This window comes from Actinoplanes nipponensis, from assembly GCF_016862275.1.
Lineage (GTDB): Bacteria > Actinomycetota > Actinomycetes > Mycobacteriales > Micromonosporaceae > Actinoplanes > Actinoplanes nipponensis.
Window position 1 is genome coordinate 1 of record NZ_BOMQ01000045.1, and the last position, 115,098, is coordinate 115,098.

Below are 115,098 nucleotides of genomic sequence, written 5' to 3' on the forward strand. Positions count from 1 at the left end.
GGGGCGGTCCGGGCTGGACAGGTCCAGGCCGGCGAGGTCGAGCGGGTGGATCGGCTCGTCCGCGTGGCCGGCCAGGTCGGCGGCCCGGTCCAGGTCCTGGTCGATGTCGAGCTCGGGGTCGCCGATCTGGTCCGCCGGCTCACCGGGCTCGGCCCCGCCGGTGTGCTCCGGCCGGGCCGGGGACCGCCGCCGGGCCTCCGTGGGGATGGCACCGGCCGGTGCCACGGCGCCGGGGAAACCCGTCGGGGCGGCACGGGCGTAATTGACGTCGGAGACCGCCGGACCAGCATCCAAGCCCGGGAAGCCCGCGGCATCGCCGTCGGGCCCGAACGATCCCGCGCTGTCATCGCCGGCCGGGGGAAAGCCCACCGGGCCATCCGCCGCCACCGTTCCGGCCGGGTCGCCCGCACCGGCACCGGCCGCGCGGGCCGCCGCGCGGCGCCCACGCCGGCCGCCCCGGGACTCCGGCACCCCGCCGTCCTCGCCTCGCCAGTCCTCCGGCGGCGCACCCCGTCGAACTCTCGGCGCCGAGCCGGGCCCACGAACCTCGGACGCCGCTCCCGGCCGGACCGCCGGTCCCGAGCCGTGGCCGCGCACCTCAGCCGCCGGCCCCGACCGGGCCCCGGGCGCTGAGCCCGGCCCGCGAACCTCGGACGCCGACCCCGGCCGGGCCTGCGGCACCGAGCGCGGCCGGCGGGCCTCCGGCGCGGGAGCCCGCCGGGTCTCCTGGGCCGGGCGCGGCCGTCCCCCGCCGGATCGGTCGGCGGGCGCAGCGCCGTCGGCGTTCGACCGCCGCCCGGCCGCGCCCGTCGCGTCCTTGCCGGTCCGGCGGCGCGCCTCGCCGTGCTCGGCGGGGCGCTGCTGAGCGCGGGCACTGCGGAAGAGGGCGGCGCGGAGGACGATGAGCGTGGTGATGCCACCGACGATCAACGCCACGCCGACGGGGGTCATCCATGTCGTCACGGGGGTTGTAACGAATGGGGCATTGAGTGCGAAACGTCCTTTCTGCCGCCCCCTGCGTACGGGCACCGGGAAGTCCGCGCCCGACCCTGGATACGATCTCTCCGGCGTGAATGCCGCCTGGCGGGCGGGCATGCGTGGGCGAGCGGAGGACGGGGCATCGTGACGGCGCAGCAGGACGACGTGACGCAGCGGGACGACATCCACACCACGGCCGGCAAACTCGCCGACCTGGCGCGGCGCACCGACGAGGCCGTGCACGCCGGCTCCGCCCGCGCGGTGGAGAAGCAGCACGCCCGCGGCAAGAAGACCGCCCGCGAGCGGATCGCGCTGCTGCTCGACGAGGGTTCCTTCGTGGAGCTCGACGAGCTGGCCCGGCACCGCTCGACCGCCTTCGGCCTGGAGAAGAGCCGCCCGTACGGCGACGGCGTGGTCACCGGCTACGGCACCGTCGACGGCCGCCAGGTGTGCGTGTTCTCCCAGGACTTCACCGTGTTCGGCGGCTCGCTGGGCGAGGTGTTCGGCTCCAAGATCGTCAAGGTGCTGGACCTGGCCATGAAGATCGGCTGCCCGATCATCGGCATCAACGACTCCGGCGGCGCCCGCATCCAGGAGGGCGTCGTCGCGCTCGGCCTGTACGCCGACATCTTCTTCCGCAACGTGCGGGCCAGCGGCGTCATCCCGCAGATCTCCCTGATCATGGGCCCGTGCGCGGGCGGCGCGGTCTACTCCCCCGCGATCACCGACTTCACGGTCATGGTCGACCAGACCTCGCACATGTTCATCACCGGCCCGGACGTCATCCGCACGGTGACCGGCGAGGACGTCGGCATGGAGGAGCTGGGCGGCGCCCGCACGCACAACACGCGCAGCGGCAACGCGCACTACCTGGCCAGCGACGAGGACGACGCGATCGACTACGTGCGGGCGCTGCTGTCGTACCTGCCCAGCAACAACCTGGACGAGCCGGCCGCCTTCGACGAGCCCGCCGGGCTCGCGCCGAACGAGGCCGATCTCGCCCTGAACACGCTGATCCCGGACTCGGCCAACCAGCCCTACGACATCAAGCGCGTGGTGGAGGCCGTCGTCGACGACTTCCTCGAGGTCCAGTCGCTGTACGCGCAGAACATCGTGGTCGGTTTCGGCCGCGTCGAGGGACGGCCGGTGGGCGTCGTGGCCAACCAGCCGATGCACTTCGCCGGCACGCTGGACATCGCGGCGTCCGAGAAGGCGGCGCGCTTCGTGCGCACCTGTGACGCCTTCAACATCCCGGTGGTCACGTTCGTGGACGTGCCCGGCTTCCTGCCGGGCACCGGCCAGGAGTGGGACGGCATCATCCGGCGCGGGGCCAAGCTGATCTACGCGTACGCCGAGGCGACCGTCCCCAAGGTCACGGTGATCACCCGCAAGGCGTACGGCGGCGCGTACGACGTGATGGGCTCGAAGCACCTCGGCGCGGACCTCAACTTCGCCTGGCCGACGGCGCAGATCGCGGTGATGGGCGCCCAGGGCGCGGTCAACATCCTCTACCGCGGCGAGCTGGCCGCGGCCGAGGACCCGGCGGCCCTGCGCACCGAGCTGATCAACGAGTACGAGGACACGCTGGCGAACCCGTACATCGCGGCGGAACGCGGTTACGTGGACGCCGTCATCGCGCCGTCGGCCACCCGGGCCCAGGTGACGATGGCGCTGCGTACCCTGCGGACCAAGCGCGAGACCCTGCCGCCGAAGAAGCACGGCAACATCCCGCTCTGATCACCGCTGCAGGTGCAGCAGGGTCACGCCGCCGTAGACGAGCGCGGACATGGTGGCGAGCCAGAAGACGCCCAGCCACAGCACGTCCGGCAGCAGGGTGAGCCGCTGCAGCACCGCCGCGTCCGACGAGGTGCTGCCCCCGTGCGTGACCCAGAACAGGTCGGTCATCTTGCGGGTGCCGCCCATCAGCAGGAACCACACCCAGCTGTAGGCGAAGGCCAGCTGGGCGGGGTCCGGCCAGTGGCGCGCCACCCAGTACAGGACGAAGCCCGTGCCGACCGCCACCGTGACGGACAGCAGGTTGCGCATCTTCAGCAGGATCACCGCCAGCAACCCGACGCTGATCCACAGCAGCGCCTCGGGGCGGCCGTGCCGCAGCAGCCACACCCCGCCGAGCCCGACCGCCGACGGGCCGAGGTAGCCCACGAACGTGATCACCAGGTCGGCGAACCAGGGCATCTTCTTCGGCAGCCCGGTGAGGCCGCCCTTGCCGGGCTCGAAGGTGATGCCCTCCACCTTCTGCTGGAAGACCACGGCCGCGGCCGCGTGGAATCCCTCGTGGGCCGTGGTGATCGTCCACTTGGTGAACTTCCAGAGCGGCACGGCGGCCACGAAGCCGACGAGGGCCGTGCTCCAGGCCAGGCCGAGTGACCGGTCCATGGGGGGACGCTAGCGACCCCCGGGAGCGGCGCGCATCACCATCCGATACTCAAAACGTCACCGTTCAGCTACTCGAAGTCAGGGTGCGGTGCTGACCGCCGGCAGCCACTGTCCGGCCAGCATGAACCCGCCGATCACCAGGGCGGCGACGTCCACCGCGAGGAAGACGCCGACCCAGAAGAGCGCGGGAACGTGGGTGACCCCCGCCAGCTGGTCCGCGTCCGACTCGGGCATCCGGCCCCGGCTGCGCAGCTTCTGCAGTTCGAACACCGGGCGCACGCCACCGATCAGCAGGAACCACACGCTCACGTACGCGAAGGCAGCCTGGACCTGCGGTTCGGCGTACCAGGAAACCGCGAAGACGATCGCCCCGGTGACCAGCACGGAGACCGCGCCGAACACGTTCCGGATGTTGATCAGCATGAGCAGCAGCAGGAGCACGGCCACCCAGAGCAGCAGCGTGATCCGGTTGCCGCCCAGCAGCCAGGCGCCGGCCAGGCCGACCAGCGACGGGGCGATGTAGCCGGCGAGCAGGGTGAACATCATGCCCGGCCCGGTCGGGCGACCGGCCGAGAGCGTGAGCCCGGACGTGTCGAACTCCAACCGGATGCCGCGCAGTTTGCGGCCCGTGAGCAACGCGACCAGCGCGTGCCCACCCTCGTGGGCGATGGTCACGGCGTTGCGGGCGACCCGCCACAGCGGCCGGAAGGCGACCACGACCAGCGCGATCACCGCCGTCACCAGGACGAGCAGGCCGGGCGGGTCCGGCTGGGCACCGAGCAGGGTGTCCCAGAGGTCACTTACGGAGTCGATCGACACAGCCCGCGAGCGTAGTCGATCAGCGCCGGGCTAGGCGCGGCGGCGCAGCACGGACTCCCGCTGGGGGACGGCCCGACGCTGCAGCAGGAGGTACCCCGCAGCGGCGCCGGCGAGGACCATCGCACCGGCAACTACCAGCAGCACCGCAAGGGCACCGGCGGCCGCCACGACAAGCGCGACGTCGGCGAGCGCGACGAGCATCCACAACGCGATCGTGGGTCTACTGCCGTGTCGACGAATCATCTTGCACCTCCATCCGTGGTGACCGATGAGTACCCATTCACCTGTCGATCACACCTGGAGGCCTACCGACTCGCCTTGAACCCCTGGTAGATGACCTGAAGGTCCTTCTGGCTGGCCGCCCAGTCCCCCGGCGAGGTGTACCAGGAGATGCTGTACGCCTGCTTGCCCGGCGTGGTGATGAAGCCCCGCTTCACCGCGTGCTGCGGGTTGCCGCTCACCGTGGTGTAGGTGAACTCCCAGTCCGCTGCCTTGCCGAGGTAGGTGAGCCCCTCGAGCCGGATCCGCTGGTAGTCCTTGTACTTGGAGCCCTTCCGGTCGGCCTCCTGGTCCTTCCAGTCGGCCACCGGGTCGGGCTTGGGCTGCTCGGAGTGATCGATGATCAGCAGCCGGTTGTTCTTGGTGAAGTACACCTCGGTCCCGTCCGGCCGGACCTCGGCGCCCTCGGGAATCGGCACCGAGTAGCCGTCACCCTGATACAGCCGCCAGCCGGCCGGAACCTTGCCGGTGGTCGCCGGCTTGCTCGCCGCAGCCGACGAAGGCGGCGCGGACGGCTTGGCCGTCGTCGGCGCGGGCGCGGCGGCAGCCGTTGAGCTGGGCGCGGCGGAGGGCTTGCCACCGGTGCTGGCGGCGGGCGCGACCCCGGCCTTGCGGCCGTCGTCCCCGGCCTGGTCGTCCGACTCACCCCCGAAGGCCCGGGGCACGAGAAGAACCAGAGCCAGCAGTACGGCGACCAGCACGCCGATGGCGACCACGGTCTGCCGGCGGGTGAGCGTGGTGCCGAAGACGGTGATGCCACGGCCGCCGGCGGAGGGGGCGCGGACCGTCATCGGTTGCCAGGCGGGGCGGGAGGGCTGACTGAACGCCGGCACGCCGGGGACCGGCGCGGGCTTGCCCGGGGCGACGTCGAGCCGGGTCGCGTCGACGGCGGCTGCCGGGGTCGTGGCCGTGGCCGGCGCCGCAGCTGTCAGGGCCGGGGCTGTCGGGGCCGGGGCTGTCGGGCGCTTTCGGGTGCCGGGCTGCTTGATGATCCGGGTCTGGGCGACAGCGGGGGACGCGGTCAGCGCGTCACTCTTGCCGGGCTGGTCATCACCCGGCGCCTTGGGGCCTTCCGTGGCCGGGGCCGGGTCGGCCGTGGTGGCGGCCCGGGGTGCCTTGTCCCCTTCGACAGCTCCGTCGCTTTTGTTCGCTTCGGCCGTGGTGGTCTTTCCCTCGGCGGCCGGCTGGTCACGCTTGGCCGGGGCGCTGTCAGCGGGCTTGTCGTCGGCGGGGGGTTTGTCCGCCTCGGTGGCCGGGCTCGCGGCGACGGTCGGTGTGGCGCTCGAAGGGGTGGCGGCGGCCGGCTTGGCGGCTGCCGCGGCGGCCGGCTTGGCGGCTGATGCTGCGGCGGCCGCTGCCGTGCGGGCTCGCCCCTTCTTGCGAGAGGCCTTGGTCGAAGAACGCGTGGCTGCCACGGGCTTGGCGGCGGAGTCCGGGGTGGGTGCCGACTCCTCGGCCCCGGCCTCTGCTGCGGGCGGCTTCGTGTCGCCGGCTTTCGTCTCCGCGGGACCAGCGGTGCCGACCGCGCCGGGCGACGTGCCTGCTGCCGGGCCGGGCGCTTCAGTCTCTGCGGCCGCCCCCTCGGGAGCGACGCCGGCGGGTGGCGCCGTGTCGGCCTCGACCTCGTCGGCCTTCACCTCGTCGGCCTTCACCTCGTCGGCCTTGACCGACTTGGCCGGGGCCGTGTCTGCCTTGACGCCCTCGGCCCGGGCCGCGTCAGGCTCGACCCCGTCGGCCTTCGCCGCGTTGACCTCGGCCAGGTCGCCCTTGACCCCTTCGGCCTGCGCCGCGTCGCCCTGAGCCAAGCCGGTCTGGGTCTCGTCGCCCTTGGCCCCGCCGACCTGCGCCGCGTCGGCCTGCGCCACCTCAGCCTTGAGCCCGCCGACCTCTGCGGCGTCGCCCTGAGCCACGCCAGCCTGGGCCACGTCGGCCTCGACCCCATCGGCCTGTGCCGCGTCAGCGCCCGTTTCGGCCGCTTGTGGTGCCGCCTCTGGCGTGTCGGTCTTGCGGTCCGCAGCTTCCACCGCGGCCTTCGCCGGGGCAGCCTTCTCCGTCTCGGAGCCCGACGCGCTGGCTGGAGGCGAGGCGGATGCGGTCGCGTTGCCGGCGTCAGCTGCCGACTTGTCGACGGGCGCGGCTTCCAGCGTCTCGGAGCCACGCGACTGGGTGACCGCGGTCGCGGCGGTCGGCTGGGGCGTGGCCGGCTTCTCGGCGTCAGCCGGTGTTGCGTCTGTGGACTTCTGCTCAGCTTCCGCGCCGGTCGGTTCCGGCTTGGGTTCGGCCGTGCCGGTCTTCGGCGGGCGGGGACCGAACGGCAGGCGGGTGCGGCCTGCTCTGCCGGTGGAGGTTGCGGCCTCGTCGTGCGCCGATCGGCCACTCTCGCGGCTCGCGCTCTCCGGCGTGTCGGTGTCCTCGGGCGTGGCGGCGTCGAAGCGTTCGGTGGGGGGCGATGCAGCGGCTGCGCCCGCCGCCGGAGTCGCGTCGGGACGCCGGGGGGTGGTGGGCGCCGTGGCGATGACTCGGCCGCTGACCGGTGTGCGCGGGGTGGTCGCCGGGGGCGGGGCGAGGGGTTCGGCGACGGCTGCGCCGGCGGCTGACGCGCGGGGCGCTGCCGGGGGTGACTTCGAGGGCTGGGCGGTCGGCTGGCGGGACTCCGGCGCCGGAGCGGGCGGGGTGCTCCCGGGAGCCGGCTGGGCCCCGGGGCGCTTGCGGTGGGCGGCCACCTCGTCGGCCGTGATCGAGCCGAAAGCGGAGCCCGACCCGCGCATCGTCGCGTCCAGGGCGGGACGGCGCGCAGCCGGGGTGTCCACCCCTGGGGGCGGTGACGATGGTGTGCCCGTACCGAATCGGTTTTCGATCTTGGTGGCATCCAGCTCGGGCGGCTTCGGCGCATCGACCCGCGTCGGGGTTTCCGCCGGTGGGCGGCCGACCGACGCCTTGCCGGGCACGAAGATCGGCGCGCGGCCGCCCGCGGGCGGACCGGCCGGCGACTGCCCGGGATTGACCGGGGGCCCCGGCGGGGTGCCCTGGGAGCGCGAGGGAACGATCGGCGTGCCCTGCGGACGCGCCGGAGTGATCGGAGTGCCTTGCGGACGCGCCGGTGTGATGGGGGTGCCCTGCGGGCGTGCCGGGGTGACCGGCGGGCGCGGGCCCGGGACGACCGGCGCGGAGGCCGACACGCCGGGCACGACCGGCGGCAGGCTGGACGATCCGCGTTCGCGGCCCGCGCCGGGCCGGCGCATCGTCGGGCTCATCGGGAAGCTGAGCTTGGACCGGCGGCCCGTCGCCCGCAGCAGCAACCGCTCCGCTTCCTCGGCGTTGATGCGGTGCGCGGGGTCCTTGCGCAGCAGGCCGTTGAGCACCGGCTTGAGCGGGCCGGCGTTGCGGGCCGGCGGCGGGTTCTCGGTGGCCAGGGCGGCCAGCGTGGCGATCGCGGACGGCCGCGCGAACGGCGAGGCGCCCTCGACGGCGGCATAGAGGGTCGCGCCCAGCGACCAGAGGTCGGCGCCGGGCCCGGCGGTGCCGTCCCGGGCCCGCTCGGGCGCGATGTACGCCGGGGAGCCCAGCACCAGGCCGGTGCGGGTCACGTTGGGGTCGCCGGGCACGGTCGCGAGGCCGAAGTCGGTCAGGACGACCCGGCCGTCCTCGCCGATCAGCACGTTGCCCGGCTTGACGTCACGGTGCACGACCCCGGCCCGGTGCGCGGCCCGCAGGGCGTTGAGCACCCCGAGCCCGATCTCGGCGGCGCGGACCGGGGCGAAGGGCCCGTCCGCGGCGAGAATGTCCTGCAGGGACCGCGAGGGGACGTACTCCATGACGATCCACGGATCGGCATCGGTACGCAGCACGTCGAAGACGCGGACCACGTTGATGTTGTTGAGCCGGGCGATGGCCCGCGCCTCCCGCAGCGAGCGCTCGCGCATCTCCCGCCGCTCGTCGGGGGTGAGCCCCGGCGGCGGCACGAGCTCCTTGATGGCGACCTCGCGGTGCAGGACGACGTCGGTCGCCCGCCAGACACGACCCATCCCGCCCTGACCGAGCGGCGCAATGAGCCGGTAACGGTCAGCGACAATAAGCGGAGGGGAAGTAGACATCACGCAGAAAATACCCGGTCATGTCGAGCCGCAGCGAATCGATCAGCCGAGTGTGGGACGCGTGTCACCGAGAACCTCCCGCAAGGCCTTAAGCTTGATCAATGGATGAGGAACCGCTGGTCAGCGTCGTGCGCGGCACACCGACCCCGGAAGAGCTGGCGGCGCTGGTGTGCGCCCTGGCCGGCCGGTCCGCGAGCGAGGATTCACCTTCCCGCAAGCCGACCCCCACGCCCTGGACGAGAAGTGCCCGCCCGGCCGCGGTCCGGCCGTCCTGGCGATCCTCGGGACAACCCCGCTAGACATCGACGGGTCTCAGTAGGATTGCGACTGTCCATTGCCCTGGGTAGGGGCTGCAGCAACAAGAGGTGACAGACTACTCTCGCGGAGGAATTCGCACTCTCGGGGGAGGGCTCAACGATGCCGGTAGACAACGGTCCACCGCCTTTGATCGACAGCGCCAGCTCGATCGAAACAGACATCAAGGCGATGGAAGAGTTCGCCGCGACGCTCGCGAACGAGGTCCAGAAGGGATACGACCCGCACCTGCAGCAGGTCATCCCGGCCATGATGACCGAGCTGCCGGCCGCCAACTCCGACTTCCCCGAGTTGCAAAGCTTCCTGCAGCTGCACCACGACGCCCAGCAGCAGACCTTCTGCAACACGTTCAACTTCCGCGACGGCACCCACCACTTCGCCGTGGTCGCGAAGTCGATCAGCGAGGAGTACGCCTCCAGCGACGCCTTCGCCCAGGCCAAGGTCCGCGACGTCACCGACGGCTTCGAAGCGGCCAGCGACCCGCTCCGGAGCGAGACCGCAGCAGGGGAGAACAGCTGATGCTGATCGCTGACGGAGGCGGCGGCTACGGCGGCACCCACTGGACGTCGAAAGAAGTGCCGGCCATGTGGGCCGCCATCGCCAACCAGGACACCGAAGCCCACTTCGAAGTGGTCGCCGGCTGGCGCAAGACGGCCGACCTGACCCTCGCCCACCTCGCCCAGGTGCAGGTGTACCGCGACAACCTGGCCAGCGTGTGGCCGCCCGCGAAGAGCCCGGCCGCGGCGGCGTACATCGCCCGCCTGGACAAGCTGATGGCCGATCTCCAGGCGACCCACGACGCCGCGTCCGCGAACTACACGGCGTTCTCGACGGTGACGCTGACGCTCAGCCTCGCCCGGCAGAAACTGCAGGAGCTCTACAACAAGTACGAGAGCAACGCGAAACAGAACTTCGCCTGGGAGCAGAAGCAGCAGGCAGCGGCGACGTCACCTACGCCTACACCGTCGCCTTCGCCGTCGGGGGCACGCAATGTCCCGCCGGTATCGGCGGCGCAGCAGGAGGAGTTGAATCGTCAGGCTCGGGTCATCATGTACGACCTGAGCAATACGGTGTTGAGTGGGCAGGCTGCCCTCAAGAAACCGCAGCCCTATGACCCTTCCCGAGAGGGGAGAGTCGAAGGTGACGGTCACCAGCGGACTGACGGTGGTGCCGGTGGCTTCGCCACTCCGCCGATCATTCCGCCCCCCGGTGGAGGCGGCGGCGGGTTTTCCGGAGGATCAGTGAGCTCCGGTTCCTCGCACGTCACCCCGGTTACGCCAGTGACCCACACCCCTGCCGGCAACGTACCCACCACCGGTGGGGGTGGCATCGGCAGTGGGACAGGGCCGATCCTCGGCGGAATCGGCAACTCGCCTGTCATCAATCCACCTGCTCCCGGTCTACCGTCGCCCAGCCCGACGCCCGCTCCCCCGCCGTCAGGGCTGGGTCCGGTGCCTGGACTCATCGGAACCCCGGGCGCTAACGGGCTCCTGCCGCCCGGAGGGCTGCCGCCGGGCGGCTTGCGGACTCCACAATCTGGCCTCGTAAAACCCGGCGTGCCCCCTGCTGGAGGCCGCACGACAATGCCATCGGGAGGCGTCATCGGCGCTCGTCCGGGCAGCGGAATGATCGGACAGATGCCGAGCGGAATTCCGGGCGGAGTTCCGGGCGGGCGAGCTCCTAGCGCCGGTCGAGTGAATCCTGTTGGCGGTGTCATCGGTCAGCAGGGTGGTGGTGCACCATCGGGCCGAGGTAGAGCATCGACTCACGGTTTCCCCGCGCAGAACAGCCCCATGGCGAACGGCCCCGGACGTGCACATGGTCGCCGTCAGGAGGGCGAGCAGGACCGCTGGGACCCGGACAACCCATGGTCGGTCGACGAAGGCGTCGATCCAGTGGTCCGACCACCGGAGGACTTCGGCCCCATCGATCCTGGCCCCGCTATCGGTTATCAGAGATGAGACGGCGACTAATCGCTTTGTTCGCGGCAACGCTGGCTGGCGCCGGTGTCGCCGCTTATGGGACCCCTGCCCTCGCGGACCTTCGGGACGACCAGTGGCACCTCAGCTATTTGAACATCGATGAGGCGCACCGCATCAGCACCGGAAAGGGCGTCACCGTCGCCGTACTCGACTCCGGCGTCGCGAAGCATCCCGACCTACCCGGCGTCGTGAGCGGTATCGACCTGATTCAACCCGGGGGCGACGGACGGAACGATCAGACCGGACACGGCACCAGCATGGCCGGCCTCATTGCCGCTCATGGCAACAGCCGTAACCGTGCCCTGGGCATTGCCCCCGATGCCAAGATCTTGCCGATCAGGGTGCTCGGCAAAGGCAAGAACGTGGTCAGCATCGGCCCAGGGATCCGGTATGCGATTTCCCACGGCGCCAAAGTCATCAACATGTCCATCGGTGGCGGATTCGCCCCGGACGACTTCGCCGGCATCAAGGAAGCCACGGAAGCCGACGTGGTACTGATCGCATCAGCCGGCAACAAGCCGGACGACGTCAACGTCACAGCGCCAGCCGTTCTCGAGAGCGTGGTCGCTGTCGGCGCTGTAGATCGCAACGGCAAGCAGGCCAAGGTGTCCGTCTCAGGAGAAGCTCTCGATATCGCCGCGCCGGGGGATGACATCACGAGCACCAATCGCCAAGGCGGTTACAACGTCGGCGAGAATGGCACCTCGGACGCTGCAGCCATCGTTTCCGGGGCGGCCGCCCTTCTGCGGAGCAAGTACCCGAACATGAGCGCCACTGAGGTTGTCGAGCGGCTGGAGTCCACAGCGATCGACAAGGGTGTACCGGGCGTCGACCCGGACTACGGACATGGCGTTATTGACATCGTCGCTGCCCTGCGTGATCCCGGTGCCGTCCCGTCGGCGTCTGCCGCTGCACCGGCCCCAACGATGACTACCGGCGCAACAGCTCCGGCCCCTGCGCCCCAAGCGGACGCCAAGCCCGCCGGCAGCAACACACCGCTGATCGCCAGCGGTGTCGCAGTCCTTGTTCTTCTGGGTGGGCTGGCCGCCTTCCTCCTCACCCGCCGCCGGAAAACCCCCTGACCCCCCGAGCCGCTCCCTCCCCCACCCCCGACGGACTTGTAGCGTTGATCCCCGTGCAGACCGACAACCCCCCACGTCTCGTCCTCGCCTCGGCCAGCCCGGCCCGCCGCGCCCTTCTCGCCGCCGCCGGCATCGACGTCGACGTTCACGTCAGCGGCGTAGATGAATCAGCCGTGGAGGTCGAGGACGCCGCCGGTCTCTGCCTGGCCCTCGCGCGGATGAAGGCTCGCGCCGTCGCCGCCACGCTGCCCGCGGATCCCGGCGTTCTGGTGCTCGGCTGTGATTCCGTGCTTTTCTTCGGCGGGCAGGTCCTGGGCAAGCCGCACACGCCGGCCGAGGCCGTCAAACGCTGGCATGCCATGCGGGGCCGGTCCGGCGTCCTGTACACCGGGCACCATCTCACCGACCTGGTCAGCGGCAAGCAGGCCGAGGAGGTCGGCGCGACCGTCGTGCATTTCGCCGATCTCACCGATGAGGAGATCGCCGCCTATGTCGGTTCCGGGGAGCCGTTGCACGTCGCCGGGGCTTTCACCATCGACGGGCTGGGCGGGGCGTTTGTGGAGCGGATCGAGGGGGACGCCGGGAATGTCGTCGGGTTGTCGTTGCCGCTGCTGCGGCGGCTGCTCATGACGTTCGGGGTCACCGTGCCGCAATTGTGGAGGAACGAGGACGCATGACTTTCAAGCCGCTTCCGCTCACCCCTGAGCTGCACGAGTACCTGCTCAGCCACAGCACTCCGCCGGACGAGGTCACGGCCGAGCTCATCGCGGAGACGCGAGCGTCGCTTCCGGACGACGCGGGCATGCAGGTGGCGCCCGAGCAGGCCGCCTTCCTGCGGTTGCTGACTTCGCTCATGGGCGTACGGCAGGCGGTCGAGGTCGGCACCTTCACCGGCCTGTCGTCGCTTTCCATCGCCCGCGGTCTCGCCGCGGGCGGGCAGTTGACCTGCTTCGACATCTCGCCGGAGTTCACCGCGGTGGCCCGCCGCTACTGGCAGCGGGCCGGCGTCGCCGAGCGGATCGAGCTGCGGATCGGGCCGGCCGCCGAGGGTCTGCGCGAGCTGCCGTCCGAACCGTACCTCGATCTGGCTTTCATCGATGCCGACAAGGCCGGCTATCCGGTCTACTGGCAGGAGCTGGTGCCGCGGGTGCGGCCCGGGGGCGTCCTGCTGGTCGACAACGTCCTGTGGTCCGGCCGGGTCGTCGACCCGCGCGGCGAGTCGGACCGGGCCATCACCGCGTTCAACGACCTGGCCCGCGACGATCCGCGGGTCGAGCTGGTCATCCTGCCCATCGCGGACGGGCTGACGATGGCCCGCCGCACCGAGGAGTAGCGCGGCGGACCAGCGCGGGGCTCAGCGCACGCTGCGGGCGAACAGCCGGGCCGCCCAGGTCAGCGCCAGCGCCGCCAGCACAGCCATGATCAGCAGGCCCTGCCAGACCTCCGGGGCGCCCAGGTCGCCCAGGAACAGCGCCCGTACCCCGTTCACCGCCCAGGAGAACGGGTTCCAGTCGGCGACCGCCTGCAACCAGCCCGGGGCGAAGGTCAACGGCAACAGGATCCCGGAGAGCAGCAGTACGGGCTGGGCCACCGTGTTCATCAGCGGCGCCAGCGCGTCCTCGCTCTTGACCGCCAGCGCCACCCCGTAGGACACCGCCGAGGTCATCAGCGAGATCAGGGCCAGCATCAGGTACGCCAGCAGCAGGTTGCCGATGAACACCCGCAGGTCGAACACGAGCGCCAGCAGCGTGATGATCACCGCTTGGGCGAGCAGGGACACGGTGTCGCGCAGGGACCGTCCCAGCAGCAGCGCGAACCGGCTGACCGGGGTGACCCGGGAGCGCTCGATCACCCCGGCGCGCAGCTCGGCGATCAGGCCGAAGCCCTGGAACAGGCCGCCGAAGATGGCCAGCAGCACGAGCAGGCCGGGCACGAAGATCTCGTACGCCTCGGCGTTGGTCCGCACCCCCAGGGCCGGCTTGAGCAGCGGGGCGAACAGCAGCAGGTACATCACCGGCTGGAAGACGCCGACGAGGATCCAGACCGGGTTGCGCAGCAGCAGCTGCATCTGGCGCTGGAAGATCAGTGAGGTGTCGCGTACCAGTTTCACGGCTCAGCTCTCCCGCAACGATCGGCCGGTCTTGGTCAGGAACACGTCGTCGAGGCTGGGCCGGTGCAGCTCGATCGAGCCCAGCGGCACCGAGGCGTTGTCCAGCGCGCGCAGGATCAGCGGGATCGCGGTGCCGCCCTCGTCCACGTAGAGCCGCACGCTGTCCTCGTGCGTCTCCAGCTTGTTGATGAAGTCGGCCGAGCCCAGCGCCTCCGCCGCGCGGGCCGGTGACGACACGCCGACGCGTACCACGTCGCCGGAGATCTCGCGCTTGAGCTCGGCCGGCGTGCCGGACGCGACGATCTCCCCGTTGTCCATGATCGAGATGCGGTCGCAGAGCGCGTCCGCCTCGTCCAGGTAGTGCGTGGTGATGAAGACGGTCATGCCGTCGGCGCGCAGCCGGCGCACCTCGTCCCACATGTGGGCCCGGCTCTGCGGGTCCAGCCCGGTGGTCGGCTCGTCCAGGAAGACCACCTTGGGCTCGTGGATGATGCCCAGGGCGATGTCGACCCGGCGGCGCTGGCCCCCGGAGTACGTCTTGCACTTGCGGTCGGCGTACTCGCTGAGCTGGAAGCCCTCCAGCACGCGGGCGGCACGCTCGGTGGCCACCGACTTCGAGATACCGTAGAGGCGGGCCTGGAGCACGAGTTCCTCGCGGGCGGTGGAGTCGTCCCAGGTGCTGCCGCCCTGGGCCACGTACCCGATCCGGCGCCGGACCTCGCCCGGGTCCTTGCGCAGGTCGGCCCCGGCGATGGTGGCCTCGCCGCCGTCCGGCTCGATGAGCGTGGCCAGCATGCGCAGCGTGGTGGTCTTGCCGGCGCCGTTCGGGCCGAGGAAGCCGAAGATCTCGCCCTCGTCCACGGTCAGGTCCACCCCGCGGACGGCGTCGACGGTCTTCTTCTCGCGGCCCTGACGGGACATGAAGGACTTTCGTAGCCCCCGTGTTTCGATCATGGTGACCCCCAGTCGTGGGCGGACGGATGCCCGCCACCGGTCGAAAGGCAGCGTAGAACCGCGTCTGCGGCTAGTCAAACTTGATTAATCAGTGATCAACCCAGCCGGCGGGCTGCCCGGTCGGGGTGGGGAAGTACGGCTCGTCCTTCTCGATGCGCGCCGCGATGCGCTCACACCAGCGGATCTCCGCCTCGGCCCGCTCGATCGACAACTCCCACATCCAGCGCACGTAGACCGGCTTGTGATCCGCCCAGTCGGCGCCGATGAGCGCCTGCAACTGCTGGATGCCGGCGCCGAGCTGGACCGCGCGGTTACGCAGGGCCGCGGCCGTCTCGGCCCGGGGCAGCGCCGGCAGGAACGCGAACGCGGCCATGAACGGGTCCGGCGGCGTGGCGACCGACCACCAGTTCACGCGCAGCAGCGACTGGAACTCGGCGGCGCCCTTCTCGGTGATCTCGTACGTGGTCCGCGCCGGCCGCGCGCCCACCTGCTCGGTCGCCACCTCGCGCAGCAGCTGCTCCTCGGTGAGCTTGCGCAGGGCGTGGTAGATCGAGCCGGGCTGGACGTTCGCCCACTTGTCGGCGCTCCAGCTCAGCAGCTCGCGGCGCACGTCGTAACCGTGCACCGGCTGCATCCACTGGACCAGGCCGAGGATCATCATGCGGGTCGCCGACATATCTCACAGGTTAATAGCCAAACTTGACTGAGAAACTTGCCGGTGCCGGACGATAGGCTCACCCGGTGCGCAAGGTATTGATCGCCAATCGCGGCGAGATCGCCGTCCGAGTCATCCGGGCCTGCCAGGACGCGGGCCTGACCAGCGTCGCCGTCTACGCCGACGCCGATCGCGACGGGCTGCCCGCGCGGCTCGCCGACGAGGCGTGGGCGCTGGAGGGCGAGACGGCCACGGAGACGTATCTGCGCATCGACAAGCTGCTCGACATCGCCGCCCGCAGCGGCGCCGACGCGATCCACCCCGGCTACGGCTTCCTGTCGGAGAACGCCGACTTCGCCCAGGCCGTCCAGGATGCCGGCCTGACCTGGATCGGCCCGACGCCGCAGGCGATCCGCGACCTCGGCGACAAGGTCACCGCGCGGCACATCGCGCAGCGCGCGGGCGCCCCGCTGGTGCCGGGCACGCCCGAGCCGGTCCAGGGCGCCGACGAGATCATCGCGTTCGCCCGCGAGCACGGCCTGCCGGTCGCCATCAAGGCGGCGTTCGGCGGCGGCGGCCGCGGTCTCAAGGTGGCCCGCACCTTCGAGGAGATCCCGGGCCTGTTCGAGTCGGCGACCCGCGAGGCGGTGGCCGCGTTCGGCCGCGGCGAGTGCTTCGTCGAGCGCTACCTGGACCGCCCCCGCCACGTCGAGGCGCAGGTCCTGGCGGACACGCACGGCACCGTGATCGTGGTCGGCACCCGCGACTGCTCCCTGCAGCGCCGCCACCAGAAGCTCGTCGAGGAGGCGCCGGCCCCCTTCCTCAGCGACGAGCAGCGCGCACGCATCCACACCAGCGCCAAGGCGATCTGCCGCGAGGCCGGCTACCACGGCGCCGGCACGGTCGAATACCTGGTCGGCCAGGACGGCACCATCTCCTTCCTCGAGGTCAACACCCGGCTCCAGGTCGAGCACCCGGTCAGCGAGGAGACCACCGGCCTCGACCTGGTGCGCGAGCAGTTCCGCATCGCCGACGGCGAGCGCCTGCCGTACATCGAGGACCCGGCCCCGCGCGGGCACTCGATCGAGTTCCGGATCAACGGCGAGGACGCCGGCCGCAACTTCCTGCCCGCCCCGGGCCGGGTCACCGCCCTCACCTGGCCCTCCGGCCCCGGCGTACGGGTGGACGCGGGGGTCGAGGCCGGCAGCGTGATCGGCGGCAACTTCGACTCCCTGCTCGCGAAGATCATCGTGACCGGCGCCGACCGCACGGAGGCGCTGCAGCGGGCCCGGCGCGTGCTCGACGAGACGGTCATCGAGGGCATGGCCACCGTCCTGCCGTTCCACCGCATGGTGGTGCGCGACCAGGCGTTCGTGGACTTCACCGTGCACACCAACTGGATCGAGACCGAGTGGCAGGGCGGCGTGCCGGCCTTCGCGGCCGCGGCCGCCCCGGCCACCGACGAGCAGGAGCGGGAAACCGTCGTGGTCGAGGTCGGCGGCAAGCGCCTGGAGGTGCGCCTGCCGGCCAACCTCTCCGGTACGCGCACAGCCGGCCCGGCCCGCCCCCGCGCTCGCCGCTCGGGGTCCGGAGCCCAGGCCGCCGGAACGGGCGGCGCGGCCGCGCTGACCGCCCCCATGCAGGGCACCATCGTCAAGGTCGCCGCCCAGGACGGTGACACGGTCTCCGAGGGCGACGTGATCGTGGTCGTCGAGGCGATGAAGATGGAACAGCCGCTGCAGGCGCACCGCTCGGGCACGGTGTCGGGGCTTGCCGTCGAGGTGGGCGCCACCGTGACCGCCGGCACCACGATCTGCGAGATCGGCTGACGTCAGACGTCGTGGGTGAGGTGCCGGAGGACCGCCCGGGCCACCTCATCCGGCAGCTCCGGCATGTCCGGCAGCGAACCACTCAGCCACAACGTCGCGAACCCGTGCGCCAGCGACCACGCCGCCAGCCCCGTCTCCCGCACCTGCCCCCGCCCCCCGCCCGCCCCGCCGTCCGGCAGGTCCGCGACTCCTGAGTAGAGCGCCTCCCCCGACCGTTCCCGCGCGGCCACGAGCGCCGGGTCGTCCGCGTGATAGAGGTCCGGGCGCCACATCACCTCGAAGTGCGCCCGGCGCGTCGTCGCGAACCGGACGTAGGCGACGCCGAGTTCCAGGAAGCTGCCGGTGCTCGCCCAGGCCTGCCGCAAGGCCGCCGCCAGCTCCTCGAAGCCCTCCGCCGCCAGGGCCGTGAGCAGCCCTTTCTTGTCGCCGAAGTGGTGGGCCGGCGCGGCGTGCGAGACCCCGGCCCGGCGGGCCAGGTCGCGCAGGCTCAGCGCGGCCGGGCCGTCCTCGGCGATCGCCTCGGCGGCGGCCGCCAGCAGGGCGCGTCGCAGGTCCCCGTGGTGGTAGCTCATGCCGTCAGCATAACTTGCCATTGACAAGATGGACCCGGTCGGGGAATCTTGTCAGTGACAAGTTTGGAGGACACGAGATGGCACCCCTGGTCACTCTCCTGGCCGGCACCGTCCTGGCCCGGCTGCTCGGCCTGCTCGGGGTCGACGCGCTCGACGGTTGGTTGCCCGCGTTGCGCGTCGGGCTCGCGCTGATGTTCCTGCTGACCGGCCTGGCCCACTTCGGCCTCGGCCGCCGGGCGGACCTGGTCGCCATGGTCCCGCCGCGCCTGCCCCGGCCGGAGCTGCTGGTCACACTCACCGGCGGGCTGGAGCTGGCCGGCGCGGCCGGGCTGCTGCTGCCCCCGACCTACCGGCTCGCGGCGGGCTGCCTCGCGCTGCTCATGCTGGCCATGTTCCCGGCCAACGTGTACGCCGCCCGCCACCACGTCGACCTGGGCGGCAAGCCCGCCACCCCGCTCCCGCTGCGCACCGCCCTGCAGGTCGTCTTCGTGGCGGCGGCCCTGACGGTGGCGTTCAGCGGAGCCGGGTGATCGTCACCTCGACGGCCTGGCCCGTGCTGGCCGGGCCGGCGTACACGCCCTTGAGCGGCGGCACATCGCCGTACTCCCGGCCCCGCCCGACCACGACGTGCCGCTCCCCGACCGGTACGCCGTTGGTCGGGTCGAAGGCCGTCCACCGGCCCACCCACCATTCGACCCAGGCGTGGCTCTGCCCGACCACGCTGTCCCCGATCGCCGCCGACGGCTTCGGGTGCAGGTAGCCGGAGACGTACCGGGCCGGCAAGCCCATCTCCCGCAGCAGCCCCACGGTCAGATGGCTGATGTCCTGGCAGACACCCTTGCGCTGGGCCCAGGCGTGCAGCGCGTCGCTCTGCACGCCGGTGGCCCCGGCCTGATAGGCCACCTCGCCCCGGACGAACTCGCAGACGGCCAGCGCCGCGGCGTGCGGCGTCGCGTGGGCGCCGCTGATGTCGGCCGCGATGCCGGTCAGTTCCTCGTTCAGCCGCGTCCGCTTGGTGCCCAGCAGCAGCTCGTACCAGCGGTCGACGTGCACCGCCAGCTCGTCCCAGCCGGCGCCCTCGCCCGGCTCGATCAGGTCGCCCGGCGGCAGGGTCTCCACCGTGGACGTCGCCGTCACCGTCAGCGCCTCGTGTCTGGCGTGCACGTCGAACGCCGTGACCACCGTGCCCCAGTAGTCCTCGTAGCGGTACGTGCGCGCCGGCGGCCACACCTCCACCCGGGCCTCCAGCACGGCCTGGTGGGTCTCGTTGCGCGGCCACATCCGGGCCTCGTTGTACGACGACGACACCGGCCCGGCGTAGTCGAACCCGCTGCGATGCTGGATCTTGAGTCGCCAGCTGTCCACCGCCGAAATGCTCACGCGACCACCGCTCCCCGCACCCAGTGGACCGCCGTCGTCTGGCGGAAGTAGCGCCGCGAGACCGCCTCGTTCACCTGCGAGCAGGTCTTCTCCAGGCCGGCCAGCACCGGCCCCAGGCCGTCGATCAGCTCGTCGGCGCCGCGGAACTCCAGGTTGGTGCGGGCCCGGCCGACGATCCGCTGCGCGTCCGTGGCCACCCCGGCCCGGCCCGGGTCGGGCTCCAGGTCGGTCAGGCAGCCCTCGGCGGTGGACAGCGCGGCGAAGACCGAGCGCGGGAAGAGCCGGTCGAGCAGCAGGAACTCGGCCGCGTGGCGGTCGTCCAGGGAGCCCCGGTACGTCCGCAGAAACGTCTCCCACGCCCCGCTGGACCGCAGCAGCGTCAGCCACGAAGGAATGCTCCCGCCGGCCCGCTCGTGCGTGCGCAGCAGCCGCGCGGTCATGTCCACCCGTTCCACGCTGCGGCCCAGCACCAGGAACAGCCAGCCCTCGTCCCGGCTCATGGTGGCGTCGGTCAGCCCGGCCATCACCGCGCACCGCTCCCGCACCCACCGGAAGAACGAGTGCACGCCCTGCTGCTCGACCCGGCGGCGCGCGTTCGGCAGGCCGTGCCAGGTCGAGTTGAGACATTCCCACATCTCCGAGGAGACGGTCTCGCGGGCGCCGCGGGCGTTCTCCCGGGCTGCGGCCAGCGCGCCGACGACCGAGCTGGGGCTGCGCTCGTCCAGCCCGAGCAGGCCGATCACCCGGGCCGCGGTGAACGGCTCGTCGGTCATCGGCAGGCCCATCACCGCGAGCAGCGACCGGCACGCCTGGTCCTCGTTGGTCCACGGGTCGGCCAGGATGCGCTGCAGGTGCACGTCGAGGATGCGGGCGGTGTCCTCGGCGCGTTCGACGTAGCGGCCGATCCAGTAGAGCGACTCGGCGATCCGGCTCAGCATCGCGGTCCTCCCTGCTGTTGCTGCTGTTGTTGCTGCTGCTGGGCGTCCGCGGCGCCGGCGCCCGGTCCCGGCTCCGGGCTGGACGCCGACGGCAGCGGCGCCGGGTCGGCCGCCAGGTGCGGCACCTCGAACGGCGACGTGTCGTCGGCATCGGCGAGCACCCAGGTGTCCTTGGAGCCGCCGCCCTGGCTGGAGTTCACGACCAGCGCGCCCTCGGGCAGCGCGACCCGGGTGAGGCCGCCGGGCAGCACCCAGATCTTCTCGCCGTCGTTGACGGCGAACGGCCGCAGGTCGACGTGCCGGCCGCGCAGCCGGTTGCCGATGAGCGTGGGCACCATCGACAGCTTCACCTCGCGCTGGGCGATCCAGCCGCGCGGGTCGGCGACGATCTTCTCCCGGACCGCGGCCAGCTCCGCCGCGGTGGCCTGCGAGCCGATGACGATGCCGGCGCCGCCGGCCCCGTCGACCGGCTTGAGGACCAGCTCGCCCAGGCGCGGCAGCACCTCGGCCAGCACCCCGGGCTCGTCCAGCCGGTACGTGTCCACATTGGGCAGCAGCGGCTCCTCGTTCAGGTAGTACCGGATCAGGTCCGGCACGTACGTGTAGAGCAGCTTGTCGTCGGCGACGCCGTTGCCGACCGCGTTGGCGATGGTGACCCGCCCGGCCCGGGCCGCGTTGACCAGCCCGGCCACGCCGATCACCGAGTCGGCCCGGAAGTGCACCGGATCCAGGAAGTCGTCGTCGATCCGCCGGTAGATGACGTCGACGCGCTGCTCCCCGGCGGTCGTGCGCATCGCCACGTCGTTGCCGACGCAGACCAGGTCGCGGCCCTCGACCAGCTCCACGCCCATCTCGCGGGCGATCAGCGCGTGCTCGAAGTACGCGGAGTTGTAGACGCCCGGGCTGAGCACCACGACGGTCGGCTCGGCCACGCCGACCGGGGCGGCCGCGCGCAGCGCCCGCAGCAGCATGCCCGGGTACGACTCCACCGGCAGGATCCGGCTGGCCGCGAAGACCTCGGGCAGCACCTGGGCCATGGCCCGGCGGTTCTCCATGACGTAGCTGACCCCGGACGGGATCCGGACGTTGTCCTCCAGCACCCGGAAGGTGCCCTGCTCGTCGCGGATCAGGTCGACCCCGGCGACGTGGATGCGGACGCCGTTGGGCGGGTTGATGCCGGCCGCGGCGCGCAGGAAGTGGGCGCTGGTGGCGATGATCCGCCGCGGCACCACGCCGTCGGCCAGCACCTGGCCGGGGCCGTACACGTCGGCCAGGAACGCCTCCAGCGCGCGGATCCGCTGCGCGACGCCCAGCTCGACCGAGCGCCACTCGGCGGCGGCGATGATCCGCGGGACGATGTCGAGGGGGAAGGGCCGCTCGACGCCCTTGAGCGCGAACGTGATGCCCTGGTCCAGGAAGGCCCGGGCCAGCACCTCGGCCCGAACGCCCAGCTCGGCGCTCGACAGCGGCTGCAGCGTGGCGTGCAGCGCCTCGTAGGTCTCGCGAGGCATGCCGAGCTCGCCGAACATCTCGTCCCAGCCGGGGCCGAGGCGGTACTCCTCGAAAAGATCCGCCATGGCCCGACCCTACGGGCGGCTCGTTGCGCGTGGGTAACAGTGAGGTGGGCCGCCGGTACGGGACCTACCGACGGCCCTGGCGCGGCGGCCCGGGGTGAAGCCGGGCCGGCGCCGCTCGCCCGAGACACCGAGAACGGGGGACCCGGCGTATCGGGGCTGACCCAAGGCTACGCGTGTGCGGGCCGTACCAGAAGCGCCGATCCGCGGCCACATCGCCAGAGATTGGCAGAAATGCCTCGCGTCGGGGCCACGGCGAGGACGTCGAGCCCGTACCGTGTCGGGCATCACCCTTAGCCGGGCCTGATCTGGGCGCATCCTGTACTCAGCTCATTCTCAGGGGCGCCCACGGACAATGCCGTGTGCCCTGGAGCCGCGAGGTGGCCGACCGATGACGGATTTGTTGACCATGATGGCAACACCGGCATGGGCGTACCTTGCGCTTTTCGGATTCCTCACCGTCGATGCGATGGTGCCGGTCGTGCCGATCCAGGCCATCATGATCACCTCGGGCGCGCTCACCGTGTACGGCAACCTGAGCCTGCCGGCGGTCATCGCGGTCGGCGCGCTGGGCATGTTCACCGGCGACTCCATCGCGTTCGTGCTGGGCCGCACCGCCGGCAACGTCGGCGGCCACTGGCTCAGCGGGCGCCTGAGCGCCCTGCGGCAGCGCTTCGCGCCCAAGAACGACCACGGGGACAAGCCGGAGTCCAAGACCCGGCGCGCCGCCGAGCGTTTCACCCGGGGACTGCGCAAGCCCGGCCCGCTGGTGCTGCTGCTCTGCCGGTTCGTCCCGGGCGGCCGGATGGCGGCGGGCTACCACGCCGGCCGCAGCGGCTATCCGATCAAGCTCTTCGTGATCTACGACGGCGCCGCGGCGCTGGGCTGGGCCACGTACGGCGGCCTGGTCGGCCACGTCGGCGGCACGGCGATCACGCAGTCGGCCTGGCGACTGTTCGCGATCGCCGCCTGCGCCGCGGTCATCTTCGGCACCGCGGGCTGGATCCTGGCGCTGTTCGGCGGCCGCAAGGACGCCGACGACGGCGACGACACCGACGACGCCGAGGAACCGGAGCCGCGCGACGAGCCGCAGACCGATCAGCGTCCGGCGCTGCGGCGCTCCGGCCCGCCGGCCTGACCACGGGCCGCCGACGGCGTCCCGGCCGCGGCTCGCGGCGGCCGGGAACACCACGGGATGATCGGGAGCTCCCCGGGCCCGCCTACTGAAGCTCGTGCAGCATCAGCTGCCGGGCCGCCTCGGCGATCGAGCCGGACAGCGACGGGTAGATCGTGATCGTGTGGGCGAGCTGGTCGACCGTCAGGTTGTTCTCGATCGCCATCGTGATCGGCAGGATCAGCTCGCTGGCCTTGGGCGCCACCACCACCCCGCCGACGATCTGGCCGGTGGCCGGGCGGCAGAAGAGCTTCACGAAGCCGTCCTTGAGGCCGGCCATCTTGGCCCGGGCGTTGCCGGTCAGCGGCAGCATGACCTGACGGGCGGGCACCTTGCCGGCGTCCACGTCGTTCTGCGAGACGCCGACCGTGGCCAGCTCCGGGTCGGTGAAGACGTTGGCCGAGACCGTCCGCAGGCGCAGCGGCGCGACGGCCTCGCCCATGGCGTGCCAGACCGCGATGCGGCCCTGCATGGCGGCGACGCTGGCCAGCGGCAGCACGCCGGTGCAGTCGCCGGCGGCGTAGATCCCGGGGACGTTGGTGCGCGACACCCGGTCGACGGTCACGTAGCCGCCGTCGGCCACGTCCACGCCGTACTCGCGCAGGCCCAGCTCGGCGGTGTTGGGCACGGCGCCGACGGCCATCAGGGCGTGGGAGCCCTCCACCGTACGGCCGTCCGAGAGCGTGACCAGCACGCCGTCGGCGGTGTTGACCACCGAGTCGGCGCGGGACTGGTTGAGGATGGTCATGCCGCGCTCGCGGAACACCCGCTCGATGGCCATGGCGGCGTCGGCGTCCTCGTGCGGCATCACCCGCTCGCGGCTGGAGACGAGCGTGACCCGCACGCCCATGGCCAGGTAGGCGCTGGCGAACTCGGCGCCGGTGACACCCGAGCCGATCACCACCAGGTGGGTGGGCAACTCGTCGAGGTCGTACACCTGCCGCCAGTCGAGGATGCGCACCCCGTCCGGCACCGCCGTGCGCAGCACCCGCGGGGTCGCACCGGTGGCGATGAGCACGGTCGCGGCGTCCACCGCGTACTCCTGGCCGCCGGCCGGAGCGATCAGGACCTGGTGGGTGTGACCGAGCGTGTCCTCGCCGAGGCGGGCCCGGCCGGTGACCACGTCCACGCCGGCCTTGATCAGCTTGGCCTGGATGTCGCCGGACTGGGCCAGCGCGAGCCGCTTCACCCGGTCGTTGACCGCCTTGGCGTCGATCGTCACGCCCTCGAGACCGGCCGAGCGGATGCCGAACCGCTCGTTGTGCCGGTACCCGGTCACCACCTCCGAGCTGGCGATGAAGGTCTTCGACGGGACGCAGTCGGAGAGCACGCACGCGCCGCCGGCCCCGTCGGCCTCGACGAGGGTGACGTCCGCGTCGAGTTGTGCGGCGACCAGCGCCGCCTCGTACCCGCCCGGCCCACCGCCGATGATCACGATCCGGCTCACGATACTCCGACCTCCATTGCCATCTTTTGTCCCTTTCGTGCCGCAGATGTGCCGACACGCACACCTCATATTCTCCACCACCGGCCGTCCGGGCTATCGTCATCGCCGTGGGTCACTACGCCGCGTACGGTTCCAACCTCGATCCAGCCCGGATGCGGGCCTACTGCCCGCACTCGCCGATGATCGGCGTCGGGTGGGTGGAAGGCTGGCGCCTCACCTTCGCCGGCGAGGGCGACATGGGCTGGGAGGGCGCGGTCACCACGATCGTGGAATCCCCCGGCGACCGGGTCTTCGTCTCGCTCTACGACGTGCACCCGTGGGACGCCGCCCAGCTCGACGAGGTCGAGGGGGTCACCGCGGGCGCGTACCAGAAGCTCACCGTGCGTGTCTCCACGCTCGAGGGCGACATCAGCGCCTGGGTCTACGTCTTCGACGGCTACGAGGGCGGCATGCCGACGGCCTGGTACCTGTCCGAGATCGCCAACGCGGCCGAGAAGGCCGGCGCGCCGGACGACTACGTGGCCGAGCTGCGCCGGCGCCCCACCCGGACGTCCTCGCCCGAGCTCTAGACCGTCCGCTGGTAGACGTTCGCCTCGTAGAGCGGCCGCATCCCGACCGCGCGGTAGAGCCGCGCGGCCTGCGTCGGATTGGCCAGGTCGACCCCCAGGCCGGCCGTGGTCCGGCCCTTGGCCGCATAGGCCGCGAACGCCCGGTGCAGCAGGGCCGCACCCACACCCCGGCGGCGGTACGGCCGGAGCACCGCCAGCGCCCGCACCCACCCGCCGTTGTCCTCGGCGCTGGTGTCGGACGACTGCAGCACCCCGGCCCACTCGCCGTCGACCGCGCCGACGAACCACTCGTCCCAGGCGATGCTCGACTCGCCGCGGACCCGCTCCCGCCAGGTCTCGTAGTCCGTGGCCGGATGGTCGCTGTCGCGGAACGCCTCGGCGATGGTGGCGTGGAACCGGCGCAGCTCCGCCTCGTCGTCGTGGCGTACCGGCCGGACGGTGACGCCCGGCGGCGGCGCCGGCGCCGTCACCGGGCCGTCCAGCGCCATGGTCATCCGGGCGTGCTGCTTCAGGAAGGTGAAACCGGCCCCGGTGAGCGCGGCGATCCACGCGCGCTCGGTGGGCACCGCGCCCGCCCGCACCGTGTACGGGTCGTGGCCGAACTCCCGGCCCCGCTCGGTGATCCGGCCCAGCAGCAGCGCGAGCAGCGGGCGCAGGGCGGGCTCCCCGCGCTCCGGCCACACGTACACCTCGGCGAAATCGCGGTCGCCGCCCGAGGCGTTGCGCGGGTACGCCCACCCGACGATCGCGCCGTCGCCGTCCAGGGCCACCCAGCAGTCCCGGACCGGATCGGTGTGCGGCGAGGTCAGCGCCTCGCGTACCTCCTCGGTGGTGAAGTCCGGCGCGCCCAGCGCCGCGATGTCACTCGCGTGCACCAGCCGCAGCAGCTCGGGCACGTCGTCCAGCGTGGGCCGGCGGGTACCCCAGCCCTCGGGCAGTCGCGTCACGTGAGCATCTGAGCACAGGCCCGGGCGGCCGGGCCACGGCTTTACCGGGCCAGACGGTGCGACAGCGACTCCAGCAACCCCACCAGTTCGATCCGCTCGGCCCGGTCCAGCTGCGCGTACGCCTGCCCGGCGAGCGAGTCCGCCGCCGACTCGGCCCACATGAGACGCCGCACGATCGGCCCCGGCGCCGGGTACGGCGGCTGCCAGCCGAACGCCACCGCGTCCGTCTCGCCGTCCGGCCCGGCGATGATCGCCTGCAACGGGGTGAGCCCACTGGCCCGGACCGCCACCACGTGCACGCCCAGCCGGTGCTCGTGCAGCAGGTGCAGCATCACCGCCGCCTGCGCGCCCGCCGACGCGTCCGGCGCCGGCATCGCCCGCCACGCCGCGAACAACGGCAGCCCGGCGGCGTCCACGCCCGACACCACCCGCTTGGAGAGCTCCAGCAGCCGGGCGAGCCGGGGGAAGCCGCCGAGCTCGGTCACGCCCCACCGGCACAGCTCGTGCAGGTGCCAGGTGGCCACCTCCACCGGCGGGGTGGTCTTGGCGGCTGCCTCCCACCCGTCGGTCACCGCCTCCGGGGCGATGAAGCCGATCGCCGCGGCGACCGTCTCCGGGCGCACGTCACCGAGCGCGCCGGCCCGGGCCGACACGTGGTACGCCCACCCCGACAAACCCATCAGCCGCGCGCGGCGCAGCGTCTGCGGGGACTCGGCGAACGCCCCGACGAGGTTGGCGAGTCCCGGCTTGGCGTTGGCGGCTGCCTGTTCGGGGGTCACGTGCCCGATTGTGCTCTCCCTGACCGGTTCAAGAAAATGGGCTACTTATCCGGTTCATCGGCGTCGAGGTCCTCCAGGGCCGCATCGACGTCGCCGACCTCACGCCGGGCAGCCGAGGCGTCGCGCTCCGCCGCCCGCCGGGCCAGCTTGCGGCGGGACACCTCGGCCTGCGCGACGATCCGCCGGCGTTCCAGCTCGGCCAGCTGCTCCTCGATCTCGTCGACCGCGCCCGCCGCCTCGTGTTCGGCCGCCTCGGCCCGTTCCAGCCGGGTCCGGGTCTTCGCCTCCGCCGCCCGCGCGGTGGTCAGCCGGCGCTTGAGCTCGCGGCGGCGCTCCGCGCGTTCCTGCCGGGCCTTTTCCGCCGCGCGGCGCTTGCGGTCCTCCAGCGCCGAGGGCCGCGCCGCCACGGCGAACGGATTCGGCGGCATCTCCTCCGCCTCGCCGCCGGCCTCATCCTCCTCCTCGTCCGGCTCACCGGCCGTGACCAGGCGCAACCGTGGCCGGGGCACCTCGCCGAACCCGGCGTAGGTAGCCGCCTTCACCAGCCGCCCGCTGCGCACCTGCTCGGCGATGTCCGGCTCGGCCAGGGCAGCGGTGAGCGTCGCCTCGACCTCGGCCATCGGCAGTTTCACCGTCCGCAGCCCGGGATCGTCCTCCACGGCCAGCTGCTGCGCCGCGTGGACCAACGCGGACACCACCTGCCGGCGCTGGCTGGACAGCTCCCGCAGCTGGTCGCCCTGCAGGCCGCGCTGGGCCGAGCGCAGCGCGGTGGAGAGCTCCACCAGCTCGTCGATCAGCTCCGGGCGGCGCAGCGCGAGCAGGTTGACCAGCCAGGCCGCCACGGTCGGCTTGCGCAGCGCGGCCAGCCGCCGGGCGGTCTCCTGGTCCCCGGCCCGCTTCGCCTCGGCGACCGCGGCGGCCCGGCCCGCGACGAAGCCCTCCGGCGGCGCCTCGTAGAGCGCCCGGATCAGGTCCTCGGTGCTGGCCGGCACGTCAGTCCAGCGTCGTGCCCGGCGCGACGCGGGCGTACCGGGTGCCGCCCAGGCGCTCGAGGTGGCCGTCGGAGACCTGCGCGCCGGTCTCGGTGAGCAGGAAGTCGTGCAGCGCGAACGCCCGCTCCGGCTGGACCGCGCGGACGAAGTCGATGGCCTCGCTGAGCTTGAGCCACGGCGCGTTGAGCGGCACGAACAGCGTGTCGACGGGTTCGCCGGGCACCGTGAACGAGTCGCCCGGCGTGTAAACCGTGCCGGTGTCGCCGGCGATCAGGTAGCCGAGGTTCGCGATCCGCGGGATCTCCGGGTGGATGACGGCGTGCTGCCCGCCGTACGCCCGCACCGTGAAGCCGGCCGCGGTGAACTCGGCGCCGGCCTCCACCGCGGTGACCACGTCGGCGAAGGCGGTCAGCTTCGGCAGCACCTCCGGGTGGGCGTACACGCGCAGCCCCGGCTGCCGGCCCAGGGCGTCGGCCAGCCCACCGACGTCGAGATGGTCGAAGTGCTCGTGGGTGATCAGCACGGCGTCGGCCCCGGTGAGGGCCGATCGCTCGCTGAACGCGCCCGGGTCGACGACCAGCACAGCGCCGCCGCCCTCGATGCGTAGACAGGAATGCGTGTACTTCGTGACGCGCACGGGACTCCTCCGCTGCCGAATCGTGACCGCTCATCCCGCAGTCTGCCGGAACCTGCTCCCGCGCGCCGCACGTCCCAGGGGGCACACCTCAACGGGGAACGGAGTATCCATGCGTGCTCGACGAAGGATCACCGCGGCGCTCGCCGCCACCGGACTGGCCGTGACACTGGCCCTCGCCGGTTGCGGAGCGGACGGCGCGGACGACACGGCATCATCGTCGGGCAGCGCCCCCGACTTCGGGGCCGCGGCCCCGGCCGAGCCGCCCGCCAAGGAGAACCAGCAGGCCGCCGAGGGTGGCCAGAACCGCGCGGCCGAGGCTCCGGACCTGCGCGTCGACCAGCGCTCGATCATCTACACGGGCGCGATCACCGTCCGGGTCGACGACGTGAACATCGCGGCCGCCCGGGCCGCCGGCATCGCCACCGCGGCGGGCGGCTTCGTCGGCGGCGACAAGCGCAACAGCGGCTCCGGCTCCCAGGACGCCACCCTCGAACTGCGCGTCCCGGCCGCCAAGTTCAATCCCGTGGTGGACCAGCTCGCCGGGCTGGGCACCGAGGAGCAGCGCGGCATCAACACCGAGGACGTCACCGAGCAGACCATCGACCTGGACGCCCGCATCGCCACCCAACAGGCCCGGGTGGACAGCGGCCGCAAACTGCTCGCGCAGGCCAAGTCCCTGAACGACCTGGTGATGCTGGAACGCGAGGTGGCCACCCGCGAGGCGGACCTGGCGTCCCTGCAGGCGAAGAAGCGCCGGCTGGCCGACCTGACCGCACTGTCGACGATCACGGTGATCCTGCTCGACCCGGAAGCCGCGGCCACCGCACGCGACGACGGGCCGCCCGGCTTCCTGGCCGGTCTGGAGAACGGGTGGAAGGGCCTGCTGGCCTCGCTGGCGATCCTGCTGACGGTGCTGGGCTGGCTGCTGCCCTGGCTGATCGCGCTGGGCCTGCCGCTGTGGGCGATCATCTGGCTGTACCGCCGGTACCGGCCCCGCCGCCCGGTCTACGCGATGGTCGGGCAGCCCGGGGGTCCGATGGGGAACCCGGCGCACCCGGCTGCGGCCTATCCGGGGCATCCGCAGCAGGCACAGGCTCCGACGGCCGGGCCGACACCAGCCGAAACCAAGAGCGCTGAGCCTGAGGACTGAACGGTCGAATCACGCACGGGGCGGCCGGGGATCGGCCGCCCCCCCCTGCGTCGACAGTGGGTTGGGGGCGGTCGGCAGTTGACGCAGGGGGAATGAGGCGGGATGGGGTGGCGCGGACTCTGACGGTGCTGGCCGCGGCACGCTCAGCCATCCGCCGCCCGCGAGAGAACCCGGCGGCCGCGCTCCTGCCCGGCCGCCGGGTAGCCATCCGGCAGCGCGCGCGACCCCAGTTGCCACACGATCCGTCGCGCAATCACTCCTCGGGACTGGTCACGTCGTAACCACCCAGGCAGCCACAGACCGCCCCGCGCAACCACCGACTGTCCCGGCACAACCACCGCACGGGACGGCCGGCTGTACCACCCGACTACCTCGACTGGATCTTGGTGAGCACCGGCGAGTTCGGCGCATCAAGATCCAGGGAGAGAGGGGCGTGGAGCGCGGCGCCCTGCCGAGCAACCATCGATCGGACCGGCCCGGCCGCCACCCCGCACGAACACCACCACCCCGACCACCCCGACCACCTCGACCGCCACCCGACCCGACCATCCCCGGGCGGATCTTGGTGAGCGCAGGCGAATTCCATGAGTCTGGCGCATCAAGATCCAGGAAAAGAAAGGCGTGGAGCGCGGCGCCCCGCCGAGCAACTACCGATCGGCCCGCCACGCCCCGGCACGACCACCCCACCAGCACCATCCCACCACCCGGCCCCCGGGCCGGATCTTGGTGAGCAAGGGCGAATTTCCACGAGTCCGGCGCATCAAGATCCCGGAGAAGACCGGCGCATCAAGATCCAGGGAAAGAAGGGCGCGCGGGCGCGGCGCGCCGCCGAGTAGCCACCGATCGGCCCGCCCCGCCACCACCCCACGAACACCACCACCCCACCACCACGGCCACGCGGCCACCACGGCCACCGCTGCCACCGCCGCCACCACGGCCACCGCCGCCACCACCGCCACCACCGCCACCACGGCCACCGCCGCCACCGCCGCCACCACGGCCATCACGGCCACCACCGCCACCACCGCCACCACCGCCGCCACCGCCGCCACCGCGGCCACCACCACCCGACCCGACCACCTCCGGCCGGATCTTGGTGAGCACGGGCGCATTGTCACGAGTCCGGCGCATCAAGATCCAACGAGAGAAGGGCGCGGAGCGTGGCCCCCCGACAACGACTGATCGGACTGCCGCCGCCACCACGACCGCTCTCGACCGATCTTGGTGAGCACCGGCGGATTCCAAGGGCCTGGTGCTTCAAGATCTAAGGAAGGAAGGGCACAGCGGGGCGCCCCACGAGCAACGACGGGGAGTCTCAGCCAGGGCACGGCAGGGAGGACAGGAGGCTGGCGCGGCGGCCAGCCAAGGCGGAAGGCTGGGCGCAGCGGCCAGCCAAGGCGGAACGCTGCGCACGGCTACCCGACAGGACGCGAAGCTGCGCACGCCCGCCCGCCAGCCGAACCGCCACAGGGTCTGGGGGACACCCCACGCAGGGATCAAGCCCGAAGCAGGCAAAGACGGTCAGGCGCGACTCAGAAAGCTCCCGTAGAAAGCGCCGCCAGCGCCGTGTGCACCATCACCCGCACCCCGTACCCGATGCACTTCTCGTCGACGTCGAAGTTCGAGGTGTGCAGGTCGTACTTGACCTCCGACCCGGGCGTCCCCGTGCCGAGCCGGATCATCGCTCCCGGGACGTCGTCCAGGTAGAAGGCGAAGTCCTCGCCGCCCATGCTGATCTCGGCCTCGACCACCCGGTCCGCGCCCAGCGCGGCGCCGGCCGCGCCCGCGATCACCGCGGAGGCCATCCGGTCGTTGATCACCGGCGGCACGCCGCGGTTGTATTTGACCTCGACCTCGGCGCCCGTGGGCGCGACCACGTCGCGGATCAGCTTGGTGATCAGCTCGGGGGCCTCGCGCCAGGCTTCGCGGTTGAGGATGCGCACCGTGCCGAGCACCTGTCCCTCGCTGGGGATCGCGTTGAACGCCTGTCCGGCGTTCACCGCCCCCCAGACCATGGAGACGCCCGCGCGCGGGTCGACGCGCCGGTCCAGCAGGGCGGGCACGTCGACGATGACGCGGCCCAGCGCGTGCACCAGGTCGGCGGTCAGGTGCGGCCGGGCGGTGTGGCCGCCGGGGCCGGACAGGCGTACCTCGATGGTGTCGGCCGCGGCCGTGAACGGGCCCGAGCGGACGCCGACCAGGCCGGCCGGCAGCTGCGGGTAGCAGTGCAGCGCGAAGATCGCCACGACGTCCTTGAGGGCGCCGGAGGCGATCACCTCGGGGGCGCCGGAGGGCACGTACTCCTCCGCCGGCTGGAAGATCAGCCGGACCCGGCCGGGCAGTTCACCCTGCTCGTTGAGCTGGGCCAGGGCCAGACCCAGGCCGAGCAGGACGGTGGTGTGCACGTCGTGGCCGCAGGCGTGGGCCACCTTGTCGACCGTCGAGCGGTACGGCACGTCCTTGGTGTCCTGCAGCGGCAGGGCGTCCAGGTCGGCCCGGAAGGCGATCACCCGGTCGCCCTCGCCGATGTCGCAGATCAGACCGTTGCCCTTGGGCAGCAGGTGCGGGGTGAGGCCGGCCACGGCGAGCTCGCGCGCGACGAGGGCAGCGGTTTCGAACTCCGCGTACGACGGCTCGGGGTGCGCGTGGATGTGCCGGCGGATGGCCACCAGTTCGGCGCCCCGGGCCGCGAGCCAGCGGTCGAGCTGGCCGGGCAGCGGGTCGGCGCCGGGCGGCGGCCCCGGGAAGGGGGCCTGCGGTGAGCTGTCGGGCACGGTCAATGCACTCGTCACGTCGGATTCTCTATCGCTCTCGTCATGTGAATCGATTTCCGCAACGCGCGAAAGCTTAGACCCGTTCAGGTGACGCTGTGCAACGTCATTCCGGTATTGATCGGCTTGCGCTGTGTTACCCATGCCCTGATAAAGAGCGCTGTGCGGGCGCCACCACCTACAACGGGTGACAATTACCGGAGGTGACGCCGTTAAAAGTGTTCCACGGGGTGGTAGATCCCCCATACCCCGCGCAGGGTGGTGCAGACCTCCCCCACGGTGGCACGCAGCCGCAAGGCCTCGCGCATCGGCGGCAGCACGTTCTCGGTGCCCTCGGCCGCCTTCCGCAGGTCGCTCAGCGCCGCCTCGACCGCGGCGGAGTCCCGCTCGGCGCGCAGTTTCGCCAGGCGGGCGGCCTGGTCGGCCTCGATCGCCGGGTCGACGCGCAGCGGCACGTACTTCTCCTCCTCGTCGGCGGCGAAGCGGTTGACGCCGACGACGACCCGCTCGCCGCTGTCGATCTGCTGCGAGATCCGGTACGCCGACGACTCGATCTCCTGCTTCTGGAAGCCCTGCTCGATGGCCTCCACCGAGGACCCGAAGCTGAACACGCGCTCGATCAGCGCGGTCGCCGCCGCCTCCACCTCGTCGGTCATGGCCTCGATGACGTACGAGCCGGCGAACGGGTCGACGGTGTCCACCAGCCCGCTCTCGTAGGCCAGCACCTGCTGGGTGCGCAGGGCGAGCCGGGCCGACTTCTGGGTGGGCAGCGCGATGGCCTCGTCGTACGCGTTGGTGTGCAGCGACTGGGTGCCGCCGGCCACCGCGCCGAGCGCCTGGATGGCCACCCGGACCAGGTTGACCTCGGGCTGCTGGGCGGTGAGCTGGACGCCGGCGGTCTGGGTGTGGAAGCGCAGCATCAGCGACTTCGGGTTCTTCGCGCCGAACTCCTCGCGCATGATCCGGGCCCACATCCGCCGGGCGGCGCGGAACTTGGCGATCTCCTCCAGCAGCGTGGTGCGGGCGACGAAGAAGAACGACAGCCGGGGTGCGAAGTCGTCGACGGCCAGCCCGGCGGCGATCGCCGCGCGCACGTACTCGATGCCGTTGGCCAGGGTGAACGCGATCTCCTGGGCGGGCGTCGCGCCCGCCTCGGCCATGTGGTAGCCGGAGATGGAGATGGTGTTCCACTTCGGGATCTCGGCGCGGCAGTAGGCGAACGTGTCTGCGACCAGCCGCAGCGAAGGCTTGGGCGGGAAGATGTACGTCCCCCGGGCGATGTACTCCTTGAGGATGTCGTTCTGGATCGTGCCGGTCAGCGCCGTGCCGGGCACGCCCTGCTCCTCGGCCACCAGTTGGTAGAGCAGCAGCAGCAGCGAGCCGGGCGCGTTGATCGTCATCGACGTGGAGACCTTGTCGAGCGGGATGCCGGCGAACAGCTGCCGCATGTCGTCGATCGAGTCGATGGCCACGCCGACCTTGCCGACCTCGCCGTGCGCGATCGGGTCGTCGGAGTCGTAGCCCATCTGGGTGGGCAGGTCGAACGCGACGGACAGGCCCATCGTGCCGGCCGCCAGCAGCTGGTGGTAGCGGGCGTTGGACTCGGTCGCGGTGCCGAAGCCGGCGTACTGGCGCATGGTCCACGGGCGCTGGGTGTACATCGTCGGGTAGACGCCCCGGGTGTACGGGTAGGCACCGGGCGCGCCGAGCTTCTCGTCGAGGTCCGGCGCCACGTCGCCGCTGTCGTACACCGGTTTGATCTCGAACCCGGATTCTGCGTTCACAAGGCCTGATCCTAAAGCAGCGTTAAGCGCGCGCGAGTGAGGGATTTTGCACTCAGCGTCCGAAAAGTTCCACCCTACGCGACAACGTGGCTACCGAGGGTCGAGTTCCACAGAACACCCTTCCAGCGACTTTCCGAAAAGGGGTGGGAACCGGCAAGATAGCGGAGTTGGCCGACAGCCCCCTACACCCCCTTCGGTGGCATCTCACGTGACTCAGATTCCGACCTGGAGCGGTGGCAACTCTGCTCCGACCAGCGGACGCGCAGCCCCGGGCACGCTCATCGGCGGGCGGTACACCCTGCGTGCCGCGGTCGGGCACGGTGGCATGGGCACGGTCTGGCGCGCGGCGGACACGCTGCTGCGCCGTGACGTGGCGATCAAGGAGGTCATCCTCCCGCCCGGCCTGGCCCCCAGCGACCGCGACTCGATGTACGAGCGCACCATGCGCGAGGCCCGTGCCGCGGCGGCCCTGCAGCACCCGGCGGTCGTGCAGGTCTACGACGTCGTGCACGAGAACGGCCGGCCGTGGATCGTCATGGAGCTGCTGGAGGCGCGCAGCCTCGCGGACATGGTGATCGAGGACGGCCCGGTCAACCCGCGGGTGGTCGCCAAGATCGGCATCGCCCTGCTCGGCGCGCTCGAGGTGGCCCACGCGCACGGCGTGCTGCACCGCGACGTCAAGCCGGCCAACGTGCTGATCTGCACCGACGGCCGCTGCGTGCTCACCGACTTCGGCGTCGCCCGGATGCCCACCGACGTCCAGCTCACCACGCCCGGCATGGTGCTCGGCTCGCCGCACTTCATCTCCCCCGAGCGGGCCATGGGCAGCGACTTCGGCCCGCCCAGCGACCTCTTCTCCCTGGGCGTCACGCTCTACACCGCGATCGAGGGCCGCCCGCCGTTCGACAAGGGCGACCCGATCGAGACGATGCACGCCGTCGTCGAGGACCCGCCGACCCCGGCCGTACGCGCGGGCTCGCTCACGCCCGTGCTGATGGGGCTGCTGGAGAAGGACCCGGCCCGCCGGTTCGACGTGCAGACCGCCCGGACGATGCTGCGCCAGCAGCTGGCCGGCCCGCTGGCCAGCAAGGCCCCGCCGCACATGATGACGGACCCCTACTCGGTGGTCCCGTCGCAGCGCCCGCCCGCGGCCGAGACCCAGCCGATCCCGCCGGCCGGCCCGAAGCCGTCCGGCCAGATCGGCGGCCGGGCCATGCTCGCCCCCGGCGAGTCGCTGACCGGGCGCCTGGCCAAGCTCAAGCAGGGCAGCGGCGGTGGCCGCCGGCGCGCCGCCGAGGCCCAGGCAGCGAGCGCCCCGACCGGGGCGTACCCGCCCCCGCCGGCGATGAGCAACGACCGGACCAGCGTCATCCCGCCGGCCGGCGGCGCGGAGAGCGACGAGACCAGCGTGCTGCCGCCGCGCCGGCAGTGGGACGGCGCCCGCGCGGCCCGTGACCCCCTGCCCGGCACGGTCGTGACCAGCCCGGCGGCGAAGCGCCGCGCGATGATCGACAAGACTGTCGCCACCGTCCGCGACACCGCCGACAAGGCGGTCACCACGGTCAAGGGCTGGCCGCGCAACACCCAGCTCGCCGCCGGGGGCGGGGCCGTCGCCCTGCTCGTGGCCCTGGTCCTGGTCTTCTCGCTGACCGGCGGCGACGACCCGGCCGCGCCGCCCGACCAGCCCTCCGCCGGCGACCAGGTGGTGCCGGCCTCGTTCGCGACCCAGGACTACCGGGGCGACAAGGCCGTCACGGTCAAGGTGCCGAAGACATGGGAACGCGCGGCCACCGGCAACTGGGTCGACTACGTCAACCCCGAGGACAAGTCGACCAAGGTCCGGGTGCTGGTCGAGAAGGGGTCGATCCCGCCCCGCAAGTTCGCCGAGACCACCGCGCCCGGCACCCTGAAGAAGTCCAAGGCCTGCCCGAAGCCGTTCAACCACCTCGGCACGACCGACGTGGAGATCTCCGGGCTGCCCGCCGCCCAGTTCGAGTACACCTGCGGCGAGGGCGACACCATGCGGCACGGGATCTGGCGGCAGACCACCACCGAGGGCAAGATGTACTCCTTCTACCTCACCACCACCGAGGCGAAGTTCGCCGAGAGCAAGCAGTACTTCGACGAGATGGCGAAGACCTTCACCCTCAAGTCGAGCTGACCGGCCCGGCCGTGCTATCCACTGAGCATGGCAACTGACGATCTCCGCAGGCTGGCCGAGACCTGGCTGGCCGACGATCCCGACCCCGGCGCGCGTGACGAGATCCGGGACCTGCTCGCGCGGCTCCCGGACAGCGCCGCCGAGCTCGCCGACCGGTTCGCCGGGCCGCTGACCTTCGGGACGGCCGGCCTGCGGGGCCGGCTGCGGGCCGGGCCGAACGGGATGAACCTCGCGGTGGTCACCCGCGCCGCGGCGGGCCTGATCGGGTGGCTGGGCGCGCAGGGCGAGCCGGGACCGCTGGTCATCGGGTACGACGCCCGCTACGGTTCCCGGGACTTCGCCGAGCAGACGGCGCGCGTGGCCACGGCGGCCGGGCGCGAGGCGCTGCTGCTGCCCGGTCCCCTGCCGACGCCCGTGCTGGCGTACGCCGTGCGGCGGCTGGACGCCGTGGCCGGGGTCATGGTCACCGCCAGCCACAACCCGCCCCAGGACAACGGCTACAAGGTCTACCTGGGCGCCCGGCTCGGCGGTCCGGCCGGCGCGGGGGCGCAGATCGTGCCGCCCGCCGACGCGGGCATCGAAGCCGCGATCCGGGCGGCCGGCGCCGCCGCCGAGGTCCCGCTGGGCGAGCCCGGCACGCTCCTCGACCAGACGATCGTCCAGGGGTACGTGGACAGCGCCGCCGCCGTCGTCCCCGCCGGCTCCCGCGAGCTGACGGTGGCGTACACGCCGCTGCACGGCGTCGGCGGCCAGGTGCTGGCCGCGACGTTCACCGCGGCCGGTTTCGCGGCGCCCGCCGTGGTCGCCGAGCAGGCCGAGCCCGACCCGGACTTCCCGACGGTCGCGTTCCCCAACCCGGAGGAACCGGGCGCGATGGACCTGCTGCTCGCCCTGGCCGCCCGCACCGACGCCGACCTGGCCATCGCCAACGACCCCGACGCCGACCGGTGCGCGATCGCGATCCCGGGCGCGGAGCCGGGCCGCTGGCGGCCGCTGAGCGGGGACGAGCTGGGCGTCCTGCTCGCCGACCACCTGATCCGGCGGGGCGTGGCCGGCACGTACGCCACCACGATCGTCTCGTCCACGCTGCTGCGGGCGCTGTGCGCGGCGCGCGGCGTGCCGTACGCGGAGACGCTGACTGGCTTCAAGTGGATCGTGCGGGGCGCTGAGGGCCTCGCGTACGGCTACGAGGAGGCGCTGGGCTACTGCGTGGCGCCGGAGCTGGTCCGGGACAAGGACGGCATCACCGCCGCGGTGACCGTGGCCGACCTGGCCGCCACCCTCAAGGCCGAGGGGCGTTCCCTGGCGGACCGCCTCGACGAGCTGGACGCGGAGTTCGGCGTGCACCGCACCGGGCAGGTGTCGCTGCGGGTCGAGGACCTCGGCCGGATCACCGCCACGATGGCCCGGATCCGGCAGGACCCGCCCAAGAGCCTGCTCGGCGACCCGGTCACCGAGGTCGAGGACCGGCTGCCGGACGCCGACGTGCTGACGCTGCGGACGGCGCGGGCCCGGGTGGTCATCCGGCCCTCCGGCACCGAGCCCAAGCTCAAGGCGTACCTGGAGGTTGTCGAGCCGGTGACCGGCGGTGACCTGGCCGCCGCCCGCGCCCGGGCCGTGGCGGCGATGGAGAGCGGGCTGCGCCCGGAGATCTCCGCCGCCCTCGGCGTGGGCTGACCGACCGGGGAGTCCGGGGCCGCGGGCGGCCCCGGACCCGCCGTCAGACCTTGGGGGTGCCCAGCGCCGCGGAGATCGCGCGGCTCAGCGTGGCCACCACCAGGGCGACGCTGGGGCGCACGATCGAGTCCTCCAGGTTCATGGTGCCGGAGAAGCCGGCGCCGCTGGCGATCTGCTCCAGCCGCTCGTGGGCCCGGGCGGCCTCCTCCGGCGGCAGCCGCAGCGCGGGCTCCATCCGGGTGGCCACGAGCAGCGTGGCCAGCGCCGCGGTCCGCTCGTCGGGCGGCGCGTCGGTGATCAGGGCCTCGGCCAGCCGCTTGCGGATCTCCGCCTCGTACGCGGGGTCCGCGGTCGGATAGCGGTGCACGTGGATGTGGCCCATCTGGGTCTCGTCCACGTCGCGGACCACGCCCCGCTCGATCAGGTCCTGCAGGACCCGGTTGCGCAGGTTGTGGCGCAGCCGCTGGACCCACTGGGCCGGGGTGTGCGGCTCGTCCGCGGCGGCCTTGGCGAGCACCAGGTCCGCGATCGGGTCGCCGATCGGCGTCGGGTCGTTGACGACGAGGTTCCCGTTCACGTAGGCGATGCGGCCGGCCAACGCGAGATCCACCAGCACGGCCGCGGACATGCCGAGGTCGAGCCCGATGCGGGAACCGGTCGCCTTGCCGGTCTGGTCGTCGTACGCGAGGAGGAGGAGTTCCTCAGCGAGCGCGATGGAGGTCATGGCAAAACGATAGTGGCCTCAGTCACGCCGCCTCCACCGCCACTCCCCCTTTCGCCGGCGACGAGCAGCCAGTCGACCAGGCGCGCGGCCGCCCGGCCCCCGCCCGCCGTCGCATGGTCACGCGCGAACGCCTCAGCGGCCGGCGCCCAGCCGGCGGTCGCCGCGCCGAGATCCCGCACCGCCGCGGCCACCTCCGCGGAGGTCCGCAGCAGCGGACCCGGGGCGGCCGCGGCGAGGTCGACGTTCAGACCCGGCGACGCCTCGAACTCCGCCAGGTCCGGCACGTAGAGCAGGGCCGGCCGGCCGGTGACCGCGAAGTCGGCCAGCAGCGCCGAATAGTCGGTGATCAGCCCGTCGGCCGCGAGCAGCAGTTCGGCCACCCGGGGATGGTCCGAGACGTCCCGGACGGCCGGCGCCAGGCTCAGCACGTCGTCGTCCAGGGCCGGGTGGCGGCGTACGAGCAGCACGTGGCCGGGCGGCAGGGCGGCGGCGACGGCCGGCAGGTCTAGCAGCTTGCCGGGGTCGCTCCAGCCGCGCTTGCGCAGATCCATCGGGCGGCGGGTGGGCGCGTACAGGACCAGGCGGGTGGCGGCGGGCAGGCCCAGGAGCCGGCACACCCCGGCCCGGGCGGTCTCGGCGTCCAGCGTGGTCAGCAGGTCGTTGGCCGGGCGCCCGTACTCCAGCACCGGGCCGTCGAAGCGCAGCTCGCGGCGCAGCACCGGGGTGGCCGAGGCGCCGGGTGAGGCCAGCGCGGTCCAGCGCGCCGCGTCGGCGTCGAGCCGGTCGATCAGGTCCTGGCCGAGCGGGTGGGCGACGGCCGTCGCGCCGAACCGGGCGACCGGCCAGCCGCCGGCGAGCCGGAGCACGACCTGACCGGCGCGCGGCCGGAACCAGCGCGGCAGGTCGTCGTTGGTCACGATCCAGCGGCTGGTGGCCAGCGCCGCGGACCAGGCCTCGGTGCCGTAGGTGACCGGCTCGGCGCCGGGAGGCACGGTCCGGCCCCGCTCGGTCGTCCAGCGCGCCGGCGGGGCGTCCGGCCGGCCGCTCAGCTCGGCCAGCAGCGCGGCGGGATCATCGGCGAACCGGCGGCCCGGCGCGGCGTCGAAGAGCACCGCGTCGTCCAGGGCGGTCCGCTCGGCGTGCGGGCCGGGCCCGGCCGGCTCCGGCGCGGGCGCCTCGACGACCAGCACGGTCCGGTCGCTGCCGGCCGCCCGCAGCACGCTGCGCACCCCGTCGGCGGCCGTACCCCAGCTGGGCAGGCCGGCCGTGACGGCGCCGGCGAAGCCGAGCGCCACGGTCGTCGGGCGCCGCCTCCCGGCCGACCGGAACGTCAGGTCCCAGGTGCCCGCCACCAGCGGCAACGGTCCCGCGAGGCCGGGCCCGGCGGACGGGTCGACGACCACCTCCCAGCGGCCCCCGGTGACCCGCAGCGGCAGGCCGATGTCCTTGCGCCGGCCGCGCAGCCGCAGCAGCAGTTCCCCCTCGACGTCGGGTCCGTCGCCGCCGAGCACCAGGGCGCCGTCCCGGCGCCACACCGCGGAGGTCACCACCGGGCCGCGCGGCCGGGTGGCCACCGACACGTGTCCGGCCTCGGAGACGGCGATGAAGACCTCGTCGGTGCCGTACGCGGTGCGCAGCGGCTCGTACCCGTCGTCGGCGACGAGCTGGACCGCCCTGTCCCGGACCACGATGTCGACCCGGAAGTGCTGGGCGTACAGGCCGGTCGCGTGGTTGTCGTCGGTGACGTCGAGCGCCACGCCGGCCAACGGGAGGCGGGCGGTGAAGGCGAAGCCGTCCGGGACCGCGGTGACCTCGGCGGGTGCCCGGTGGGAGACCAGGCCGCGCGCCCGGCTCAGCTCGACCCGTACCGGCCCCTTCGGCCGCCGGCGCAGCCGGCCCACGAGCACCAGGTCGTCGCCGTCGCGGTGGCCGGCGGTCAGCCAGCCGTCCGACTTGCTGACCCGCAGCCGCAGCCGGCCCTTGGTGACGATCGGCGCGACCCAGACACCGGCGTCCACCCGGCGGCGGGGCAGCGGACCGGTCCAGTCGTCGGGCACCCGCAGCGCGGCCCGGCGCACGGTGATGCCACGGGCGGCGGCGACCGCGACCGTCCAGTTCCCGCTGCGCCAGACCTTGCCGTTGCGCAGCGCCGCCGGATTCACCGACACGGCGAAACCCGCCGCCTGCTCGGCCGGGGTGGCTCCGGGATCGCGGTGGGCCCGCGCCCGCAGCGGGATCCGGCGCCGGCCGCCCTCGCTGGACAGCCAGAGCAGCCGCAGCGAGCCGAACCGGCGCGGGACGCCGCCGGGCACGTACGCGTGGCCGGTGAGCTCCAGCCGGTCACCGTGCCAGGCGAGGGTGCGGACGGCGGACTCCAGCCTCGGCCGCGGCGGCGCCTTCGGCCGGCGGAAGCCCCGGTCGATGAACTCGACCAGATCGTCCATGCGGCCGTCGCGGACCAGTTGCCAGTGCCGGCGGACCGGGGCGGGCTGGCGGTCGACGGCGCCCGGGTCGAGCCCGGCCAGATAGCCGGTGGCCAGCTCCTGGAAGGTGCGGCGGAACTCCGGCGAGGCCGCCGGCAGGAACTTCAGGTACGTGCTGAGCTTGTCCCAGATCGCCTGTTCCTCGTACTCCCGCAGCAGGTCGTCCCGGCCGGCCTCGCGCAGCAGCCGGCGGGTGAGGTCGACCGAGAAGAACCGGTCGACGAGGTTGCGCAGATCGTGCGTCGACTGGGTGATCGAGCGGACCGCGCCCTCGCGGACCCGCCAGAAGTAGATCGGCTCCTTGACGACCGCGACGCTGCGGGCGAGGGCGTGCGCCGGCACGGTGACCGGCACGTCCTCGAAGAGCCGGCCGACCGGGAACGAGAACCGGTGCGCGTCGTAGAAGTCGCGGCGGTACAGCTTGTTCCAGATGGTGCGGTCGCGCAGCAGCTCGGGGCGGCGGGACACGTGGGTGTCCAGGTCAGTGGTCACGATCGCCTTGTTGTGCGGCGCACCCCGGTACGTGCCGCGCGAGGAGTACCGCCGTACCCCGCCGCTGGCGAAGTCCGCGCCACCCGCGAGGGCCTGCACCAGCAGCTCGTACGCGTGCGCGGCCAGCACGTCGTCGCTGTCCACGAAGGCGAGGTACTCCCCCGTGGCCAGCGGCACGGCCACGTTGCGGGCGGCGCTGAGCCCGGCGTTGGCCTGCCGGACGAGCGTGAAGCGCGGGTCGGCGGCGGCGTACTCCGCGGCGATGTCCGCGCCGCCGTCGGTGCTGCCGTCATCGACCATCAGCACCTGCAGGTCGCGGTACGTCTGGGCGCGCAGCGAGTCCAGGCAGTCGCGCAGGAAGGGCGCCACGTTGTAGATCGGCACGACGACGCTGACCAGCCCCGGCACCAGCTCAGACATCGGCGAACACCCGCCGGACCACCCGTTCGGCGGCCCGGCCGTCCTCCAGGGCGCAGAAGCGCTCGCGGAACCGGGCGCGGGCCGCGGCGGCCTCGGCGCCGTCCACCTGGCCGGTGCGGAACGCGGCGACCAGCTCCTCGACCGTCCGGGCGAACGTGCCGGGATGCTCGGTGGCCAGGTCGAAGGTGACGCCGCGGACGGCCCGGTAGATCTCCCAGTCCGGCGCGAAGATGACCAGCGGCCGGTCCAGCACCGCGTAGTCGAACATCACCGAGGAGAAGTCGGTGATCAGGACGTCGGCCGCCAGGTAGAGCGTCTCCACGGTGGGGAACGCGGACACGTCGGTGACCCGGGGGTGCCGGGGCGGGAAGCCGGCCAGGCCGTAGAAGTAGTGGCCGCGCAGCAGCACCCGGGTGTCCGGGCCGAGCGCCTCGGCCAGCGCGTCCACGTCGAGCACGGGGGTGAAGGCCGCGTGCCACTCGCGGTGGGTCGGGGCGTAGAGCACCACCCGCTCGCCCGGCGCCAGGCCCAGCTCGGCGCGGGCCGCCGCGACGTCCGCGGCGGTCGCCACGGCGAGCCGGTCGTTGCGCGGATAGCCGGTCTCCAGCGTCTCGCCGCGGATCGGGAACTGCCTGTCCCAGAGCAGCGTGGTGTGCCGGTTGGCGGTGATGCTGAAGTCCCACTTGGCGATGTTGCGGCGCATCCGCCCGGCGTCGAAGCCGACCGTGGACGCCGGGAACTTCGGCTGGTCCAGGCCCATGGTCTTGAGCGGGGTGCCGTGGTGGGTCTGCACGTGGACCGCGCCCGGCCGCTTGACCACCTCCGGCGGGAAGGTGGCGTTGTTGATCAGATACTTGGCGCGGGCGATGGTGCGGTAGTACGCCCGGCTGCCGGAGACGACGTGCTCGACGCCCCCGGGCAGCGGCCGGTGGCCCCGCTTGACCACCCAGACCCCACGGATGCCGGGGGCCAGCTCCCGGGCCTTCTCGTAGATGGCCGCCGGGTTGCAGGCGTAGCCGCGGTACCAGTACGCGGCGTAGACGGCCAGGCTCTCGTCGATCGGGCGGCGCAGCTGCCACCTGTAGTACCAGCGCAGGGCGGGCTTGCGCAGGCGGGCCCGGGCGGCCCGGGGCGCGTCGCGGACCGCCCGCACCAGGTTTCCGGCGCCGCGCCTCACCCGGAAGGCGGCGAACGAGCCGGCGGCGAGGGGGCCAGGCGGGCGCTCGCCGGGGGCGTGCCGGCGCGCCAGGCCGGACACCGCGGCGAACATCTCCCGGCGGGCGTCGCGGGGCATCCGGGCGTCGTCCTGCAGGATCGTCAGCAGCTCGGCGACCGCCCGGTCCAGCGCCCGGCGGCGCAGCGCGGGCGGGGCGGCGGTCACCACGGGCCGGCTCAGCGCGTCGTCGTACTGGGCGACCGCCTCGGCGTGCCGGGGTGACCGGGTGGTCCGGATCGAGCGGTCGCGGTCGAGGCGGCGGAGGTAGCAGGCCGGCTCGAACGTGGCCACGGAGGCGGCCTCGGCCAGCACCGCGTACCCGAAGGCGACGTCCTCGTACCAGCCGGGCCGGAAGCGGATGCCCGCCCCGGTGAGGAACTGGCGGCGCACGACCAGCGTGCCCAGCGGGGGCGCCTCCCGGGTCAGCGCCTCGGCGCCGGTGGCCACCGACCGCGGCGTACGCCAGCCGGACACGGACCGGTCCCAGCGCTCGCGGGCGGCGCCGACCACGAGCACGTCGGGCTTCTCCTCGCGCAGTCGCGCCTCGATCGCGGCGAGCGCGCCGGGCACGATCCGGTCGTCGCCGTCGACGAACCAGACGTACTCGCCGGAGGCCCGGTCGAGTCCGGCGTTGCGGGCCGGGCCGGGACCGCCGTTGGCCGTGAGGTGCACCACGGTCAGCCGGTGGTCGCGCGCGGCCCGCTCGTCGAGCACCTCGCCACCGTGGTCCGGGGAGGCGTCGTCGACGCCGATCACCTCGGCGTCCACCGTCTGCTGGTCGAGCACCGATTCCAGTGCCTCGGCGAGATATCCCTGGACGCCCCACGCGGGGACGACGACGCTGATCATGGTCATGGTCATGGTCATGGCGGGGCGCGGGCCGTCCTGCGAGCTCTCGGCGGGAAAACGCCCAGGTTAGCACCGCTGACGTGCCGGAATTGTTTCCCCCGTGTCGGCCGCGGGCCGGTCAGGGCCCACAATGCAGCGATGGAACACACCGACAATGACAGCAGCCGGCCGCCGTTCGTCCATCCCTCCGCGGACGTGGAGGAGGGCGCCACGCTCGGTGCCGGGACGAAGGTCTGGCACCTCGCGCACGTCCGCTCGTCCGCCGTGGTCGGCGACGACTGCGTGATCGGGCGCAACGTCTACCTGGACGCGAACGCCGTGGTGGGCAGCCGCGTCAAGATCCAGAACAACGTCTCGGTCTACCAGGGCGTGACGATCGAGGACGAGGTGTTCGTCGGGCCGTGCGCGGTCTTCACCAACGACCTGCGCCCGCGGGCCCAGAACCCGGACTGGAAGATCACCCCGACGCTGGTCCGGCGCGGCGCCTCGATCGGCGCCAACGCGACGCTGATCTGCGGCATCGAGGTCGGCGAGTACGCGATGATCGCGGCCGGCTCGGTCGTCACCAAGGACGTGCCGCCGTACCAGCTGGTGGCCGGCAACCCGGCCCGGCCGCGGGGCTGGGTGGACGAGAGCGGCGAGATCGTCAGCCGCGAGGCCGAGCGCCCCTGACCGGTCCCCGGGGCGGCCGTGGCCGCCCCGGGACCGGCGTCAGCCGCCGATGACGATCCGGCGGATCCCCGCCAGGCGCTCCGGGTCGGTGGTGCGGCGACCGTCGACCAGCACCGTGACGCCGGGCAGGTCCGCGGCGGTCAGGCTGCGGTACTCGGCGTGGTCGGCCTGCACGACCGCCGCGCCCAGCTCCTCGCCGTTCCACGGCGGCAGGCCCAGGGCGGTCAGCTCGGCCGCGGAGTACATCGGGTCGGACACGTACGGCTTGGCGCCCCGGCGGCGCAGCTCCTCCACGGCCGGGAAGACGCCGGAGAACGCCGTCTCCTTGACCCCGCCCCGGTAGGCGGCGCCGAGCACCAGCACGCCCACCCCGGTCAGGTCGCCGACCGCGGCGGCGAGCAGGTCCACCGCGTACGCCGGCATCGCCGCGTTGGCCTCGCGGGCCGAGCGGACCACCGTCGCCGACGGGTCGTTCCACAGGTACAGCCGCGGGTAGACCGGGATGCAGTGCCCGCCGACGGCGATGCCCGGCCGGTGGATGTGGCTGTACGGCTGGGTGTTGCAGGCGTCGATGACCAGGTTGACGTCGACGTCGATGGTGTCGGCGTACCGGGCGAACTGGTTGGCCAGCCCGATGTTGACGTCCCGGTAGGTGGTCTCGGCCAGCTTGGCCAGCTCGGCGGCCTCGGCCGAGCCCAGGTCCCAGACGCCGTTCGGGCGGCTCAGGTCGGGGCGGTCGTCGAAGTCGAGCACGGCCTCGTAGAACTCGACGCCCCGCTGGGCCGACGCGGCGTCGACGCCGCCGACCAGCTTGGGGTACTTGCGCAGGTCGGCGAAGACCCGGCCGGTGAGCACCCGCTCGGGGCTGAAGACCAGGTGGAAGTCGCGCCCGGCGACCAGGCCGGAGCCCTCCTCCAGCAGCGGCGCCCAGCGGGTGCGGGTGGTGCCGACCGGCAGCGTGGTCTCGTAGCTGACCAGGGTGCCCGGCCGCAGGCCGCGGGCGATGTCGCGGGTGGCCGACTCCATCCAGCCGAAGTCGGGGACGCCCTCGGCGTCGACGAACAGCGGCACCACCACGACGACGGCTTCCGCCTCGGCGACCGCGGCGGCGGTGTCGGTGGTGGCGGTCAGCAGGCCGGCGTTGACCGCCTGCTTGAGCTTGACGTCGAGGTCGGCCTCGCCCGGGAAGGGCACCAGGCCGTCGTTGACGGTGCGCACCGTCGGCTCGGAGACGTCCGCACCGATCACGGTGTGCCCCTTGGACGCGAACTGGACGGCGAGCGGCAGCCCGATCTTGCCCAGGGCGACGACACAGATCTTCATGCTGGGGTACATCCTCCTTGGCGCGGGTCAGCGCTTGGGGCGAAGCCGGCGCGCGAGACGGCCGGCGATCCGGCGGGGGGTGACGATGGTGCTCACGACGTGCAACCTGGCGTTCTCGTCGAGCTCAGCACCCACGAGGTGGAAACGAAGGCCACGCCGATGGAGGATACGCGCTGCCGACGAGAGGTCGAAGGCGGTCACCGGAAGACTGTGCGACTCGCCGCGGGTGCTCCAGGTGAACCGGACCCGCCGGCGCTGGCGCGGCTTGCGCTGACCGGCCACGAGATCGTCGACCGCCAGGTAGCCCAGCACCCGGGTGCCGCCGTCGGTGTCGTTGGCCGACTCGGTGAGCGCGGCCGGGCAGTCGCCCGCCGACACCTGCGGCGCCGGCTCGTCGCCGCGGTGCAGGTTGGGCAGCGAGGTGTGCCAGCCGACCAGCAGGGCGCGCCGGCCGTCCGGGGTACGCCCCCAGCGCACGCTGGCCGGCCCGGTCTGGTGGACCAGCTGCCGCACGTGCGAGGTGGCGTCGAACCACTCGTCGGGGAAGCCGCGGGCCGGGTCCCGGAAGCCGGGGAAGTTCAGGTAGTACCGGTCGTCCTCGGCCACCACCGGGGTCAGCCCGTGCTCGGCGTAGTGCTTCGCGACCGCCAGCAGGTCGGGCACGGTGCCGTACTGGGCGATGCTGAGCGGGATCCGGTGCCGCACGTCCAGGGCGGCCCGGATCTCCTCGCTCAGATAGGTGTCGGCGAGCTTGCGGACCCCCTCGGTCACCCGCAGCTGTTCCTCGTGGTCGGCCTCGAGGAAGCGCTTGCCGAGCAGCTTGCCCAGCTCCCAGGTGAAGTGCCGGCGCAGCACCGCGTCGCGCGCCTGCGGGTCGGTGATGACGTCCGCGACGGTGTCCATGATCAGCGCCGCGTCCTGCACGAAGCCGGACAGCGAGGTGCGGTACGTGATGTTGCTGGAGTCCGTCCGGCGCACGGCGTAGTAGTACTCGTAGTCCGCCCGGACCGCGATCCGCCGGGCCACCATCACCGCGCGGATGGTGAACGGCTGGTCACTGCCCGACCGCAGCTCCTCCGGATACCGGATGTGGTGCTCCTCCAGCAGCGAGCGGCGGAACAGCTTGGTGTTCGACAGCGCCCAGGGCAGCGCGGAGTTGGTCAGCGTGATGTCGTCGCGGTTGCCCGGCGCGAACACGGCCTGGCTGACCACCCGGCCGCCCGCGCCGACCAGCCGGCCCAGCACGATGTCGGCGTCCAGGTCGTCGGCCGCGGCGACCAGCCGTTGCAGCGCCTCGGCGCCGAGGTAGTCGTCGGCGCCGACGAAGAAGACGTACCGGCCGGTGGCCAGCTCCAGGGCCCGGTTGCTGGGGCCCGCCGGGCCGCCGGAATTCTCCTGGTGCAGCACCTTGAACGTGCCCGGGTGCCGGGCCGCCCAGCGGTCCAGCTCGGCGCCGCTGCCGTCGGTGGAGCCGTCGTCGACCGCGATGATCTCCAGCCGGTCCACCCCGATGCTCTGGTCGACGAGCGAGCGCAGGCACTCCGTCAGGTACGGCATCGTGTTGTACACGGCCACCACAACGCTGACGTCGGGCCCACCCACTACGCGCCTCCCCGGCACCTCAAGTCTGAAAGACGACGGGAGTCTATGACACCCCCGCTCGCCCGTACCGCTGGAACGTCGCCGCTAAGGAGGCGTTTCCTGCATTATGCCGACCGGTTACTTCTGCGGCCCCGCGCCGTTGCCGGACACCTGATCGAGCGACGCCATGACGACCACGCCGGAGTGACCCGCGACGAGCCGGGCGGCCAGCTCACGGGCGGCCGGACCGGCGGCCACCACGCAGCGGGTCCGGGCCAGGTCGAGGCCGGGCAGCACCGTGCCCCGCACCTCGGACCAGAGCGCGTCGGCGCGCCGCCGGGTCCATCCCGGACCGGTGAGCACCGCCTCCGCCTTGCGCGCCCCGCGCCGATGCAGCCTGCGGGCCCGCCGCAGCAGCACCTCCAGGCCCGGCCCGGGCCGGCGGCGGGCGGCCCGCAGCAGGCCGTCGACGACCCGGCCCGGCACCCGGCTGAGCACCACGTCCTCGGCCTGCCGGAGGCGTTCCAGGCCGGCGCCGGCCCGTAGCCGGTGCACGGTGACACCCGGCTCGGCGCCGATGCCGTCCACCGTCGTCAGCACGTCCACCCGGGCGCCGCCGGCCACCGCCCGGGCGAGGCCGGGACCGACCCGGGCCGCGGCCGCGTCGTCGGTGACGACCACGACGATCCGATCAGCGCCGGGCGGGTCCGCCGGCCCGGCGGCCGCCGCGCCCGTACGGTCGATCGGCTCGCCGTACCACCGCCGCAGTTCGGCGGCCACGGCGTCCTTGCCGTACCGCGCGCGCAGCACGTCCCGCGCGGCGGCCAGGTCGAGCCGGGGCAGCTCCGCGGCCAGGGCCCGGAACGCCTCGGCCACCTGTTCCGGCGTGCAGTCCACGTCGATCAGCCGGCCGGCCACGCCGTCCAGGCCGGCCATGGTCTCGCGCGGGCCGTCGCTGCGGGCCACCAGCACCGGCAGCCCGGCGCCGACCGCCTCCACCACGGTCATGCCGAACGTCTCCTTGGCGCTGAGATGCACCAGCAGGTCGTGGGCGTGCATGAGCGCGGCCACCCGGTCCGGCGGCACCGGCGGCAGCACCCGGACGCGGTCGGCCAGCCCCAGCTCGGCGGCCCGGCGCGCCAGCTCGTCGGCCAGCGGCCCCGAGCCCACCAGGGTCAGCGTCCGGGCCGTCCGCTCGGCGGCGGCCACCGCGAACGCCTCCAGCAGCACCCGGACGCCCTTGTGCTCGATCAGCCGGCCGACGTAGAGCCACCGGTCCAGCTCCGTCACGGGCGCCGCGCGGACCGTGAAGCCGTCGAAGTCGATCGGGTTCGGCACCAGCTGGACCTTGTCCGCGTGCCGCGGGAACTCCGACCGCAGGTAGTCGCGCAGGCCACCGCCGACGCAGAGCACCACGTCGGCCCGGTCCAGCATGGCGGCGTACCGGCGCCGCACGCCGGCCTGGCCGAGCACCCGGGCCAGGAAGGTGGCGTGCTCGGTGACCACGACGCGCGCCTGCGGGTGGGCCAGCGCGGCGGCCACGGCGCCGCCGTACAGACCGGTGTGCGCGTGCACCACCGGCGCCTCGATCCGGCCGGTGGGCAGCGCCGCCCGGACGGCGTGCACGTGGGCGTCGATCCACTGCGGGTAGCCGCCGGCCGTGAGGCTGGGCACCGCCACCCGGCACAGCTCGCCCTGCGGGGTGTCCGTGACGACCCGCATCGCGGCGCGGGCGGCCAGCCGGTCCGCGACCGTGTCCACGGCGTCCGGTGACGCCTCCGCGCGGGGATAGAACCAGCCCTCGCTGTGCACCGTGACGACGGTGTCGAAGCCGGAACGGACCGCGTCCGTGGTGGTCTGCACGAACGCGCCCGCGAAGTCGTCGTTCGGGCCGGGGTACCAGGGGGTCACCACGGCGAGATCGGCCTGCCGGGGGCTGCGGGCCGGCGTGGCGCCGGGCTCGGTGGCGACGCTGACGTCCGGCCGCCGCCGGGCCACCGCCCACGCCGGCACCAGCGCGGGCGCGTCCCCGGCCACGAGCGCGGCGCCGGGCGGCAACGCGCCGCCGGCCAGGAACTGCCGCACCGCCCGCTCGTCGCGGAGCCGGCGCAGCAGCACGCCGGGCGGCGCCTCGACCTCGGACCAGGCCGGCCGGTCGAGCACCACGAGCGTCACGTCGGCGCCGTCCCGTGCCGCCTGAACGGTCAGTCGTAGCGCTGCGTTGATCCGCCGGCTGCCGAGGGCGAGATAGACGAGTTTCCGGCGCGACATCCCGTTCCTTTTCTGTGAAGTTGATGACCACAGCGCGCACCGAGGTACTACTCTGCGCAGGTTCGCGTCACCTGCTCCCGCTGCGAAGGTGGATCATGTCATGACGCTTCTCACCGACGCGGAAGCCTCGAAGTACTGGAACGAGCGTCATCAGCAGGAGACCGATCTGCGGTCGGGCGGCGACATCTCGTTCGACGAGGCGACCAACTATATGTTCTACCTGCGGCGACTCACCATGCTGATGGACCGCGTCGGGCTGCAGAACAACCCGGTCGCGCCGCTCTACCTGCTGGACGCCGGCTGCGGCAAGGGCTACTTCAGCCGGGAGCTGGCCAAGTTCGGCCACCAGGTCGACGGCATCGACGGCAGCGAGGCGGCCATCGCGCACTGCCGCGAGCTCGGCGGCGGCCCGCGCTACCACCGGACCACCCTCTCCGGCTGGCGGACGCCCTGGCTGTACGACGTCGTGTTCACCGTCGACGTGCTCTTCCACATCCTGGACGACGCGGAGTGGGAACGCTCGACGCGTAACCTGGCCTCGCTGGTCCGGCTCGGCGGCAAGCTGATCGTCGGCGACTGGGGCGAGGACGGCGACCACGTCTACGGCAACTACCAGGTGGTCCGGGGCCGCGACCGGTACCTGCCGCTGCTGGACGCCTGCGGTATGCGTTTCGACGGCTGGGAGCCGTACCGCTTCCGGCGCAGCCCCATCGGGCTCTACACCTTCACCCGCATCGGCTGAGAACGGCGGCGACATGCTCATTCACGAACTCCTCCCCCTCGTCGGCGACGCGCAGAGCGTCGTGGAGGTCAGCCAGAGCGGCGACGCGCTCCGCGAGCTGCTGCGGGCCCCGGCGGCGTCGGCCTACCGGGCGTACGTCCCGGACGGCGAGAAGATGGACGCCGGCACCGTGGTGGTCGCCTTCCTGGGCCCCAAGCCCGAGGCCCACATCGACGCCGAGACCGTCGCGCCGGCCCTGCGCGAGCTGCCCGTGGGTGGGCGGGCCCTGCTGCTGCTCGGCTGGCCGGTGCCCGAGCTGCCGTACCACCGGCTGCTCGACGAGCTGGTCACCGCCGGCCTCCAGGTGCTCCAGGTCGTCCCGCTGGACAAGGTCTCCCGGCACGGCGCGCACTGCGCGGTCCTGGCCGCCCGGGTCGACCGGCTCGCCCCGCTGCGCACCCACCTGTCGGACGCCCCGCTGGACCTGGCCGGGGAGGCGCCCGACCTGCGCGCCCTGCTCCGGCTCACCGGCGAGTACGTGTTCGGCGACCTGCTCAGCCGCCCCCTGCGCCGCAACCTGGCCGCGGCGGGCGACCGGATCAAGGAGCAGGACGAGCGCATCCGCGCGCTGGAGAAGGAGATCGCCGCCCGCGACGCCACGATCGCCAAGGCCGAGAGCCGGCTCGCGCGGGCCCGCAACGACCTCGCCGACCTGCGCGCCTCCACCACCTTCCGGATCGGCAACACGGTCGTGCAGGGCGCCCGCCGGCCCACCCGGGGCATCGTCAGCGTCCCGGTGGGTCTGGTCCGCATCTGGCGCAAGCGGGGAACCCCGGGCGAGCGTCCCGGTCCGCAATCCTGAAGCCGTACACCCCTGTATGGTGGCCGTCGAACTCGACCCAGCCGGTTCCTGACCACACGGAGAAGACTGCGATGAAGGTTTTGAGCATTGTCGGCGCCCGGCCGCAGCTGGTGAAGCTGGCGCCCATCGCGCAGGCCTTCGCCGGCACGGACCACGAGCACGTCATCGTCCACACCGGACAGCACTACGACGTCAACCTCTCGGACGTGTTCTTCACCGGCCTGGGCATCCCGGACCCCGACGTGCACCTCGGCGTCGGCTCCGGCAGCCACGGCGTGCAGACCGGCGCCGTGCTCAGCGCGATGGACCCGGTGCTGGAGCTGGAGAAGCCGGACTGGGTCCTGGTGTACGGCGACACCAACTCGACGCTGGCCGGGGCCGTGGCCGCGGTCAAGATGCACATCCCGGTCGCGCACCTGGAAGCCGGCCTGCGCTCGTTCAACCGCCGGATGCCCGAGGAGCACAACCGGGTGCTCACCGACCACGCGGCCGACCTGCTGCTGGCGCCCACCGAGGAGGCCGTGCGCCACCTGCGGGCCGAGGGCCTGGGCGACCGGGCCGAGCTGGTCGGCGACGTGATGGTCGACGTGTGCCTGCGGGTCCGCGACGACGTCCTGGCCGGGCGGCACCCCGCCCCGGCGCTGCCCGACGGCATCGACCCGGAGCAGCCGTACCTGCTGGCCACGCTGCACCGGGCCGAGAACACCGACGACCCGAAGCGGCTGGCCCAGCTGCTCGGCGCGCTCGCCGAGCTGCCCGTGCCGGTGGCGCTGCTGGCCCACCCGCGGCTCGTGGCCCGGGCCGAGGCCCAGGGGCTGAAGCTGCAGCAGGGCGCCGTGCACGTGGGCACGCCGCTGCCGTACGCCTCGATGGTCGCCGGCGTGCTCGGCTCCGCCGGCGTGGTCACCGACTCGGGCGGCCTGCAGAAGGAGGCCTACCTGCTGGGTCGTCCGTGCACGACGCTGCGCACCGAGACCGAATGGGTGGAGACGCTCGAGGACGGCTGGAACCACCTCGTGACGGACCCGGCCGAGCTCGGCGACGGCTGGACCGCGCTGGCCACCCGCCCCGCCCCGCAGGCCGAGCGGGGCACCCCGTACGGCGACGGCGCCGCGGCCAAGCGGGTCGTCGAGGTGCTGGCCGAACGCTTCGCCGCCCGCTGACGGGCCCCACCCGGGGGCCCGCCAGGGCTGCTGCTACTTGTCGCCGACGTACGGCTTGCGGTCCAGGGCCGTCGTCGTGCGGACCCCCGGGTAACGCCGCGACAGCCGCCAGGCCAGCGGCACGGCCGGCTGGTCGGCGGCCACGATCCGGTCCGCGTGGGCCAGGTCCAGGTCCACGGCGGGACCCTGGCCCCGGCGCGACAGGATCAGCGGGCGCATCACCCGGAACGTCGGCCAGAACATCTTCTTGTGGATGCCCTTGGACACCTTGGACTGGGCCCGCCGGGTCAGCGCCAGGCCCGCGTCCACCTTCTTGAGCGCCGGGCGGCCCACGGTCAGCGAGCGGGCCTTGCCGAACGCCTTGGCGGGCAGGGTGAACAGCAGGCCCCGCTCGATCCGCCGGATCGTGATGTCGGACGCCTCGACGTCGAGCACCCGGTGCACGCGCACCTGCGGATCGAGATCGGCGTCCTGCGTGCTGCTGCTCTCCGCGACGAGCAGGTCGACGTCCACGCCGGCGTCCACGAGATCCTGCACATAGGACTTCACCCGGGTGGTGAGCTTGTAGCTCAGGGCGATGACGACGACGCGCGGCTTCGTCACCGGGCCGGCTGGCGTGCTCACGACGACACCTCCTGAACGGTCGACGGGCGGACCAGGGTGCGCATCCGGGCCTCCAGCGGGGCCAGCAGGGTGTCCCGCTTGAAGGTGTCGGCGTGCCGGCGGGCGGCCGCGCGGACCTCCGGGCCGGCCTCGCGGGCCGCCTGCCCGGCCTCGACGAAGGACTGCGCCAGCTTCTCGGGGTCGAGGCTGTCGGCGTGGAACCACAGCGGGTAGCCCTCGAGGACCTCGCGGGCGGCGATGTCCGGCGCGTGCACCGAGACGATCGGCCGGCCGGTGGCCATGTACTCGAAGATCTTGCCGGAGGTGACGTAGCGGCCGCCGGCGGCCAGGAACACCAGCACGTCGCTGTCGGCGTAGACCGACGACACCTCGGTCTTGGACACCGGCCCGCGCAGCCGCAGCCCGGCATCCGTGGCCGGATCCACCTGACCGGCGGCGTCGAGACCCAGCCGGGGCAGGAAGCTGGCGTGGCTGTGCTTGAAGAAGCCGAGGTGGCCGAAGAGGTTGAGCTCGGCGCCGGCCAGGTCCGGGTGCGCCCGGGCGATCCGGAAGGCCTCCGCCATCTCCTCCACCGGCTGGTGGGTGGTGACCGTGCCGAGGTAGCCGAACTTGAGCGGGCGCTGCGGCGTGGTCGCCGGCTCGGCCGGCTCGGCCGGGGGCAGCTCGAGCAGGTCCGGGTCCCAGCCGTTCGGCACGACCATCATCCGGTCGGCCGCCTTCGGGTACCGGTCGGCGTGCCAGTCGCGCAGCGCGTTGTTCACGAACACCGTCGCGGCCGACTTGCCGATGACCCGGCGCTCCCACTTCCACGTCGGATGCTTCGGCGGGTACGCGGGCTCGTCCTTGAACAGGTCGAGGGTCCACGAGTCGCGGTAGTCGATCACGTACGGGATCTTGGCCAGCTTGCCGATCGCCCAGCCGGCGGCGAAGGCGGAGAACGGGTTGCCGGTGGCCAGCACCGCGTCGAACTTCTCCCGCCGGTGCAGCTTCAGCGCCTTGGCGACCGACGAACGGGCCCAGGAGACGTACTGCTCGGGGAACTGCCTGGCCTCGCGCCAGTCGAAGAACTTCTTGGACACGGTGGGCAGCGTGCCGCGGAACCAGCTCATGTTCTGCAGCTCGTGCTCCCACCGGAAGGTGTCGAGCTCGGGGCGTTCGACGGTGATCCGCGGGTCGACGGTGTCGAGCAGCTTCTCGTCCGTGGAGCCGATCACGTCGTACAGGAACCCCAGCGGCGCGGCGAAGACCGTGACGTCCCAGCCGGCCGCGGCGAAGTGGTTCGCCGTCGCGCGGGCCCGGTAGACGCCGCTGGCCCGCGACGGGGGGAAGTAGAAGGCGAGATAGAGCAGGCGAGGACGCCGTTCGCTAGCGGTCATGCCTTGTCCTCATGGTCCACAATTTCCCCTTGCCGCCCGGAGCTGGTCACCTGGTCGATACGGAACGCGATCCGCGGGCGGTGGCGGCCGGCCGCGGCGAGGCGCTGCGCCGCCGGGAACGACTGCGGATCCGTCACCACGAGCGTGTCGAACCGTCCCCACCGGCGGTTGAACTCAGCCAGTGGACGGTCGGCGGCGTCGCGCCACAACCGACCGTACAGGGGCAGGAACACCCGCTTGTGCAGCGGGCGGCCGATGCGCCGGTCGTACGCCGACACCAGCCGCTTGCCGCGGCGACCCCCAGCCCGGCGCAGCAGGGCCTTCGGCGCCCGGTGCAACACCAGCCGCTCGGCGGTCAGCGGCCAGTGGTCCCGGCCCAGCCCGGCCAGCTCGACCAGCTCCACCCCGGCGGCGAACTCGTCGCCGGCCCAGGACTCCGCCCGGTCGACCAGCACGACGGGGCGCTCACCGGCCTGCACCAGCGTCCGGGTCTCCTCGGTCACGGCCAGCCGCCGGTTAGCACCCAGGGCCAGGAAAAGAACTCGCATGATGCTCCATGATGCTGTCGTTGGTTCCGGCTCAGGGCCGGGACTGCGGGGAGAACCAGGCGTCGTGGTGCTGGTGGGCCACGGCCTGGTAGCCGTACCGGTCCGCCAGCGTGCGGCGGGCCCGCTCCAGGTCCATGCCGCCCGGGAAACGGTCACGCAGCTGCTCGTAACCGGCCACGATGGCCGCGCTGTCGTCCTCGATCGCGATCAGCTGCCCGGCGTCGGTCTCGATGCCCGCGAGCGTCTGCTCCGGGCCACCGCACCGGGTGACGATCACCGGCATGCCGGCGGCGGCCGCCTCGATCACCACGACCCCGAAGGTCTCGTACCGGCTCGGGTGCACCAGCACGTCGTGCTCCCGCATCAGGGCCAGGGCCTCCACCGGCGACAGCGCGCCGGCGAAGGTCACCGCGTCGGCGACACCCAGCTCCGCGGCCCGCTCGCCCAGCCGGCCGCGCAGCTCCCCCTCGCCCACCAGGGTGAGGGTCAGGTCGGGTTCCTGCCGGCGGCAGACCGCGAAGGCCTCGAGCAGCCAGCTGACCCCCTTGCGCTCGATGAGCCCGCCGACGAACAGCCAGCGGTGCAGCGACTTCACCGGCTCGGCGCGCGGGGTCGCGAAGTCGATCGGGTTGGCGATCGGCCGCAGCTTGCCCGCGTGCTCGGGGAAGGCCGTCGCGAGCTGCTCGCGCAGCTCGTCGCCGACCACGAAGAACGCCTCGCAGGCGCCCAGCACCTCGGCGTAGCCGGCGTGACCGTCCGGCTCGGCGAGCATCCTGTCCAGGAACGTGGCGTGCTCGGTGACGAACAGCCGGCTGCCGGGCCGCATGTTGCGCAGCGCCGGCAGACCGCCGAGCAGACCGACGTGGGCGTGGACGACGTCGGCGGCGATGGGTTGCCCGCCGAGCGCGACCTTCAGCGACTCGGCGGCCCGCCGGGCCTGCTCGGCGAACGGCAGCGCCCGGGGCATGGGCACCGGCACCGTGACGAGATCGGCCCCGCCGACCGTACGGCTGGGCGCGGTCGCCGACGGCATGAGCGCCCGGAACGCCTCAGCGATCCGGGCGTCCTGCTCGGGCGAGAGCCGGGCCACCCAGCTGTCGCAGTGGTACACCGTGAACGACTCCGTGCCCGGTGCGGTCGCCTCGGTCATGGCCTGGACGAACGCGCCGCGGAAGGGCAACTGCGTGCTGGGATACCACGGCGTGACGACGGCGACGGGGCCGGACATCACGCGCGCTTCGGGGGGATCACGACCGTCGCGCCGCTGGTGGCCGACCGGAGCACGGCCTCCGCGACCTCGACCGTGCGCATGCCCTGCCGCAACGTGACGATGTCGCTGTCCTTGCCCTCGACGGCGTCCCGGAACCGCTCGTGCTCGACGAGCAGCGGCTCGCGCTTCGGGATCGCGTACCGGACCATGTCGCCCTCGGCCACACCGCGGAACGCCCGCAGCGCCTCCCACTCGGTGTCGACCGCGCCGTTGGCGTAGAAGGTGAGGTCGGCGGTGAGGGTGTCGGCCACGAAGCTGCCCTTGGCGCCGGTGATGACCGTGGACCGCTCCTTGAACGGGCTGAGCCAGTTCACCAGGTGGTTGGCCATCAGGCCGTCGCCGAGCGAGGCCACGGCGGATACCATGTCCTCGTGCGGGCGGCCGCTGCGCGACACGGTGCGGGCGGAGACGTCCAGGTATTCGTGGCCGGTCACCCACGCGGTCAGGTCGATGTCGTGCGTGGCCAGGTCCATCACCACGCCGACGTCGGCGATCCGGCCCGGGAACGGGCCCTGCCGCCGGGTGACGATCTGGTAGATGTCACCCAGCTCGCCGGCCTCGAGCCGGGCCCGCAGGCTCTGCAGGGACGGGTTGTACCGCTCGATGTGACCCACCGCGCCGACCAGGCCGCGGCTCTCGAACGCCGCGACCAGCTTGCCGGCCGCCTCGACGGACGGGGCCAGCGGCTTCTCGATCAGCGCGTGCACGCCGGCCTCGGCCAGCCGCAGGCCGATCTCCTCGTGCAGGGCGGTCGGGCAGGCGATGACCGCGTAGTCGAGCTGGAGCGCGAGCAGCTGCTCGAGGTCGGCCACGACGGGCACGCCGTGCGGCGCGACCGCACCCGGCGCCGGGTCGAGCACGCCGACCAGCTGCACGCCGTCCAGCAAGTTGAGCACCCGCGCGTGGTTGCGTCCCATCGCGCCCAGGCCGATCAGGCCGGCGCGGAGTCCGGTCGGCGCGCTCATGCCCGCGCCGCCACGGTGTTCACGCTCTCCACGATGCGCTCGAGCTGCTCCTGGGTCAGGCTCGGGAACACCGGCAGCGACACGACCTCGCGGGCCGCGCGGTCGGTCTCCGGCAGCTTCCAGTCGCCCACCTGGCCGTCCTCGTTCAGGTACGGGCGCAGCTCGTGGATCGGCGTCGGGTAGTAGACGGCGTTGCCGATGCCCAGCTCCTTGAGCCCGGCCTGGAACGCGTCCCGGTCACCCTGGACCCGGATCGTGTACTGGTGGTAGACGTGCCGGGCGCCCTCGGACACCGGGGGCACGACCACGCCGGTCAGGTTGGCGTCGAAGTACGCGGCGTTGGCGCGGCGCTGCTCCGTCCAGCCCTCGAGCTGACCGAGCTGGACGCGGCCGATGGCGGCGGCGACGTCGGTCATCCGCATGTTGGCGCCGACGATCTCGTTCTGGTAGCGCGCCTCCATGCCCTGGTTGCGCAGCAGGCGCAGGGTGCGGGCCAGCCCGGCGTCGCCGGTGCTGATCATGCCGCCCTCGAGCGAGTGCATGTTCTTGGTCGGGTAGAAGCTGAAGCAGCCGGCCGCGCCGAAGCTGCCCACCGGCGTGCCGTTCAGCGCGGCGGCGTGGGCCTGGGCGGCGTCCTCGACCACGGCCAGGCTGTGCTGCCCGGCGATCTGCATGATCCGGTCCATCGCGGCCGGGTGCCCGTACAGGTGGACCGGCATGATCGCGACGGTGCGGGGCGTGATCGCCGCGGCGACCGCGTCGGGGTCCAGGCAGAAGCTGCCGGCCTCGATGTCGGCGAACACCGGGGTGGCGCCGACCAGGCGCACGGCGTTCGCGCTGGCGGCGAACGAGAACGACGGGACGATGATCTCGTCACCCGGGCCGAAGCCGAGCGCCATCAGCGAGAGCTGCAGCGCCGACGTGCCGGAGTTGACGGCCACGCAGTGCCGGCCGCCGACGATCTCGCCGAACTCGGCCTCGAACGCGGCGACCTCGGGGCCCTGCACGACCATGCCGCTGCGCAGGACACGAACGGCGGCCTCGATCTCGGCCTCACCGATGACCGGACGGGCGGGCGGAATGGCGTCCTGCAGCCCAGACATGGGCGGTCCTCCTGTGTACACGTGGCTGATGCAACGCCGGGAGTGAGCTGTGACGTGGCTCGACGGCACCGGCACGGCGCTTGGCGGCCGGAACAGTACCTTACCGAGACGTGAGATCGCCTACCGTACGCATCGGCCGCAACCACCTCCGACGTGCCCCAGGGCTATCAGATGGGCCCGGCCTTTGTCACTTTGCGTGACCCGTTTCGGCGAATCGACGGTGAATTCGCCGCCGCCCGCGCCGGACTGTGATTCGCTCGCCACGCCCCGCGGTCGGCGGTGTTCACCAGGATTTCACACCCTCAGAACCGCGGCATCCCGCCGAACTGCCGGTCACCGGCGTCGCCGAGGCCCGGGACGATGTACATCTTCTCGTTGAGGCCCTCGTCGATCGAGGCGGTGACCAGGCGCAGCGGCAGGCCCGAGCCGCGCAGCCGCTCGATGCCCTCGGGCGCGGCCAGCACGCAGCACACGATCACGTCGGTGCAGCCGCGGTCGACCAGCAGCTGGCAGCAGTGCACCAGCGAGCCGCCGGTGGCCAGCATCGGGTCGAGGACCAGCACCGGCAGGCCGGAGAGGTCACCGGGCAGCGACTCCATGTAGGCGCGCGGCTCGTAGGTGGCCTCGTCGCGGGCCAGCCCGACGAAGCCCATCGACGACTCGGGCAGCAGGGCCAGGGCGGCGTCCGCCATGCCCAGGCCGGCCCGCAGCACCGGCACGATCAGCGGCGGGTTGGCCAGCCGGGTGCCCTGGGTCGGCGCCACCGGGGTGCTGACCGGGAACTGCTCGACGGCGAAGGTGCGCGCGGCCTCGTACACGACCATGGTGGTGAGTTCGTGCAGAGCGGCGCGGAAGACCCCGGAGTCGCTCTGCGCGTCGCGCATGACGGTGAGGCGGGTCTGGGCCAGCGGGTGATCAACGACGAGTACGTCCACGCCGATCAACCTACCGGGGTTATCCAAGATCAACTGTCGGCGGGCTGCGTAGAATCGGTCTCATGACTGCGACAGTGACGTCCAGGCTGTCCGGCGTGTCCGGTTCCGCCTTCAACCTCCGGTCTTTCCTGCACGGACTGCCGGGCGTGGACAAGGTCGGCGTCGAGGCCCGGGCGGCGGCCCTCGGCACCCGGTCGGTGAAGACGACCGCCAAGGCGGCGGCGATCGACCTGGCCATCCGGATGGTCGACCTGACCACGCTGGAGGGCGCGGACACCCCCGGCAAGGTCCGGGCGCTGTCGGCCAAGGGCGTGCGCCCCGACCCCGCCGACCCGACCTGCCCGCACGTGGCGGCCATCTGCGTCTACCCGGCGATGGTCCCGGTCGCGGCCGAGGCGCTGGCCGGCTCCGGCGTCCACCTGGCCAGCGTGGCCACGGCCTTCCCGTCCGGCCAGGCCCCGCTGGAGGTCAAGCTGGCCGACACCCGCGACGCCGTCGCCGCCGGCGCCGACGAGATCGACATGGTGATCAGCCGGGGCGCGTTCCTGTCCGGGCGCTACGACTTCGTGTACGACGAGATCGTCGCGGTCAAGCAGGCCTGCGGGTCCGCCCACCTCAAGGTGATCCTGGAGACCGGCGAGCTGGGCACGTACGACAACGTGCGGCGGGCCTCCTGGCTGGCGATGCTGGCCGGCGCCGACTTCATCAAGACCTCCACCGGCAAGGTGCCCGTCGCCGCCACGCTGCCGGTGACGCTGGTGATGCTGGAGGCGGTCCGGGACTTCCGGGCGCAGACCGGGCGCCAGGTCGGCGTCAAGCCCGCCGGCGGCATCCGCACCACCAAGGACGCCATCAAGTACCTGGTGCTGATCAACGAGACGGTGGGCGAGGACTGGCTCGACCCGGACTGGTTCCGCTTCGGCGCCTCCTCGCTGCTCAACGACCTGCTGATGCAGCGGACCAAGCTCACGACCGGCCACTACGCCGGCCCCGACTACTTCACCCTGGACTGAGGCATGTCCTTGTTCGAGTACGCCCCCGCGCCCGAGTCCCGCTCGGTCGTCGACATCGCGCCGTCCTACGGCCTGTTCATCGACGGCGAGTTCGTCCCCGCCGCCGCCTCCGGCGGGGTCTTCAAGACCGTCAACCCGGCCTCGGAGGAGGTGCTCGCCGAGATCGCCGAGGCCGGCGCCGAGGACGTCGACCGCGCCGTCGCCGCGGCCCGGCGGGCCTTCGGTCCGTGGTCGGCGCTGCCCGGCGCCGAGCGCGCCAAATACCTGTTCCGGATCGCCCGGATCATCCAGGAGCGGGCCCGCGAGCTCGCCGTGCTGGAGTCGCTGGACAACGGCAAGCCGATCAAGGAGTCCCGCGACGTCGACGTGCCGCTGGCCGCCGCGCACTTCTTCTACTACGCCGGCTGGGCCGACAAGCTCGAGTACGCCGGCTTCGGCCCGCGGCCGCGGGCGCTGGGCGTGGCCGCCCAGGTGATCCCGTGGAACTTCCCGCTGCTGATGCTGGCCTGGAAGATCGCGCCCGCCCTGGCCGCGGGCAACACGGTGGTGCTCAAGCCGGCCGAGACCACGCCGCTGTCCGCGTTGTTCTTCGCCGACATCTGCCGCCAGGCCGACCTGCCGCCGGGCGTCGTGAACATCGTCACCGGGGCCGGCGAGACCGGCCGGGCGCTGGTCGAGCACGCCGGCGTCGACAAGGTCGCCTTCACCGGCTCGACCGAGGTGGGCCGGCAGATCGCCCGGTCCGTGGCCGGCACCCGCAAGCGGCTCACCCTGGAGCTGGGCGGCAAGGCGGCGAACATCGTCTTCGACGACGCGCCCATCGACCAGGCGGTCGAGGGCATCGTCAACGGCATCTTCTTCAACCAGGGGCACGTCTGCTGCGCCGGCTCCCGGCTGCTGGTCCAGGAATCGGCGTACGACGAGGTGCTCACCGCCCTCAAGCGCCGGATGGCCACGCTGCGGGTCGGCGACCCGCTGGACAAGAACACCGACGTCGGCGCCATCAACTCGGCCGCGCAGCTGGCCCGGATCCGCGAGCTGTCCGACGTCGGCGCGGCGGAGGGCGCGGAACGCTGGTCGCCGCCGTGCGAGCTGCCCGCGCAGGGCTACTGGTTCGCGCCGACCATCTTCACCGGCGTCACCCAGGCCCACCGGATCGCCCGCGAGGAGATCTTCGGGCCGGTGCTGTCGGTGCTGACCTTCCGCACCCCGGACGAGGCGATCGAGAAGGCCAACAACACGCCGTACGGCCTGTCGGCCGGCATCTGGAGCGAGAAGGGCTCACTGATCCTGGCCGTGGCGGACAAGCTGCGCGCCGGGGTGGTCTGGGCCAACACGTTCAACAAGTTCGACCCGACGTCGCCGTTCGGCGGCTACAAGGAGTCCGGTTACGGCCGCGAGGGCGGCCGGCACGGCCTGGAGGCGTACCTTGCCTGAGTCCCTGTCCCCCGCCAAGGCCGCCGCCCGGGGTGGCCGGCTCGCCGTGCGGAAGACCTACAAGCTCTACATCGGCGGGGCCTTCCCCCGCAGCGAATCAGGACGGACCTATCTCGTGGACGGCGACAACGTGGCTCTCGCCTCCCGCAAGGACGCCCGCGACGCCGTCGTGGCCGCCCGCAAGGCGCAGCCGAAATGGGCCGGCGCCACCGCCTACAACCGCGGCCAGGTGCTCTACCGGATCGCCGAGATGGTCGAGGCCCGGCGGGCCGAGTTCATCGCGCTCGGGGTGCCGGCCGCCGAGCTGGACGCGGCCGTGGACCGCTGGGTCTGGTACGCGGGCTGGTCGGACAAGATCGCCCAGGTGCACGGCGGCGCCAACCCGGTGGCCGGCCCGTTCTTCAACATCTCGGCGCCCGAGCCCACGGGCGTGGTCGGCGTGGTCGCCCCCGACTCGTTCCTCGGGCTGGTCAGCGTCATCGCGCCGGCCATCGTCACCGGCAACACCGTGGTGGTGCTGGCCGCGGCGCCGCAGGTCGCGGTCACGCTGGCCGAGGTGCTGGCCACCTCCGACGTGCCGGGCGGGGTGGTGAACATTCTCACCGGTCACGCCGCCGAGACCGCGCCCTGGCTGGCCTCGCACGACGACGTCAACGCGCTCGACCTGACCGGCCTGGCCGACCAGGACCTGGCGACCGAGCTCGAACGGGCGGCGGCCGGCAGCCTCAAGCGGGTGGTCCGGCCCCCGGCCGACACGCCCGACTTCACCGCCGACCCGGGACTGGGCCCGATGACCGCGCTGCTGGAGACCAAGACCGTCTGGCATCCCAAGGGTTTCTGACCTCGGTCGGCCTCCCGTCAGGAGCGCACACTAAGGTGTGTGCCCAGACTCACCCCGTCCGAACAGCTCGCCAGAATCAACCCGGAGGTCACCGTGACCAGCCAGTCGCCCGAAGAGGGCTCGACGGTCAAGGAGGAGAAGGCCGTCGTCACGGACGGGCTCTCCGGCCGTGAGCTGTGGGACGAGGTCCGCATCTCGCCCGTCGAGATCGCCATGCCGGGTGGCGTGGCGTTGACGCTGCGGGCGTACCGGCTCGCCTCCGAGCTGACGCCGACCGAGACCCAGACCGACGAGGACGACCCCTTCGACGCCCGGGAGCGTGCGGCCGCGGCCCGCGCGGCCGAGGAGGAAGAGGTCATCGTCGACGACGAGTTCGCGGCGCTGGTCGCCGAGGGCGACACGGGTACGAAGTCCGAGCGCAAGTCCGACGGCACCGTCACCACCGAGGACGGCGAGGTCGTGGCCGAGCCCGACGCGGCCGACTTCGCCGACGAGCCGGAGGAGGCCGAGGAGCCGGAGGAGGAGGACGAGGAGGTCCCTGTCTTCCTGAGCCACAAGGGCCGGCTGCTCGCGTTCAAGACCCCCGAGTCGCTGGTCTCCTTCATTCGATCGGGTGCCCCGCACGACCTGGCCCAGCTCGACACGTGGCCGACCGTGGCGGAGCGGGTACAGTCGACCGACATCGACCCCGCGCCGGACGACCGCTACGAACTCGATCTCGTGGTGGAGAACCTCCGCGGTGGTCACGACACGTGGGATCTGCCGCTGCTCATCGCCGCCGGCGAGGTGGCCAGAGACCTGGGCCACGCCCTGCGCCTCAAGCCCGTGATCCTGGCCCTGGCGCCGGGATCACCGCTCGACGACCTGGACGAGTCTCTCCGGGCGGCCGAGAGTGGCGGAATGGGCGGTTTCTTCGGACGGCGCAAGCTGCGTAAAATCGGGGCGCAACAGGCGAGTCTGGGTTGGCGCTCGATTATCGGCAAGATCTCTGCCGCTGTGGACTGGCGCGACTGACCCCTCAACAGGGACCATCAGTCCTTGGCCGAGAACAGCACTCCCGGGGAGGAGGACGACGCCGTGGCGCTTGTGCGCGTGTACTGCGGTCTGGCGTCGGCTGATGAGACGGTGCGGACGGCCTCGGCCGGCTCGCAACTGACCATCGCCGTGGTGGACGACGCGGGAAGGCTGCTCGGTGTCCACGAGATCAGCGACGACCCGGGGGGCTATGCCCAGCTCGGAACGCTGCTCGTGGAACGGACGAGCGGCTTCGCGGACGCCGCGGTAGCCGCCGACAGCGACGACCACATGGTCACGTCGCTGCTGACCGCGGCCGGTCGTCCCCTCGCCGTGGCCGACGACGACTCCGCCGACGACTTCGCCGAGCGGTTCGCCGACGACGAGTCCCCCGACGAGATGTCCGCCCCGCCGGCGGCCCGTCGCGCGGTGGGCCTGGCCCGCGCGCTGCAGGCCGGCGCACTCACCGCCGTCACCATCCCGGCGCCCCGTGAGCTGGTCAGCTACAAGCCGGTGCTGGCGGCCCACGTGGCGATGCTCAACGGCCGGCACGCTGCGGCGACGTCGCTGCGTGAGGTGCTGCGCGAGCTTTATCCGGCTGCCCTGCGGGCGTACCCGGACCCGGCTCACCCGCTGGCCCTGGCCGTGCTGGACGCGCTGCCGGAGCCCGGCCGCCTCACCGGCCGCGGCAACGACAGCGAGCAGATCGCCGAGGACGTGGCGGCCGAGCTGTCCCGCGCCGGCGCCGGCACCGACGACCAGATCGTCGCCGCCGTCACCGCGCTCGTCGTGGCGATCAGCGAGTCCCCCCGCCGCGGCGGCATCAACAAGTCGCTGTCCTCGGCGGCCGCCGACACCGTGCGGCACGCGATCGGCGCGGTCCGGTCCTGCGACGCCGCCTGTGAGGCCATGGTCGGCACCCTGGTCGCCCGGGTCAGCCCGCAGTCGCTGAGCAGCAGCCCCGGCCGCCGCCAGGCGGGTTCCCGGCGCGCCGCCGAGCCGGCCGCCGCGACCCAGCGCTCCGCGGACACCGGCACCCGGATGCCCCGCCCGGTGGACACCGGCACCCGGCTGCCCCGTCCCGCCGACACCGGCACCCGGCTGCCCCGTCCCGCCGACACCGGCACCCGGCTGCGTCCCTCGGACACCGGCACCCGCCTGGGCCGCCGCAACCGCCCGGAGCCGGCCGCGGCGAGCCACGCCCCCGCGATGCCGCGCCCGATGACCAGCCCGCCGGTCGCCCCCGAGCCGGTCATGCCGCCGCCGCTGGCGCCCCGCCCGGTCACGCCGCCGCCGGTCGCCCCGGCCGCCGCGTCGGGCCTGCCCAGCCGCACCCCGAACCCGGGCCCGGCCAGCCGGCCGGTGTCGGTGCCGCCGCCCCCGCCGGGCATGACGCCGATCGTGCCGGGCTCGCGCCCGTCGTCGGTGCCGCCGGCCGACAGCGGCCAGCCGTTCCGCCCGACCCTGACGAACGCGGCGATGAGCAACGCCCGCGCCGAACGCCAGCGCACGGTGATCCCGCCCCGGGCCAACACCCGCAACGGGCAGCCGGCGGCCGCGAACGGCGCGACCGACTACTCGCTGCCGATGCCGGCCCAGCGCTCGACGCAGGAGACCCCGGAACCGGGCTCCCGCGCCAACTGGCCGCTGATGAACAACGGCGACGACAATGCGGCCACGCCCCCGCCGGCCGCGGTGAGCAGCCCGCCGGCGGACGGCCGGGTCCGCCCGCCGTGGCAGGACATGCCGCAGGAGCCGCCGTCGCTGCGCCTGGTCGAGTCGGTGCTCAACGGCCTGACCAACACCCCGGCCGACGTGACGGCGATCACCGAGCCCCCACCGCTGCGCCTGGTCGACGACCGCGGCGGCCGTAACGGCCGGGCGTCGGCCCGCCGCACGACGCTGACCGCCCTGGACCGCAGCACAACGCCCCCGGTCCCGGCCGAGGGCGACGGCGACCTGCTGATCTTCGCGGCGGCCCGGTCGGCGTGGTTCACGGGCCACGACGAGGAAGCCTCGACGAACCTGGACTGGACGAACCCGTCCGACACCGGCTGGCGCGCGGCCGAGAAGGCAGCGACCCCGTCGGTGGCCGCGGAAACCTCGGCCGGCCTGCCCAAGCGCGTGCCCCAGGCCAACCTGGTGCCCGGCTCACCGCTGCGCGAAGAACGCCCGCTGCGCATCGTCCGCGACGCGGCGAGCATCGCGGCCCACACCACGGGCTACTTCCGCGGGTGGCGCCGCGGGCAGGAGATCGGCGGCTATGCGATCGGCGGACGCCCGGGCCGGGAGGCGGCGGGCGGCTGGGACTTCAGCCGCGACGGCGGGGGGCAGCAGGAGGACTACCGGAACGCTGGCTACCGGAGCAGCTGACGGCACAGGCAGGAAACGGCCACGTTCCCACCCGTGGACGTGGCCGTTCGCCTTTTGGGGGACCGCACCGGGGATGCTGGTCCGCCGGCGCCTGCCAACAGCATCGATCCTGCGGCGCCGCAAACGGGGTCGGCCCCGGGGGCTGACGTAAACGGAGTCGGCCCTCCGCCACTAGCCATCCCATCGTCCCTCCGGCGGCGACGATCACAGCGGCCTTCCGGTCCGCAATCCGCCGACCAGCCCCGGCGGCCCCGGCGGCCCCGGCGGCCCCGGCGGCCCCGGCGGCCCCGGCCAGATCATCGGCCGTCACCGGCGCGGCCCTCCGGCGGCCACGATCGCATCGGCCTTCCGGCCCGCGATCCGGTCGACCAGGCCGGCGATCTCGGGCAGATCCTCGGCCCTCACCAGCGCGGCCCTCCGGCACCGACGATCACATCGGCCATCGGCCCGGCAATCCGTCAACCAGCCCGGCGATCCCGGCCAGATCGCCGGGCTTCAGCAGCGGCCACGGCGCGGCCCCTCCGGCCCGCGATCCGTCGACCAGCCCGGCAACCCGGCCAGATCGGCAGCCCGGCAGCCCGGCCAGATCGCCGGCCCTCACCAGCGCGGCCACAGCGCGGCCCTCCGGCACCGACGATCACATCGGCCATCCGGCCCGGCAATCCGTCAACCAGCCCGGCGGCCCCGGCCAGATCACCGGCCTTCACCAGCGCGGCCACGGCGCGGTCAGCAGCGCGGTCAGCAGCGGTCCGCGTCGGTGTCGTGCAGGTCGCCGCCGGCCGGCAGCGAGCGGCACCGGTGCCCGGCCTCGGCGGCCGACAATGCGCAGTCCGCCACGCCGTTCGCCCCGATCGCGCCGACTCCGCCACCGCATCGAGCCGCTGTCGACCAGGAGCCGCTACCCACAACCCGCTACACCGTCAACGGCCGCGACGAGCCCAGCGACCCTCTCAGGGCGCTCAACGGTGCCAGCAGGACGGCTACGCGGTCCAGATCCGAATGCGAGCACAGACCCGGTCCGGCCGGGCGGTCCCGGGGACCGCGGACCGCAGACTCCCGGATGGTCCCTTTCCCGACCGGCGATCCGGGTCCCGCGACGGCCACCGGCCCGGCGCCCCCTCCAACGCCCCACTGCCCCAATCTGTCAACCAAGGTTGACGTACGATCCGCCTGTCAACTACGGTTGACAACATGGCCACCTTGACAGTCATCGCCGCCGCCACCCCTGAGCGGCCACCGCCCCGCCCGAGCCGGCTGCTGGTCGCCGGCCTCCTCGCCGGCCCTCTCTTCACCGCGGCCTACCTGACGGAAGGCGCCGCCCGCGGCAACGGTTACTCCCAGCTGCGCCACCCGGTCAGCTCTCTCGCCCTGGGCCCGCACGGCTGGGAACAGATCGCGAACTTCGGCGTCTGCGGACTCCTGGTGGTGCTGTTCTCGATCGGTTTGCGCCGCACCATGCGCACCGGCCCGGGCGCGCTGGCCGTGCCGCTGCTGGTGGCCGGGTGGGGTGTGGGGCTGATCGGCGCGGGACTCTTCGTCACCGACCCCGTGGGCGGCTATCCGACGGCGGCCAGTCCGGTCACCTGGCACGGCCAGCTGCACGATCTGGCCTTTTCCCTGCCCGGCTTCGCCGCACTGACCCTCGCCATGCTGACCGCGGCCGTCGCCTCCATGCGCCGCCGATCGAATCGGTTCGCCCTGTATTCGGCGCTGAGCGGGTTGGCCTTCGCCGTGCTGTTCGCTTTCGCGACGATGGGCTTCGCCGGCGTCCACCCGTGGACCTCCGCCGCGGGGCTGTGGCAGCGACTGTGCGTATCCGTCGGCTGGCTCTGGCTCGCCGTCCTCGCCGCCGGCCATCGCCGAGCGGCCCGCTGAACCCCGACCGTGCGCGCTTCCCCAGCATGATCGATGCAGTGGAGCAGACCGAAATGAACACGCAAAAGTCCCGCTCTGGCGACCAGAGCGGGACTTTCAGCAGCCTGTCAGGCGGGCGCTACCGCGCGCGAGCGACGCATCGTCAGCACGTACTCGACCAGCGAGATGAGTACGTTCTTCGTCGACTCGCGGTTGCGGGCGTCGCAGCTCACCACGGGCACGTCGCTGGAGATCGCGAGCGCGTCGCGAACGTCCTGGGCGTTGTGGTACTGCATACCGTCGAAGCAGTTTATGGCGACCAGGTACGGCAGCCTGCGGTGCTCGAAGAAGTCGATGGCGGCGAAGCAGTCGGCGAGCCGACGCGTGTCCACCATGACGACCGCACCGATGGCACCGCGCACCAGCTCGTCCCACATGAACCAGAACCGCGTCTGGCCAGGCGTGCCGAACAGGTACAGGATCAGATCGCGGTCGATGCTGATCCGGCCGAAGTCCATTGCCACCGTGGTGGTCGTCTTACCCGGCACCTGCCGGTTGTCGTCGACACCCACACCGGCGGAGGTCATGATCGCCTCAGTGGTCAGCGGGGTGATCTCAGAGACCGACCCCACCAGCGTCGTTTTACCGACGCCGAAACCACCGGCGATGACAATCTTCGCCGATGTCACACGCCCGGCGGCCGGCCGGCGCGACATGTCAGAGCCTGCGAAGTCCACTCAGCACCCTTTCCAGCAGTTCCGTACCCACCGCATCGGACTCATCATCAAGCGATGTCGGCTCGTACACCGCGACCAGGCCATCGGTGGCCATGTCCGCGACGATCACTCGAGCCACCCCGAGCGGCAGTTGCATGCGTGCGGCGATCTCGGCCAGCGACTGCACTCTGCCGCCGTCGCACATCGCCGCGATGTACTGGTGTTCGCTCCCGCCCCTGCCCGCTCCGGTGGAACGGCCACGCACGGTTGTCTCGACGAGCGCTTCCAGCGCGATTTCCAGCTTCGGCCGGGTTCGGCCACGGGTCACGGCGTACGGTCTGACCAGTGCTCCGGTCGGCTCATCGCGTTCGGGCATCGTCACCGCTCACCCCATCCCTTGGCCCATAGAAGTGTCTCTTGTCGTCACGCATTTGGACAGATGCCGGACGGAGCCGGCGAACCATCCGTTCAGCCGAGAACTCCGGCCGCGGACCGCGGCGCGGGCGTGAGCGCCTCGCCGACCCGGTCGACCAGGAGCGCCATCTCGTAGCCCACCTGACCCACGTCGCAGCTGCGGGCTGCGAGCACGGCGAACGACGAACCGTCGGAGATCGACATCAGGAAGAGGAACCCGTTGTCCATCTCGACGACCGTCTGGAGCACCGCACCACCCTCGAAGCACCTGGCGGCGCCCTGAGTGAGGCTGACCAGGCCGGAGGCGATGGCCGCCAGCTGGTCGGCGCGGTCACGCGGAAGGTCCCTGGAGGCCGCGAGAAGCAGACCGTCGGCGGAAACCGCGATCGCGTGCGCCACTCCGGGAACGCGGTCGGCGAAGTTGGCGAGCAGCCAACCCAGATCCTGCGTACTTGTCATGCCTCATGCTCCTTGCCAGCCTGCGAGGACTGCTGCCCTCCCGGAGTCTCCTCCGGGTTGGTCGAATTTTCCTTCGTGCGACCCCGCTGCACCCCGCGATGGTAAGCGGACAGCAGCCCGCGTACCGCCTCGGGTGTGCGGCGTTGGACGGAGGTCTCGGCCCGGTCGACGCCGCCCGGGACGAGCTGGGCCATCGGCGTTCGGCGCGGCAGACCGGCCGTCGTCGTGGTGTCGACGGGCATTTCGGCCGCCTTGCGGGCCGCCTGCCAGCCGTCGTCCGCGGCAGTCTGCCACGGGTTCGAGACAGTGCCGTTCAGCGAGCTGTTGCCGTTGGCCGCGACCGCACCGACCGGAGCCGGTTCGCGGTCACTGTTGCGGGACTCCACGGAGGCCTGCTGGGGCACCCCCACCGAACGTGCCGGTTCCCCGGTGGAGAAGCGCTGGGTGCTGACCACCGAGTCGGCGCTGTCGTCGCGGGACGGCGCCGGCGCGGCTGCAGGTGCCGGCTTCGCGGGCTCGCTGGGCCGGGCCGTGGTGAACCAGGCCGACTCGAGCTCGCGGAAGATCGGCAGCTCCATCGTCTCGTCGGCGAACTGGGCCGGCGAGTCACCGGCCGCGCGCTGACGGGCGGCGGCCTGCGCCGCGGCGATCTGCGCGGCGGCGGTCGCCTGAGCGGCGGCCGCCTGCGCGGTCGCTGCCTCGTGGGCGGCCGCGGCGGCCGCGGCCGACCGCTCCGCCTCGGACTGCGGCGTCGCGTTCTGCGGGTTCGTCGGGCGGGCCACCTGGGGCTGGGAGCCCGCGGCGCCGCGGTCGGAGCGGTACCGGGGCAGCTCCGCCGTCATGTCGAGGGCGGCCGCGAGGCTCTCCGGGACGTGCGGGGCGCTGCTGCCGGACTCGCGGTCCGCGGCAACCGGCGGCCACGCGGGCGGGGCCGAGGCGGCCGACTGCGGCGCGGGGGGCGCCGAGCTGGGCCGGTTCTGTCCGGGCTGCTGGTGACCCTGGTACGGCGGGGCCGAGGTGGGCGGGCCGGACACGGGCGGCGCGGAGACCGGCCGGCCGCCGTACGGCGGGGCGGACGGAACCGGCGGCGCCGAGACCGGCGGCACCGGCGGCGCGGAGACCGGCGGCACGAACGGGCCACGGTTCTGCGAATCCGGGTTGGCCGGGAGCTGACGCGGGATGGTGTGGCCGTACGGACCGGTGTCCTCGGGCTTGTACGTCTCGCCGTTGCGGCGCTGCGGCAGCCCGTCGGGACCGCTGAAGCCCTGCGGGCCGGCGGGCGACTGGGGCAGCGGCGGGATCGGCTCGTTGCTGCGCGGGCCGTGGAAGCCGTTGGCCCCGGCCGAGCCGTTGCTGTAGCCGTTGGCGCCGCCGAAACCGTTGCTCGGGCCACCGAAGCCGTTGCTCGGGCCGCCGAAGCCGTTGCCGGCGGGCTCGAAGCCGTTCGACGGGGCGCCGGTCAGGTCGGACCAGGCCGGCACCGACCGGTTGCCGCCGCCGTTGCCGCCCGCGCCGAGCATGCCACCGGAGGGCATCGGCGGGTTCGGGTCGAACGGGCGGCCGGTGGGGTAGCCACCGCGGCCACTGTTGCCGCTCTCGAGGGCCAGCGGCGGCTCGGTGAGCGCCTGTGCCTGGCGCGGGGGCATGTCGTACGGGTTGGCGCCGGGCTGGAGCCGGGCCGCCGCCGAGGCGGAGACCATCACGCTGGCCGGCAGGCCGACGTCGGCGACCGTGCCGCGCTCGGTGTCGGCGGGGCGCAGCTCGACCTTGACGCCGTGCCGGTTGGCCAGGCGGGCGACCACGACCAGGCCCATCATCCGGGAGACGGCCACGTCCACCATCGGCGGGCTGGCCAGCCGCTCGTTGAGGTCGCGCAGCTGCTCGCGGCTGATGCCGATGCCGCGGTCCTCGACCGAGAGCACCGCGCCGTCGCCGAGGCGCCGGGCCTCGACCACGACGTGGGAGTTCGGCGGGGAGAACGCGGTCGCGTTGTCGAAGAGCTCGGCGACCAGGTGGACCATGTCGTTGACCGCGTGCGCGGACACCTCGATGTCCCGGTCGATCATGCCGAACTCGATGCGCGTGTAGTGCTCGACCTCGGACTGGGCGGCCCGGAGCACGTCGATCAGGGCGGCCGGCTCGCGCTGCACGCGGGTGGAGTCGGCGCCGGCGAGGACCAGGAGGTTCTCGTCGTTGCGGCGCATCCGGGTGGCCAGGTGGTCGAGCTGGAACAGCTCGGCCAGGCGGTCCGGGTCCTCCTCGCCACGCTCGAGGCGGTCGAGGTGGCCGATCAGCCGGTCGACCAGGATCTGCGAGCGGCGGGCCAGGTTGACGAACATCGTCGAGACGGAGGCCCGCAGGGCGGCCTGCTCGGCGGCGGTGCGGACCGCCTCGAGGTGGACCGCGTTGAACGCCTCGGTCACCTGCCCGAACTCGTCCCGGCTGCGCACCGGCAGCGGCTCGGCGACCTGGTCGGCGACCTGCGCCGGGGTCAGCGAGCCGGTCAGCGCCGGGTCACGCAGCCGCTCGACCGCCTGGGGCAGGCCGAACTGGGCCACGTTGAGCGCGCCCTGGCGCAGCTCCCGCAGCGAGCGGGCCATGGAGCGGGCGACCAGCCAGGCGAAGACGATGGCCAGCAGGAGCAGGCCGAGCAGGATGCTGGTCTCGACGAAGACCCGGGTCTGCACGTCGTCGCGGATCTCGGTGGCCTGTTCCACGATCTGCTTGTCGAGCCTGTTCTCCACGCTGCGGAACAGGTCGTTGTAGCCGACCATCGCCGTTTCCCACTGATCGCGGTTGAACGGGATGGACCGGGTGTTGTTGCCGCCCAGCGCCTGCAGCGGAACCGTGAGGTTGGTGGCGTTGCGCTTGGCCGGGCCGTTGACGACCCGGGCGTAGAGCGCCGCGTCCTCGGGGGTGGCGACCTGCTTGAAGGAGATCTCGGCGTTGGCGTAGCCGACGTCGGTGAACAGGAACTTGCGCCGCAGGCTGGGGATGAAGTCACCCCGGCCGAGGATCTCGTGGCCGACGGCGCGCTGCTGCGCGATGTTCTCCTTGGCCCGGGCCACGGTGGCGACGACGCGCAGTCGGTTACTCAGCGTGGTGTCCTGGGACAGCTGGGCCGAGGCGTCACGAACGTTGAGGAGGTCGGAGATCAGTTCCCCGTACTTGTCCTCGATCTCCTCCGGCTGGATCTTGGCGTTCGCGGTGAGGCTGCGCAGCGCGGGCAGCTCCAGCAGGTTGCGGTCCAGGCGCAGCAGCAGGGTGTTGACCTGGTCGGGCACCTCGTCGAGCGCCGCCTTCTGCTGCGAGTAGGGCAGCTTCGCCGCGTCCACCTTCGGGTGCTCACGCTTGTAGGCGAGGTCCGCGGCGGCACGGTCGGCGGTCTTGTCCTTGGTTGTCGCGATCATCACGCCGTAGGCACGTTCGTTCTGCAGGTGATCGACAAGACCACCAGCGGCCTGCGACAGCACCGACAGGGTGCGGGCGCGCTCGGCGTCACTGGCCTCGTTGATGTGGTCGATCAGGCCGCTGGTGCCGACGACGACGGTCGCCAGGGTGGGCACGAGCATGATGAGCCCGAGCTTCGACCAGATCGGCAGATCCCGCAGCCGGCCGGCCGGCCGGCGGAGACGCGACATGACAGCGTTCGCCGTCTTGGGGCGCTTGCTCACGTCACCGTCCTCCTGATTCGGACCCGGCCATCGGATCACCGGGCACCGCACACGGCCGACTCACCGGGTCGGGCCCCCGAGATTCCATCACGACGAGTGTCAAAGAGAAAGAGCAGCCTGACCCGGACCGATTGTGTGATGCGATGTTGCGTCCGAAGAGTTGGACATCGCCGGCTGGTCATCACTGCTCGTATAAGGGGGCTTCTCTTAAAGTCACTCGCCTCGACCGGCGCCACGGGGTCCCCGTACGCGCCGATCGCACCCGATCCAGCTCGATCGCGGCAGCACAGACGATTGCTCGCACGGCACGGGACGGCAAGGCAAGATGCCGGATTGTGCAGTGTTTGAGACAGCAAACTGTCCGAAAGGATGAGGCGGCTGACCGAATCGCCAGTTTCGGGAGACGAAAGTACGGACGTGTCGCCAATGACCAATCAAAACAGACTTTAGGTCAACAACTTGGCATAGGCCGGCTTGATGACGTCGGTGATGACGGCCAGCCGCTCGTCGTACGGGATGAACGCCGACTTCATCGCGTTGATCGTCAGCCACTGCAGCTCACTCCAGCCCCAGCCGAACGCGCCCACCAGCAGCTCCATCTCGCGCGACATCGACGTGCCGCTCATGAGCCGGTTGTCGGTGTTGACCGTGACCCGGAAGCGCAGATCGTGCAGCAGCCCGATGGGGTGCTCGGCGATCGAGGGCGCCGCCCCGGTCTGCACGTTCGACGACGGGCACAGCTCCAGCGGGATCCGCTTGTCCCGTACGTACGACGCGAGCCGGCCCAGCTTGTCGCCGGTGATGTCGTCGACGATCCGCACGCCGTGTCCCAGCCGGTCGGCCCCGCACCACTGGATGGCCTGCCAGATCGACGGCAGCCCGAAGGCCTCGCCGGCGTGGATGGTGAAGTGGAAGTTCTCCCGCTGCAGGTACTCGAAGGCGTCCAGGTGCCGGGTGGGCGGGAAGCCCGCCTCGGCGCCGGCGATGTCGAAGCCGACCACCCCGAGGTCCCGGTAGCGGACCGCCAGCTCGGCGATCTCCTGCGAGCGGGCGGCGTGGCGCATCGCGGTCAGCAGCGTGCCGATCCGGATCCGGTGGCCCTGCGCGGCGGCCTCGGCGCAGCCGTCGCGGAACCCGGCGTGCACCGCGTCCACCACCGCGTCCAGGCTGAGGCCGCGCTCCAGGTGCTGCTCGGGGGCGTACCGGACCTCGGCGTAGACGACACCGTCGGCGGCCAGGTCCAGCGCGCACTCCCGGGCGACCCGGTGCAGCCCCTCCTCGGTCTGCATCACCGCGACGGTGTGCGCGAACGTCTCCAGGTAGCGTTCCAGCGAACCGGAGTCGGCCGCGGCGACGAACCAGTCGCCCAGCCGGGCCGGGTCGGTCTCGGGCAACTCGTGCCCGATCGCGGCGGCGAGCTCCACGATCGTGGCGGGCCGCAACCCACCGTCGAGGTGGTCGTGCAGCAGGGCCTTCGGGGCGTTGACGATGTCGGCGTGGGTGATGGCGACCATCAACAGATGCTAGAGGGAAGCAGCGGATGATCGACGGAGCATTGCCGTACCTGCGGTGCCCGGTGTGCGGCCAGGGGCTGGACCGGGGCGGCGAGCAGGCACTCCGCTGCCGGCAGGGGCACAGTTTCGACATCGCGCGGCAGGGCTACGTCAACCTGTCGGCGGGCCGGTCGCCCCATCCCGGCGACTCGGCCGAGATGATCGCCGATCGGGCGGCCTTCCTGGCGGAAGGCCACTACGACTTCATCGCGGCGGCGCTGGCCGAAACGGTACGGCCGGACGACGGCCTGGTCCTCGACGCCGGCACGGGCACCGGCAGCTACCTGGCGCGCGTCCTGGACGCCCGCCCGGCCGCCCCCGGCCTGGGCATCGACGTGTCGAAGCCGGCCCTGCGCCGCGCCGCCCGCTGCCACCCCCGGGCCGGCGCGGCCCTGGCCGACCTGTGGCGCCCCCTGCCCCTGGCCGACGCCTCGGTCGCCGTACTGCTGAACGTCTTCGCCCCCCGCAACGGCCCGGAGTTCCACCGCATCCTGCGCCCCGACGGGGTGCTCCTGGTGGTCACCCCGGCCCCGGACCATCTGAAGGAGCTCGTGCGGACCCACGGCCTGCTGCGCGTCGACCCGGCCAAGGCCGGCCGGGTGGCCGACACGCTGGGCGATCAGTGGCGGGCCGACGGGACCACCACCCACCGCCGCACCCTGCACCTGACGGCGGCGGCGGCGCGCACGCTGATCGGCATGACGCCGAGCGCCCGCCACGTCGCGCCGGACCGGCTCCGGGCCGCCGACATCACCGCGACCGCCGCGATCGACCTGACGGTCTACCGCCCGGCGTAGCCGTCAGACCGAGAGGCCGTCAGACCGAGAGATCGACCTCTTCCCACTCCGGCGGCTCCTCGTGGTACGGCCCGGTGAAGACCACCGCCCACTCCAGCGCCCACCGGCGCTGCCCGATGGCGTTGCTGTCCATCTGGCCCGGCGCCGGCGCCCCGCTCCGCTCGGCCTCCTGGAAGGCCCAGTCCAGGCAGTAGTAGAGGTCCAGCAGCACGGCCGCCTCGACCGGGTCGCGCGGGGCGACCAGCGACCGCGACCGCCACCGGTCGAACAGCTCGCCGCCCGGCAGGTCCGGCATCTGCTGCATCATCCGGTCCTCGGGGGGCTCCGTCGGGTCCAGGTGCCGGCTCAGCCCGAGCAGCCAGGCCAGCGCGAACACCGCGTCGTGGTGCAGCACGAAGGAGCGGTGGTCACCCTTGCCGCCGGCCACGAACTGCCACTCCGGCGGTGTGACGAAATCCACCAGGTGCGAGCTGAGCAGCCAGCTCATCGCCGTCTCGGTGGGCATGCCGAAGCAGCAGGCCACGACCACGTGCAGCACCGCCGCCCGGGCCTCGATCTCCGCCGTCGCGCGCAGCTCGACACCGTCACCCGGCTCCCAGACCAGCGGGAACGCGGGCGGCGGCAGCGGCAGGCCGAGCCGTTCGAGCTCGTCCAGGCTGGCGTCGCGCACCGCTCGGGGGTCGGGGGCGGCCTTCATGAGGAATCAGGCTATGCGGTCGATCAGCAGCGGCGCGGCGGTGGGCGCGTCCGGCGCGATCCGTACAGCGCCGCCGGCGGTCGCCAGCGCCGCCGGGATCCGCGCGGCCTCGTCGGTCCGCAGCTCGAGCAGCACGTCGCCGGCCCGGACGGTGTCGCCCGGCCGCACCTTGAGCAGCACCCCGGCGCCGAAGCTGACCGGGTCCTCCTTGCGGGCCCGGCCCGCGCCCAGCCGCCAGGCCGCCAGGCCCACGTCCATGGCGTCGATGCCGGCCACCACGCCGTCGGCGGTCGCACGCAGCACCTCGGTCTCCCGGGCGGTGGGCAGCGGGGCGTCGGGGTCGCCGCCCTGGGCGCGGATCATCGCCTTCCAGGAGTCCATCGCCGCGCCGGACGCGAGCACCTGCGCCGGGTCGGTGTCGAGTCCGGCCGCGGCGAGCATCTCCCGGGCCAGGGCCAGCGTCAGCTCGACCACGTCGGCGGGGCCGCCGCCGGCCAGCACGTCCAGCGACTCCTGCACCTCGATGGCGTTGCCGACCGCGAGGCCCAGCGGGGTGTTCATGTCGGTGAGCAGGGCGACCGTCCGGACGCCGTGCGCGGTGCCCAGCTCGACCATGGTCCGGGCCAGCTCGCGGGCCATGTCGGCGTCCTTCATGAACGCGCCGGTGCCGACCTTGACGTCCAGCACCAGCGCCCCGGTGCCCTCGGCGATCTTCTTGCTCATGATCGAGCTGGCGATCAGCGGGATGGCCTCGACAGTGCCGGTGACGTCGCGCAGGGCGTACAGCTTGCGGTCGGCCGGGGCGAGCTGGTCGCCGGCCGCGCAGATGACCGCGCCGACGTCGCGCAGCTGGCGGACGAACTCGTCGTTGCTCAGCGCGGCCCGCCAGCCGGGAATCGACTCCAGCTTGTCGAGGGTGCCGCCGGTGTGCCCCAAGCCGCGCCCGGAGAGCTGCGGCACGGCGGCGCCGCAGGCGGCCACCAGCGGGGTGAGCGGCAACGTGATCTTGTCGCCGACGCCGCCGGTGGAGTGCTTGTCCACGGTCGGCCGGGTGACGGCCGACAGGTCCAGGCGCTCGCCGCTGGCGATCATCGCCGCGGTCCACCGGGCGATCTCGGCGGGCGTCATCCCGCGCAGCAGGATGGCCATGGCCAGCGCGGACATCTGCTCGTCGGCGACGGCGCCCCGGGTGTACGCGTCCACCACCCAGTCGATCGCCGCGTCGGAGAGCACCCCGCCGTCGCGCTTGGTCCGGATCACGTCGACAGCCGCGAACTCACTCATGCTGTGCCCCTCTCGGCATGCCCTCATGGCCCTCACCGGCACGGCCGTCCGCGACGCCCGCCCGGTGCAGTTCGGTGCAATCGGTCATGCGTGTGCCTTCTTCGGCATGCCCTCATGGCCCTCACCGGCACGGCCGTCCGCGACGCCCGCCCGGTGCAGTTCGGTGCAATCGGTCATGCCTGTGCCCACTTGGTGCCGATGCCTTCCGGCGGTTCTCCCTCGCCGGCCCAGGACAGACCGCCCTCGGCGTCGACGACCACGACCCGGGGCGTCCGGGTGAGCCCCCAGGTCACCGCGGCCGCGGCAGTCGGGAAGTTGGGGCCCTCCTCGAGGACGCCCTTCTCCGCCTCGGCCTCGCCCGGGCTGCCGGCCGACCGCTCCCAGTAGCCGGTCCAGACCTGCTCGCCGCCGGACAGGTCCGGGTGCACGAAGACGGTTCCGCGCCCGCGCCACTTGGCGAGCTGGGCGGGCACCGCCGGCACCGCGGACGGGCCGGTGACCTTCTCGATGTCGTCGGGCCCGAACGCGTTCGGGAGCAGCTCGGCCATCCGCAGCGGCCGGGGCAGCGCCTCGACCAGGCACTCCGCGCCGCCGTGCTCGTAGAGCAGCTGGCGACAGCGCCCGCACGGCATCAACGGCAGGCCGTTGGCGTCGACGCACGAGACCGCCACCAGCCGGCCCCCGCCGGTGGCGTGCAGCGAGCTGACCAGGCCGCACTCGGCGCACAGGCCCACACCGTACGAGGCGTTCTCCACGTTGCAGCCCACCACGACCCGGCCGTCGTCGACCAGGCCGGCCACGCCGACCGGGAAGTCGGAGTAGGGGGCGTAGGCCCGGCGCATGGCCTCGATGGCGGCGGCCCGCAGCGAGGCCCAGTCGATCTCCATGCCGCCGATTCTGCCCCACCGCCGTTCCGGCCGGTCGCGGCTCCCCTGAACGGCCGGTCAGCTCTTGATGTAGGGCTGCCCGTCGGCGGCCGGCGCCCGCACCCGGCCGACCAGGCCGGCGACCGCGATGATCGTCGCCAGGTACGGCAGCATGTTCAGGAACTGACTCGGCACCGAGCTGCCCGCCACGCTCAGGTACGTGGCCAGCTTCTGCGCGAAGCCGAAGAACAGCGCCGCCCCGAGCGCCCCGAACGGCGTCCAGCGCCCGAAGATCAGCGCCGCCAGCGCGATGAAGCCGGCGCCCGCGGTCATGTTCTTGTTGAAGCTGCCCGTGGCCACCAGCGTGAAGTACGCGCCGCCGGCGCCCGCGATCACGCCGCCCAGCAGCACGTTGAGGTAGCGCAGGCCGCGTACCCGGATGCCGACCGTGTCCGCCGCCGTGGGGTGCTCGCCGACCGCGCGGGTCCGCAGGCCCCAGCGGGTCCGGGTGAGCGCGAAGTGGATCACGAACACCAGGATGAGGGCCAGCCAGACCAGCAGGTTGGTGTCGAACAGCACCGGGCCGACGACCGGGATGTCGGCCAGCCCGGGGATGCGCCACTCGGGCATCCGCGGCGGCTGGTTGTACGACTGCGCGTCGGTCTGCATCAGGCGCTCGTAGAGGAAGCCGGTCATGCCCAGCGCGAGCAGGTTGAGCACGATGCCGACCACCACCTGGTCGACCAGGTAGCGGATCGCCAGCACGGCCAGGATCGCCGCGATCAGCACGCCGCCGATCGCCGCGCTGAACAGCCCCAGCCAGACGCTGGTGGCCATGGTGCCGACCAGCGCCGCGCCGAACGCGCCCATCAGGAACTGCCCCTCGATGGCCACGTTGACCACGCCGGAGCGTTCGCCGAGCACGCCGGCCAGGGCGCCGAGCACCAGCGGTACGGCGAGCTGCAGCGTGCCGCTCGCCGTGTCGACCAGCGGCAGGAACTTGCCCGCCACCTGCCAGCACAGGAACGACAGGACGAAGCCGAGGATGCCCAGGCTCAGCACGGTGGTCTGGAAGCGGCGGGCCAGCCCGGCCAGCAGCACCCCGCCGGCGACCACGGCCACCAGCCCGAACAGGATCGTGCCGAGCTGGCCGTTGATGGACAGCGCCGCCCCCGCGGCGTCCTCGCTGAGGGTGAACCGCGCGGTCTTCGAGGGCGCGAGCGGCCCGAAGACCACGGTCGCGATCAGGCCGATCAGGACCACGCCGACCCCGAGCCGGCGCTGCCGGTCCCAGAACCGGGCCGGGGCCGTGGTCGGTGTCGGGTTCGCCGCCGTCGCCGTCGTCGGGCTCGGCTGGCTTTCGGACTGCTCAGTCGTCGACATCGGGGTCACCAGCCCTTCGCCATCGATGCGCCGAGCCGCGCCGAGCGGGCGGCTCGCAGGTGGAAGATCGCCTTCACCAGGGCCGGCGCGGCGATGAAGATGACGATCAGGGCCTGGAGCACGGTCACCAGCTCCAGGGAGATGCTCGAGAACGACTGCATCCGGTTGCCGCCGGCGCGCAGCGCGCCGAACAGGATCGCGGCGGCCAGCGTGCCCCACGGCCGGTTGCGGCCGAGCAGGGCGACGAGCAGGCCGTCGAAGCCGATGTTGCCGGCCACCTGGGTGGTCAGGGCGTGCGCGGTGCCCAGCACCTGGGTGGCGCCGCCGAGCCCGGCGAGGCCACCGGCGGTGACCATGAGCAGGGTGTACGTGCGGGCCACGCTGATCCCGGCGGTGCGGGCGGCGGGCGGGTTGGCCCCGACGGCGCGCAGCTCGAAGCCGAACGCCGACCGGTTGAGCAGCCAGGCGACCGCGGCGGTGACCAGCACGGCGAGCACGATGCCCAGGTTGACCCGGACCTCGCCGCCGACGGCCGGCAGCTGCGCCGAGGAGTCGACCGGCTCGCTGATCGCGTCGCTGCGCCCGCTCTGCTGGATGCCCTTCTGCAGGATCAGCCAGCTCAGGAACAGGTTGGCCGTGTAGTTGAGCATGATCGTGACGATGACCTCGTGGGCGCCGGTGCGGGCCTTGAGGATGCCCGGCACGAAGCCCCACAGCGCGCCGCCGAGCAGGCCGGCGGCGAGCGCGGCGATCAGGTGGATCACCGGGGGCAGCGGCAGCAGGAAGCCGGCCAGCGCGGCGCAGATCGTGCCGACCACCGCCTGGCCCTGGCCGCCGATGTTGAACAGGCCGCCGCGGAAGGCCAGCGCCACCGAGAGACCGGTGAAGACCAGCGGGGCCGCGTACGTCAGCGTCTCGGAGATCGGGAAGACCACCTGGCGCCAGGTGCCGGTGCCGTTGGCCCAGGCGGTGACGGCGGCCGGATCGATGATGGCGCCCTTGAACAGGTCGGCGTACGCGTTGCTGACCACGGTCCAGCTGGCGTTCAGCGCGTCGCCCGGGCGGGCCGTGAGGTACGAGAAGGTGTCCAGCACCGCCGGGTCGGACACGATGATCAGGATCGCGCCGATGACCATGGCCAGCAGGACGGAGAGCACCGTCACCGTGACCGTGTTGGCCGACCACAGGTTGCGCAGGAAGACGCTCATGAAGGAGTCGCCGTTGTCGGGCTTCTCCCCGGCCGTCGGCGCGGCCGGCTTGTCCTGCAGGGAGATGGCGGCGGCCGGTTCCGCGGCCGGCTCGTCGGCCGGCTCGCGCGGTGTGCCGGCCGGTTCGTCGGTGGTCACTTGATCCCCTTCTCCGCGACCCCGTGGCCGTCCACGTCGTCGTCCGCGTCGTCGCCCGCCGGTCCCTCGCTCGCCGGATCCCCGCCGTCGGCCGGCGTCGCCGGCGCGGCCGTGGGCTCCGTGATGCCGGCCATCAGCAGGCCGATCTCCTCGCGCGGGGTGTCCGGCGAGACGATCGCCAGGATCCGCCCGCGATACATGACGGCGATCCGGTCGGCCAGCCCCGCCACCTCGTCCAGCTCGCTGGAGACGACCAGCACCGCGGTGCCCACGTCGCGCTCGCGCACGATCCGGCCGTGGATGAACTCGATCGAGCCGACGTCCACGCCGCGGGTCGGCTGCGCGGCGATGAACAGCCGCAGCGGCCGGGACAGCTCCCGGGCCACCACGACCTTCTGCTGGTTGCCGCCGGAGAGCGTGCTGACCGTGGCGTCCGGCGAGGAGGTACGGATGTCGAACTGCTCCACCCGCTCGCGCGCCGCCGTGGCCACCGCCGCCGGGTTGAGCCGCCACGCGTTGCCGTACGGGGCCCGGTCGTACTGGTCGAGCACCAGGTTCTCGGCGACGGTGAACTCCTTGACCACCCCGTCGTGGCTGCGGTCCTCGGGCACGTAGCCGACCCCGGAGCGCAGGATGTGCTTGGTGGTCATGCCGATCAGGTCCTCGTTGTCGACCTGGATCGTGCCGGCCCGCGGCTCGCGCAGGCCCATCACGGCCTCCACCAGCTCGGTCTGGCCGTTGCCCTGCACGCCCGCGACACCGAGCACCTCACCGGCCCGGACGACCAGGTCGACGCCGTCCACCGCGCGCACGCCGCGGTCGTCGTCGACGATCAGGCCGGAGATCTTGAGGACCTCTCGGCCCGGCTCGGCCGGCGCCTTGGTGATCTCGAGGTTGACCGCGCGCCCGACCATCAGCGAGGCCAGCTCCTCCTCGGGCGTCTCCGGCGGGACGGAGCTGACGGTGCGCCCGCGGCGGATCACGGTGATCCGGTCGGCGATCTCCTTGACCTCTTTGAGCTTGTGGGTGATGAAGACGATGGACTTGCCGGCGGCGGCGAGCCCGCGCATGACCTCGAGCAGCTCGCCGGTCTCCTGCGGGGTGAGCACCGCGGTCGGCTCGTCGAGGATGAGCAGGTCGACGTCGCGGGTCAGGGCCTTGACGATCTCGACCCGCTGCTGGGCGCCGACCGGCAGGTTCTCCACCAGGGCGTCGGGGTCGACCGGCAGGCCGTAGCGCTCGGAGACCTCCAGCACCTCGCGCCGGGCCCGGCGCCGGTCCAGGAAGCCGGCGCGGGCCTTCTCCGCGCCCAGGGCGATGTTCTCGGCCACCGTGAAGACCGGGACCAGCATGAAGTGCTGGTGCACCATGCCGATGCCGGCCGCGATGGCGTCGCGGGGGCTGCGGAAGGTCCGCGCCACGCCGTCGACGAGCACCTCGCCCTCGTCGGGCTGGAGCAGCCCGTAGAGCTGGTTCATGAGGGTGGACTTGCCCGCGCCGTTCTCACCGAGCAGGGCGTGCACCTCACCCGGTTCGACGGTCAGGTCGATGTGGTCGTTGGCCACCAGGTCGCCGAAGCGCTTGGTGATGCCGCGCAGTTCGAGTCTCAGCGGAATCTCCTGCAGACGAGGGGCTGGTGATCAACGGAGGGACGTTAGCAGCCCGAGCAGAGCCGCCGCGCAGGCCACAGGGTGTACCCGTGGCCGCGCGGCGGCCGGTTGACGTGCTGCCCGCGGACTACTTGGGGGCGTTGGCCGACTCGACCTTGACCGTACCCGCGATGATGTCCGCCTTCAGCTTCTCGACCTCGGCCTTGAGGCCGGCGTCGACCTTGCTGTCGAACTGGTTGTACGGCGCGATGGAGACGCCGTTGTTCTCGAGCGTGCCCAGGTAGCCCGGGGTCGCCGCGAGGGGCTTGCCGGCCGCGCCGTCGGCGACCGCCGTCTCGACCGCGTCGGTGATGTTCTTGACCACCGTGGTCAGGAAGACGTCGCAGTACTGCTCGGCGCTCTTGCAGCCGTCCTGGTCGACCCAGATGACCGACACCTTGCCGCCGGACGCCTTGGCGACGTCCGCGGTGCCCAGGCCCGTGCCGCCGGCCACCGGCATGATGACGTCGGCGCCCTGGGAGACCTGCGAGTTGGTGATGGTCTTGCCCTTGTTCTGGTCACCGAAGTTCTCGGCGAAGGTGCCGTTCTGCTTCGCCTTGTCCCAGCCCAGGACCTGGACGTTCTTGCTCTTCTGCTTGTTGTAGTACGCCACGCCGTCGGCGAAGCCGTCCATGAAGACGGTCACCGGCGGGATCTTCAGGCCGCCGTAGGTGGCCACCTTGCCGGTCTTGGAGTAGCCCGCGGCCAGGTAGCCGGCCAGGAAGGCCGCCTGCTCGGTGGCGAACTGCATCGGGAAGACGTTGGTCGCTCCCGCGATGCTGCTGTCCACGATGCCGAACTGCTGGGTCGTGTTCTCCTTGGCCACCTTCTCGGTGGCGCCGCCCATCAGGCCGCCGACCGAGAGGATGAAGTTGCACTTCTGCGAGACGAACTGCCGCAGGTTGGGCTCGTAGTCGGCCTCGGCCGTCGACGCGACGTACTTCGGGTCGACGTTGCTCTGCGCCTCCTTGGCGGCCTGCATGCCCGCCCACGCCGAGGCGTTGAACGACCGGTCGTCGATGCCACCGGTGTCGGTGACCATGCACGCCTTATATGCCGCCGCGGCGCTGCTCGCGCCGCCGCTCGGGGTCTCATCCGGGGCGTCGCCACAGGCAGCGGCGGCGAGCGAGAGCCCACCCGCCGCGAGAATCGCAACGATTCGCTTCCCACGTACTGGGCGCAAGACGCCCTCCTTCCACAGCGCACCGACACCTCGCGGTGCGTCTCAGGTCGGGAGCGTAGCCGCAGGCCACGGCGGCGTCAGGAGATCGGGCCGGACTGTTGGCGCACCGTTACCTGGGCGCGACCGCGCGGCCGCCTGAACGCCGCTTTAGCGAGGCTGAGGCGGGAAATGCCCGGTTACCGGAGTAACCCGCCGTTAATCTTTCGGCCGCAGGGGACCCGCGGCCGCGTTTTCTTCGGCGCGCCGGGGCGCCGGGGCGGCCGCGCGCCAGGCCCGTACGCCCAGCACGCCGACCGCCGTGCCGATCACCAGCGACGCGCCGATCAACAGGGCGTGCACCCAGAGGAACGACGTCGGGCCGCCGCCGGCGAACGAGCGGTCGTCCTTCCAGATGGCCAGGGCGAACCGGGGCCAGATGAGCCACGTCCAGACACCGACCAGGACCAGGAACGCCGACCACCGTCGCGAGAGCACCACGCCCCGAGTATGCCCGGGCCGAACGGTCAGCCGCCGGAGGTGAGCTTCGCGGCGATGCGGGCGAAGCCGGCGCGGACCTCGTCCTCCGACGGCGGCCGGCCCGGCGTGGTGCGCAGCGGTCCCTCCCCGCCGTCCAGGTCGGTCGCGGTGGTGTCCAGCTCCTGACCGGAGCGGGCCAGCTCGATCTCGTCGCGGATGGCCGCGGCGTCGGCCAGCGGGAGCAGCGGCTCGACCACCGCCATCAGGTCCTCGTCGGCCACCACGGCCTGGGCCAGCGCCAGCGCGTGCGGCCGCTCGTACGGCCCGCAGACCAGCGGCTCCCATTCCTCTTCGTCGTCCAGCGCGCCGATGGTGATGATCCACGGCAGGTTCGCCACCGGCGAGTCAGGCGGCAGGTGCAGCGTCACGAGGGTGCCCACGGGCCCATCATCGCGGGCAGTCGTGCCGAATCCAGGTATTTTGCCCCACCGGGGCAGTTTTATCGTCAGCCGACAGGTCCACCACGCGACCGTGCGGGCTGGTGGCCGCCCAGGCCGCGCCGAACAGCAGCAGCTGGTTGAAGACGTAGAGGTAGACCAGCACGCCGACGGCGCTGGCGACCAGCCCGTACGCCGGGTTGCGCTCGACCAGGCCGACGAACGACCGGCCGACCGTGTTCAGCAGGGTGATGCCGATGCCGACCTGCAGCACCGGCGGGGCCATCCGGCGCGCGGTCATCCGCAGTCGCGGCACCGCGGCCAGCAGGGCCGCGGCCAGCAGCATGTTGATGCCCACGGTGAGGATCAGGCTGACCGCCGAGCGCAGGAACGACACGTGACCGTCGGCCAGCCACTCCAGCAGCGACTCCAGCCCGTAGACGGCGAACACCGAGACGGCCAGCAGCAGCAGGATGCCGATCATCACCAGCAGATCGACCGCCTGGCGCACGCCGATGTAGCCGGGCTGCTCGTTGAGCCGCCAGATCAGCCGCTGCGAGGAGCGGATCGCCTCGACCCAGCCGATGCCGGTGAAGATCAGGCCGACGATGCCCACGATGCCGACGGTCTTGCCGCTGTCCAGGATCGCCTGCACGTCCAGGAACGGCAGGTTCTGCGCGAGGAACTCCTGGACGACCCGGAACAGCGGCTTGTTGGACTTGATCAGGAAGCCGAAGATCGAGTAGCCGATCAGCGCCAGGGCGAAGACCGCGAAGAACCCGTAGTAGGCGATCGCCGCCGCGAGCCGGCCGCCCAGGACCTCCTCGTAGCGGAGCAACGCGCGGCACAGGTGGTCGAAGTACCTCCAGCGGTGGCGCAGAGCCATGACCCGCGACTCGGCCGCCGCGTACGCCCGGTCGATGGCGTTCACGTGGCCGACCGTACCCACTGGCGCCGGGTCTGTCGCCGCAGGCCCGGGCGGGCTTTCCGCCGGGCCGGACGGGTTAACGCAGGCCGCCGAGCGGATAGTCGCGCCGGCGCTGCCAGGGGCCCTCGCCACCGTGCGAGAAGAGGGTGAACCCGCTGACCGGGAAGCGCGCCGAGAAGCCGGCCAGGTCCTCGAAGACCGCGTCCAGGGCGTCGCTCGGCACGTCCTGGGCGACCGTGACGTGCGGGTGGTACGGGAACCGGGTGTCCCGGTTGATCGCCTCGGAGGCGGTGATCGCGGCGGCCAGCAGCTCGCACTCGCTGATCCCGACCGCGAGGGTCACGAACACGACCTCGGTGACCGGCCGGAACGTGCCGGTGCCGCGCAGGTGGATGGTGAACGGCTGCTGCCCCGAGGCCACCGCCTCGAGGTGCTTCTCGACCTCCGGCAGCGACTCGGTGCGGATCTCGGTGGGCCCGAGCAGGGTGACGTGCGCCGGGGTGTACGCCGCCTGCGGGTCGCCCGCCGCGTCCCGGCGCCGGGTCAGGGCCGAGCCCCACGGCTCGGGGATGTCGATCGCGACGCCGATGCGCGTCGTGCCCTCGGCCACGCGGGTCAGACCTCGCGCGCCGGGGTGAGGAACCCCAGGTGCTGGTACGCGTTGGCCAGCGTGACCGTGGAGACGGCCCGGGCCTTGTCGGCGCCGACCGCGAGGATCTTGTCCAGGTGTCCCGGGTCCTCGAGGTAGGCGCGGGTGCGCTCCTGCACCGGCTTGACGAACTCCACGAACGCCTCGGCGAGGTCCTTCTTGAGGTCGCCGTAGCCGCGGCCGTCGTACTCCTCGAGCAGTTCGTCTATGGTCCGCTGGGTCAGCGCCGCGTACATGGTCAGCAGGTTGCTGATGCCGGGCTTGTTCTCCTCGTCGTAGAGGATCTCCCGGCCGGTGTCGGTGACCGCGGACTTGATCTTCTTGGCCGACCGCGCGGGCTCCTCGAGCAGCTCCAGGATGCCGTTCGGCGAGGACGCTGACTTGCTCATCTTCGCGGTCGGGTCCTGCAGGTCGGTGATCTTCGCCGTGTCCCGCACGATGTACGCCGACGGCACGGTGAACGTCTTGCCGAAGCGGGTGTTGAACCGCTGGGCCAGGTCGCGGGTGAGCTCGAGGTGCTGGCGCTGGTCCTCGCCCACCGGCACGGCGTCGGCCTGGTAGAGCAGGATGTCGGCGGCCTGCAGGATCGGGTAGGTGAACAGGCCCACGCTGGTGGTGTCCGAGCCCTGCTTGGCCGACTTGTCCTTGAACTGCACCATCCGGCCGGCCTCGCCGAAGCCGGTGATGCAGCTCAGCACCCAGGCCAGCTGGGCGTGCTCGGGCACGTGCGACTGCACGAAGAGGGTGCAGCGCTCCGGGTCCAGGCCCAGGGCGAGCAGCTGCGCGACCGACAGGCGGGTGCGGTTGCGCAGGGCCACCGGGTCGTGCCCCATGGTGATGGCGTGCAGGTCCACGACGCAGTAGAAGGCGTCGGCGGTCTCCTGCATGGCCACCCAGTTGCGGACCGCGCCGAGGTAGTTGCCGAGGTGGAAGGAGTCGGCGGTCGGCTGGATGCCGGAGAGCACCCGGGGACGGTGGTCGGCGTCGGACATGAGCGCCATTGTGTCAGCTTCGGCGGGCTTTCCGTCAAACGCCCGGCGTCGGATAGTCTGATGTTTGATCGTGTTGACTTATGAGCGTTCTTGGTGGAAGGCTCGAAGGGAAATCGGTCGGGCCACCGCGTGCCCACGTCCAGCATCCGCTACGAAAGGTCACGACGTGAAACTGCTCGTCACGGGAGGGGCCGGCTACATCGGCAGCGTCACCAGCCGGCTGCTGCTCGACGCCGGACACGAGGTCACCATCCTGGACAACCTCAGCACCGGCTTCCGGGAAGCGGTCGCCGGCGACGCCACCTTCGTGCAGGCCGACATCGCCGAGGCCGGCAGCGTGCTGACCCCCGGCGCCGGCTTCGACGCGGTGGTGCACTTCGCCGGCCTGATCGCCGCCGGCGAGTCGATGAGCAAGCCGGAGCTGTACTGGGATCACAACCTCGTGCGCTCGCTGGCCCTGCTCGAGGCCGTCCGGGCCGCCGGGGTGCCGCGCCTGGTGTTCTCCTCCACCGCCGCGGTCTACGGCAACCCCACCGAGCTGCCGATCACCGAGACGGCGGTCAAGGCCCCGACGAACACCTACGGCGCCACCAAGCTGGCCTTCGACTACGCGCTCACCTCCGAGACCTTCGCGCACCGGCTGGCCGCGGTCTCGCTGCGGTACTTCAACGTGGCCGGGGCGCTCATCCGCCCGGACGGCACCGCCATCGGCGAGCGGCACGACCCGGAGACCCACCTGATCCCGATCGCGCTGCAGGTCGCCGCGGGCCGGCGGGAGAAGCTCCAGCTGTTCGGCGACGACTACCCCACCGTCGACGGCACCTGCGTGCGCGACTACATCCACGTGCAGGATCTGGCCCGCGCCCACCTGCTCGCGCTCGAGGCGGCCACCCCCGGCGAGCACAAGATCTACAACCTGGGCAACGGCAACGGCTTCTCCAACCGGCAGGTCGCCGAGGCGGCCCGCGAGGTCACCGGGGCCGAGCTGCCCGTCGAGGTCGCGCCGCGCCGCGACGGCGACCCGGCCACGCTGGTCGCCTCGTCGCAGCGGGCCCGCGACGAGCTCGGCTGGGTGCCCGAGAAGAACACGCTGGCCGACATGATCGGCGACGCCTGGGCGTTCTACCGCAGCCACGTCGCGTGATCTGATCATGGACATGACTGTTGCCACCTCCGCCGCCGGGGCGTTCCGGGACGCCTACGGCACCGAACCCGAGGGACTGTGGGCGGCGCCCGGCCGGGTGAACCTGATCGGCGAGCACACCGACTACAACGACGGCTTCGTGCTGCCCTTCGCGCTGCCGCAGCACGTGGTGGCGGCGGCCGCCCCGGCCGACGGCCCGGGCTGGACGGTCTGTTCGACCTTCGCCGAGGGCGCCGTCACCTTCACCGACACCGAGCCCGGCGGGGTCGAGGGCTGGGCGGGCTACGTCGCCGGCGTCGTGTGGGCGCTGCGGGAGGCCGGCTTCGAGGTGCCACCGGCCCGGATCGCCTTCGCCTCCGACGTGCCCGTGGGCGCCGGGGTCTCGTCCTCGGCCGCGCTGGAGTCGGCCGCGCTGACCGCGCTGGTCGAGCTGGGCGGGCTCGACCTGCCGGTGGCCGACCGGCCCGCGCTGGCCCAGCGGGCCGAGAACGTCTACGTGGGCGCGCCGACCGGGATCATGGACCAGTCCGCCTCGATCCGCTGCACCGAAGGACGGGCCCTGTTCCTGGACTGCCGCTCGTTGCAGGTCGAGCAGATCCCGTTCGACCTGGCCGCCGCCGGCCTGGCCATCCTCATCGTCAACAGCAACGCGCCGCACCAGCACGTCGACGGCGAGTACGGCGCCCGCCGCAAGGCGTGCGAGGAGGCGGCCCGCATCCTGGGCGTGCCGGCCCTGCGCGACGTCACGCCGGCCGGGCTGGAGGCGGCGCTGGCCCGGCTCGACGACGAGGTGATGCGCCGCCGGGTGCAGCACATCGTCACCGAGAACCAGCGGGTGCTCGACACGGTGGAGCTGCTGCGCGCCGGCCGGATCCGGCAGATCGGCCCGCTGATGACGGCGTCGCACGCCTCGATGCGCGACGACTTCGAGATCACGGTCGGCCAGGTGGATGTCGCGGTCGAGGCGGCGCTGGCGGCGGGCGCGTACGGGGCCCGGATGACCGGTGGCGGCTTCGGCGGGTGCGTGCTGGCCCTGATCGACGCGGACCGCGCCGACGAGACCACGGCGGCGGTGGAGCGGGCGTACGCCGAGCACGGCTACACCGCCCCTACGGCGTGGTCGGCCGTGCCCGGCCCGGGAGCGGCCCGGCTGGCCTGACGCGCCGGGAGTGTCAGCGGTCCGGCAGCGGGTATGGATCCGGTCATGACTGTGGAATCCGAGACCAACGAGCCGAACGAGTTCGGCTTCGCCGGCGGCGCCACCGCGCCCCAGCCCGAGCGGCACCGGGAGTCCGCCGACGACGTCGACGCCGAGCGCATCGCCGTGCCGTCCGACGACCTCACCGGGGCGATCTCCGACGGCCTCGACCGGGCGACCCAGGGCGACGACTCCGACCGCTGACCGGCCGAACCGGCCGGGCCGAGCCGATCGGCTGGCCGGGCCGATCGGCCGGCCCAGCTGACCGGCCGAACCGGGCTGACCGGCGTCATCACGGCCGGCCGGCCCGGTGCGGCCCGCCCGGGGTCAGCGCGGCACGGGCTGCGGCTCGGCGTTCGGGCCCCGGACCACCGGCCGCCCGTCCACCCAGTCGACCCGGTCCAGCCACAACTGCCGGCCCGGCGCGACGCTGCCCACCGCGTCCGGCGGCCACGCGTGGTAGAGCAGCCACGTCTCTCCAGCCGGCGTCGTGACCAGGAAGCTGTGCCCCGGTCCGGCGGCCGCCGGCGTCGAGCGCAGGATCGGGTTCTCGGCGGCCTTGCGGCACGGCCCGAGCGGCCCGTCGCACTCGGCGTAGCCCACGGCGTAGACGTCCCGGTCGAACGCGTTGGCCGAGTAGAACAGGTAGAGCTTCCCGTCGTGACGGACCAGTTGCGGCGCCTCGATGACGTGGTCCTCCCAGGCCGCGTCGTTGGTCAGCAGCCGCTTCGGCTCACCCTCCAGCGACAGGCCGTCCCTGCTCAGCCGGCTGCCGTAGAGGTGGGTCGGCTCGCCGATGTGGTTGCCGTCGTTCTTCCAGTGCAGCCAGAGCGTGCCGTCCTCGTCGACGTACGGGCTGGCGTCGATCGAACCGCCCTGGTCGGCCTGGCAGATCAGCGGCTGAGCCGCGCCGTCCACGAACGGCCCCTGCGGTGACTCGGCGCGGGCGACGCCGACGCACTGCAGGTTCGCCGCCGTCGACCGGGCCGTGTAGTAGAGCAGGTAGCCCCCGTCGGCGGCGACGACCTCCGGCGCCCAGGTGTTGCCCCGCTCGGCCCACTTGCCCACCTCGGGCAGCGCGTCCCCGGCCGGGGTCCAGGCGACCAGGTCGGTCGAGGTCAGCACCGGCACGTTCTGGCTGGTGTTGTTGGTGCCGTAGGCGAACCAGGTGCCGTTGTCGAGGATGACCCCGGGGTCGGGGAAGTTCTCCCGGTACACCGGGTTGGTGAAGGTGCTCTGGGCCACGGCCGGCTCCTTGGTGCTGCCGCCGCCGCATCCGGCGGCGAGCATTCCGATGGACAGGATGCTGATCAGGCGTCTCACCACCGGCGGAACCGCAGGTAGTCGAAGGCCGCGGTGACGGCCGGCTCGGCGCCGCCGTGGGCGATCAACCCGATCCGCGGGTGCGAGTCCGCGGGCAGCGTCCACACCCCGCCCCAGGTCCAGGTCCGGCCGTCGCGGCTGATCCCGGCCCGGTACTCGTGCTCGCCGTTGACCTCGTCGACCCGGTGCGCCAGCCGCAGCCAGGTGGTGGTCAGGCCGGGGGCGCCCACGATGGTGCCGCCGTACGAGGTGGCGCCGGCGTACGGGATCTCGTGGCCGAACTCGACCTGGCGGGTGTTCCAGATGGCCACGGCGGACAGCCGCGCGAACTCGTCGTCCCCGGCGTACGCGATGAGCCCGGCCTGCTGGTAGTTGCGCACCGAGTCCTCGCCCAGGGCCAGCGTCAGCTTCGTCTCGGCGATCCAGCGGCCGTCCGGCGCGTCGCGCAGCAGCACGCCCGCGTTGTTGGACGCCCCGGTCAGGTCGGCGTTCTGCACCGGCCACCGCAACGCGCCGCCGCTCACGGTCGCCGCGGGATCGGGCCGCACGAAGGTCCAGGCCGGGTCCAGCGCCGAGCCGGTGAACTCGTCGGAGTACGCGGCCAGCACCCGGCCGGGCTCGGGCACGGCGGCCGCCCGGCGGACCGGTTCGGCCAGCGGGCCCACGCTGACGTTGTCCAGCTCGGCCGCCGCCGATGCGGTGAGACCGACGACGTGCGCGCCGCGGGGCACCCGGGTGGCTCCGGAAACCGTGTCGTCCAGCGTGGCGGTGAGCCGGCCGTCGCGCACGTCCACGGTCAGGTGGTGCCAGGCCGCGGCATCGAACCCGGCCGGCAGCGCGACCCGGTGCGAGCCGACGAGCAGGGCGCCCGGCGAGACCCGTACCGTCGTGGCGCCGATCCTCAGGCCGGCCGGGCCGCGGAGATCGACCTCCGCGCGCAGGTCCGCTCGCTGCGGCGAGCGGGCCAGCAGCGTGCCGTGGCCGCGCAGCCGGCCGTCGGCGACGGTCCAGTGCCCGTCGGCCACCCGCCACTGCGACAGGGTCTCGAAGGTGTCCTGCAGGGGAGTACGGGTCACCGGCGCCGCCACCGGCCGCGACGACGCCCAGGCGCCGGCCCGCACGGTCGGCCAGCCGCCGATCCAGTCCAGGCGGTCCAGCAGCATCGGCCGCTCGTTGATCCCGAACGGCTCGTCCAGGTACGGGTCGGCCCGGTCGATCGCGTGGTACGCGAGCCAGTCCTGCCCGGCCAGGTCGGTGACCAGGCCGTTGTGGCCGGTGCCGACCCACTTGTTGCCGTTGGGCGCGACGACCGGGGTGCCGCCGGCGCGGGAGACGTCCAGCCGCAGGCCGTCGCGGTCGGTGAACGGCCCGCGCGGGTCCCGCGAGCGTCCCACCGACACCGAGTAGCCGGTGGTCGGGCCCGCGCAGCAGTTGGCCGACGAGGCGAACAGGTAGTACCAGCCGTCGCGCCGGACGACGTACGCGCCCTCGAACTTGTTGTCGATCGCCACCCGGGTCGCGGCCCCCGTGACGTGCAGGCCGTCCGGGGACAGCTCGCTGACCCAGATGCCGCCGAAGTAGCTGCCGTAGTACAGGTAGCGGGTGCCGTCGGGGGTGGTGAGCTGGGCCGGGTCGAAGGTCCACAGCCAGCCGCCGTCGCCGCTGGGCCGGGGCGCGACCACCGGCTCGTCGGCGAACGTCCACGGCCCGGCCGGGCTCGGCGCGGTGGCCGCCCCGATCGCCGACCGGCCCGGGCCGTCCCGGGTCTCGGTGACGGTCACGTACATGACCCACTTGTCGCCCATGCGCCGCACGTCGGGAGCCCAGTAGGCGGCGTTGTCCGCGGCGAACGCGGGGCGCTGACCGGCGGCGAACGCGTCGCCCACGTAGGTCCACGAGACCAGGTCGCTCGAACGGGCCGTCGGGATCAGGTGCGCCACCTTCTCGCCCTCGCGCAGCGGGTCGGTGGTGCCGTACGCGTACCAGAAGCCGTCGTCGCCGCGCACGACCATCGGGTCGGCGAAGGTGTCCGCGAAGGACGCCGAGACGGGGTTGGTGTAGGTCTGTCGCTGCGGCGCGGCCTGCGCCGCGCCGGGGGTGAGCAGGAGTAGCGCCGCGGCGAGCGCGGCCGTGCACCGTCGCATGAGATCAGCCCTTCAGGCCGGACCGGGAGACACCCTCGATGATGTAGCGCTGGCTGACCATGAACAGGATCAGCGCCGGGATGCTGGCCAGCGCCGCGCCGGCCATGATCACGGGATAGTTGATGTTGTAGGCGCCCTGCAGCGTGCCCAGCCCCGGCGGCAGCGTGAAGTTCTGCGGGCTGAACAGCGTGTAGACCGGCCAGATGAAGTCGTTCCAGTTGGTCAGGAAGCTGATCACCGCGAGCGTGGCCAGGGCCGGCTTGGACAGCGGCAGGATCACCTTGGTGAAGATCTGCCACGAGTTGGCCCCCTCCAGCAGCGCCGCCTCCTCCAGCTCCCGGGGCAGGCCCAGGAAGAACTGCCGCAGGAAGAACACCCCGAAGGCGCTGGCCGCGCCGGGCACGATCAGCGCCATGAGGCTGTCCAGCCAGCCCAGCCGGTCGATGATGAGGAAGTTGGGGATGATCAGCGTGAAGATCGGCACGAACAGCGTCGCGATGATCAGCGCGAAGACGATCCGCTTGCCGCGGAACTCCATCCGGGCCAGCGCGTAGGCGGCCATCGAGGCGACGACGAGCACCAGCAGCGCCTGCCCGCTCGCGGCGATCAGGCTGTTGAGGAACCAGCGCAGCACCGGCGTCTGCGAGTCGCCGGTGAACAACGTGTCGTACGCGCCGGTGGTCGGGTTCTCGGGCAGGATCGTCGGCGGCACCCGGGTCGCCTCGTCCGCGCTCTTGAAGCTGGTGGTGAGCATCCACACCACCGGGGCGATGAAGACCAGGCTGAGCAGCCCGAGCAGGGAATACCAGGCGACACCGCGCATGCGGCCCATGACGTCAGTCCTTCGTCCGGAACAGGCGGAAAGTGATCATGCTGACCAGCAGCAGGGCCAGGGTCAGCAGGTAGCTCATCGCGGCCGCGCTGCCCATCCGGTAGCTGCGCAGGCCCTCCTCGGCGATGTACATGATCGCCGTGCGGGTCTCCACGCCCGGCGCGCCCTGGGTGATCAGGTACGCCTGGCCGAACATGTTGCTGGAGGCCAGGATCGTGTTGATCACGATGAACAGCAGCACCGGCCGCAGCCCGGGCAGGGTCACGCTGCGGAACTCGGCCCACCGGCCGGCGCCGTCCACCTTGGCCGCGTCGTACAGCTCACGCGGGATGTCCTGTAGCCCGGCGAGGTAGATGACCGCGTTGAAACCCAGCGTCCACCAGACCGTGACGCCGACCAGCGAGATCCACGCCCAGGGCAGCCCGGTGGTCCAGGCGGTGTCGTCCGGCAGCCCGACCGCGCCGAGCAGCGCGTTGACCGCGCCCAGGTTGGGGTCCAGCAGGAAGCGCCACAGCACGCCGATGACCGCCACGCCCAGCACGTACGGCGCGAAGTAGACCGCGCGGAAGAACGTGCGGCCCTTGAACGAGCGGTTCAGCAGCAGCGCGATGGCCAGCGGGACGGTGACCAGCAGCGGCACGCTGAACACCGTGAAGATCGCGGTGGCCTGCATGCTCTGCCAGAAGAAGTCGAAGACCGGCGACGCGCTGTCGAACAGGGCCTGGTAGTTGTCCAGGCCCACGAACGGCTTGCCGGCCAGCAGGTAGTCCCAGTCGTGCAGGCTGATCCACAACCCGTAGCCCGCGGGCACGAGGGTGAAGGTCACGAACAGCACCACGTACGGCAGCAGGAAGAGGTAGGGGGTCAGGCCCGCCCCCCGCCTCGGCGCCCGGGTCGCGGGCGCCGAGGTCGAGGTGGCGGCTGTCTCCAGCACGTCGACCATGGTGGTCAGCCGCCGTACTTCTTGCGGTTCTGCTCGAGGATCTGGCCGGCCTTGGCCGCCGCGTCGGCCAGGGCCTTGCCCGGCTCCTTGCGCAGCAGGATGGCCTCGTTGACCGCGGTGTCCACGGTGGCCAGCGCATCCGGGATGCCCGGCACCGAGGGCGGGAAGTGCAGGTTGTCGATCTGCGTGCCGATCGCCGCCTGCTCCTTGAGCGCGGCGAACGCCGGGCTGTCGCGGATCTCCTTGCGGGCCGGCACCTGCCCGCCCTTGGCCCATTCCAGCGACTGCTGGCTGATGAAGTTGATGAACACCTTGCCGGCCTGCAGCTTGTTGGCGTCCTGGGTGCGCTGCTTGAACTGCACGAACTGGTGCGAGCCGGCCCAGGCGGCGGGCTGGGTGCCGATCGTCGGCAGGGCGGTGACGCCCCACTCCATCCCCTTGACCGCGCGCAGGGTGTTGATGGTCCAGATGCCGTTCCAGTTGAACGCGTTCTTGCCGTTCTGCAGGGCGATCAGGTCGGCGTCCTGGGCCACGTTCTTCGGGCTGTAGCCGTTCTTGACCATGTCGGTGAGGAAGGTCAGCGCCTGCACGCCGGGCTGCTCGGCGAACAGCGGCTTGGTGGCCTTGTCGTCGAACAGCTGACCCCCGAATTGCCAGGTCAGCGCCTCGAACTGGAGCGTGCCGGTGAACGGGAACGGCGTCGCCCAGTGGCCCTGGACGCCCTTGGCCTTCAGCTTGTCCAGGGCGGTCAGGTACTCGTCCTTGGTGGCCGGCGGCTTCTCCGGGTCGAGCCCGGCCGCCTGCAGCACCTTCTTGTTGTAGAACATGCCCAGCGGGTGCACGTCCAGCGGGATCGAGTACCGCTTGCCGTTGTAGACCCCGGCCTGCCACACCGGCGGGGAGAAGTCGCTCTCGGTGAGCTGCAGCGACTTGGCCAGGTCGTCCAGCGGCAGGACCACGCCGCGGGCGGCGTTGGTGGCCACCTGGTCGACGTGCATGATGCCGAGGTCCGGGCCGTTGCCGGTGGACACGGCGGCGGGGACCTTCTGGTAGTAGTCGGCCCACTCGTACACGTTCATCGTGACCTTGATGTTCGGGTTCGCGGTGTTGAACTTGTCCACCAGGGACTTCATCACCGGCCCGTCGCCGCCGGTGAAGCCGTTCCAGAAGGTCAGCGCGACGTTCGGGCCGGTGTAGTTGGTGGCCGCGGGCTGGGCGTTCTCGCCGCCGCCGCCGACGACGGGGTTGGGCCCGTCGTCACCGCAGGCGCCGAGCAGGACGGCGCCACCGGCGCCGACGCCGAGCCCGAGCAGGCCGCGGCGGGTGAGATGTGGTTTCACGGTTTCTCCTCGGGGGTGAAGCTCAGGGCGTGCCAGGAGACAGGGGGAAGAACGACGGCGGCGCGGCCGCCGTCGAGGGCGGGCATTTCTTCGGTACGGGGACGGACCCGATCAGGCGCAGCGGCGGTGTTGCCGATCGACGGGTCGTCCGCGGCGAGGCTGATCCGCTGCCCCGCCCGCAGCCCCGGGAAGGCCCGCAGGTCGAGGTCCAGCCGGACCGCCTCGGTGGAGCGGTTGACGGCGAAGACGACGAGCCGGCCGCTCGGCTCGTCGAGGGTGGCGACGGCGTCCACCGCCGGCACCTCGCCGTAGCGGCCGGTGGTCATGGCCGGTGACCGGACCGCGGCCCGCAGCACGGTGCCGCGGGCCAGCCGCGCGGTGTGGGCGAACGGGTGGAAGATGGTCTGCCGCCAGGCCGCGCCGCCGGGCGTGGTGCGGATCGGCGCGATGATGTTGACCAGCTGCGCCTGGTTGCCGACGGTCACCCGGTCGGCGTGGCGCAGCATGCTGATCAGCAGGTTGCCGACGACCATCGCGTCGGTGACCGTGTAGTCGTCCTCGATGAGCGCCGGGGTGTCCTCGATCGGCCGGTCCTCCGGCTCGGTGAAACGCGACTGGTACCAGACGTTCCACTCGTCGAGGGCGAGGTTGATCCGCTTGCCGCGGCGCAGCTTGGCCCGGACGTGGTCGGCGGTGGCGACGATGTCGTCGATGAAGCCGTCGAGGTTGACCGCGGCGGCCCGGAAGCTGGCCGCGTCCTGGCTCTCGGGGTCGTAGTAGCTGTGCAGGGACAGGTAGTCCACGTGGTCGTAGGTCTGTTCCAGCACGGTCGCCTCCCACCCGGCGAAGGTGGGCATGTCGGCCTTGGAGCTGCCGCAGGCGACCAGCTGGATGGTGGGGTCGACGCGTTTCATGGCGTGGCCGGCCCGGGCGGCCAGGCGGCCGTACTCCAGCGCGGTCATGCTGCCGATCTGCCAGGGCCCGTCCATCTCGTTGCCCAGGCACCAGAGCCGGACGTCGTGCGGCTGGGCCACGCCGTGCTTGCGGCGCAGGTCGGCGGCCGCCGTGCCGTCCGCCAGGTTGCAGTACTCGACCAGCTCGGCGGCCTCGGCGATGCCGCGGGTGCCGAGGTTGACCGCCATCATCGGCTCCACCCGGGCGAGCGCGGCCCAGCGCATGAACTCGTTGAGCCCGAAGGCGTTGCTCTCCAGCGAGCGCCAGGCCAGGTCGAGCCGGCGCGGGCGGTCGCCGACCGGGCCGACGCCGTCCTCCCACCGGTAGTTGGAGACGAAGTTGCCGCCGGGGTAGCGCACCAGCGTGACGCCCAGCTCGCGGACCAGCTCCAGCACGTCGGTGCGCAGCCCGTCGGGGTCGGCCGCCGGGTGGCCGGGCTCGAAGATGCCGGTGTAGACGCAGCGGCCCATGTGCTCCACGAACGAGCCGAAGAGCCGCCGGTCGACCGGGCCGATGGCGAAGGCGGGGTCGAGAGTCAACCGAGCCTGGTCCACGTGGAACTCCCGTCCGCCGGTGTTGTGTGCCGCCTCACACTGTTTACAACGTTGGAACCAACGTTGTAAAGAGCCCGACACCCGCCTGTTATCAGGAGCGTCGAGATTGGTGCGGTGGGAGCGCTTCCCGGCGGACTTATCGCCCGAGCGTGCTTTCCCGGGCCACCAGCCGGTGGCTGACCCGCAACTCGCGCGGCGCGGCGGCGGGCGTCGCGCCCTCGCCCAGCCGCTCGGCCAGCAGGTCGACGGCCAGCTCGGCGATCCGGCCCAGGTCCGGGGCGATCGTGCTGAGCGTCGGCGTGCTGAACCGGCCGTCCTCGATGTCGTCGAAGCCGATCACGGCCACGTCGCCGGGCACGGTCCGGCCGCGGTCCAGCAGGGTGCGGATCGCGCCCAGGGCCAGCAGGTCGTTGAAGCAGAAGACGGCGTCCGGCGGCCCGGGGCCGTCCAGCAGGCGGGCCATCGCGGCGGCGCCGTCGGCCCGGTGGAACATCTCCACCTCGGCGACCAGGGCGGGATCGACCGGCAGGCCGGCCTCCGCGAGCGCCGCCCGGTAGCCGGCGAGCCGCTGATGCGCGGTCACCGCCGACGGGCTGTCCTGCGCCCCGATCGCGGCGATCCGCCGCCGCCCCGACGCGCACAGATGCCGGGTCGCGTCGGCCGCGGCAGCCGTGTTGTCGATGGCCACGTGATCGGCCGGGCCGTGCCACACCCGCTCGCCCAGCAGCACCATCGGCGTCTCGTCGCCGCCGCGGGCCAGCTCCTCGCCGGCCAGCGCCAGCGGGCTGAAGATCAGGCCGTCGATGGCGTGCCGGCGCAACCCGGCGACCAGGTTGCGTTCCCGGTCGGCGTGGCCGTCGGTCTGGTCGATCAGCACGGTCCAGGACCGGCGCTCGGCGGCGTGCACGATGCGCCCGGCCAGCTCGGCGAAGTACGGCGACTGCAACTCCGGCACCGCCAGCGCGATCACCCCGGAGCGGCCGCTGCGCAGCTGCCGGGCGGCGACGTTGGGCTTGTACCCGAGCGCGTCGATGGCCTGCTGCACGCGGGCCCGGGTGTCCGGCGCGACGTGCACGTAGCCGTTCACCACGTTGGAGACGGTCTTGATCGACACGCCGGCCCGCGCGGCCACGTCCTTCAGACCCGGAGGCACCGGCCCCGCCTCCTCTCCGTGCATCAGCACGAAGCCCCGGCCCCGGACGGCACCGGACCGGGGCTTCGTCAGACCCTACTGAGCCTCGATGATCATCCCAGCGCCCACGGTCCGGTTGGTCGCCTCGTCGATGAGGATGAAGCCACCGGTGGTACGGTTACGGCGGTACTCGTCGGCCAGCAGCGGCACCGTGGTGCGCAGCTTGACCCGGCCGATCTCGTTCAGTCCCAGCTGCGGCGCGTCCTCGTCGCGGTGCAACGTGTTCACGTCGAGGCGGTACTGCAGGCCGCGGACCACCGTACGGGCCGTGCGGGTGGTGTGCTTGATGGTGTACTTCGCGCCGACCCGCAGCGGGGCCGTCTCGTCCATCCAGCAGATCATCGCCTCGACGTCCTGGGCGACCGCCGGCGCGTTGTGCGGCCGGCAGATCATGTCGCCCCGGGAGATGTCGATCTCGTCGGTCAGCCGCACGGTCACCGACATCGGCGGGAACGCCTCGTCGACCGGGCCGTCCGCGGTGTCGATGGCGGAGATCTTGCTGGTCATCCCGGACGGCAGCACCATCACGTCGTCGCCGGGCTTGAGCACGCCCGAGGCGACCTGGCCGGCGTAGCCGCGGTAGTCGGTGACGTCCTTGGACTGCGGGCGGATCACGTACTGCACCGGGAAGCGCACGTCGACCAGGTTGCGGTCCGAGGCGATGTGCACGTGCTCCAGGTGGTGCAGCAGCGACGGGCCCTCGTACCAGGGGCTCCGCTCGGAGCGCGAGGCGATGTTGTCGCCCTCCAGCGCCGAGATCGGGATGACCGTCAGGTCGGGCGCGTCGAGCTTGGCCGCGAACGAGGTGAACTCGTCGGCGATCTTCTCGTAGACGCCGCGGTCCCAGCCCACCAGGTCCATCTTGTTGACGCACAGCACCAGGTGCGGAACGCGCAGCAGGCTGGTCAGGAAGGCGTGCCGGCGGGACTGCTCGACCAGGCCCTTGCGGGCGTCGACCAGGATCAGCGCGAGGTCGGCCGTCGAGGCGCCGGTGACCATGTTGCGGGTGTACTGGATGTGCCCCGGGGTGTCGGCGATGATGAACTTGCGCCGCGGCGTGGCGAAGTAGCGGTACGCCACGTCGATGGTGATGCCCTGCTCCCGCTCGGCCCGCAGGCCGTCGGTGAGCAGCGCCAGGTTGGTGTACTCGTCGCCGCGGGCCGCGCTGACCGCCTCGACCGCCTCGAGCTGGTCGGAGAACAGCGACTTGGTGTCGTAGAGCAGCCGGCCGATCAGCGTCGACTTGCCGTCGTCCACGCTGCCGGCGGTGGCGAACCGCAGCAGGTCCATCGGCCGGGCCGTCGCCTCGTCGGACTCCAGAACTGCCTGACTCATCAGAAGTAGCCTTCCCGCTTGCGGTCTTCCATCGCGGCCTCGCTGACCTTGTCGTCGCCCCGGGTGGCGCCGCGCTCGGTGATCCGGGTCGCCGCGACCTCGTCGATGACCTTCTCCACCGTGTCGGCGTCGGAGAGCACCGCGGCGGTCTGCGACGCGTCGCCGACGGTGCGGTAGCGCACCCGGCGGGTCTCGACGGTCTCGCCGTCCTTGGGGACGATGAACTCGTTCACCGCGTAGAACATCCCGGCGCGCTCGACGACCTCGCGGTCGTGGGCGTAGTAGATGCTCGGCAGCGCGATCCGCTCCTTGGCGATGTAGTGCCAGACGTCCAGCTCGGTCCAGTTCGACAGCGGGAACACCCGGATCGACTCGCCCGGGTGGTGCCGTCCGTTGTAGAGCGACCACAGCTCCGGGCGCTGGTTCTTCGGGTCCCACTGGCCGAACTCGTCGCGGAAGCTGAACATCCGCTCCTTGGCCCGGGCCTTCTCCTCGTCGCGGCGGGCGCCGCCGAACAGCGCGTCGAAGCGGTACTTCTCCACCGCCGCCAGCAGCACCGGGGTCTGGATCCGGTTGCGGGTGCCGTCCGGCAGCTCCCGGACCAGGCCGGAGTCGATGGCCTCCTGCACGCTGGCGATCACCAGGTTGAGGCCGAGCTCGGCCACCCGGGTGTCGCGGTAGTCCAGCACCTCGGGGAAGTTGTGCCCGGTGTCCACGTGCATGACCGGGAAGGGGATGCGCGCCGGCGCGAACGCCTTCTCGGCCAGGCGCAGCATCACGATCGAGTCCTTGCCGCCGGAGAAGAGCAGGACCGGCCGCTCGAACTCGGCCATGACCTCCCGCATGACGAAGACGCTCTCGGCTTCGAGAGCGTCGAGATGCGAGACGCGGTAGGGCTTCGTCTGGCTCATCTTCCAGACCTTTCGGGTGTCGGCCGAACTCATCCGGGGGCTCGGTTTACGGGAGGTGTCGCTGCAACGCTGCGAGCAGACGGGGCGCGAGGTCCTTGCGACAGACCACCAGATCCGGCAACTTCGGATCGGCCTGGTTGTATTTCAGCGCAGTTCCATCGATACGGGAAGCGTGCAGTCCAGTGGCCGACGCCACAGCGACCGGGGCGGCGCTGTCCCACTCGTACTGCCCGCCGGCATGCACATAGGCGTCCGCGTCCCCGTTGATCACCGCGGCGATCTTCACGCCGGCCGATCCCATCGGCACCAGCTCGGCGCCGATGTCCTCGGCCAGGGCGGTGACGAACGCCGGCGGGCGGGTGCGGCTGGCGGCGATCCGGATCGGGCCACCGGTCGCGGCGGCCAGCGGCAGCGGCGGGTACGCCGGCGGCTGATCGGTGGCCAACGTGCGGTGCTGGGCCGGCATCGCCACGGCCCCGGCGGCCAGGCAGCTGGGCCGGGAGCAGTCCGCGGTCCAGAGCGCCACGTGCACGGCCCAGTCGGTGCGGCCCTGCTCGGAGAACTCCCGGGTGCCGTCCAGCGGGTCGATGATCCAGACCCGGGAGGCGTCCAGGCGGTCCGGGCGTACGGCGTCGTGCCGGTCGTCCTGCCAGGCCAGCCGAGAGTGGTCGTCCTCCTCCGACAGCACCGCGTCCGCCGGGCGCCACCGGGCCAGCTCGGCGCGCAGCAGGTCGTGCGCGGCCTTGTCGCCGGCCGCCTTGAGGGCCTTGCCGTCGGCGTACCCCACCTCGTCGCGGACCTGGAGCAGCACCTGGCCGGCGCGGTCGGCGAGCCAGCGCGCGAAGGCCGCGTCGATGACCGGCGGGGTCCCGCCGTCCGCGACCGGCTCACGCTGACCCGCTATGCGGGCCGACGTCCCTGTCTGCTCGCTCATCGCCTCGCCTCTCATGCTCAGTACGCCCCGGACGAGCGCACCACGGCCGTCATGGTGCGCAAAAGGATCACCAGGTCCAAACTGAGCGACCAGTTCTCCACATAGCGAAGGTCCAGCCGGACCGTCTCCTCCCACGACAGGTCCGAACGTCCGGAAACCTGCCAAAGGCCCGTCATGCCGGGCTTGACGGCAAGACGGCGGCGCACGTCGTCGGCGTAGACGGCAACCTCGGACGGCAACGGCGGCCGCGGCCCGACCAGCGACATCTGACCGGCGATCACGTTCAGCAGCTGGGGCAGCTCGTCCAGGGACAGCCTCCGCAACCACCGACCGACCGGGGTCACGCGCGGGTCGTCGCGCATTTTGAAGAGCACACCGTCGTGCTCGTTGAGATGCCGGAGCTCGGCCAGCCGGGCCTCGGCGTCGACGTACATGCTGCGGAACTTGAAGATACGGAACTCGGACCCGTCACGCCCGACCCGCACCTGACGAAAGAGTACCGGGCCGCGTGAGGTCACCCGCACGCAGAGTGCGACGCCCACCAGCAGCGGACCGAAGACAATGAGCAGGGCCAGGGCACCGACCCGGTCGACGAGGTCCTTGACGATGCGGGCGCCGCCGTGCAGCCGCGGATGCTCCACGTGCAGCATCGGCAGCCCGTCGAACGGCCGGATGGTGGTGCGCGCCCCGGCCACGTCGATGAGGGCGCTCGCCACCACCAGGTCGACCTCGTCGCGCTCGAGCCGCCAGGCCAGCCGGCGCAGCGCCGCGCCGTCCAGCTCCGGGCAGCTCAGCACCACCACGGTGTCGGCGTCGGCCGCGTCCACCGCGGTCGCCACGTCGTCGAACGTGCCGAAGACCGGCAGGTCGATGACCCCGTCGTGGCCCGGCGGCAGGCACGCCCCGACCACCTCCAGGCCGTGGTAGCGCTCCCGGCGCAGCTGGCGGGCGATCCCGATGACCGACAGCTCATGACCGACCACGATCACCCGGCGCAGCCGCTCGCCCCGGGCCCGGGCCAGGTGCAGCCGCTTGCGCAGGGCGAACCGCAGGACCACCGCGGACAGCATCGCGGTGGGCAGCGCGGCCAGCACGTACGAGCGGGCCAGGTCCAGATCGAGCGCGTACGACACCACGGCCACACCCGCGATCAGGCCGACCCCGCCCCGGAACACCCGCTGGTACTCGTCCGTGCCGACGAACAGGAAGCGGCGCTCGTACGCCCGGCTCACCACCAGCACCGCCAGCAGCGCCACCGGCAGCAGCGCCGACAGCCACACGTACGAGCGGTTGTAGGTGGTCACCTCGTCGCCGAAGCGCAGCCCGAACGTCACCGCGCCCGCGGCGATGCCGGCCAGCAGGTCGCAGAGGATCAGCGTGCGCACGTACTGCCGCTCCCACCGCTGGCGCCGCGACATCGCCGCGTGCCGGCCCCGGACCCGCACGAACGGCCGGGTCGCGGGCCGGGCCGCGGCGGAGCGGTTGCGCTCGTCCGACCAGTGCCGCTCGACGGCCCGGTTGCGGGCCCGCCCGGCGGCGTCGCGGCCCCCGGCGCCGGCCAGCGGCGGCGCGTTGTCGGCCCCGTCCACCCCGGTGTCGTCGACGGTCGAGCGGGCCGGCGACGGGATCTTGCTGTTCCGGCTCCGGTACGGCAGCGGCCGGTGCGGGCGGGGGCCGTGGTTGCCGGGCGGGTGATTGGCCGGGCCGTGGTTCTCCGGCGGCTCCGACGGCGCCCCGTCGCCGCGGTGCACGGCCGGCAGCACCACCGTCGGCTCACCCGGTGTCGCCCCGTGGTCCTCGGAGAGTTCCTGGCGCAAACGAACCTCCCCCGTACCGCGTGGTCACCGCACACCGTTGGGGTGCGCTACGTGACCAACGCGCTAACCAGGGGACGCGTCACGGTGTCGATAGATGGACAAAACAGCCCAATCGATATGTCCGTTTCGCAAGCATCGATTCAATTTCCGTGGTATTTGTTCTGCGCCCACTCCACACCCTCGAGCACCACAGCCTCCACCACGTCCGCCGCCCGGTCCACGAGGAAATCCACCTCCTTGCGCTCCGCACCGGAGAAGTCCGACAGCACGTAGTCGGCCGGATCCTGACGCCCCGGCGGCCGGCCGATGCCGAACCGGACCCGGGCGTACTCCTTGCTGCCCAGCGACTTCGACATCGAGCGCAGCCCGTTGTGACCACCCTCACCACCGCCGCGCTTCACCCGCACCTGCCCGTACGGCACGTCCAGCTCGTCGTGCACGGCCACCACGTTCTCCACCGGCACCTTGAAGAACTGCGCCAGCGCCACCACCGGCGCCCCGGACAGGTTCATGAAGGTCAGCGGCTTCACCAGGATCAGCTTCGGACCGCCGAAACCCAACCGGCCCTCGGCCACCTCGGCCACCACCCGCTTGGCCCGGCCGAACTTGCCGCCGACCCGCCCCGCCAGCAGCTCGGCCACCCGGAAGCCGACGTTGTGCCGGTTGCCGGCATACTCCCGGCCGGGATTGCCCAGGCCGACCACCAGCCAGGGCGCGTCCTCGGTCATGGTCTCTCCTTACGACAACAGGGAAAGTGCCACAAGGCACTTTCCCTGGAGATCGCGGTTCTGTGGGGGCCGGGTCAGGAAGCGGCGTCCTCGGCGGGCTCGGCGGGCTCGGCCGACTCGGCCGCCTCGCCGGTGTCGCCCTCGAGCTGCTCCGCGGTCTGCGCCGCGGTGACCATCGCGAGCACGAACTCCGGATCGACCGCGAGCTCGGTGCCCTCGGGCAGCGTCACGTCGCCGGCGGTGACCGTCGAACCGGCCTCCAGCCCCTCGATCGAGACCTCGAACCCGCTCGGCAGGTGCATGGCCTCGGCCACCACGGCCAGCGTGTTCGACTCGTTGACGACCAGCGTGTTGCGGGCGGCCTCGCCGACCAGCGTCACCGGGACGTCGACCTGGACCTTCTCGCCCCGCTTGACGATGATCAGGTCGACGTGCTCGTACGTCTCCTTGATCGGGTCGCGCTGGATGGCCTTCGGCAGGGCCAGCGTCGAACCCGTGCCACCGACGACGTCGATGGTGAAGACCTGGTTGAGACCGCCGTGCCGGATGGCGGCGGCGAACTCACGCGCGGGCAGCGCGATGTGGACGGGAGCCTCGCCGTGTCCGTACAGCACGGCGGGCACCAGGCCGGCCCGGCGCGTGCGGCGGGCACCACCCTTGCCGAACTCGGTGCGGGGCTCGGCGCTGATCTTTACCTCGGACACGGGGAAACTCCTGAAAACGTTGGAACGGGCGGCGTGAGTCGGCGGGCTGCGGGCATTCGGCGCTCGGCGAAGGGGCGCACGGGCACAGGCCCGGAGCACCGCGTCGATCACGGTGCCTCAAGCGAACTCTGCAAACTGCAGCAGACCGCGTGGCACCCTCGCCGTGGCAACCGCACCAGCTTACCTGCCGCCACGGGGGCCGGACCGGCGGGTCCCGTCGGATCACCCGCCCTGCGGAAAATTCACCCGCACGACGGCGCCCGGCCCGGCCTAAACCGGACAAAAACCTGGTCCGGGGCTCAGCTCAAGCCGCCGAACAACGTCGTGACGGACCCGTCGTCGAAGACCTCCCGGATCGCCCGCGCCAACAGCGGTGCGATCGACAGCACGGTGATCTTGTCGAGCTGCTTCTCCGGCGGCAACGGCAGCGTGTTGGTCACCACCAGCTCACTGATCCGGCTGTTCTTCAGCCGCTCGGTCGCCGGATCCGACAGCAGCGCGTGCGTCGAAGCCACGATCACATCGGCGGCGCCCGAATCGAACAGGATGTCGGCGGCCTTGGTGATCGTGCCACCCGTGTCGATCATGTCGTCGACGATCAGGCACACCCGGCCCTCCACCTCGCCGACCACCCGGTTCGCCACCACCTGATTCGGCTTCAACGGGTCACGCGTCTTGTGGATGAACGCCAGCGGGCACCCGCCCAGACGGTCCGTCCACCGCTCCGCCACCCGCACCCGGCCCGAGTCCGGGGCCACGACCGTCATCGGCCGGCCCTCGAACTTCTTGATGATGTGCTCGGCGAGAATGTCCATCGCGAACAGGTGATCCACCGGGCCGTCGAAGAAGCCCTGGATCTGCGCCGTGTGCAGATCCACCGTCAGGATCCTGTTCGCGCCCGCCGTCTTCAGCAGGTCGGCGACCAGCCGCGCGGAGATCGGCTCCCGGCCCCGGTGCTTCTTGTCCTGCCGCGAGTACGGGTAGAACGGCAGCACCACGGTGATCCGCTTGGCCGAACCCCGCTTCAGCGCGTCCACCATGATCAGGGTCTCCATGACCCAGCGGTTCACGCCCTCGGTCACCGACTGGACGACGAACGCGTCCGAGCCCCGCACCGAATCCTTGAACCGGACGAAAATCTCCCCGTTGGCGAACTCGTACGAATCGGACGGGGTCGGCGCGATGCCGAGCACCTGACCGATCTCCTCCGCCAGCTCCGGGAAGCCCCGGCCGGAGAAAAGCATCAAACTCTTACGGTTCTCCGCGACGATGCTGCCCATCGGCTCGTCCGCTCCCGTGCATCTAGGGGGTTGTCACCTGAAGTATCACCCGTGGCCGTCCCGGCGCCACGAACCGCGGCCCGGTCGTGGGATCCCTCACCCCAGCTTGCGCCCGCTACGCCCCGCTGTCCTCAGTCGCCGAGGTCCCGGCCCGCTCCGCCGCCTCCGCCGACACGGTGCCCGGCCGCTTGCGCGCCACCCAGCCCTCGATGTTGCGCTGCTGCGCCCGCGTGACCCCCAGATGCCCGGCCGGCACCTCCTTGGCCACCGCGCTGCCGGCCGCCACGTACGCCCCCGGCCCGATCTCCACGGGCGCGATCAGCACCGTGTCACTGCCCACGAAAGCGGCCTCCCCCACGGTGGTGTGATGCTTGTTCACCCCGTCGTAGTTGGCGAAGATCGTGCCCGCCCCGATGTTCGCCTTCGGGCCGATCGTGGCATCACCCACATACGTCAGATGCGGCACCTTCGCCCCCGCCCCCAGCTCGGCGTTCTTCGTCTCCACGAACCCGCCGACCTTCGACTTGCGGCCCAGCCGCGTACCCGGCCGCAGGAACGAGAACGGCCCCACCGTCGCGTCCGGGCCCACCTGCGCGCCGATGGCATGCGTCCGCAGCACCGTCGCGCCGGCCGCCACCACGGTGTCGATCAACGTGGTGTCCGGGCCGATCACCGCGCCCGTCGCCACCGTCGTCGCCCCCTGCAACTGCGAGTTCTGATCCACCACGGCATCGGGCTCGAGCGTCACGGTCACGTCGATCCAGGTCGTCGCCGGATCGAGGATCGACACCCCGGCCCGCATCCACTCGGTGTTGACCCTGTCCCGCAGCAGCCCCCGCAACCGCGCCAGCTCGGCCCGGTCGTTGCACCCCAGGGTCTCCAGCGCGTCGGCGGCCACATGCACCCCGACCGCGTGACCCACCGCGGCGAGCAGCCCGAACACGTCGGTCAGATACTCCTCGCCCTGATCGTTGTCGGTGGACAGCTTTGACAACGCCTCCCGCAGCAGCGCGGCGTCGAAGGCGTAGATGCCCGCGTTCACCTCACGCACCGCCCGCACCTCGGCCGAAGCGTCCCGCTCCTCCACGATGCGCTCCAGGTTGCCGGCGCCGTCCCGCACGATCCGGCCCAGCCCGGCCGGATCCGGCACCTCGGCGGCCAGCACGGTCGCGCCGCGACTCGTCGACTCGTGCGCGGCGACCAGCGCCTCGACCGTGCCCGGACGCAGCAACGGCACATCGGCGTTGAGCACCACGACCGTGCCCGTGGCCTCCGGGATGGCGTCGAGCGCGATGCGCACGGCGTGCCCGGTGCCGTTCTGCTCGGCCTGCAGGACCGGGGTGGCGCCCGGAGCGATCTCGGCCAGGTGCGCGCGGACCTGGTCGGCCTTGTGCCCGACGACCACCACGGTGCGCGAGGCCCGGACGGCCTCGGCGGCGTGCAGGACGTGACCGAGCAGCGTGCGGCCGAGCAGCGGGTGCAACATCTTGGGGGTCGCGGACTTCATCCGCTTGCCCTCACCGGCGGCGAGAACGACAACGGTACGGCTCCGGGCCTGGCTCACGCGGGACTCCATTGATCGCAGTGGCTATGCACAACGCGGCGCCGACTCAACCGCAGACGGAAAGCTCCCGAGAGAGGATTCGAACCCCTATAATCACAGCCAAAGTGTGACGTCCTGCCCTTAGACGACTCGGGAGGGCAAAGCGGACATAACGATAAGGTCATGCTCGCGGGCTACATCCTAACCTCTTCGATCGACCGCATCGCGGCGGCAATCCCACCCATCAGACCTTCGATCTTCCAGTACAGGGTGCGGGACTCTGGAACGTCCACGACGAGGCACCCCCGATAAGGATCTCCGACGTTGTGCCGGACCGTGGACGGGTTGTGCGTCTTCAAGGTCGGACGGCGGAAAATCTCGAACGGCACCCCCACCTCCTCGGCCCACCACCGCCCTGCCGCCTCCGCGTCGGCAGACTCGTGGATGCTGATCCGATACCTGAGCACCTGCCGGTCCTCGCCCCACGATTCCAGGAAGCGCAGGAACAAGCGGATGAGCCCGGGGTCGCTGTTGATGAAGGTGACCCGGCACCTGTTCGGCTGCCAGGGCTTGGCCTTGGTTCCCTCGCACCAGTAGGCCACCGCCCCGAGCAGCCGGACCTCGCGGTCGGAAAGCTCGTCGACCCAGGCCGCCTGATCGTCGTTGATCGCCGCCCGGTCCGCGTCCCGCTTCTTGCGCAGCGGCTCCCACCGCGTTTCCGACACCCGGCGGGAATGCTCACTGCGCCGCCGCTGCGCCTGCTCGCTCGTCTCGTCCAGCGGCAGATGCCTGACCCACAGGTAGGCCGTCGACTTGGAGATGCTCAGCGCCGCCGCGATCTCCGGCACCGTCGCCCCGCCCTGCCGCAGGGCGACGGCTCGGGCCCGCAGGTCGTCCTTGGCCCGCGGCCGGCGGGTCCATTCGGGAGTCGGCTCGTCCCGCAGCCAGGCGGCCATGGTGTCACGGCTGACGCCGAAGTGTTCTCTGAGCCGGTCCAGCGACATCCGGCTTCCGGCCCGCAGACGCCGGGCTTCCCCGGCACGGGGGTCTTCCCCATACGTGGTATGCATGTCGATGACTCTACTAGTCGCTGGACCAGTAGTCTCGTGACAATAAAGAGGCGCCTGTCACGGTCACGCGGGACCGCCGGGACTTTCGTCGCCCTGGCAGGATGGCCGGGTGACAGACCACAGCGAACCGGGCTCCGAGCCGCGCACCCGGCGGTCCCGGCCGCCGCGTACGGTCGCGGCGGCGGGCAAGGGCGCCGCCCGGGTTCGCATGCCGGCCGCCCAGCGCCGCGAACAGCTCATCGCGATCGGCCGTCAGCTGTTCGCCGAGCGCGGCTTCGAGGCCACCTCGGTGGAGGAGGTGGCGGCCCGGGCGAAGGTGTCCAAGCCGGTGGTCTACGAGCACTTCGGCGGCAAGGAGGGCCTGTACGCCGTGGTGGTCGACCGGGAGGTGCGCGCGCTGTTGGAGCGCATCGCCGCCGGGCTGACGGCGGGGCATCCGCGGGAGTTGCTGGAGCAGGCGGCGCTGGCGTTGCTGGATTACATCGAGCAGGAGCCGCACGGCTTCCAGGTGCTGGTGCGGGAGTCGCCGCTGTTGTCGGCGGGCGGCAATTTCTCCAGCGTGATGAACGACGTGGCCCATCAGGTGGAGCACATCCTGGCCGCCGAGTTCCGTTCGCGCGGTCTGGAGCCGAAGCTGGCGGAGCTGTATTCGCAGGCGCTGGTGGGGATGGTGGCGCTGGTGGGCCAGTGGTGGCGGGAGGCGCGCAAGCCGAAGAAGGAGACGGTGGCCGCGCATCTGGTGAATCTGGCCTGGAACGGGCTGTCGCATCTGGAGTCGAAGCCGACGCTGTTGACCCGGGCCAAGTGACGCGGAACGCCCCCGGCGGGTGGCCGGGGGCGTTGGCGGTGCGGTGGGGTCAGGCGTTCTGGGCCTGGCGTTCGCGGGCCTGCCGGGGCGCGCCGGTCTGCTCGGACGGGCCGACCTTGCTGTAGTACGCGGCCATGATCAGCACCAGGCCGATGAGGTAGGTGACGACCACCGTGGAGACGCTGAAGTCGAGGAAGTTGGCGTCGGTGCGGATCGCCGCCAGCTCGTAGCTGCCGACCACCAGCAGGCCCCAGCCGAAGTACTTGTCGACGACGGTGTCGGAGTTGCGGCCCAGCACCGTGGCGACGAGCACGATCGCGCCGATCAGCACCGTGACGATGGACCAGAAGAGGTTGGTCCCCTGGCCGAGGACGCGCTCGTCGCTGTCGCCGAACAGGCCGTCGCCGGCGGTCGTGATCGCGCCGAGGATGCCGAACAGCACCAGGTAGATCCCCGTCAGCGCGCCCAGGGCGCGGTAGAGCGGCCGCAGCGGGTGGTTGACCGGGTTGTGCGCCATGGTGTCCGTCTCCAACGTCGGGTGGTGTCGTAGCGATTCTCGCGCATCGCCGGGGGCCGCGCAGGGGCACCCCCGGATCAACGGACTCGGGTGGTGGTGGCTCAGCTCTCGGGGACCTGCTCGGCGAGTTCGAGCCAGGCTTCCTCGACCTGGCCGCGTTCCTCCTGGACGGCCTTGAGCTGGGCGTCCAGCTCCATGAGCTTGTCGTAGTCGTTGCCGTGCGCGGCCAGGCTCTCGTTGATCCGCAGGATGCGCTCGTCGAGCTTGGCGACCTGGCGTTCGAGCCGGGACAGGTCCTTGCGGGCGGCGCGCAGCTCGGCGGCCGACATGCCGGTGGCCGGGGCCTTGCCGCCGCCGCCGGTGGTGAGTTCGCCGGGCGGGGCGGCCGGGTTGCCGGCGCGGGCGAGGTATTCGTCGATGCCGCCGGGCAGGTGCACCAGGCGGCCGTCGCCGAACATCCCGTAGGCCGTGTCGGTCACGCGTTCGACCAGGTAGCGGTCGTGGCTGGCGACGACCATGGTGCCGGGCCAGGAGTCGAGCAGGTCTTCCAGCGACGCCAGCGTGTCGGTGTCGAGGTCGTTGGTGGGTTCGTCGAGCAGCAGCACGTTGGGTTCGGTGGCGAGCAGCCGCAGCAGCTGCAGGCGGCGCCGTTCGCCGCCGGACAGGTCGCTGACCGGGGTCCAGATGCGCTTGTCGGTGAAGCCGAAGACCTCGGCGAGCTGGCCGGCGGTGAGTTCGCGGTCGCCGAGTTTGACCCGTCGGGCGACCTCTTCGACCGCCTCGAGCAGCCGCAGGTGCCCGGGCAGCTCCTTGAGCTCCTGGGACAGGAAGGCGGCCCGCACGGTGGAGCCGGTGACCAGGCGCCCGCCGTCGGGGCGGGTGATGCCGGCGAGCAGCCGCAGCAGGGTGGTCTTGCCGGCGCCGTTGGCGCCGAGGACGGCGATCCGGTCGCCGGGGCCGACCTGCCAGGTGAGGTCGGCCAGGATGGGCTTGGGGCCGGCGTGCAGGGTCACGTTCTCGAGGTCGTAGACCTGCTTGCCGAGCCGGGTGGTGGCCAGCCGCTGGAGGCTCACCTGGTCGCGGACCGGCGGCACGTCGGCGATGAGCGCGTTGGCGGCGTCGATGCGGAACTGCGGCTTGGAGGTGCGGGCCGGCGGTCCGCGGCGCAGCCAGGCGATCTCCTTGCGGAGCAGGTTCTGCCGGCGGGACTCGACGGCGGCGGCGACGCGCAGCCGTTCGGCCCGGGACAGGGTCCAGGCGGCGTAGCCGCCCTCGTAGGCGAAGACCTGTTCGTCGACGACTTCCCAGGTGGCGGTGCAGACGGCGTCGAGGAACCAGCGGTCGTGGGTGACCACGACGAGCGAGCCGCGGCGGCCCAGCAGGTAGCGGGCCAGCCAGTCGACGCCGGCCACGTCGAGGTGGTTGGTGGGCTCGTCGAGGATGAGCAGGTCGGACTCGCGGACCAGCAGGGCGGCCAGCGCGACCCGGCGGCGCTCGCCGCCGGACATCGGGCCGACGGTAGTTTCCAGGCCCAGGTGGCCCATGCCGAGCCCGGTGAGGATGGCCCGGACGCCGGCGTCGCCGGCCCATTCGTGCTCGGCGCCCATGCCCTCGTCGAGCCAGGCGGTGCCCAGCACGACATCGCGGACGGTCGCCTCGGGGGCGAGCGTCAGCGTCTGCGGAAGGGCGGCGACGCGCAGGTCACGGCGGTGGGTGACCCGGCCGGAGTCCGGTTCCTCGAGCTTGGCGAGCAGGCGCAGGAGGGTGGACTTGCCGGCCCCGTTGAGGCCGACGATGCCCACCCGGGCGTCGTCGTCCAGTCCCAGCGATACGTCGGTTAGCAGCTGACCGGCGGCTCCGTAGCCCTTGTTCACCCGGTCCAGATTGATGATGTTGGCCACGATGGGTCTAGGTTACCCGGGCTCCCGGCATCGGTCCCCGCGCGGTGACCGCGGCGCGGCACACCTGGGCCCGGTCGAGGCCGGCTGCCACCCGTTCGGCGTGGGCGCCGTCGGTGGCCAGGAACACACAGGTGGGTCCGGAGCCGGAGACGATGCCGGCGACCGCGCCCGCGTCGTAGCCGGCCTTGAGCACGTCGGCCAGGGCCGGGCGCAGCGACAGGGCGGCCGGTTGCAGGTCGTTGGCGAGGGCGGCGCCGAGCACCTCGGGCCGGCGTTGGCGCAGCGCGCCCATCAGCTCGTCCGCGCTCTCCAGGGCGGTGGGCGGCCAGGGGCTGTCGCGCAGCCGGTCCAGCTCGCGGTAGACCTCGGGGGTGGACAGGCCGCCGTCGGCGATGGCGATGACCCAGTGCCAGGTGGTGGGCCGGGCCAGGATGGGGCTGACCGTCTCGCCGTGGCCGGTGCCGAGGGCGGTGCCGCCGTGCAGCAGGAACGGAATGTCGGAGCCGAGCTCGGCGCCGATCTCGGCCAGTTCGTCCTTGCTGTAGCCGGTGCCCCAGAGCAGGTCGCAGGCGAGCAGGGTGGCGGCCGCGTCGGCGCTGCCGCCGGCCAGGCCGCCGGCGAGCGGGATCGATTTGCGCAGGTGCAGCCGGGCGTAGGCGGGCACCCGGGCCTTGGCGGCGAGGGCGCGGGCGGCCCGCATGATCAGGTTGCTGTCGTCGAGGGCCAGTTCGCCCGCGCCCTCGCCCTCCATGGTCAGCGCGAGGGTGTCGCCGGGGCGGGCGGTCAGCTCGTCGAAGAGGCTGATCGCGTGGTAGACGGTGTTGAGCTCGTGGAAGCCGTCCGCGCGCAGGGGGCCGACGCCCAGGTGCAAATTGATCTTGGCGGGCACCCGGACCTTCACCGGACCGGGATACCGGCGGGGCTTGTCGTCGTCGGGCCCCCACGCCTCCGTCACGGAGTGATGTCCGAGATCGGCAGCCGGATCTCGAACGGCGCCGTCAGCACCAGCTCGTCGGCCGAGTCGGCGACCAGCTGATAGCTGCCGTCGACCAGGTCGTAGGCGTAGACGTGCACCGGGTTCTGCTCGATGCGCCAGTAGTGCGGGATGCCGGCTGCGGCGTATTCGGCCGGCTTCTCCAGCCGATCGCGCCGCCTGGTGCCCGGCGAAACGACTTCCACGGCCAGGGTCACCTGCTCGACGACCGAGTAGTGCCTCGATCCCGACACATCCGCGTCGACCAGAAGGACATCCGGCTCGAAGGTGTTGTCCAGCGACACGGCCACGCCGGTCGCCTGGCTCGCCCTGTACTCCCGGGGAGCATGCTGACGCAACCACAACCACAACAGACTGCAGATGTCCTGGTGGTCGTAGGTCGGTGAGGGAACCACGATCATTACTCCGTCGCGAAGCTCGACGCGGGGGGCGTCATCAGGCAGGCACAACACGTCTTCGATCGTGGCGGCCGCCAGCCGCTGCCTGATCGGGTCCGGGGTCCACATGACGTGGCCCGTGGGTTCCGCCGTCATAGGTCCACCTCCTCGTGCCGCCGGCCGGACGCGCTGAGCTTACCGCCGTACCCGGGACCGGTGGCGGCGGCCGCGATCGCGGCGAACTGTCCCACGGTGAGCGACTCGCCGCGGGCCTGCGGGCTCACCCCGGCGGTGACCAGCACCTGCTCCGCCCGGTCGGCACCGCCGGCCCAGCCGGCCAGCGCCGCCCGCAGGGTCTTGCGGCGCTGGGCGAAGGCCGCGTCGACCACCTGGAAGACGGCGCGCCGGTCGGCGCCGGCGGGCGGGGTGCGGGCGGCGAACGCGACCAGGCCCGAGTCCACGTTCGGGACCGGCCAGAACACCGCGGGCGGGACCTTGCCGGCGGCGCGCGCCTCGGCGTACCAGGCGAGCTTGACCGACGGGACGCCGTACACCTTCGAGCCGGGGCCGGCGACCAGCCGGTCGGCGACCTCCTTCTGCACCATCACCAGGCCGCCGCGCAGCGACGGCAGCTCGGCCAGCAGGTGCAGCACCACCGGCACGGCGACGTTGTACGGCAGGTTGGCCACCAGCATCGTCGGCGCCGGGGCGAGCTCGCCCGCCCGGACCCGCAGCGCGTCGGCGTGGTGCACGGTCAGTTTGCCGACGTCGGCGCGCTCGGCCACGGTCGCCGGCAGCGCCGCGGCCAGCACCGGATCGAGCTCGACGGCGTGCACGTGCGCGGCCGCCCCGAGCAGCCCCAGGGTCAGCGAGCCCAGCCCCGGTCCCACCTCGCA

99 protein-coding genes, 1 tRNA gene and 2 pseudogenes (1 of these 102 only partly in view) are annotated in these 115,098 nt (G+C 72.3%); 29 read left to right on the forward strand and 73 right to left on the reverse strand.

Annotated features, from left to right (window positions below):
- A partial coding sequence (locus Ani05nite_RS18155; protein ID WP_203769755.1) for a hypothetical protein occupies positions 1-225 on the reverse strand: 225 nt, incomplete at its 3' end.
- Positions 226-1,143: 918 nt separating this feature from the next.
- Here Ani05nite_RS18155 and Ani05nite_RS18160 point away from each other — a divergent pair.
- Entirely contained in the window at positions 1,144-2,715 is a 1,572-nt protein-coding gene (locus Ani05nite_RS18160; RefSeq protein WP_203769926.1) for an acyl-CoA carboxylase subunit beta, read from the forward strand.
- Here the strand turns inward: Ani05nite_RS18160 and Ani05nite_RS18165 are convergent, their stop codons facing one another.
- From Ani05nite_RS18165 to Ani05nite_RS42495, 4 genes and pseudogenes are all read right to left on the reverse strand, one after another.
- A complete protein-coding gene (locus Ani05nite_RS18165; RefSeq protein WP_203769756.1) occupies positions 2,716-3,375 on the reverse strand; it encodes a M50 family metallopeptidase in 660 nt (219 codons plus the stop codon).
- 78 nt (positions 3,376-3,453) lie between these two features.
- The gene (locus Ani05nite_RS18170; protein WP_203769757.1) at positions 3,454-4,194 is read right to left on the reverse strand and encodes a M50 family metallopeptidase; all 741 of its coding nucleotides are present in this window, start codon (positions 4,192-4,194) and stop codon (positions 3,454-3,456) included.
- Positions 4,195-4,224: 30 nt separating this feature from the next.
- A complete protein-coding gene (locus Ani05nite_RS18175) occupies positions 4,225-4,437 on the reverse strand; it encodes a hypothetical protein (protein WP_203769758.1) in 213 nt (70 codons plus the stop codon).
- A gap of 62 nt (positions 4,438-4,499) precedes the next feature.
- Positions 4,500-8,567 (reverse strand): annotated as a pseudogene (locus tag Ani05nite_RS42495) (serine/threonine-protein kinase); the annotation flags it as partial.
- Positions 8,568-8,668: 101 nt separating this feature from the next.
- Between Ani05nite_RS42495 and Ani05nite_RS18185 the strand changes: the two are divergent.
- The 6 genes from Ani05nite_RS18185 to Ani05nite_RS18210 all read left to right on the forward strand — a co-directional run bounded on the left by Ani05nite_RS18185 (position 8,669) and on the right by Ani05nite_RS18210 (position 13,279).
- Positions 8,669-8,866 (forward strand): acyl-CoA carboxylase subunit epsilon, encoded by a 198-nt coding sequence (locus Ani05nite_RS18185; protein ID WP_203769759.1) that lies wholly within the window; start codon positions 8,669-8,671, stop codon positions 8,864-8,866.
- A 187-nt stretch (positions 8,867-9,053) separates the two neighbouring features.
- Complete coding sequence (locus tag Ani05nite_RS18190; RefSeq protein ID WP_203769761.1) at positions 9,054-9,401, forward strand: hypothetical protein; 348 nt, start codon at positions 9,054-9,056, stop codon at positions 9,399-9,401.
- Positions 9,401-10,843, forward strand: coding sequence for a hypothetical protein (locus tag Ani05nite_RS18195; RefSeq protein ID WP_203769763.1), 1,443 nt, complete (start codon positions 9,401-9,403; stop codon positions 10,841-10,843). Before Ani05nite_RS18190 ends, Ani05nite_RS18195 begins: the two co-directional genes overlap by 1 nt.
- Positions 10,844-10,953: 110 nt before the next feature.
- Positions 10,954-11,946, forward strand: coding sequence for a type VII secretion-associated serine protease mycosin (mycP, locus tag Ani05nite_RS18200; protein WP_203769765.1), 993 nt, complete (start codon positions 10,954-10,956; stop codon positions 11,944-11,946).
- Positions 11,947-11,999: 53 nt separating this feature from the next.
- Entirely contained in the window at positions 12,000-12,623 is a 624-nt protein-coding gene (locus tag Ani05nite_RS18205; protein ID WP_203769766.1) for a Maf family protein, read from the forward strand.
- Positions 12,620-13,279, forward strand: a complete 660-nt coding sequence (locus Ani05nite_RS18210; protein WP_203769767.1) for an O-methyltransferase — start codon at positions 12,620-12,622, stop codon at positions 13,277-13,279. The genes Ani05nite_RS18205 and Ani05nite_RS18210 overlap by 4 nt, the downstream gene beginning before the upstream one ends.
- A gap of 21 nt (positions 13,280-13,300) precedes the next feature.
- Here the strand turns inward: Ani05nite_RS18210 and Ani05nite_RS18215 are convergent, their stop codons facing one another.
- From Ani05nite_RS18215 to Ani05nite_RS18225, 3 genes are all read right to left on the reverse strand, one after another.
- Positions 13,301-14,056 carry an ABC transporter permease gene (locus tag Ani05nite_RS18215; protein ID WP_203769768.1) on the reverse strand — a complete coding sequence of 252 codons (756 nt, stop codon included), beginning with the start codon at positions 14,054-14,056 and terminating at the stop codon, positions 13,301-13,303.
- A gap of 3 nt (positions 14,057-14,059) precedes the next feature.
- The gene (locus Ani05nite_RS18220; RefSeq protein ID WP_203769769.1) at positions 14,060-15,010 is read right to left on the reverse strand and encodes an ATP-binding cassette domain-containing protein; all 951 of its coding nucleotides are present in this window, start codon (positions 15,008-15,010) and stop codon (positions 14,060-14,062) included.
- A gap of 88 nt (positions 15,011-15,098) precedes the next feature.
- Positions 15,099-15,686: a PadR family transcriptional regulator gene (locus tag Ani05nite_RS18225; protein WP_239130177.1), complete on the reverse strand. Its 588-nt coding sequence runs from the start codon at positions 15,684-15,686 to the stop codon at positions 15,099-15,101.
- A 65-nt stretch (positions 15,687-15,751) separates the two neighbouring features.
- On the opposite strand from Ani05nite_RS18225, the gene Ani05nite_RS18230 reads away from it, so the two are divergent.
- A complete protein-coding gene (locus Ani05nite_RS18230; protein WP_203769770.1) occupies positions 15,752-17,494 on the forward strand; it encodes an acetyl/propionyl/methylcrotonyl-CoA carboxylase subunit alpha in 1,743 nt (580 codons plus the stop codon).
- A 2-nt stretch (positions 17,495-17,496) separates the two neighbouring features.
- Here Ani05nite_RS18230 and Ani05nite_RS18235 read toward each other — a convergent pair whose 3' ends face one another.
- Positions 17,497-18,066, reverse strand: a complete 570-nt coding sequence (locus Ani05nite_RS18235) for a TetR/AcrR family transcriptional regulator (RefSeq protein ID WP_203769772.1) — start codon at positions 18,064-18,066, stop codon at positions 17,497-17,499.
- A 77-nt stretch (positions 18,067-18,143) separates the two neighbouring features.
- Here Ani05nite_RS18235 and Ani05nite_RS18240 point away from each other — a divergent pair, with 77 nt between their 5' ends.
- Positions 18,144-18,596: a DoxX family protein gene (locus Ani05nite_RS18240; protein WP_203769774.1), complete on the forward strand. Its 453-nt coding sequence runs from the start codon at positions 18,144-18,146 to the stop codon at positions 18,594-18,596.
- Here the strand turns inward: Ani05nite_RS18240 and Ani05nite_RS18245 are convergent.
- The 3 genes from Ani05nite_RS18245 to Ani05nite_RS18255 are packed head-to-tail and all read right to left on the reverse strand — an operon-like array spanning position 18,580 to position 21,961.
- Positions 18,580-19,446, reverse strand: coding sequence for a transglutaminase family protein (locus Ani05nite_RS18245; RefSeq protein ID WP_239130179.1), 867 nt, complete (start codon positions 19,444-19,446; stop codon positions 18,580-18,582). The two genes, Ani05nite_RS18240 and Ani05nite_RS18245, sit on opposite strands and share 17 nt — an antisense overlap.
- Positions 19,443-20,384: an alpha-E domain-containing protein gene (locus Ani05nite_RS18250; protein ID WP_203769776.1), complete on the reverse strand. Its 942-nt coding sequence runs from the start codon at positions 20,382-20,384 to the stop codon at positions 19,443-19,445. Before Ani05nite_RS18250 ends, Ani05nite_RS18245 begins: the two co-directional genes overlap by 4 nt.
- A complete protein-coding gene (locus tag Ani05nite_RS18255) occupies positions 20,378-21,961 on the reverse strand; it encodes a circularly permuted type 2 ATP-grasp protein (RefSeq protein WP_203769778.1) in 1,584 nt (527 codons plus the stop codon). The genes Ani05nite_RS18250 and Ani05nite_RS18255 overlap by 7 nt, the downstream gene beginning before the upstream one ends.
- Positions 21,962-22,349: 388 nt before the next feature.
- Between Ani05nite_RS18255 and Ani05nite_RS18260 the strand changes: the two genes are divergently transcribed.
- The gene (locus Ani05nite_RS18260) at positions 22,350-23,096 is read left to right on the forward strand and encodes a DedA family protein (RefSeq protein ID WP_203769780.1); all 747 of its coding nucleotides are present in this window, start codon (positions 22,350-22,352) and stop codon (positions 23,094-23,096) included.
- An 82-nt stretch (positions 23,097-23,178) separates the two neighbouring features.
- On the opposite strand, the gene Ani05nite_RS18265 is transcribed toward Ani05nite_RS18260, so the two are convergent.
- The gene (locus Ani05nite_RS18265; protein WP_203769782.1) at positions 23,179-24,579 is read right to left on the reverse strand and encodes an NAD(P)H-quinone dehydrogenase; all 1,401 of its coding nucleotides are present in this window, start codon (positions 24,577-24,579) and stop codon (positions 23,179-23,181) included.
- Between the two features lie 107 nt (positions 24,580-24,686).
- Here Ani05nite_RS18265 and Ani05nite_RS18270 point away from each other — a divergent pair, with 107 nt between their 5' ends.
- The gene (locus Ani05nite_RS18270) at positions 24,687-25,148 is read left to right on the forward strand and encodes a gamma-glutamylcyclotransferase (RefSeq protein WP_203769784.1); all 462 of its coding nucleotides are present in this window, start codon (positions 24,687-24,689) and stop codon (positions 25,146-25,148) included.
- On the opposite strand, the gene Ani05nite_RS18275 is transcribed toward Ani05nite_RS18270, so the two are convergent.
- The 4 genes from Ani05nite_RS18275 to Ani05nite_RS18290 are packed head-to-tail and all read right to left on the reverse strand — an operon-like array spanning position 25,145 to position 28,503.
- Positions 25,145-26,095, reverse strand: coding sequence for a GNAT family N-acetyltransferase (locus tag Ani05nite_RS18275; protein WP_203769786.1), 951 nt, complete (start codon positions 26,093-26,095; stop codon positions 25,145-25,147). The genes Ani05nite_RS18270 and Ani05nite_RS18275 overlap by 4 nt on opposite strands.
- Positions 26,096-26,136: 41 nt before the next feature.
- Entirely contained in the window at positions 26,137-26,874 is a 738-nt protein-coding gene (locus Ani05nite_RS18280; protein WP_203769787.1) for an SCO6745 family protein, read from the reverse strand.
- Positions 26,875-26,915: 41 nt separating this feature from the next.
- Positions 26,916-27,866: a hypothetical protein gene (locus tag Ani05nite_RS18285; RefSeq protein WP_203769788.1), complete on the reverse strand. Its 951-nt coding sequence runs from the start codon at positions 27,864-27,866 to the stop codon at positions 26,916-26,918.
- Position 27,867: 1 nt separating this feature from the next.
- Positions 27,868-28,503 carry an MBL fold metallo-hydrolase gene (locus tag Ani05nite_RS18290; protein ID WP_203769789.1) on the reverse strand — a complete coding sequence of 212 codons (636 nt, stop codon included), beginning with the start codon at positions 28,501-28,503 and terminating at the stop codon, positions 27,868-27,870.
- A 109-nt stretch (positions 28,504-28,612) separates the two neighbouring features.
- Between Ani05nite_RS18290 and Ani05nite_RS18295 the strand changes: the two genes are divergently transcribed.
- Positions 28,613-29,653 carry a DUF4349 domain-containing protein gene (locus Ani05nite_RS18295; protein WP_203769790.1) on the forward strand — a complete coding sequence of 347 codons (1,041 nt, stop codon included), beginning with the start codon at positions 28,613-28,615 and terminating at the stop codon, positions 29,651-29,653.
- Positions 29,654-30,300: 647 nt separating this feature from the next.
- Here the strand turns inward: Ani05nite_RS18295 and Ani05nite_RS41890 are convergent.
- The 3 genes from Ani05nite_RS41890 to Ani05nite_RS18310 all read right to left on the reverse strand — a co-directional run bounded on the left by Ani05nite_RS41890 (position 30,301) and on the right by Ani05nite_RS18310 (position 34,208).
- Entirely contained in the window at positions 30,301-30,705 is a 405-nt protein-coding gene (locus tag Ani05nite_RS41890; protein WP_275410573.1) for a hypothetical protein, read from the reverse strand.
- Positions 30,706-31,185: 480 nt separating this feature from the next.
- Entirely contained in the window at positions 31,186-32,445 is a 1,260-nt protein-coding gene (locus tag Ani05nite_RS18305; protein ID WP_203769791.1) for an amidohydrolase, read from the reverse strand.
- A gap of 191 nt (positions 32,446-32,636) precedes the next feature.
- Positions 32,637-34,208, reverse strand: a complete 1,572-nt coding sequence (locus Ani05nite_RS18310; RefSeq protein WP_203769792.1) for an acyl-CoA mutase large subunit family protein — start codon at positions 34,206-34,208, stop codon at positions 32,637-32,639.
- A 208-nt stretch (positions 34,209-34,416) separates the two neighbouring features.
- Between Ani05nite_RS18310 and Ani05nite_RS18315 the strand changes: the two genes are divergently transcribed.
- Positions 34,417-36,369, forward strand: a complete 1,953-nt coding sequence (locus Ani05nite_RS18315; protein ID WP_203769793.1) for a serine/threonine-protein kinase — start codon at positions 34,417-34,419, stop codon at positions 36,367-36,369.
- A 27-nt stretch (positions 36,370-36,396) separates the two neighbouring features.
- A complete protein-coding gene (locus tag Ani05nite_RS18320; protein WP_203769795.1) occupies positions 36,397-38,046 on the forward strand; it encodes a phospho-sugar mutase in 1,650 nt (549 codons plus the stop codon).
- Between the two features lie 43 nt (positions 38,047-38,089).
- On the opposite strand, the gene Ani05nite_RS18325 is transcribed toward Ani05nite_RS18320, so the two are convergent.
- Genes Ani05nite_RS18325 through Ani05nite_RS18335 form a run of 3 tightly spaced genes read right to left on the reverse strand, consistent with a single transcriptional unit; the run spans position 38,090 to position 44,236 of the window.
- A complete protein-coding gene (locus Ani05nite_RS18325; protein ID WP_203769797.1) occupies positions 38,090-38,770 on the reverse strand; it encodes a GOLPH3/VPS74 family protein in 681 nt (226 codons plus the stop codon).
- Complete coding sequence (locus Ani05nite_RS18330; protein ID WP_203769799.1) at positions 38,767-42,165, reverse strand: CDP-glycerol glycerophosphotransferase family protein; 3,399 nt, start codon at positions 42,163-42,165, stop codon at positions 38,767-38,769. The genes Ani05nite_RS18325 and Ani05nite_RS18330 overlap by 4 nt, the downstream gene beginning before the upstream one ends.
- Positions 42,158-44,236 carry a bifunctional glycosyltransferase/CDP-glycerol:glycerophosphate glycerophosphotransferase gene (locus Ani05nite_RS18335; RefSeq protein WP_203769801.1) on the reverse strand — a complete coding sequence of 693 codons (2,079 nt, stop codon included), beginning with the start codon at positions 44,234-44,236 and terminating at the stop codon, positions 42,158-42,160. The genes Ani05nite_RS18330 and Ani05nite_RS18335 overlap by 8 nt, the downstream gene beginning before the upstream one ends.
- Before the next feature lie 132 nt (positions 44,237-44,368).
- On the opposite strand from Ani05nite_RS18335, the gene Ani05nite_RS18340 reads away from it, so the two are divergent.
- On the forward strand, positions 44,369-44,902 hold the full coding sequence (locus tag Ani05nite_RS18340) for an acyltransferase (protein WP_203769803.1): 534 nt from the start codon (positions 44,369-44,371) through the stop codon (positions 44,900-44,902).
- A gap of 39 nt (positions 44,903-44,941) precedes the next feature.
- Here Ani05nite_RS18340 and Ani05nite_RS18345 read toward each other — a convergent pair whose 3' ends face one another.
- The 3 genes from Ani05nite_RS18345 to Ani05nite_RS18355 all read right to left on the reverse strand — a co-directional run bounded on the left by Ani05nite_RS18345 (position 44,942) and on the right by Ani05nite_RS18355 (position 50,077).
- Positions 44,942-46,225: a nucleotide sugar dehydrogenase gene (locus tag Ani05nite_RS18345; protein ID WP_203769804.1), complete on the reverse strand. Its 1,284-nt coding sequence runs from the start codon at positions 46,223-46,225 to the stop codon at positions 44,942-44,944.
- Positions 46,226-46,252: 27 nt separating this feature from the next.
- Positions 46,253-47,827 (reverse strand): glycosyltransferase family 2 protein, encoded by a 1,575-nt coding sequence (locus tag Ani05nite_RS18350; RefSeq protein ID WP_203769805.1) that lies wholly within the window; start codon positions 47,825-47,827, stop codon positions 46,253-46,255.
- Positions 47,828-47,944: 117 nt separating this feature from the next.
- On the reverse strand, positions 47,945-50,077 hold the full coding sequence (locus tag Ani05nite_RS18355; RefSeq protein WP_203769806.1) for a glycosyltransferase: 2,133 nt from the start codon (positions 50,075-50,077) through the stop codon (positions 47,945-47,947).
- Between the two features lie 100 nt (positions 50,078-50,177).
- On the opposite strand from Ani05nite_RS18355, the gene Ani05nite_RS18360 reads away from it, so the two are divergent.
- From Ani05nite_RS18360 to wecB, 3 genes are all read left to right on the forward strand, one after another.
- The gene (locus Ani05nite_RS18360) at positions 50,178-50,819 is read left to right on the forward strand and encodes a class I SAM-dependent methyltransferase (protein ID WP_203769807.1); all 642 of its coding nucleotides are present in this window, start codon (positions 50,178-50,180) and stop codon (positions 50,817-50,819) included.
- A gap of 13 nt (positions 50,820-50,832) precedes the next feature.
- On the forward strand, positions 50,833-51,660 hold the full coding sequence (locus Ani05nite_RS18365) for a hypothetical protein (RefSeq protein ID WP_203769808.1): 828 nt from the start codon (positions 50,833-50,835) through the stop codon (positions 51,658-51,660).
- 71 nt (positions 51,661-51,731) lie between these two features.
- The gene (gene wecB, locus Ani05nite_RS18370) at positions 51,732-52,823 is read left to right on the forward strand and encodes a non-hydrolyzing UDP-N-acetylglucosamine 2-epimerase (RefSeq protein ID WP_203769809.1); all 1,092 of its coding nucleotides are present in this window, start codon (positions 51,732-51,734) and stop codon (positions 52,821-52,823) included.
- Between the two features lie 33 nt (positions 52,824-52,856).
- Here wecB and Ani05nite_RS18375 read toward each other — a convergent pair whose 3' ends face one another.
- The 7 genes from Ani05nite_RS18375 to upp all read right to left on the reverse strand — a co-directional run bounded on the left by Ani05nite_RS18375 (position 52,857) and on the right by upp (position 59,644).
- Entirely contained in the window at positions 52,857-53,447 is a 591-nt protein-coding gene (locus Ani05nite_RS18375; protein ID WP_203769810.1) for a hypothetical protein, read from the reverse strand.
- Complete coding sequence (locus tag Ani05nite_RS18380; RefSeq protein WP_239130181.1) at positions 53,444-54,823, reverse strand: glycosyltransferase; 1,380 nt, start codon at positions 54,821-54,823, stop codon at positions 53,444-53,446. Before Ani05nite_RS18380 ends, Ani05nite_RS18375 begins: the two co-directional genes overlap by 4 nt.
- On the reverse strand, positions 54,820-55,371 hold the full coding sequence (locus tag Ani05nite_RS18385) for a hypothetical protein (RefSeq protein WP_203769811.1): 552 nt from the start codon (positions 55,369-55,371) through the stop codon (positions 54,820-54,822). Before Ani05nite_RS18385 ends, Ani05nite_RS18380 begins: the two co-directional genes overlap by 4 nt.
- 31 nt (positions 55,372-55,402) lie before the next feature.
- On the reverse strand, positions 55,403-56,599 hold the full coding sequence (locus Ani05nite_RS18390; protein ID WP_239130214.1) for a glycosyltransferase family 4 protein: 1,197 nt from the start codon (positions 56,597-56,599) through the stop codon (positions 55,403-55,405).
- Positions 56,599-57,606: a Gfo/Idh/MocA family protein gene (locus tag Ani05nite_RS18395; RefSeq protein WP_203769812.1), complete on the reverse strand. Its 1,008-nt coding sequence runs from the start codon at positions 57,604-57,606 to the stop codon at positions 56,599-56,601. The genes Ani05nite_RS18390 and Ani05nite_RS18395 overlap by 1 nt, the downstream gene beginning before the upstream one ends.
- A complete protein-coding gene (locus Ani05nite_RS18400; protein WP_203769813.1) occupies positions 57,603-58,709 on the reverse strand; it encodes a DegT/DnrJ/EryC1/StrS family aminotransferase in 1,107 nt (368 codons plus the stop codon). Before Ani05nite_RS18400 ends, Ani05nite_RS18395 begins: the two co-directional genes overlap by 4 nt.
- 302 nt (positions 58,710-59,011) lie before the next feature.
- Entirely contained in the window at positions 59,012-59,644 is a 633-nt protein-coding gene (upp, locus tag Ani05nite_RS18405; RefSeq protein WP_203769814.1) for a uracil phosphoribosyltransferase, read from the reverse strand.
- Positions 59,645-59,706: 62 nt separating this feature from the next.
- Here upp and deoC point away from each other — a divergent pair, with 62 nt between their 5' ends.
- From deoC to Ani05nite_RS18430, 5 genes are all read left to right on the forward strand, one after another.
- Positions 59,707-60,657, forward strand: a complete 951-nt coding sequence (gene deoC / locus Ani05nite_RS18410; RefSeq protein ID WP_203769816.1) for a deoxyribose-phosphate aldolase — start codon at positions 59,707-59,709, stop codon at positions 60,655-60,657.
- Positions 60,658-60,666: 9 nt separating this feature from the next.
- Positions 60,667-62,094 (forward strand): aldehyde dehydrogenase family protein, encoded by a 1,428-nt coding sequence (locus Ani05nite_RS18415; RefSeq protein ID WP_203769932.1) that lies wholly within the window; start codon positions 60,667-60,669, stop codon positions 62,092-62,094.
- Positions 62,087-62,935 carry an aldehyde dehydrogenase family protein gene (locus tag Ani05nite_RS18420; protein ID WP_203769818.1) on the forward strand — a complete coding sequence of 283 codons (849 nt, stop codon included), beginning with the start codon at positions 62,087-62,089 and terminating at the stop codon, positions 62,933-62,935. The genes Ani05nite_RS18415 and Ani05nite_RS18420 overlap by 8 nt, the downstream gene beginning before the upstream one ends.
- A 39-nt stretch (positions 62,936-62,974) precedes the next feature.
- Positions 62,975-63,949 carry a SatS C-terminal domain-containing protein gene (locus Ani05nite_RS18425; protein WP_377880686.1) on the forward strand — a complete coding sequence of 325 codons (975 nt, stop codon included), beginning with the start codon at positions 62,975-62,977 and terminating at the stop codon, positions 63,947-63,949.
- 63 nt (positions 63,950-64,012) lie between these two features.
- Complete coding sequence (locus Ani05nite_RS18430; RefSeq protein WP_203769820.1) at positions 64,013-66,322, forward strand: transposase; 2,310 nt, start codon at positions 64,013-64,015, stop codon at positions 66,320-66,322.
- A 430-nt stretch (positions 66,323-66,752) separates the two neighbouring features.
- On the opposite strand, the gene Ani05nite_RS18435 is transcribed toward Ani05nite_RS18430, so the two are convergent.
- Entirely contained in the window at positions 66,753-66,935 is a 183-nt protein-coding gene (locus Ani05nite_RS18435; protein WP_203769822.1) for a hypothetical protein, read from the reverse strand.
- Positions 66,936-67,513: 578 nt separating this feature from the next.
- Between Ani05nite_RS18435 and Ani05nite_RS18440 the strand changes: the two genes are divergently transcribed.
- On the forward strand, positions 67,514-68,197 hold the full coding sequence (locus Ani05nite_RS18440; RefSeq protein WP_203769824.1) for a DUF998 domain-containing protein: 684 nt from the start codon (positions 67,514-67,516) through the stop codon (positions 68,195-68,197).
- A gap of 107 nt (positions 68,198-68,304) precedes the next feature.
- Here Ani05nite_RS18440 and Ani05nite_RS18445 read toward each other — a convergent pair whose 3' ends face one another.
- The 5 genes from Ani05nite_RS18445 to Ani05nite_RS18465 all read right to left on the reverse strand — a co-directional run bounded on the left by Ani05nite_RS18445 (position 68,305) and on the right by Ani05nite_RS18465 (position 74,953).
- The gene (locus Ani05nite_RS18445; RefSeq protein ID WP_184998575.1) at positions 68,305-68,892 is read right to left on the reverse strand and encodes a GTP-binding protein; all 588 of its coding nucleotides are present in this window, start codon (positions 68,890-68,892) and stop codon (positions 68,305-68,307) included.
- Between the two features lies 1 nt (position 68,893).
- Positions 68,894-69,268 (reverse strand): DUF742 domain-containing protein, encoded by a 375-nt coding sequence (locus Ani05nite_RS18450; RefSeq protein ID WP_184998576.1) that lies wholly within the window; start codon positions 69,266-69,268, stop codon positions 68,894-68,896.
- 92 nt (positions 69,269-69,360) lie between these two features.
- Positions 69,361-69,765 carry a roadblock/LC7 domain-containing protein gene (locus Ani05nite_RS18455; RefSeq protein WP_014447580.1) on the reverse strand — a complete coding sequence of 135 codons (405 nt, stop codon included), beginning with the start codon at positions 69,763-69,765 and terminating at the stop codon, positions 69,361-69,363.
- Positions 69,762-73,439, reverse strand: a complete 3,678-nt coding sequence (locus tag Ani05nite_RS18460; protein ID WP_203769826.1) for a sensor histidine kinase — start codon at positions 73,437-73,439, stop codon at positions 69,762-69,764. The genes Ani05nite_RS18455 and Ani05nite_RS18460 overlap by 4 nt, the downstream gene beginning before the upstream one ends.
- Positions 73,440-73,885: 446 nt before the next feature.
- Positions 73,886-74,953, reverse strand: a complete 1,068-nt coding sequence (locus tag Ani05nite_RS18465; protein WP_203769827.1) for an adenosine deaminase — start codon at positions 74,951-74,953, stop codon at positions 73,886-73,888.
- Positions 74,954-74,979: 26 nt separating this feature from the next.
- On the opposite strand from Ani05nite_RS18465, the gene Ani05nite_RS18470 reads away from it, so the two are divergent.
- Complete coding sequence (locus tag Ani05nite_RS18470; RefSeq protein ID WP_203769828.1) at positions 74,980-75,789, forward strand: putative RNA methyltransferase; 810 nt, start codon at positions 74,980-74,982, stop codon at positions 75,787-75,789.
- A gap of 19 nt (positions 75,790-75,808) precedes the next feature.
- On the opposite strand, the gene Ani05nite_RS18475 is transcribed toward Ani05nite_RS18470, so the two are convergent.
- The 12 genes from Ani05nite_RS18475 to trpS all read right to left on the reverse strand — a co-directional run bounded on the left by Ani05nite_RS18475 (position 75,809) and on the right by trpS (position 87,659).
- Positions 75,809-76,486 (reverse strand): DUF4272 domain-containing protein, encoded by a 678-nt coding sequence (locus Ani05nite_RS18475; RefSeq protein WP_203769829.1) that lies wholly within the window; start codon positions 76,484-76,486, stop codon positions 75,809-75,811.
- Between the two features lie 6 nt (positions 76,487-76,492).
- Entirely contained in the window at positions 76,493-77,770 is a 1,278-nt protein-coding gene (locus Ani05nite_RS18480; RefSeq protein ID WP_203769830.1) for a thymidine phosphorylase, read from the reverse strand.
- 173 nt (positions 77,771-77,943) lie between these two features.
- Entirely contained in the window at positions 77,944-78,657 is a 714-nt protein-coding gene (locus Ani05nite_RS18485) for a cytidine deaminase (RefSeq protein WP_203769831.1), read from the reverse strand.
- Between the two features lie 57 nt (positions 78,658-78,714).
- Positions 78,715-80,019, reverse strand: coding sequence for an ABC transporter permease (locus Ani05nite_RS18490; RefSeq protein WP_203769832.1), 1,305 nt, complete (start codon positions 80,017-80,019; stop codon positions 78,715-78,717).
- Positions 80,020-80,024: 5 nt separating this feature from the next.
- Positions 80,025-81,365 carry an ABC transporter permease gene (locus Ani05nite_RS18495; protein WP_203769833.1) on the reverse strand — a complete coding sequence of 447 codons (1,341 nt, stop codon included), beginning with the start codon at positions 81,363-81,365 and terminating at the stop codon, positions 80,025-80,027.
- Positions 81,362-82,930 (reverse strand): ABC transporter ATP-binding protein, encoded by a 1,569-nt coding sequence (locus tag Ani05nite_RS18500; protein WP_307836707.1) that lies wholly within the window; start codon positions 82,928-82,930, stop codon positions 81,362-81,364. The genes Ani05nite_RS18495 and Ani05nite_RS18500 overlap by 4 nt, the downstream gene beginning before the upstream one ends.
- Before the next feature lie 172 nt (positions 82,931-83,102).
- On the reverse strand, positions 83,103-84,197 hold the full coding sequence (locus Ani05nite_RS18505; RefSeq protein WP_203769835.1) for a BMP family lipoprotein: 1,095 nt from the start codon (positions 84,195-84,197) through the stop codon (positions 83,103-83,105).
- A 195-nt stretch (positions 84,198-84,392) separates the two neighbouring features.
- Positions 84,393-84,674 carry an SCO4848 family membrane protein gene (locus tag Ani05nite_RS18510; protein ID WP_203769837.1) on the reverse strand — a complete coding sequence of 94 codons (282 nt, stop codon included), beginning with the start codon at positions 84,672-84,674 and terminating at the stop codon, positions 84,393-84,395.
- Positions 84,675-84,700: 26 nt separating this feature from the next.
- Positions 84,701-85,093 (reverse strand): hypothetical protein, encoded by a 393-nt coding sequence (locus tag Ani05nite_RS18515; RefSeq protein WP_203769839.1) that lies wholly within the window; start codon positions 85,091-85,093, stop codon positions 84,701-84,703.
- Positions 85,094-85,100: 7 nt separating this feature from the next.
- Entirely contained in the window at positions 85,101-86,021 is a 921-nt protein-coding gene (locus Ani05nite_RS18520; RefSeq protein WP_203769841.1) for a YihY/virulence factor BrkB family protein, read from the reverse strand.
- Between the two features lie 73 nt (positions 86,022-86,094).
- A complete protein-coding gene (locus Ani05nite_RS18525) occupies positions 86,095-86,637 on the reverse strand; it encodes a 2'-5' RNA ligase family protein (protein ID WP_203769937.1) in 543 nt (180 codons plus the stop codon).
- Positions 86,634-87,659, reverse strand: coding sequence for a tryptophan--tRNA ligase (gene trpS, locus Ani05nite_RS18530; RefSeq protein WP_203769843.1), 1,026 nt, complete (start codon positions 87,657-87,659; stop codon positions 86,634-86,636). Before trpS ends, Ani05nite_RS18525 begins: the two co-directional genes overlap by 4 nt.
- A gap of 166 nt (positions 87,660-87,825) precedes the next feature.
- On the opposite strand from trpS, the gene galE reads away from it, so the two are divergent.
- Genes galE through Ani05nite_RS18545 form a run of 3 tightly spaced genes read left to right on the forward strand, consistent with a single transcriptional unit; the run spans position 87,826 to position 90,205 of the window.
- Positions 87,826-88,803: a UDP-glucose 4-epimerase GalE gene (gene galE / locus Ani05nite_RS18535; RefSeq protein WP_203769845.1), complete on the forward strand. Its 978-nt coding sequence runs from the start codon at positions 87,826-87,828 to the stop codon at positions 88,801-88,803.
- Between the two features lie 13 nt (positions 88,804-88,816).
- Positions 88,817-89,962, forward strand: a complete 1,146-nt coding sequence (galK, locus tag Ani05nite_RS18540; RefSeq protein WP_203769846.1) for a galactokinase — start codon at positions 88,817-88,819, stop codon at positions 89,960-89,962.
- A gap of 45 nt (positions 89,963-90,007) precedes the next feature.
- Entirely contained in the window at positions 90,008-90,205 is a 198-nt protein-coding gene (locus Ani05nite_RS18545) for a hypothetical protein (protein WP_203769847.1), read from the forward strand.
- Between the two features lie 123 nt (positions 90,206-90,328).
- Here Ani05nite_RS18545 and Ani05nite_RS18550 read toward each other — a convergent pair whose 3' ends face one another.
- The 17 genes and pseudogenes from Ani05nite_RS18550 to Ani05nite_RS18630 form a co-directional block, all read right to left on the reverse strand.
- Positions 90,329-91,327 carry a glycoside hydrolase family 43 protein gene (locus Ani05nite_RS18550; protein ID WP_239130194.1) on the reverse strand — a complete coding sequence of 333 codons (999 nt, stop codon included), beginning with the start codon at positions 91,325-91,327 and terminating at the stop codon, positions 90,329-90,331.
- Positions 91,321-93,468 carry a family 43 glycosylhydrolase gene (locus Ani05nite_RS18555; protein WP_203769848.1) on the reverse strand — a complete coding sequence of 716 codons (2,148 nt, stop codon included), beginning with the start codon at positions 93,466-93,468 and terminating at the stop codon, positions 91,321-91,323. The genes Ani05nite_RS18550 and Ani05nite_RS18555 overlap by 7 nt, the downstream gene beginning before the upstream one ends.
- 4 nt (positions 93,469-93,472) lie before the next feature.
- Positions 93,473-94,300: a carbohydrate ABC transporter permease gene (locus Ani05nite_RS18560; RefSeq protein WP_203769849.1), complete on the reverse strand. Its 828-nt coding sequence runs from the start codon at positions 94,298-94,300 to the stop codon at positions 93,473-93,475.
- Between the two features lie 4 nt (positions 94,301-94,304).
- Positions 94,305-95,243: a carbohydrate ABC transporter permease gene (locus Ani05nite_RS18565; protein WP_203769850.1), complete on the reverse strand. Its 939-nt coding sequence runs from the start codon at positions 95,241-95,243 to the stop codon at positions 94,305-94,307.
- A 5-nt stretch (positions 95,244-95,248) separates the two neighbouring features.
- Positions 95,249-96,583, reverse strand: coding sequence for an ABC transporter substrate-binding protein (locus Ani05nite_RS18570; protein WP_203769852.1), 1,335 nt, complete (start codon positions 96,581-96,583; stop codon positions 95,249-95,251).
- Positions 96,580-98,091 (reverse strand): arabinosylfuranosidase ArfA, encoded by a 1,512-nt coding sequence (arfA, locus tag Ani05nite_RS18575; protein ID WP_203769853.1) that lies wholly within the window; start codon positions 98,089-98,091, stop codon positions 96,580-96,582. Before arfA ends, Ani05nite_RS18570 begins: the two co-directional genes overlap by 4 nt.
- Before the next feature lie 136 nt (positions 98,092-98,227).
- Positions 98,228-99,244 (reverse strand): LacI family DNA-binding transcriptional regulator, encoded by a 1,017-nt coding sequence (locus Ani05nite_RS18580; RefSeq protein ID WP_203769854.1) that lies wholly within the window; start codon positions 99,242-99,244, stop codon positions 98,228-98,230.
- A gap of 75 nt (positions 99,245-99,319) precedes the next feature.
- Positions 99,320-100,618, reverse strand: a complete 1,299-nt coding sequence (locus tag Ani05nite_RS18585) for a sulfate adenylyltransferase subunit 1 (RefSeq protein ID WP_203769855.1) — start codon at positions 100,616-100,618, stop codon at positions 99,320-99,322.
- Complete coding sequence (cysD, locus tag Ani05nite_RS18590; protein WP_203769856.1) at positions 100,618-101,529, reverse strand: sulfate adenylyltransferase subunit CysD; 912 nt, start codon at positions 101,527-101,529, stop codon at positions 100,618-100,620. Before cysD ends, Ani05nite_RS18585 begins: the two co-directional genes overlap by 1 nt.
- A 46-nt stretch (positions 101,530-101,575) precedes the next feature.
- The gene (locus Ani05nite_RS18595; protein WP_203769857.1) at positions 101,576-102,463 is read right to left on the reverse strand and encodes a 3'(2'),5'-bisphosphate nucleotidase CysQ; all 888 of its coding nucleotides are present in this window, start codon (positions 102,461-102,463) and stop codon (positions 101,576-101,578) included.
- A 17-nt stretch (positions 102,464-102,480) separates the two neighbouring features.
- Positions 102,481-104,280: a sugar transferase gene (locus Ani05nite_RS18600; RefSeq protein WP_307836708.1), complete on the reverse strand. Its 1,800-nt coding sequence runs from the start codon at positions 104,278-104,280 to the stop codon at positions 102,481-102,483.
- Positions 104,281-104,420: 140 nt separating this feature from the next.
- A complete protein-coding gene (pth, locus tag Ani05nite_RS18605) occupies positions 104,421-105,008 on the reverse strand; it encodes an aminoacyl-tRNA hydrolase (protein WP_203769858.1) in 588 nt (195 codons plus the stop codon).
- Between the two features lie 74 nt (positions 105,009-105,082).
- The gene (locus Ani05nite_RS18610) at positions 105,083-105,712 is read right to left on the reverse strand and encodes a 50S ribosomal protein L25/general stress protein Ctc (protein WP_203769859.1); all 630 of its coding nucleotides are present in this window, start codon (positions 105,710-105,712) and stop codon (positions 105,083-105,085) included.
- A gap of 299 nt (positions 105,713-106,011) precedes the next feature.
- Positions 106,012-106,992, reverse strand: a complete 981-nt coding sequence (locus tag Ani05nite_RS18615) for a ribose-phosphate diphosphokinase (RefSeq protein WP_203769860.1) — start codon at positions 106,990-106,992, stop codon at positions 106,012-106,014.
- Between the two features lie 32 nt (positions 106,993-107,024).
- A pseudogene (gene glmU, locus Ani05nite_RS18620) lies at positions 107,025-108,568 on the reverse strand (bifunctional UDP-N-acetylglucosamine diphosphorylase/glucosamine-1-phosphate N-acetyltransferase GlmU); the annotation flags it as partial.
- Between the two features lie 52 nt (positions 108,569-108,620).
- Positions 108,621-108,691, reverse strand: a tRNA-Gln gene (locus Ani05nite_RS18625).
- A 38-nt stretch (positions 108,692-108,729) separates the two neighbouring features.
- On the reverse strand, positions 108,730-109,491 hold the full coding sequence (locus Ani05nite_RS18630) for a helix-turn-helix domain-containing protein (protein ID WP_239130201.1): 762 nt from the start codon (positions 109,489-109,491) through the stop codon (positions 108,730-108,732).
- 322 nt (positions 109,492-109,813) lie between these two features.
- On the opposite strand from Ani05nite_RS18630, the gene Ani05nite_RS18635 reads away from it, so the two are divergent.
- On the forward strand, positions 109,814-110,413 hold the full coding sequence (locus Ani05nite_RS18635) for a TetR family transcriptional regulator (protein ID WP_203769944.1): 600 nt from the start codon (positions 109,814-109,816) through the stop codon (positions 110,411-110,413).
- Between the two features lie 49 nt (positions 110,414-110,462).
- On the opposite strand, the gene Ani05nite_RS18640 is transcribed toward Ani05nite_RS18635, so the two are convergent.
- From Ani05nite_RS18640 to rsmA, 5 genes are all read right to left on the reverse strand, one after another.
- A complete protein-coding gene (locus Ani05nite_RS18640; protein WP_377880673.1) occupies positions 110,463-110,945 on the reverse strand; it encodes a DUF4383 domain-containing protein in 483 nt (160 codons plus the stop codon).
- Between the two features lie 86 nt (positions 110,946-111,031).
- Positions 111,032-112,831 carry an ABC-F family ATP-binding cassette domain-containing protein gene (locus Ani05nite_RS18645; protein ID WP_203769864.1) on the reverse strand — a complete coding sequence of 600 codons (1,800 nt, stop codon included), beginning with the start codon at positions 112,829-112,831 and terminating at the stop codon, positions 111,032-111,034.
- Between the two features lie 7 nt (positions 112,832-112,838).
- The gene (locus tag Ani05nite_RS18650; RefSeq protein WP_203769866.1) at positions 112,839-113,786 is read right to left on the reverse strand and encodes a 4-(cytidine 5'-diphospho)-2-C-methyl-D-erythritol kinase; all 948 of its coding nucleotides are present in this window, start codon (positions 113,784-113,786) and stop codon (positions 112,839-112,841) included.
- Complete coding sequence (locus tag Ani05nite_RS18655) at positions 113,783-114,358, reverse strand: Uma2 family endonuclease (protein WP_203769868.1); 576 nt, start codon at positions 114,356-114,358, stop codon at positions 113,783-113,785. The genes Ani05nite_RS18650 and Ani05nite_RS18655 overlap by 4 nt, the downstream gene beginning before the upstream one ends.
- A protein-coding gene (gene rsmA, locus Ani05nite_RS18660) for a 16S rRNA (adenine(1518)-N(6)/adenine(1519)-N(6))-dimethyltransferase RsmA (RefSeq protein WP_203769870.1) crosses the window boundary here: on the reverse strand, positions 114,355-115,098 show its 3' portion. It continues 156 nt past the right edge of the window; the window shows 744 of its 900 coding nt (coding positions 157-900); its start codon lies beyond the right edge, outside the window; the stop codon is at positions 114,355-114,357. Before rsmA ends, Ani05nite_RS18655 begins: the two co-directional genes overlap by 4 nt.

What these genes read in the sequence shown, in the direction of transcription:
- Ani05nite_RS18355 (WP_203769806.1), bottom strand. Translation starts at nt 50,077, where the DNA reads ATGTCGCGCCGGAAACTCGTCTATCTCGCCCTCGGCAGCCGGCGGATC.
- Ani05nite_RS18380 (WP_239130181.1), bottom strand. Translation starts at nt 54,823, where the DNA reads ATGACCGCTAGCGAACGGCGTCCTCGCCTGCTCTATCTCGCCTTCTAC.
- Ani05nite_RS18555 (WP_203769848.1), bottom strand. Translation starts at nt 93,468, where the DNA reads ATGCGACGGTGCACGGCCGCGCTCGCCGCGGCGCTACTCCTGCTCACC.
- Ani05nite_RS18195 (WP_203769763.1), top strand. Translation starts at nt 9,401, where the DNA reads ATGCTGATCGCTGACGGAGGCGGCGGCTACGGCGGCACCCACTGGACG.
- Ani05nite_RS18225 (WP_239130177.1), bottom strand. Translation starts at nt 15,686, where the DNA reads ATGTCGGCGACCCGCATGATGATCCTCGGCCTGGTCCAGTGGATGCAG.
- Ani05nite_RS18210 (WP_203769767.1), top strand. Translation starts at nt 12,620, where the DNA reads ATGACTTTCAAGCCGCTTCCGCTCACCCCTGAGCTGCACGAGTACCTG.
- Ani05nite_RS18480 (WP_203769830.1), bottom strand. Translation starts at nt 77,770, where the DNA reads ATGAGTGAGTTCGCGGCTGTCGACGTGATCCGGACCAAGCGCGACGGC.
- Ani05nite_RS18560 (WP_203769849.1), bottom strand. Translation starts at nt 94,300, where the DNA reads ATGGGCCGCATGCGCGGTGTCGCCTGGTATTCCCTGCTCGGGCTGCTC.
- Ani05nite_RS18345 (WP_203769804.1), bottom strand. Translation starts at nt 46,225, where the DNA reads ATGAAGATCTGTGTCGTCGCCCTGGGCAAGATCGGGCTGCCGCTCGCC.
- Ani05nite_RS18615 (WP_203769860.1), bottom strand. Translation starts at nt 106,992, where the DNA reads ATGGGCAGCATCGTCGCGGAGAACCGTAAGAGTTTGATGCTTTTCTCC.
- Ani05nite_RS18335 (WP_203769801.1), bottom strand. Translation starts at nt 44,236, where the DNA reads ATGACCATGATCAGCGTCGTCGTCCCCGCGTGGGGCGTCCAGGGATAT.
- Ani05nite_RS18295 (WP_203769790.1), top strand. Translation starts at nt 28,613, where the DNA reads ATGCGTGCTCGACGAAGGATCACCGCGGCGCTCGCCGCCACCGGACTG.
- Ani05nite_RS18340 (WP_203769803.1), top strand. Translation starts at nt 44,369, where the DNA reads ATGGAACACACCGACAATGACAGCAGCCGGCCGCCGTTCGTCCATCCC.
- Ani05nite_RS18565 (WP_203769850.1), bottom strand. Translation starts at nt 95,243, where the DNA reads ATGGTCGACGTGCTGGAGACAGCCGCCACCTCGACCTCGGCGCCCGCG.
- cysD (WP_203769856.1), bottom strand. Translation starts at nt 101,529, where the DNA reads ATGAGCCAGACGAAGCCCTACCGCGTCTCGCATCTCGACGCTCTCGAA.
- Ani05nite_RS18465 (WP_203769827.1), bottom strand. Translation starts at nt 74,953, where the DNA reads ATGGTCGCCATCACCCACGCCGACATCGTCAACGCCCCGAAGGCCCTG.
- Ani05nite_RS18485 (WP_203769831.1), bottom strand. Translation starts at nt 78,657, where the DNA reads ATGGAGATCGACTGGGCCTCGCTGCGGGCCGCCGCCATCGAGGCCATG.
- Ani05nite_RS18545 (WP_203769847.1), top strand. Translation starts at nt 90,008, where the DNA reads ATGACTGTGGAATCCGAGACCAACGAGCCGAACGAGTTCGGCTTCGCC.
- Ani05nite_RS18490 (WP_203769832.1), bottom strand. Translation starts at nt 80,019, where the DNA reads ATGTCGACGACTGAGCAGTCCGAAAGCCAGCCGAGCCCGACGACGGCG.
- Ani05nite_RS18360 (WP_203769807.1), top strand. Translation starts at nt 50,178, where the DNA reads ATGACGCTTCTCACCGACGCGGAAGCCTCGAAGTACTGGAACGAGCGT.
- pth (WP_203769858.1), bottom strand. Translation starts at nt 105,008, where the DNA reads ATGACCGAGGACGCGCCCTGGCTGGTGGTCGGCCTGGGCAATCCCGGC.
- Ani05nite_RS18440 (WP_203769824.1), top strand. Translation starts at nt 67,514, where the DNA reads ATGGCCACCTTGACAGTCATCGCCGCCGCCACCCCTGAGCGGCCACCG.
- Ani05nite_RS18655 (WP_203769868.1), bottom strand. Translation starts at nt 114,358, where the DNA reads ATGACGGCGGAACCCACGGGCCACGTCATGTGGACCCCGGACCCGATC.
- Ani05nite_RS18365 (WP_203769808.1), top strand. Translation starts at nt 50,833, where the DNA reads ATGCTCATTCACGAACTCCTCCCCCTCGTCGGCGACGCGCAGAGCGTC.
- Ani05nite_RS18250 (WP_203769776.1), bottom strand. Translation starts at nt 20,384, where the DNA reads ATGCTGAGCCGGATCGCCGAGTCGCTCTACTGGATCGGCCGCTACGTC.
- Ani05nite_RS18325 (WP_203769797.1), bottom strand. Translation starts at nt 38,770, where the DNA reads ATGACCTCCATCGCGCTCGCTGAGGAACTCCTCCTCCTCGCGTACGAC.
- wecB (WP_203769809.1), top strand. Translation starts at nt 51,732, where the DNA reads ATGAAGGTTTTGAGCATTGTCGGCGCCCGGCCGCAGCTGGTGAAGCTG.
- Ani05nite_RS18235 (WP_203769772.1), bottom strand. Translation starts at nt 18,066, where the DNA reads ATGAGCTACCACCACGGGGACCTGCGACGCGCCCTGCTGGCGGCCGCC.
- Ani05nite_RS18445 (WP_184998575.1), bottom strand. Translation starts at nt 68,892, where the DNA reads ATGTCGCGCCGGCCGGCCGCCGGGCGTGTGACATCGGCGAAGATTGTC.
- Ani05nite_RS18400 (WP_203769813.1), bottom strand. Translation starts at nt 58,709, where the DNA reads ATGTCTGGGCTGCAGGACGCCATTCCGCCCGCCCGTCCGGTCATCGGT.
- Ani05nite_RS18240 (WP_203769774.1), top strand. Translation starts at nt 18,144, where the DNA reads ATGGCACCCCTGGTCACTCTCCTGGCCGGCACCGTCCTGGCCCGGCTG.
- Ani05nite_RS18595 (WP_203769857.1), bottom strand. Translation starts at nt 102,463, where the DNA reads ATGAGCGAGCAGACAGGGACGTCGGCCCGCATAGCGGGTCAGCGTGAG.
- Ani05nite_RS18185 (WP_203769759.1), top strand. Translation starts at nt 8,669, where the DNA reads ATGGATGAGGAACCGCTGGTCAGCGTCGTGCGCGGCACACCGACCCCG.
- Ani05nite_RS18385 (WP_203769811.1), bottom strand. Translation starts at nt 55,371, where the DNA reads ATGCGAGTTCTTTTCCTGGCCCTGGGTGCTAACCGGCGGCTGGCCGTG.
- Ani05nite_RS18455 (WP_014447580.1), bottom strand. Translation starts at nt 69,765, where the DNA reads ATGACAAGTACGCAGGATCTGGGTTGGCTGCTCGCCAACTTCGCCGAC.
- Ani05nite_RS18395 (WP_203769812.1), bottom strand. Translation starts at nt 57,606, where the DNA reads ATGAGCGCGCCGACCGGACTCCGCGCCGGCCTGATCGGCCTGGGCGCG.
- Ani05nite_RS18175 (WP_203769758.1), bottom strand. Translation starts at nt 4,437, where the DNA reads ATGATTCGTCGACACGGCAGTAGACCCACGATCGCGTTGTGGATGCTC.
- Ani05nite_RS18260 (WP_203769780.1), top strand. Translation starts at nt 22,350, where the DNA reads ATGACGGATTTGTTGACCATGATGGCAACACCGGCATGGGCGTACCTT.
- Ani05nite_RS18330 (WP_203769799.1), bottom strand. Translation starts at nt 42,165, where the DNA reads ATGTCTGAGCTGGTGCCGGGGCTGGTCAGCGTCGTCGTGCCGATCTAC.
- Ani05nite_RS18475 (WP_203769829.1), bottom strand. Translation starts at nt 76,486, where the DNA reads ATGAAGGCCGCCCCCGACCCCCGAGCGGTGCGCGACGCCAGCCTGGAC.
- Ani05nite_RS18390 (WP_239130214.1), bottom strand. Translation starts at nt 56,599, where the DNA reads ATGTCCGGCCCCGTCGCCGTCGTCACGCCGTGGTATCCCAGCACGCAG.
- galK (WP_203769846.1), top strand. Translation starts at nt 88,817, where the DNA reads ATGACTGTTGCCACCTCCGCCGCCGGGGCGTTCCGGGACGCCTACGGC.
- Ani05nite_RS18320 (WP_203769795.1), top strand. Translation starts at nt 36,397, where the DNA reads ATGGCAACTGACGATCTCCGCAGGCTGGCCGAGACCTGGCTGGCCGAC.
- deoC (WP_203769816.1), top strand. Translation starts at nt 59,707, where the DNA reads ATGACTGCGACAGTGACGTCCAGGCTGTCCGGCGTGTCCGGTTCCGCC.
- Ani05nite_RS18165 (WP_203769756.1), bottom strand. Translation starts at nt 3,375, where the DNA reads ATGGACCGGTCACTCGGCCTGGCCTGGAGCACGGCCCTCGTCGGCTTC.
- Ani05nite_RS18630 (WP_239130201.1), bottom strand. Translation starts at nt 109,491, where the DNA reads ATGGCCGCCTGGCTGCGGGACGAGCCGACTCCCGAATGGACCCGCCGG.
- Ani05nite_RS18470 (WP_203769828.1), top strand. Translation starts at nt 74,980, where the DNA reads ATGATCGACGGAGCATTGCCGTACCTGCGGTGCCCGGTGTGCGGCCAG.
- Ani05nite_RS18255 (WP_203769778.1), bottom strand. Translation starts at nt 21,961, where the DNA reads ATGGCGGATCTTTTCGAGGAGTACCGCCTCGGCCCCGGCTGGGACGAG.
- trpS (WP_203769843.1), bottom strand. Translation starts at nt 87,659, where the DNA reads ATGTCCGACGCCGACCACCGTCCCCGGGTGCTCTCCGGCATCCAGCCG.
- Ani05nite_RS18450 (WP_184998576.1), bottom strand. Translation starts at nt 69,268, where the DNA reads ATGCCCGAACGCGATGAGCCGACCGGAGCACTGGTCAGACCGTACGCC.
- Ani05nite_RS18220 (WP_203769769.1), bottom strand. Translation starts at nt 15,010, where the DNA reads ATGATCGAAACACGGGGGCTACGAAAGTCCTTCATGTCCCGTCAGGGC.
- Ani05nite_RS18635 (WP_203769944.1), top strand. Translation starts at nt 109,814, where the DNA reads ATGCCGGCCGCCCAGCGCCGCGAACAGCTCATCGCGATCGGCCGTCAG.
- Ani05nite_RS18190 (WP_203769761.1), top strand. Translation starts at nt 9,054, where the DNA reads ATGGAAGAGTTCGCCGCGACGCTCGCGAACGAGGTCCAGAAGGGATAC.
- Ani05nite_RS18585 (WP_203769855.1), bottom strand. Translation starts at nt 100,618, where the DNA reads ATGAGTCAGGCAGTTCTGGAGTCCGACGAGGCGACGGCCCGGCCGATG.